This window comes from Shewanella pneumatophori (assembly GCF_023283895.1).
Classification (GTDB): Bacteria; Pseudomonadota; Gammaproteobacteria; order Enterobacterales; family Shewanellaceae; genus Shewanella; species Shewanella pneumatophori.
Genome location: NZ_JAKILB010000001.1, coordinates 1 through 115343, shown reverse-complemented (window position 1 = coordinate 115343; position 115343 = coordinate 1). Strand labels below are relative to the sequence as shown.

General features: G+C 41.9%; 100 protein-coding genes, 1 tRNA gene, 1 rRNA gene, 2 pseudogenes and 1 riboswitch (1 of these 105 running past the window's edge). Of the genes and pseudogenes, 31 read left to right on the top strand and 73 right to left on the bottom strand.

The features are described 5' to 3' along the window. A pseudogene (locus L2740_RS00520) lies at positions 1–327 on the top strand (hypothetical protein) (its annotated part extends 27 nt beyond the left edge of the window); the annotation flags it as partial. Between the two features lie 303 nt (positions 328–630). Beyond that, complete coding sequence (locus L2740_RS00515) at positions 631–1098, top strand: GNAT family N-acetyltransferase (RefSeq protein ID WP_275973901.1); 468 nt, start codon at positions 631–633, stop codon at positions 1096–1098. Positions 1099–1602: 504 nt separating this feature from the next. Here L2740_RS00515 and L2740_RS00510 read toward each other — a convergent pair. The 6 genes from L2740_RS00510 to L2740_RS00485 all read right to left on the bottom strand — a co-directional run bounded on the left by L2740_RS00510 (position 1603) and on the right by L2740_RS00485 (position 7955). Next, the gene (locus tag L2740_RS00510) at positions 1603–2913 is read right to left on the bottom strand and encodes an ABC transporter permease (RefSeq protein ID WP_420833490.1); all 1311 of its coding nucleotides are present in this window, start codon (positions 2911–2913) and stop codon (positions 1603–1605) included. Continuing rightward, the gene (locus tag L2740_RS00505; RefSeq protein WP_420833493.1) at positions 2910–4070 is read right to left on the bottom strand and encodes an efflux RND transporter periplasmic adaptor subunit; all 1161 of its coding nucleotides are present in this window, start codon (positions 4068–4070) and stop codon (positions 2910–2912) included. Before L2740_RS00505 ends, L2740_RS00510 begins: the two co-directional genes overlap by 4 nt. A gap of 89 nt (positions 4071–4159) precedes the next feature. After that, the gene (locus L2740_RS00500) at positions 4160–5326 is read right to left on the bottom strand and encodes an efflux RND transporter periplasmic adaptor subunit (RefSeq protein ID WP_248947989.1); all 1167 of its coding nucleotides are present in this window, start codon (positions 5324–5326) and stop codon (positions 4160–4162) included. Beyond that, positions 5323–6390 carry an HlyD family secretion protein gene (locus tag L2740_RS00495; protein WP_248947988.1) on the bottom strand — a complete coding sequence of 356 codons (1068 nt, stop codon included), beginning with the start codon at positions 6388–6390 and terminating at the stop codon, positions 5323–5325. Before L2740_RS00495 ends, L2740_RS00500 begins: the two co-directional genes overlap by 4 nt. Then, positions 6380–7066 (bottom strand): ABC transporter ATP-binding protein, encoded by a 687-nt coding sequence (locus L2740_RS00490; RefSeq protein WP_248947987.1) that lies wholly within the window; start codon positions 7064–7066, stop codon positions 6380–6382. The genes L2740_RS00495 and L2740_RS00490 overlap by 11 nt, the downstream gene beginning before the upstream one ends. 499 nt (positions 7067–7565) lie before the next feature. Continuing rightward, complete coding sequence (locus tag L2740_RS00485) at positions 7566–7955, bottom strand: hypothetical protein (protein ID WP_248947986.1); 390 nt, start codon at positions 7953–7955, stop codon at positions 7566–7568. 381 nt (positions 7956–8336) lie between these two features. On the opposite strand from L2740_RS00485, the gene L2740_RS00480 reads away from it, so the two are divergent. After that, the gene (locus tag L2740_RS00480) at positions 8337–8510 is read left to right on the top strand and encodes a hypothetical protein (RefSeq protein ID WP_248947985.1); all 174 of its coding nucleotides are present in this window, start codon (positions 8337–8339) and stop codon (positions 8508–8510) included. A 36-nt stretch (positions 8511–8546) separates the two neighbouring features. On the opposite strand, the gene L2740_RS00475 is transcribed toward L2740_RS00480, so the two are convergent. The 13 genes from L2740_RS00475 to hinT form a co-directional block, all read right to left on the bottom strand. After that, a complete protein-coding gene (locus L2740_RS00475; protein ID WP_248947984.1) occupies positions 8547–8951 on the bottom strand; it encodes a hypothetical protein in 405 nt (134 codons plus the stop codon). A 219-nt stretch (positions 8952–9170) separates the two neighbouring features. Then, entirely contained in the window at positions 9171–9779 is a 609-nt protein-coding gene (locus tag L2740_RS00470) for a GNAT family N-acetyltransferase (RefSeq protein WP_248947983.1), read from the bottom strand. Between the two features lie 180 nt (positions 9780–9959). Next, positions 9960–10508, bottom strand: a complete 549-nt coding sequence (locus L2740_RS00465; protein ID WP_248947982.1) for an NAD(P)H nitroreductase — start codon at positions 10506–10508, stop codon at positions 9960–9962. A 313-nt stretch (positions 10509–10821) separates the two neighbouring features. Further along, positions 10822–11412 carry an HvfX family Cu-binding RiPP maturation protein gene (locus tag L2740_RS00460; protein ID WP_248947981.1) on the bottom strand — a complete coding sequence of 197 codons (591 nt, stop codon included), beginning with the start codon at positions 11410–11412 and terminating at the stop codon, positions 10822–10824. A 202-nt stretch (positions 11413–11614) separates the two neighbouring features. Then, entirely contained in the window at positions 11615–12457 is an 843-nt protein-coding gene (locus L2740_RS00455; protein ID WP_248947980.1) for a DUF6279 family lipoprotein, read from the bottom strand. Positions 12458–12707: 250 nt separating this feature from the next. Continuing rightward, positions 12708–13868: a phosphotransferase gene (locus tag L2740_RS00450; protein WP_248947979.1), complete on the bottom strand. Its 1161-nt coding sequence runs from the start codon at positions 13866–13868 to the stop codon at positions 12708–12710. After that, positions 13869–14531 (bottom strand): nicotinamide riboside transporter PnuC, encoded by a 663-nt coding sequence (pnuC, locus tag L2740_RS00445; protein WP_248947978.1) that lies wholly within the window; start codon positions 14529–14531, stop codon positions 13869–13871. A 121-nt stretch (positions 14532–14652) separates the two neighbouring features. After that, on the bottom strand, positions 14653–14913 hold the full coding sequence (locus L2740_RS00440) for a hypothetical protein (RefSeq protein ID WP_248947977.1): 261 nt from the start codon (positions 14911–14913) through the stop codon (positions 14653–14655). A gap of 81 nt (positions 14914–14994) precedes the next feature. Continuing rightward, positions 14995–17130, bottom strand: a complete 2136-nt coding sequence (locus L2740_RS00435) for a TonB-dependent receptor (RefSeq protein WP_248947976.1) — start codon at positions 17128–17130, stop codon at positions 14995–14997. A 51-nt stretch (positions 17131–17181) separates the two neighbouring features. Continuing rightward, positions 17182–17312, bottom strand: a riboswitch (TPP riboswitch). A gap of 137 nt (positions 17313–17449) precedes the next feature. Then, positions 17450–17839, bottom strand: a complete 390-nt coding sequence (locus tag L2740_RS00430; protein ID WP_248947975.1) for a YcfL family putative periplasmic lipoprotein — start codon at positions 17837–17839, stop codon at positions 17450–17452. Between the two features lie 55 nt (positions 17840–17894). Further along, a complete protein-coding gene (locus L2740_RS00425; RefSeq protein WP_248471957.1) occupies positions 17895–18365 on the bottom strand; it encodes a PaaI family thioesterase in 471 nt (156 codons plus the stop codon). Continuing rightward, positions 18355–18858 (bottom strand): PaaI family thioesterase, encoded by a 504-nt coding sequence (locus L2740_RS00420; RefSeq protein WP_248947974.1) that lies wholly within the window; start codon positions 18856–18858, stop codon positions 18355–18357. Before L2740_RS00420 ends, L2740_RS00425 begins: the two co-directional genes overlap by 11 nt. Beyond that, the gene (gene hinT, locus L2740_RS00415) at positions 18855–19211 is read right to left on the bottom strand and encodes a purine nucleoside phosphoramidase (RefSeq protein ID WP_248471955.1); all 357 of its coding nucleotides are present in this window, start codon (positions 19209–19211) and stop codon (positions 18855–18857) included. Before hinT ends, L2740_RS00420 begins: the two co-directional genes overlap by 4 nt. Positions 19212–19406: 195 nt before the next feature. Between hinT and L2740_RS00410 the strand changes: the two genes are divergently transcribed. Beyond that, positions 19407–19820 carry a TetR/AcrR family transcriptional regulator gene (locus L2740_RS00410; RefSeq protein WP_248947973.1) on the top strand — a complete coding sequence of 138 codons (414 nt, stop codon included), beginning with the start codon at positions 19407–19409 and terminating at the stop codon, positions 19818–19820. A 105-nt stretch (positions 19821–19925) separates the two neighbouring features. On the opposite strand, the gene L2740_RS00405 is transcribed toward L2740_RS00410, so the two are convergent. From L2740_RS00405 to bioB, 22 genes are all read right to left on the bottom strand, one after another. Beyond that, the gene (locus L2740_RS00405) at positions 19926–20375 is read right to left on the bottom strand and encodes a hypothetical protein (RefSeq protein WP_248947972.1); all 450 of its coding nucleotides are present in this window, start codon (positions 20373–20375) and stop codon (positions 19926–19928) included. Then, complete coding sequence (locus tag L2740_RS00400; protein ID WP_248947971.1) at positions 20375–20770, bottom strand: hypothetical protein; 396 nt, start codon at positions 20768–20770, stop codon at positions 20375–20377. Before L2740_RS00400 ends, L2740_RS00405 begins: the two co-directional genes overlap by 1 nt. Before the next feature lie 160 nt (positions 20771–20930). Then, entirely contained in the window at positions 20931–21779 is an 849-nt protein-coding gene (locus tag L2740_RS00395) for a CsgG/HfaB family protein (RefSeq protein ID WP_248947970.1), read from the bottom strand. Positions 21780–21781: 2 nt separating this feature from the next. Then, a complete protein-coding gene (locus L2740_RS00390) occupies positions 21782–22195 on the bottom strand; it encodes a curli assembly protein CsgF (RefSeq protein WP_420833489.1) in 414 nt (137 codons plus the stop codon). Positions 22196–22207: 12 nt separating this feature from the next. Beyond that, entirely contained in the window at positions 22208–22660 is a 453-nt protein-coding gene (locus tag L2740_RS00385; protein WP_248947969.1) for a curli production assembly/transport protein CsgE, read from the bottom strand. Continuing rightward, entirely contained in the window at positions 22657–23292 is a 636-nt protein-coding gene (locus L2740_RS00380) for a LuxR C-terminal-related transcriptional regulator (protein WP_248947968.1), read from the bottom strand. Before L2740_RS00380 ends, L2740_RS00385 begins: the two co-directional genes overlap by 4 nt. A gap of 105 nt (positions 23293–23397) precedes the next feature. Further along, entirely contained in the window at positions 23398–23994 is a 597-nt protein-coding gene (locus L2740_RS00375) for a curlin (protein WP_248947967.1), read from the bottom strand. 238 nt (positions 23995–24232) lie between these two features. Beyond that, positions 24233–25381, bottom strand: coding sequence for a tetratricopeptide repeat protein (locus L2740_RS00370; RefSeq protein WP_248947966.1), 1149 nt, complete (start codon positions 25379–25381; stop codon positions 24233–24235). A gap of 203 nt (positions 25382–25584) precedes the next feature. After that, on the bottom strand, positions 25585–27465 hold the full coding sequence (locus L2740_RS00365; RefSeq protein ID WP_338056214.1) for a bifunctional protein-serine/threonine kinase/phosphatase: 1881 nt from the start codon (positions 27463–27465) through the stop codon (positions 25585–25587). Further along, positions 27455–28921, bottom strand: coding sequence for a NarK family nitrate/nitrite MFS transporter (locus L2740_RS00360; RefSeq protein WP_248947965.1), 1467 nt, complete (start codon positions 28919–28921; stop codon positions 27455–27457). Before L2740_RS00360 ends, L2740_RS00365 begins: the two co-directional genes overlap by 11 nt. A gap of 1 nt (position 28922) precedes the next feature. Further along, a complete protein-coding gene (gene nirD / locus L2740_RS00355; RefSeq protein WP_248947964.1) occupies positions 28923–29294 on the bottom strand; it encodes a nitrite reductase small subunit NirD in 372 nt (123 codons plus the stop codon). Next, complete coding sequence (gene nirB / locus L2740_RS00350; RefSeq protein WP_248947963.1) at positions 29291–31900, bottom strand: nitrite reductase large subunit NirB; 2610 nt, start codon at positions 31898–31900, stop codon at positions 29291–29293. Before nirB ends, nirD begins: the two co-directional genes overlap by 4 nt. A gap of 355 nt (positions 31901–32255) precedes the next feature. Next, complete coding sequence (locus L2740_RS00345) at positions 32256–32798, bottom strand: ANTAR domain-containing protein (RefSeq protein ID WP_248947962.1); 543 nt, start codon at positions 32796–32798, stop codon at positions 32256–32258. Next, the gene (locus L2740_RS00340) at positions 32785–34203 is read right to left on the bottom strand and encodes a glycosyl transferase (RefSeq protein ID WP_248947961.1); all 1419 of its coding nucleotides are present in this window, start codon (positions 34201–34203) and stop codon (positions 32785–32787) included. Before L2740_RS00340 ends, L2740_RS00345 begins: the two co-directional genes overlap by 14 nt. Further along, entirely contained in the window at positions 34196–35254 is a 1059-nt protein-coding gene (cobA, locus tag L2740_RS00335; protein WP_248947960.1) for a uroporphyrinogen-III C-methyltransferase, read from the bottom strand. Before cobA ends, L2740_RS00340 begins: the two co-directional genes overlap by 8 nt. Further along, complete coding sequence (locus L2740_RS00330) at positions 35251–38217, bottom strand: nitrate reductase (protein WP_248947959.1); 2967 nt, start codon at positions 38215–38217, stop codon at positions 35251–35253. Before L2740_RS00330 ends, cobA begins: the two co-directional genes overlap by 4 nt. 496 nt (positions 38218–38713) lie before the next feature. Then, positions 38714–39061: a tetraheme c-type cytochrome CctA gene (gene cctA / locus L2740_RS00325; RefSeq protein ID WP_220781994.1), complete on the bottom strand. Its 348-nt coding sequence runs from the start codon at positions 39059–39061 to the stop codon at positions 38714–38716. A gap of 290 nt (positions 39062–39351) precedes the next feature. Beyond that, positions 39352–40215 (bottom strand): protease HtpX, encoded by an 864-nt coding sequence (gene htpX / locus L2740_RS00320; protein WP_248947958.1) that lies wholly within the window; start codon positions 40213–40215, stop codon positions 39352–39354. A 378-nt stretch (positions 40216–40593) separates the two neighbouring features. After that, positions 40594–41259: a dethiobiotin synthase gene (gene bioD, locus L2740_RS00315; protein WP_248947957.1), complete on the bottom strand. Its 666-nt coding sequence runs from the start codon at positions 41257–41259 to the stop codon at positions 40594–40596. Between the two features lie 26 nt (positions 41260–41285). Continuing rightward, positions 41286–42056, bottom strand: a complete 771-nt coding sequence (locus L2740_RS00310) for a methyltransferase domain-containing protein (protein ID WP_248947956.1) — start codon at positions 42054–42056, stop codon at positions 41286–41288. A 40-nt stretch (positions 42057–42096) separates the two neighbouring features. Further along, entirely contained in the window at positions 42097–43290 is a 1194-nt protein-coding gene (locus L2740_RS00305) for an aminotransferase class I/II-fold pyridoxal phosphate-dependent enzyme (RefSeq protein ID WP_248947955.1), read from the bottom strand. 153 nt (positions 43291–43443) lie between these two features. Then, complete coding sequence (gene bioB, locus L2740_RS00300; RefSeq protein WP_248471937.1) at positions 43444–44496, bottom strand: biotin synthase BioB; 1053 nt, start codon at positions 44494–44496, stop codon at positions 43444–43446. Positions 44497–44822: 326 nt separating this feature from the next. Between bioB and bioA the strand changes: the two genes are divergently transcribed. Beyond that, complete coding sequence (gene bioA, locus L2740_RS00295; RefSeq protein WP_248947954.1) at positions 44823–46163, top strand: adenosylmethionine--8-amino-7-oxononanoate transaminase; 1341 nt, start codon at positions 44823–44825, stop codon at positions 46161–46163. A 379-nt stretch (positions 46164–46542) separates the two neighbouring features. On the opposite strand, the gene L2740_RS00290 is transcribed toward bioA, so the two are convergent. Further along, positions 46543–47244, bottom strand: coding sequence for a hypothetical protein (locus L2740_RS00290; protein ID WP_248947953.1), 702 nt, complete (start codon positions 47242–47244; stop codon positions 46543–46545). 590 nt (positions 47245–47834) lie between these two features. On the opposite strand from L2740_RS00290, the gene fusA reads away from it, so the two are divergent. Next, positions 47835–49928 (top strand): elongation factor G, encoded by a 2094-nt coding sequence (fusA, locus tag L2740_RS00285; protein ID WP_248947952.1) that lies wholly within the window; start codon positions 47835–47837, stop codon positions 49926–49928. Between the two features lie 363 nt (positions 49929–50291). On the opposite strand, the gene L2740_RS00280 is transcribed toward fusA, so the two are convergent. Both L2740_RS00280 and cobB read right to left on the bottom strand, forming a co-directional pair. Further along, positions 50292–50750, bottom strand: coding sequence for an AAA family ATPase (locus L2740_RS00280; protein WP_248947951.1), 459 nt, complete (start codon positions 50748–50750; stop codon positions 50292–50294). A 70-nt stretch (positions 50751–50820) separates the two neighbouring features. Next, a complete protein-coding gene (gene cobB / locus L2740_RS00275; protein WP_248947950.1) occupies positions 50821–51546 on the bottom strand; it encodes a Sir2 family NAD+-dependent deacetylase in 726 nt (241 codons plus the stop codon). Positions 51547–51814: 268 nt separating this feature from the next. Here cobB and fur point away from each other — a divergent pair, with 268 nt between their 5' ends. Beyond that, positions 51815–52246, top strand: coding sequence for a ferric iron uptake transcriptional regulator (gene fur, locus L2740_RS00270; protein WP_028766992.1), 432 nt, complete (start codon positions 51815–51817; stop codon positions 52244–52246). Between the two features lie 138 nt (positions 52247–52384). On the opposite strand, the gene L2740_RS00265 is transcribed toward fur, so the two are convergent. Further along, a complete protein-coding gene (locus tag L2740_RS00265) occupies positions 52385–52885 on the bottom strand; it encodes a GNAT family N-acetyltransferase (RefSeq protein ID WP_248947949.1) in 501 nt (166 codons plus the stop codon). Between the two features lie 151 nt (positions 52886–53036). Here L2740_RS00265 and L2740_RS00260 point away from each other — a divergent pair, with 151 nt between their 5' ends. Further along, positions 53037–54689, top strand: coding sequence for an FMN-binding glutamate synthase family protein (locus L2740_RS00260; RefSeq protein WP_248947948.1), 1653 nt, complete (start codon positions 53037–53039; stop codon positions 54687–54689). A 164-nt stretch (positions 54690–54853) separates the two neighbouring features. On the opposite strand, the gene L2740_RS00255 is transcribed toward L2740_RS00260, so the two are convergent. From L2740_RS00255 to sdhC, 10 genes are all read right to left on the bottom strand, one after another. After that, positions 54854–55771, bottom strand: a complete 918-nt coding sequence (locus tag L2740_RS00255) for an AEC family transporter (RefSeq protein WP_248947947.1) — start codon at positions 55769–55771, stop codon at positions 54854–54856. 300 nt (positions 55772–56071) lie between these two features. Then, positions 56072–56380: a hypothetical protein gene (locus L2740_RS00250; protein ID WP_248947946.1), complete on the bottom strand. Its 309-nt coding sequence runs from the start codon at positions 56378–56380 to the stop codon at positions 56072–56074. A 278-nt stretch (positions 56381–56658) separates the two neighbouring features. Further along, entirely contained in the window at positions 56659–57531 is an 873-nt protein-coding gene (gene sucD, locus L2740_RS00245; protein WP_028766997.1) for a succinate--CoA ligase subunit alpha, read from the bottom strand. Then, positions 57531–58697, bottom strand: coding sequence for an ADP-forming succinate--CoA ligase subunit beta (gene sucC, locus L2740_RS00240; protein WP_028766998.1), 1167 nt, complete (start codon positions 58695–58697; stop codon positions 57531–57533). The genes sucD and sucC overlap by 1 nt, the downstream gene beginning before the upstream one ends. Before the next feature lie 78 nt (positions 58698–58775). Beyond that, complete coding sequence (odhB, locus tag L2740_RS00235) at positions 58776–59972, bottom strand: 2-oxoglutarate dehydrogenase complex dihydrolipoyllysine-residue succinyltransferase (RefSeq protein ID WP_248947945.1); 1197 nt, start codon at positions 59970–59972, stop codon at positions 58776–58778. A gap of 33 nt (positions 59973–60005) precedes the next feature. Then, positions 60006–62825, bottom strand: a complete 2820-nt coding sequence (sucA, locus tag L2740_RS00230) for a 2-oxoglutarate dehydrogenase E1 component (protein WP_248947944.1) — start codon at positions 62823–62825, stop codon at positions 60006–60008. A gap of 207 nt (positions 62826–63032) precedes the next feature. After that, the gene (locus L2740_RS00225) at positions 63033–63740 is read right to left on the bottom strand and encodes a succinate dehydrogenase iron-sulfur subunit (RefSeq protein ID WP_248471923.1); all 708 of its coding nucleotides are present in this window, start codon (positions 63738–63740) and stop codon (positions 63033–63035) included. A 12-nt stretch (positions 63741–63752) separates the two neighbouring features. Continuing rightward, positions 63753–65519: a succinate dehydrogenase flavoprotein subunit gene (gene sdhA, locus L2740_RS00220; protein ID WP_248471922.1), complete on the bottom strand. Its 1767-nt coding sequence runs from the start codon at positions 65517–65519 to the stop codon at positions 63753–63755. Further along, the gene (sdhD, locus tag L2740_RS00215) at positions 65520–65867 is read right to left on the bottom strand and encodes a succinate dehydrogenase, hydrophobic membrane anchor protein (protein ID WP_248947943.1); all 348 of its coding nucleotides are present in this window, start codon (positions 65865–65867) and stop codon (positions 65520–65522) included. Then, the gene (gene sdhC / locus L2740_RS00210) at positions 65861–66256 is read right to left on the bottom strand and encodes a succinate dehydrogenase cytochrome b556 subunit (protein WP_248471991.1); all 396 of its coding nucleotides are present in this window, start codon (positions 66254–66256) and stop codon (positions 65861–65863) included. Before sdhC ends, sdhD begins: the two co-directional genes overlap by 7 nt. A gap of 411 nt (positions 66257–66667) precedes the next feature. Here sdhC and L2740_RS00205 point away from each other — a divergent pair, with 411 nt between their 5' ends. The 6 genes and pseudogenes from L2740_RS00205 to L2740_RS00180 all read left to right on the top strand — a co-directional run bounded on the left by L2740_RS00205 (position 66668) and on the right by L2740_RS00180 (position 78550). Beyond that, positions 66668–67957 (top strand): citrate synthase, encoded by a 1290-nt coding sequence (locus tag L2740_RS00205; RefSeq protein WP_248471920.1) that lies wholly within the window; start codon positions 66668–66670, stop codon positions 67955–67957. Between the two features lie 485 nt (positions 67958–68442). Beyond that, positions 68443–69516 carry an efflux RND transporter periplasmic adaptor subunit gene (locus L2740_RS00200; RefSeq protein WP_248947942.1) on the top strand — a complete coding sequence of 358 codons (1074 nt, stop codon included), beginning with the start codon at positions 68443–68445 and terminating at the stop codon, positions 69514–69516. Positions 69517–69532: 16 nt separating this feature from the next. After that, positions 69533–72829, top strand: a complete 3297-nt coding sequence (locus L2740_RS00195) for an efflux RND transporter permease subunit (protein ID WP_248947941.1) — start codon at positions 69533–69535, stop codon at positions 72827–72829. Beyond that, positions 72826–75966, top strand: a complete 3141-nt coding sequence (locus L2740_RS00190) for an efflux RND transporter permease subunit (protein ID WP_248947940.1) — start codon at positions 72826–72828, stop codon at positions 75964–75966. The genes L2740_RS00195 and L2740_RS00190 overlap by 4 nt, the downstream gene beginning before the upstream one ends. A 655-nt stretch (positions 75967–76621) precedes the next feature. Continuing rightward, entirely contained in the window at positions 76622–77203 is a 582-nt protein-coding gene (locus L2740_RS00185) for a carbohydrate binding domain-containing protein (RefSeq protein ID WP_248947939.1), read from the top strand. A 111-nt stretch (positions 77204–77314) separates the two neighbouring features. Continuing rightward, positions 77315–78550: pseudogene (locus tag L2740_RS00180) on the top strand (IS3 family transposase). A 42-nt stretch (positions 78551–78592) separates the two neighbouring features. Here the strand turns inward: L2740_RS00180 and L2740_RS00175 are convergent. From L2740_RS00175 to L2740_RS00160, 4 genes are read right to left on the bottom strand one after another with little or no spacing between them, the layout of a single operon-like run. Continuing rightward, on the bottom strand, positions 78593–78766 hold the full coding sequence (locus L2740_RS00175) for a Trm112 family protein (protein WP_084221416.1): 174 nt from the start codon (positions 78764–78766) through the stop codon (positions 78593–78595). 11 nt (positions 78767–78777) lie between these two features. Then, the gene (gene lpxK / locus L2740_RS00170) at positions 78778–79770 is read right to left on the bottom strand and encodes a tetraacyldisaccharide 4'-kinase (protein WP_248947938.1); all 993 of its coding nucleotides are present in this window, start codon (positions 79768–79770) and stop codon (positions 78778–78780) included. Continuing rightward, positions 79771–81594 carry a lipid A export permease/ATP-binding protein MsbA gene (gene msbA, locus L2740_RS00165; protein WP_248947937.1) on the bottom strand — a complete coding sequence of 608 codons (1824 nt, stop codon included), beginning with the start codon at positions 81592–81594 and terminating at the stop codon, positions 79771–79773. Positions 81595–81626: 32 nt separating this feature from the next. Next, positions 81627–84065, bottom strand: coding sequence for a DNA internalization-related competence protein ComEC/Rec2 (locus L2740_RS00160; RefSeq protein WP_248947936.1), 2439 nt, complete (start codon positions 84063–84065; stop codon positions 81627–81629). Between the two features lie 77 nt (positions 84066–84142). Here L2740_RS00160 and L2740_RS00155 point away from each other — a divergent pair, with 77 nt between their 5' ends. Continuing rightward, complete coding sequence (locus L2740_RS00155) at positions 84143–84652, top strand: DUF2062 domain-containing protein (RefSeq protein ID WP_248947935.1); 510 nt, start codon at positions 84143–84145, stop codon at positions 84650–84652. A 185-nt stretch (positions 84653–84837) separates the two neighbouring features. On the opposite strand, the gene L2740_RS00150 is transcribed toward L2740_RS00155, so the two are convergent. The 3 genes from L2740_RS00150 to yejK form a co-directional block, all read right to left on the bottom strand. Further along, a complete protein-coding gene (locus L2740_RS00150; protein WP_248948573.1) occupies positions 84838–85623 on the bottom strand; it encodes a M23 family metallopeptidase in 786 nt (261 codons plus the stop codon). A 101-nt stretch (positions 85624–85724) separates the two neighbouring features. Next, positions 85725–86603, bottom strand: a complete 879-nt coding sequence (locus L2740_RS00145) for a 6-carboxytetrahydropterin synthase (RefSeq protein WP_248947934.1) — start codon at positions 86601–86603, stop codon at positions 85725–85727. Between the two features lie 333 nt (positions 86604–86936). Beyond that, positions 86937–87965 (bottom strand): nucleoid-associated protein YejK, encoded by a 1029-nt coding sequence (gene yejK / locus L2740_RS00140; RefSeq protein ID WP_248947933.1) that lies wholly within the window; start codon positions 87963–87965, stop codon positions 86937–86939. A gap of 408 nt (positions 87966–88373) precedes the next feature. Between yejK and L2740_RS00135 the strand changes: the two genes are divergently transcribed. The 3 genes from L2740_RS00135 to L2740_RS00125 all read left to right on the top strand — a co-directional run bounded on the left by L2740_RS00135 (position 88374) and on the right by L2740_RS00125 (position 90686). After that, on the top strand, positions 88374–88592 hold the full coding sequence (locus tag L2740_RS00135) for a YejL family protein (protein WP_248472663.1): 219 nt from the start codon (positions 88374–88376) through the stop codon (positions 88590–88592). 83 nt (positions 88593–88675) lie between these two features. Further along, on the top strand, positions 88676–90460 hold the full coding sequence (locus tag L2740_RS00130) for a DUF3413 domain-containing protein (RefSeq protein ID WP_248948571.1): 1785 nt from the start codon (positions 88676–88678) through the stop codon (positions 90458–90460). Between the two features lie 149 nt (positions 90461–90609). Next, a tRNA-Pro gene (locus tag L2740_RS00125) sits at positions 90610–90686 on the top strand. A gap of 130 nt (positions 90687–90816) precedes the next feature. Here L2740_RS00125 and L2740_RS00120 read toward each other — a convergent pair. Then, the gene (locus L2740_RS00120; protein WP_248472666.1) at positions 90817–91041 is read right to left on the bottom strand and encodes a cytochrome c3 family protein; all 225 of its coding nucleotides are present in this window, start codon (positions 91039–91041) and stop codon (positions 90817–90819) included. Positions 91042–91482: 441 nt separating this feature from the next. Between L2740_RS00120 and L2740_RS00115 the strand changes: the two genes are divergently transcribed. Continuing rightward, the gene (locus L2740_RS00115) at positions 91483–93642 is read left to right on the top strand and encodes a sensor domain-containing diguanylate cyclase (RefSeq protein ID WP_248947932.1); all 2160 of its coding nucleotides are present in this window, start codon (positions 91483–91485) and stop codon (positions 93640–93642) included. A gap of 5 nt (positions 93643–93647) precedes the next feature. On the opposite strand, the gene L2740_RS00110 is transcribed toward L2740_RS00115, so the two are convergent. Next, positions 93648–95093: an alpha/beta hydrolase gene (locus L2740_RS00110; protein WP_248947931.1), complete on the bottom strand. Its 1446-nt coding sequence runs from the start codon at positions 95091–95093 to the stop codon at positions 93648–93650. A 155-nt stretch (positions 95094–95248) separates the two neighbouring features. Between L2740_RS00110 and L2740_RS00105 the strand changes: the two genes are divergently transcribed. Next, positions 95249–95728, top strand: a complete 480-nt coding sequence (locus tag L2740_RS00105; protein ID WP_248947930.1) for a DUF6942 family protein — start codon at positions 95249–95251, stop codon at positions 95726–95728. A gap of 87 nt (positions 95729–95815) precedes the next feature. Here L2740_RS00105 and nadE read toward each other — a convergent pair whose 3' ends face one another. Next, positions 95816–96652, bottom strand: a complete 837-nt coding sequence (gene nadE / locus L2740_RS00100) for an ammonia-dependent NAD(+) synthetase (protein ID WP_248948570.1) — start codon at positions 96650–96652, stop codon at positions 95816–95818. 167 nt (positions 96653–96819) lie between these two features. Here nadE and L2740_RS00095 point away from each other — a divergent pair, with 167 nt between their 5' ends. The 3 genes from L2740_RS00095 (at position 96820) to L2740_RS00085 (ending at position 98963) form a co-directional block, all read left to right on the top strand. Further along, positions 96820–97464: a LysE family translocator gene (locus L2740_RS00095; RefSeq protein ID WP_248947929.1), complete on the top strand. Its 645-nt coding sequence runs from the start codon at positions 96820–96822 to the stop codon at positions 97462–97464. Between the two features lie 78 nt (positions 97465–97542). Further along, a complete protein-coding gene (locus L2740_RS00090; RefSeq protein ID WP_248947928.1) occupies positions 97543–98352 on the top strand; it encodes a RecX family transcriptional regulator in 810 nt (269 codons plus the stop codon). Between the two features lie 266 nt (positions 98353–98618). Next, positions 98619–98963 (top strand): hypothetical protein, encoded by a 345-nt coding sequence (locus L2740_RS00085; RefSeq protein WP_248947927.1) that lies wholly within the window; start codon positions 98619–98621, stop codon positions 98961–98963. Positions 98964–99070: 107 nt separating this feature from the next. On the opposite strand, the gene L2740_RS00080 is transcribed toward L2740_RS00085, so the two are convergent. From L2740_RS00080 to L2740_RS00070, 3 genes are all read right to left on the bottom strand, one after another. Further along, positions 99071–100549, bottom strand: coding sequence for a PhnE/PtxC family ABC transporter permease (locus L2740_RS00080; RefSeq protein WP_248947926.1), 1479 nt, complete (start codon positions 100547–100549; stop codon positions 99071–99073). Between the two features lie 61 nt (positions 100550–100610). After that, entirely contained in the window at positions 100611–101318 is a 708-nt protein-coding gene (locus L2740_RS00075; protein WP_248947925.1) for an ATP-binding cassette domain-containing protein, read from the bottom strand. 3 nt (positions 101319–101321) lie between these two features. Continuing rightward, the gene (locus L2740_RS00070; RefSeq protein WP_248947924.1) at positions 101322–102176 is read right to left on the bottom strand and encodes a putative selenate ABC transporter substrate-binding protein; all 855 of its coding nucleotides are present in this window, start codon (positions 102174–102176) and stop codon (positions 101322–101324) included. A gap of 281 nt (positions 102177–102457) precedes the next feature. Here L2740_RS00070 and L2740_RS00065 point away from each other — a divergent pair, with 281 nt between their 5' ends. Further along, the gene (locus L2740_RS00065; RefSeq protein WP_248472684.1) at positions 102458–103132 is read left to right on the top strand and encodes a response regulator; all 675 of its coding nucleotides are present in this window, start codon (positions 102458–102460) and stop codon (positions 103130–103132) included. Beyond that, positions 103123–104475, top strand: a complete 1353-nt coding sequence (locus L2740_RS00060) for an ATP-binding protein (RefSeq protein WP_248947923.1) — start codon at positions 103123–103125, stop codon at positions 104473–104475. Before L2740_RS00065 ends, L2740_RS00060 begins: the two co-directional genes overlap by 10 nt. Here L2740_RS00060 and L2740_RS00055 read toward each other — a convergent pair. Further along, entirely contained in the window at positions 104468–105163 is a 696-nt protein-coding gene (locus L2740_RS00055) for a 2OG-Fe(II) oxygenase (RefSeq protein ID WP_248947922.1), read from the bottom strand. The two genes, L2740_RS00060 and L2740_RS00055, sit on opposite strands and share 8 nt — an antisense overlap. 108 nt (positions 105164–105271) lie before the next feature. Here L2740_RS00055 and L2740_RS00050 point away from each other — a divergent pair, with 108 nt between their 5' ends. Further along, on the top strand, positions 105272–106528 hold the full coding sequence (locus tag L2740_RS00050; RefSeq protein WP_248947921.1) for an HD-GYP domain-containing protein: 1257 nt from the start codon (positions 105272–105274) through the stop codon (positions 106526–106528). A gap of 124 nt (positions 106529–106652) precedes the next feature. Then, positions 106653–106970: a DUF3135 domain-containing protein gene (locus tag L2740_RS00045; protein WP_248947920.1), complete on the top strand. Its 318-nt coding sequence runs from the start codon at positions 106653–106655 to the stop codon at positions 106968–106970. Positions 106971–107116: 146 nt separating this feature from the next. Here the strand turns inward: L2740_RS00045 and corA are convergent, their stop codons facing one another. Next, positions 107117–108064 carry a magnesium/cobalt transporter CorA gene (gene corA, locus L2740_RS00040; protein WP_248472693.1) on the bottom strand — a complete coding sequence of 316 codons (948 nt, stop codon included), beginning with the start codon at positions 108062–108064 and terminating at the stop codon, positions 107117–107119. 109 nt (positions 108065–108173) lie between these two features. Continuing rightward, complete coding sequence (locus L2740_RS00035) at positions 108174–108539, bottom strand: hypothetical protein (RefSeq protein WP_248947919.1); 366 nt, start codon at positions 108537–108539, stop codon at positions 108174–108176. A 166-nt stretch (positions 108540–108705) separates the two neighbouring features. Here L2740_RS00035 and L2740_RS00030 point away from each other — a divergent pair, with 166 nt between their 5' ends. Continuing rightward, on the top strand, positions 108706–109362 hold the full coding sequence (locus L2740_RS00030) for a YccT family protein (RefSeq protein WP_248947918.1): 657 nt from the start codon (positions 108706–108708) through the stop codon (positions 109360–109362). A gap of 143 nt (positions 109363–109505) precedes the next feature. Here the strand turns inward: L2740_RS00030 and L2740_RS00025 are convergent, their stop codons facing one another. Beyond that, a complete protein-coding gene (locus L2740_RS00025; RefSeq protein ID WP_248947917.1) occupies positions 109506–110474 on the bottom strand; it encodes a LysR family transcriptional regulator in 969 nt (322 codons plus the stop codon). Positions 110475–110697: 223 nt separating this feature from the next. On the opposite strand from L2740_RS00025, the gene xapA reads away from it, so the two are divergent. The 3 genes from xapA (at position 110698) to L2740_RS00010 (ending at position 114030) form a co-directional block, all read left to right on the top strand. Next, positions 110698–111528, top strand: a complete 831-nt coding sequence (xapA, locus tag L2740_RS00020) for a xanthosine phosphorylase (RefSeq protein WP_248947916.1) — start codon at positions 110698–110700, stop codon at positions 111526–111528. A 12-nt stretch (positions 111529–111540) separates the two neighbouring features. Continuing rightward, positions 111541–112800 carry a NupC/NupG family nucleoside CNT transporter gene (locus tag L2740_RS00015; RefSeq protein WP_248472701.1) on the top strand — a complete coding sequence of 420 codons (1260 nt, stop codon included), beginning with the start codon at positions 111541–111543 and terminating at the stop codon, positions 112798–112800. 234 nt (positions 112801–113034) lie between these two features. Continuing rightward, the gene (locus L2740_RS00010; RefSeq protein WP_248947915.1) at positions 113035–114030 is read left to right on the top strand and encodes a patatin-like phospholipase family protein; all 996 of its coding nucleotides are present in this window, start codon (positions 113035–113037) and stop codon (positions 114028–114030) included. Positions 114031–115235: 1205 nt separating this feature from the next. Here L2740_RS00010 and rrf read toward each other — a convergent pair. After that, positions 115236–115343 (bottom strand): 5S ribosomal RNA (rrf, locus tag L2740_RS00005); the annotation flags it as partial.

Here is a 115343-nt window from a genome sequence, read left to right as displayed (position 1 = left end):
GACGCACAAACAACTCCCTTTTATCACATCATTAACCGCTGCGTAAGACGAGCTTATCGGTGTGGCGAAGATGGTTGTAATCTAGAGGGACGATTTAAATTTCAGGCGCTACTTGATGAACAAGCACTGCTAGCTTGTATGATGTATGTCGACTTAAACCCTATTGGAGAGGGTATAGCCTATTCGGTACAAACATCTGATTTCACTTCTATCCAAGAACGAATTACCAAGCTTAAAAATATCGATTGTCGCTCAAAACAAACCTACAATAAAATTGTGGTTCCAGTTGAAGAATTCCGTACTCCCCTTTTTGAATTTGATGGTTCATGAAGTTATACCAGTCCTATCTTTGAGCTATAAATCAGCTCACAAACAGATAAGCACAACTTTTCAACAACCTAACCTATAAAATTAGACTCGATAAATGTTATTGTTCAATTTTGCGGAGCGATATGATTAAAAAACAACAAGCTAATGAAAATTAGTCATTTTACATCAATAGGTTATGTTGATATGTTCGATGTAAATTAATTAGAAAGCAGGGATTTATCCGAGACGCAGGATAATAAGCTGTTAACTGAACTCAAAGGTGTCATTATCACAATTCTTATCGAAACAAATCGCCTTCAGATGCGAGAATTCACATTGGAGGACGTTGATGCCGTTTATGAGTTCTCGACTTGCTCTGATGTTATGCAGTTCACAGGCGACGCCGGCGTCATAAAAAGTAAAGCTGATGCTGAAAATATAATCAGAGAAGTATGGTTGGCAGAATACAAAAGGTATGGTTATGCCCGCTATGCCCTTGTCCACAAGGATGACAACAAGGTAATAGGTTTCTGTGGTGTTAAATATGAGCCGGAACTAGGTTGCCCTGACATAGGCTACCGCATGTTACCCAAGTACTGGGGACAGGGTCTTGGAACTGAAGCTGTCGGCGCAGCTCTTACTTACGCACGTGAAGTACTGGGTCTCAAAAAAATTATAGGCGAAGTCGTAGAAGAAAACGTAGCTTCAAATAAGCTGCTATTAAAGCTTGGCTTTTGCCATACAGAGACCTATGAAAAAGATGGTTTCGTAATAAACCGATATGAATGATACGTCACGCAGTTAACAAGCATGGGCAGACGTGACACAGCAAAGCTCGTGATTGTTATATGTTCGACCAGGAGAGCGGAATGTCAGTAAATGCAACACTAGTTGGTCAAGTATTAGCGCTTTTTATTCTTACTACCAATCTTTATACTGGCGCCAGTATCTTATTATCTAGGAAAGCGAAAGACGGAGACGCCAGGACACAGGTGTGAGTGGCCGTTGGGAAGCAATGAGTCACTTTAAAAGCCAGCGAAAAATGCTGTAGAGGCAAAGGCTATAGCAATGCTTTACATGCAAAATTACTATCACAGACACGCTATAATAAGAACGTTAGCCTTAGTTAAATGACATTAATTAAGGCCACATTAGTAAACTATTCTCGGTTAGTTGGATTAAGCGACCTTACTCGTACCTATTTAAAATGAATCTAATAAAACCAAAAAATAACCCGTGCCGAGACCACGGGTTATCATGTTTATTGACGATTCTGAAGTGCCTGCCTAGCCGTTAATCTCGCTGCAATGCAATAATCGGGTCTAGTTTAGCCGCTTTATTTGCAGGGTATAAACCAAAACCAACGCCTATCGTCATACAAACCCCAAGCGCTAATAAAATTGCAAATGGCGACCATGCCACAGGCCAGCCCGCAGCAGATGAAATAACCAACGCGAGTAATAAACCTACGCCAATACCAATAATGCCGCCCGTTGCCGAAATTGCGATACTCTCGATTAAAAACTGCCGGGCAATATCTTTGCGTTTAGCGCCTAAGGCTCTTAGCAGACCAATTTCACCAGTACGCTCTAAAATAGTCGCTAGCATAATATTCATAATGCCAATACCGCCTACCAGTAACGAAATACCCGCGACGCAGGCCATGACAATATTAAAGATCTGCTGGGTTTTTTGATGTTGAGCTAACAAATCAGCGGGCACGACTACATCGAAATCTTTCTCACCACCGTGGCGTCGATTCAGCAAATGCTGCAAACTTTTCGCCGCTAATGACGGCTCAACGCCGTCAGCTAATGCTAACTTAAATGCATCAAGCTCACTTTCTAAGCTTTTAAACTGCATTTTTTTCAGCGCGGTCGTTAAAGGAATAAATACCTGGTTACGCTCGCCGCCGAGTTTTACTCCTTGAATGCTTGATTTACTGCCCTCTTTTTCAGACAACACACCAACGACGGTAAACCATTGATGATTAACTTTAATCAAACTGTTTATTGCACCGCCTTGAGGGAATAAACTCCTAGCAGCTTCAGGTCCTAGTACTGCAACTTGCTGATAATAAGCCTCATCACTATCAACCAATGTTCTACCTTCACCTAATGGTAAAGAACTTAATTCAAAATAACTTGGCGTTACCCCAACAACTTGCGCGTCACTGCGCCCTTTTAAGCTAAATAAACTAAACACCTTTACATTTTTCTCGGCGCTCCAGTTTTCAACAAAAGGTAGAGTGTCACGAGCGCTTTCAATATCTCTTAAGCTTAAACCTACGCTGTGTTCCCGCACAGATTTCAACGCTTCGCCATCTGCAGGGCGGGCATTAACAACTAGGTTTTTTACCCCCATAGATTCGATCATTTTTAGCGCTTCGCGTTCAGCGCCCTCGCCTACACTTAGCATGGCGATAACGGCGCCAACACCAAAAATCATTCCTAGCAAAGTTAACGAAGTGCGTAACTTATGGTGACGCATCTCATCGAAAGCCTGTTTAACCCCCTCCCAATAAACTCCCCAAGCAAACGATGACTTTTGAGTTGGCTGTGCTAGCGTTTGGGTTAAATCCACTGCCGCTCTATTTTTGGTCATACTCGATTCCTTTTAGGCGGAGTGGTTAATGCAATCGTATCGCCTTGTTTGAGTCCTGCTGTAATTACGGTACGGTTGAGACTGCGATTACCTAGTGTCACACTCTGTTTTTTAAAGCCTGCAGAGGTTTTTAGGTAAACCCAGTATTCACCAGATTTTTGAAACAGTGCTTGGTTCGGAACTGTAATAACATCCTCTAAATCCAGCGCATGTACCATTGCGTTAATTTGACGGCCAGGCTGCATAATCTCAACCATGGTTTTATCTAAACTAACGGTAATTTCAAAATAGTTAACCGGACTGTCTTGCTCTTTTGCCTTAGCTAAAGCATCAAGTTGAGTCAAAGTACCACTGAGAGCAAGTTCGGGATAAGCATCTAAGTAAAGCGTTACCGGCTTGCCAATCGCTAAACCTAGCGCTTCAGACTCAAGCACATATAGCTTGGCTTGCATCTTTGAAGTATCTGGTAATAAACCAATAGCCATCCCTGACCACATCATGTCACCGGGAACTGGTAACGCACCATTCCAGCCAGGCTGAGCCACAAACAATCCATCATGTGGTGCTACTATCTCCATTTGCTTTAAGTTGCTTGAGAAGCGATTGATCTTAGCTTTGTGTCCTTGCTGCTTTAACTTAATAAGTTCTTGCTCTGCCTCCGCTTGAGAGCCATGTTGACTGAGTCCCCAACCATAAAAGTCCATTTTCGCTTCAAGGTAATCTTGGTTTCTCATTTGGTCGATGATATCGATTTTGGTATAAACCCGCTCATCTTCACTGAAAAACCTTTCTGCTAACTCCTGCTCTTGCGCAGTCAGTTTAGTGTCAGTTGTAAGGGTCTTATCAATAGTTCTGTCTTTCTGAGATTGGATCTGGCTGTCTAATCCAAGCCTGTCATAATCTAGCTCTTCCATTTCTAAACGAAAGCTTTCGCGAGTACCATCCATTCTCGCAACCACGTCCCCGGCTTTTACCGTACTAAAATTATCCATGATCCATGCAAGAGATTGCGGACCGCGCAGCCCCATAGGCACATTGACCGTTGTAGAGTTACTGGCCTCAAGCTCACCGGCAGCTGGAATATCAACTTTAAAATCTGAGCGGTTAACATCGATAGTTAACACGCCTTCACTAGCTGGATCGCTACAAGCTGTCATCAAGAACAACGTACTTGCAAGCACGCCTGTACGAATAAACGGCTTTGCCTTTATGCGCAAACTGCATTTGTCGAAGTTAAATACATTCCTCATGGTAGCAGCACCTCTTCACCTTCTGTGAGACCCGAGCTGATCACTACCTGCTCTTTCCCCATTGCTCCTAAAGCTACGTATTGTTTAGCATCACTAAATAAGCCAGGCTTCATAACGTATGCTTTGCCTCTGTCGTAATGCACCGCATCTAACGACAATAAAAGCTCCGGTGTTTGATTGGCGATATCGATACTGATCTTGGCAGTCATTCCCGGTCGCATTAAGTCGCTATCAACTTCATCAATACTGGCCACAGCATCAAAAATGACTAAGGGCACATCTTGGTTTTTGATACGAAAAACTGCACCTAACTCGGTGATCTGGCCGTTGAATGTCTTATCTGGGTTGGCATCGAGGCGAATTTTCAGTGCTTGACCTACTTTGACTCGCCCTGCTTCAACTTCAGGAATTGTCATGTTTACCTGCATATGCTGTAGATCTGGAATACTCAACACCGAATCTCCGACAAAGATATTCTGCCCTTCAGCGAGCTTATTGCCTTGTTGATCATTGCCATACACCACCATGCCGTCGCGCGGTGCAATCAGCGTTAATGATTTAATTCCTTTTTGTAAGGCTGCAACTTCAGCAGCAAATTTTTGCTGATCTCCAGCAAGCATCTTCATTCGCTGCTCGGCACTGCGGATCTCTAAATCAATTTTCTGATTAATTAACTTAACTCTATCCTTTGCAATCACGGCATCGCGTAGGTATTTTTGCTGATCAATAACAGAAACCGTTTCATCAGAAATATCGACTTTCATCTGACTCTTTTCTTGAGTCATTTTAGCTTCAGCCAGTTCGAGTTTCAGTTCTTCTAATTTCTTAGCGTTACGTAGCTTTGACGTTTCAATATCTTGTACTGTGGTTGCTAGGTTAGCCGATTTACTGGACAGCCTTTGGGTTAATGTAGAGGTGTCAAGCTGCGCCACTCTGTCTCCCTTTTTGACTTCAACCCCCTCTGGCGCAAGCATTTTGACTTGGTATTGCCAAACTCGACGTAATGCCGGCGGCTTGAGGCTGACAGTGTTTGCAGAAACCAACTCGCCTGTAACTTCAATTTGTTGGTCAAGAATGCCAGATTCAGCCTTTGTCAGTACTTGATCACCGCAACCAGCCAACAGCGCACTCATCACGCATAGGTTTATCGTTAGTTTATTCATGAAGAATGGCCCTCTGTTTCAACAAGCACACTCATACCAGGAATAATTTCCACTTGTTCGTTATTTTCAAATTTGATCGAGATCTTAAACCAATTGCTATCTCCCCAGGCTGGTTGCTTGCGGGCCTGACGACTGATCTCATCAATACTGCCGCTAAGCTGTACACTTGATTGTGAATCAAGACGTAAATGCACGGGCTCGCCAATTTTGATCCGGTCAACGTCAACTTCGTTCACCCACGCCACAACTTCTAGATCATTTAGTGCAGGGATATTGGCGACCTGTCGCCCAATTTGTACATTATCGCCCACAGAGTATTTCTTATAGCTCCAAGGATCGCGGCCATATAATACTGGGCCGGCAATATCAGCAGTTAACTCCAACTGCTCTAAGCCTGACAACGCTTGACTTAGTTCCAATTGAGCACGCTTTTTATCAATCGCTAACTGCGACAGCGACGCTGTTCTTTTATCTTCGATTTCAGATAATGCCTGACGCTTTTTAGACAGTTCAGAGGTTGCCTTCAATTGCTCAAACTGATTGTCAGCATAATCTTTTGCAGCGATATACTCTGCTGGAATAGCGGCATCTAGTTGAGCTTTTTCAAGTTCGAGCTTTGCCTGTTTAAGGTCAAATTCAGCTTGTAATAGCTGTGCGTTTAGCTCTATTGCTTGGCTCTGCTCCTGAGCGGTTACTCGCAAGAGACTGCCTTCTAACTGATCAATACGGTTATCAATTTCACTTTTATCAAAGATAACCACAACCTGATCTGGCTTAGCCAAAGAGCCCTCGGGCATCATCCATTGAATTTGATAACGCCAAGAATCCCCCGCTTTAGGCACCACAAAGGGCTGTGAAACAACCGATGCTACCTGTCCAGTAAGTAGTAATGGCATTAACTTAGGCTTATCCGCCTGCAACTTATTTTGTATAGACGATGATAGGCCTTGCTCAGCAGTTACGCTGGAGCTCGCTGCAATAGCAAGCGGTGCAAACATTGTCAGTAACGAAGCGAAAGACAAAGGAAACAAAACAGGGCTTTTAGATAGTCGTTTAAGCGGCATTTTCACCTCGCTCTTCTATCTCAACAATATCGCCATCACGCATGCGGATAATGCGCTGCGCATAAGCTGCAACTTCTTCTTCATGAGTCACTAAAATAATTGTTTGCCCGGCTTTATGTAACTCAGTAAAAAGCGCCATAATCTCAACTGAAGTCTTACTATCTAAAGCCCCTGTTGGCTCATCAGCCAATAAAATAGCAGGACGATTGACTAACGAACGAGCAATTGCGACCCGTTGTCTTTGCCCGCCAGATAACTGATTGGGACGATGGTCGTGGCGAGAACCCAGCCCCACACGATCGAGTAACTCATGGGCATAGGCTGAGTCTTGATTAGGATCGGCAGAAAAACGCAGCGGTAAAAGGACATTTTGCAAAGCAGATAAACGTGGCAACAAATGAAAGCTTTGAAAAACGAAACCAATCTCTTTGTTACGAACTGCTGATAATGCATCATCGTCAAGCTCTGCAACTTCTTGACTGTTCAGGCTATAGCGCCCCGAAGTAGGTTTATCTAGGCAGCCTATAATATTCATCAGAGTTGATTTGCCTGAACCAGATGGCCCCATGATGGCAACAAACTCATTTCTTGCGATAGTAAAACTCACTCCGTTGAGTGCTTTTACGCAACTATCACCCATTGGGTATTCTTTAGCTAATTGGTGAACTTTGATCATAACGGACTCATATAGCAAGGCTCAAATAGCTGAGTTCATAAGAACTAAGCCATCAGTGATAGGGTTATCATACCGCTAAGCACGACACTGTTTGGCGATTGCTCTGCAAAAATTTGTAAATAATCGTAATACGAATGTATTAGCAAGCCTATTTCATAACATGGCTGCTAAATTAATTGCAATGGAGAATAGCTTTGTTTGCTGGTGATAGGTTGTTTGTGAAAACAGCTTGTATGAATGTTAGACATTGTTGCTCCTTGCTAAGCTCATTCAGTTCCATTTGAATCGATATTTTGCGTTTATTACTTTTGAACTTAGCTATTGATTGAGCTTGGATAGTCAGTCAGCTTGCTCTAAGTTGATATAAAATATTCGCAAAATCCAACCTAACGCAGTTTTATAGAAAAAACAAGCCGTTAACTAGCTGAGTATATTTCATGTTATCGACTTAGTTGGATATTTCGGCGCGCTTATCAATCCAGTCCACAATAAAACAAGTCTAAGCTTGCAAGGCGCCAATAGCAGTAAAACCCGCAATAAGTACAAAGAGTAGCCATTGAAATAACCGCTTAAGTGAAACAGAAGCATCACTCATAAAAGCAATATAAATCTGCCAAATAGCAAACAGGCCAAAGTTAAGTGCGATAAAGATAAGCATGCCATAACTTTGCATTTGGGCGACTGCCGCAAAGGCGCAAGCAAGCAGTACAAAGCTTGATAGCAATAAAAACACAGTCACATAGTGAAAAACGCATCGCATTATCACTTGGGCAGTCGCATCAAAGTCAGCATGTAACATGGGCATTAAAAACTGCTTTCTAGCATAAGTTAAATGCCAAACACTTGTCGCTAAGGCAATTACACCAGCTATCAACAAGTATATGTTCATATATTATCTCCTATTTTTCTGTTTGGCTTAGGTGTAATTTTTAACTTAATTTTCTTAGTTATATTTGCGCCAGTTAAAGTTAGAAGCTCTATTACTCCAGCATCACCGATTGCTGGCGCCGTTAAATGATTTGAATACTAGCTCATTTGGCCAGAGCTAATGCCAATTTGGTAAATAAGCTGGTTGGTACTGCTTTGATACTCAGCTTTAGTACTCAGCTTTAGTACTCAGCTTTAGTACTCAGCTTTAGCACTCAACTTTAGTACTCAGCTTTAGTACTCTGTTTTAATCGCCGAAGTTTAGCTTTCCTGATTTACAGCCCAGAAAAACTGCTAACCTCAACCATTGTTAGATTAGTAGACAGAATTTTTAGGCGCATTATTGCAAGGATTATTAATAATTTTTGTCTTTACAGGTATTGCCTTGCAGCATTGGTTCTTTGGTATTCCAGCAAGCCTTCTCAATGCAATATCACCTTTGTTCAAGATGCTGCTTTCAGTTTATTTAGGCCACAAAAAAGCAGCCTTGAAGGCTGCTACTTATTTTGATTGCTAGACACACTATGCTTGCTGTCTTTTTTAACCAATACGATTACATGGTTGCCATGGTCCAGTAATCTAAGCGCTTATCAGGCTGAGCAATAATGGTTTTACATTTTTCTTTATATTTACCCATCAAAGGCCCTAGGCTTTGGCTATTGGGCATAGATGCTTTATGTTGTTCAGCAGCCTTAGTTACTGCAGCTGCCACTTTATCTTCAGACTGATATTTAGCAGCGATTTCGATCGCTTGCTGGCCAGATTGCTGTAATCGCTCGCCAACAGCTTGCATTTGCGGCGCATTCATTGCTGAAATCGCGTCAGATGCAATTTGATAATAAGCTGCACATTCAGCCAGCTCTTGTGTAAAAGCATCTTCCGCTTCGCCAGCGAAGCTATTAAAAGACAATACGCTAGCAGCGAAGATCACCATGGATAGTTTTTTCTTTGCAAGCATTTAATCAATTCCTTTTTATTTCGTTGCTATCATCAGTAGCTAATTTTTAGTTAGGTTAACCATTTCTACTTTAGGTGCCACTGAATATCAAGAATAAAGCGAGAAAACAGCCAAAAAGAGTGTCAATCGCTTACAGAAACGATTACCTCACAACAGACGCTTCATCGATAAGTTAACAACAGCGAGAGCCACAACACTCTGCGGCTCTGTTGCATAAGTTTATTGACTCGACTCTTGATAGCTCAACAACTTGTCTTTTAGGCCTTGTTTTACATCAGGCCATTCACTATCGATTATTGAGTAAATAACAGTGTCTCTAATCGTGCCATTGTTAAGAATTTGATGGTTACGCAAAATACCGTCTTGAGTCGCGCCTATACGACATATTGCTTGGCGAGAAGCTTGGTTTTGAATATGGGTTCTAAATTCTACGGCCATGACATCTAACGTTTCAAAGGCGTAACTTAAAATGAGTAACTTAGCTTCAGTGTTTACCGCGGTTCGCTGTGCACTTTTTGCATACCAAGTATAGCCCACCTCTAAACGACGGTGCTGCTGTTCCCAGCTGCAAATCCGGGTGCAACCAATAACTGCGCCTGAATGGCGACAGCGCACAGCAAAAGCTAAGGCTTCACCGCGCGCTTCAGCCTCTAAGGCGCTAGTGATATAAGCTTTCATATCATCAGGGTGTGGAACCTTGGTATACCAAAGCTCCCATAAATTACCATCTGCAACGGCAATACTTAACGCAGCTTGATGATCCATCGTTAAAGGTTCAAGTACTATATGTTCGCCAACTAAATTGGCCTCTTTAAGTTCTACGTTCAACACAACCTCCTGTCTAATGCTGGCAAAATTAAGACTGAAACTAAGCTATTGGTATTATTCTCATTACTCGTTTGTCTTAATCATAGTTGTTACATCTATAGCTCAATTGTCTTATCAAAATTTAGCCTAAGTATCTTATTCAAAGCTGATGCTTTGCACTCTCGTCAAACAACACTGCCCTTATAAGTACCGCGCAAAGCTCATACCATCTTTTAACGCTTTAGTCGGAGCGTCGATAGCGGGCGTGCCTAGGTATAAAAAGCCAACGATTTGGTCGCTAGTTGTTAAGCCAAGAGATTGATGCACATTCGCATCAAAGGCTAATTCTCCGGTACGCCAAATACCCCCTAGGCCTTGAGCAAATGCTGCTTGTTGCATAGCCATAACCGCGCAGCCTGCAGCTAAATGTTGCTCTAGTGCAGGAACTTTTGGATGTTCTTTTACTTTAGCGACAACGGTTATTACCATCGGAGCCCGCTGCGGCATATTACTCGCTTTAGTAATCAAATCCGCATCAGCTCCTTTTTCTGTTAAGGCACCAATAAAAATATCCCCAAGGCGAGTTAACCCCTCCCCTTCAGCGATAATAAACTCCCAAGGAGTTAGCCCTGCATGATCTGGGGCACGGGTCGCTGCATCTAGGATATGCTGCAATTGCAACTGGCTAGGAGCGGGAGTTGTTAATCTTGGGGTTGATTGACGAGTTAATAATAATTCTAATGCGTCCAACTGATTGTCCTTAATAAACATGTTACGAAAGAAGAATTACTCAAATGCCTATTGAGAATATCAACTGTGCAAAAAAAATCCCACCTATTTAGTGGGATTTAATTGAAATGGGTTAATTACATAAAATAAAAGCTTTTTGGCAGTGATATCTATCAGCATAAAGATTCAACCGCTTTGCAAAAGTATCGGTGATGCTCGTTCTTTGCCTAACAACACTAGTCGTCAAACACCTAAACTCACAAAGGAGCGGCCATACTGGCAATGATTAGCATTGAGCTCTTTAGTTGAAAAGCTCTGAGCCCTGTATTTGTTGTTATAAGCCATTACGCTTAGCGATAAAGTAGTCAACGCTCGTATAGCGGCCGCCTCCAACAAAAATTAAGACAAGCAACATAAACAAATAGGTGATGGCAAACTCGATACCGTTATTAAGGATGACGAAATTACCTGAGCTAGTTAACCATTCATAATTGCCATTAGCCTGTAAAATCTCTTTTGCTTTAGCCAGCTTTTCAGCAGAAGCCATGACATTATCATTAGCTAACCAAGAACTGGAGTCTGCAATGGCTAACCAACCATTTTGAATATGTACGCTAAAAGCGGCTACGAACATAGTTATCGCTAATGGAATCGATACTAGTCGCGTAGCAAATCCTACGATGAGTAATGCACCACCAAAAAATTCTGTTCCGGCTGCAAGCGCAACCATAAGCTCCGGAAATGGCAAGCCAAGACCCCAATCAGGATTACCAAACCAAGCAGCGGTATCACTGAAATTACTTAACTTGTTATAGCCTGCTTGCATTAAAACCGGTGCCAAATACAAACGCAGCGCTAAGGGCGCAAGTCCCTCAAAAAACTTAAGTCCACTCAAAAACTGCTGATAAAGTTTAACTAATTGCATGTCGTTCCCTCTTAGCTTGAGTACTCAAGCTTAAATATTGCAAATAAACAAGTGACTCTCACTGCTTACGTAAGGCTAATTGCTAAATTCGGCTAATTCCCTAATTTGGGAAAACAGCTAGATCAGTTAAAACCTAGCCCCTTTAGCAACATAGACCTTGAGCAACAAAACTTTCTTTCAATCAGTTTGTAAATATAGACTATTAGCTATCTTCACTAAGCTCAATTAAATCCTCTTGTAACGCCATCATCTTGTTATGAAAATAACGTTTTTGCTTAGCACTCGCCTGTTGATTCAGCAATATCAACAATTCCCCAAACTGCTCGGTATTACTATCAAGCGCCTTTTTATAGGCTTGCGAGCGTAGCTTATCAGGCTCGGTCATGAGTAAGGTTAGGCTATGCGATAGCGCCTTTTGATTGTGTCTATTTTTAAGTGCCTGTGAAAATAAGCGGATCCATTCATGTCGATACTCAAGCCACATATCTAATGTTGCGCCGCGGGTTTGATTATAGTTGTGAATGGCACTTTTTTGTTCAGCGGATAATTTACCTAGCCATTTTTTAGCACGTTTATTAATCCGTTCATCCGCCATCTCTACTAATTCAGCCTGATCCTTGCCTAAGTATTTTTCATTTAACTCTTTTTCTTCAACTCTAAGTTGAGCGATAATTTGTGCAACCTGCTTATCTGAAAAGGAACTAATAATGGGCAGTAAAGACGGTAACAGGTAATCAAAAGTACGTGACCAATGACTTTTGGCTTCAGCAACATGGTCAGCCCAAATTTCGGGGGTTAATGACTGCTGCTCTAGCGCGTTAGATAATTTGGCTAACTGATTTTCATAGCGTAATAGCTCTTCACTGCGGTGCCAATGTAAAAACTGTTTTAGCGTATCGTCAAATTGCTCTTGCTGTTTAGCGTCTAAGGTAACGTATTCTTCAAGTTTCCACTCAATCGCCCAATCCAAAAAGTAATAACCCACTTTAGTTGAGCAGCCTACAAGGCCAAATATCAACAGTACTACCATTGCAAGTTTTCTCATTAGCCCTCCTCCAAACACAGTGTTTTGTCTTAACCTAGCATAGAACAACGAATATAAATCGCTCAGATACAAATTGTTGTATCTGCTCTAATGCCTAACTCAGGTAGAAATATATTTATCCCAATGGTAGATAAATTTAAAACTTGCTCGATGGACTACTTTTAGTAGGTAGTTTATAGGATAACTTTTAAGAACTTAATTATGGAGGCTTAGCGATAAGATGTTCAGGTTTACTGTCTATCCCCCTTTATCAAGGATTGCTAATTAGCTGATAATACTCCTCGGCACAAGCTAAGTAACCTTCTATTCCCTGCAGCTCTTTGTCTGCAATATTGACCTCAATTTCGTCTTGCTTGATCAAATGATCAAATGCCATTTGTAACGCCCAGCAAACGGCAAACACCCAATAAAGATCTATCGCAGCACTTACCGCTGAACCTGCATGATGATTCAAATTCGGATTATTGGCTAAGTATTCTTCAATAATCCATTGCCGTTGTTCATTCGATAACGAATGACTGGCAAGCACTGCCGCCAAATCACATAGCGGATGGGAGCTGCAGGCATATTCAAAATCAATACACTTAAGCGCCCCTTCAACCAATAAAATATTGAATGGATTTAGATCTCTATGGCTAAATTGCTGACGGATCATGCAATGATTCAAGCGACGAAGCATAGCTTCGATTTGCTCAATATTAGCCACCAGCTTGGCATAACTTAGCTTCCACTTCGTAAGTAAAGCGACTTGCGCCTTGGTACAATGGTGCGCTTGTAAAGCTGTCACTTTGGCAAACATACTTTGCAGGCGATGATGATAAACATTCCATTGCTTATCAACTGGCATTTTATTTTCAGGCTCTGGTAACTTAGCCAAGCCGTTTAGCAGTGGTAGTAATAACCTTGCTTCTTCAATAGCTGCACTAGCCGATTTGCCAAGTGTATTGGGTAACTTGAGAGGCTGAGTTTGACCCAGCTGCTGACTTTTATATGAGTTCAGACGGAGAGTCTGGTTTAATGAGTTAGTGAGCGCAGTTGTCATTGAACTGACACCATTTTCACTACTTAACGCACTCCAATTGTATTGCTGCAGTTGCAAATAATAGCGGCTTAAATAAAAGCGATTGCAAGGGCTAACATATACCACCTCTGGTGCTAAAAAGTGACTAGCTGCTAAGCGCCAATTAGCGACCTCAGCTCTGCGATCACAGATCTGAGAACTAGCCCAACTATTGACCCTTAGCACCCATAAGCTTTCACCATCATAACTAGGATGACAGCCACGAACGCAGTAATTTTGATTACTCAACCCCTGACTTAACCGAGTAATCAAACTTACATCAGTGAGCTTAGCTTGCTCAAGATAGCTTGCTAACGCTTTAGTTAAAAGCTTGGTTTCTTGCTCACCCACTTAGGCTTTACCTTCAGAGAATTTGCTATCGGCTAGCGTTTGTTGATCTTCCATCTTATTGCGCCACATATAGTAACCAAACACCACCATACCAAGATAAAGCACAAATAAAACAGCAGTTAACATCAAGCCTTTACTCACATACAAGTAAATGGATACCGCATCTATCACAAACCAATAAAACCAGTTCTCTAGCACTTTTTTCGCGACTAAATAAGTTGTCATTACCGCAAAACACGTTGTTGCAGCATCTAAGTAAGGCAAAGAGGCATGGGTTTGAGTTGCCATAAAATGCCCTACAGCTAGCGCAATAATGCCTGTTATGACAATAATTTTAAGATGGGTCATTGCGCTCCAAGAGACGATATTTACCCCATCATGTTCTTTACCGCCACGGGTCCACATCCAATAGCCATAAACAGCCATCGCCATATAGTAAACATTTAGCAATGACTCCATTAATAACGATACGTTCCAAAACAGAACAGTGTAAATAGCCGTGCTAGCAAAAGCGGCAGCCCAGCACCAAATACTTCCCTTCATCGCAAAAACTAAGTAAGCCACAGCCAGTAACACTGCAACCGCTTCCCAAGCAGTAAGTGCCTGTGCTTCACTCAGTGCAGTGGTGACACTATTGACTAGCGACAACCAAAATTCAGACATAATAAACGCCTTGTATTTAGCCTAAAGATAAACCAAATAGCCGTTATAAGTGGATAGAATTAAAATAGCCACAACGCTAGCCCATTTTGGGCTTAGCTGCTGTGGCCTATTTATGTTGAGATTATTCGCTGTGGCTTAAATTAAGCTCGCCGCCAATGAACTTACACACAAATACTGCTTTACCGAATTTCTCATGGGCAGCTTGCATTTCAATTGCGAGCATCGACATCACATCAGCATACTCACCAACAACTTGGGTCGCCATAGCGTTAGTCACGCGTTGGATATTTTCATAACTGTCAACGCGAGCGATAAACCATTTGATTGGTTCTAAGTAGTTATCTTGTAACGGATAACAACTGATCTCAGCTGTTAATTTCATAGTAAACCTCAGCCAGTTTAATTAGCTGGCAAATAAAAGTGTTTTTAAACACGGGATATCGAAACAATTTAAAATTGGTAATTATAAGAACTTAACGTTAAAGGTAACCCCTATCTGACGCGGGTCGCCGTAGCGAATATATTGCTTATCTGCCCAGTCAAGGTCGGGCTCATTACCGAAATAGAAGCCACGGACGCCATATTGTTCATCAAACAGATTACGTCCCCACAGGTAAGCAGACCAAATATCCGCTTCGTAGCCAAACTTTGCATTGAAGATTTGGTAAGCGTCAGATTTTGATTCATTACTATCAGAATAGTAAAAATCACTCTTGCCGCTGGCATTAACATTGGCAAACCAACCGTTATCACTACGATATGTCGCACCTAAACTAAAGGTAAAGTTTGGTGAATGGGCCAATTCGCGACCAGAAAGATCGACTATGCCGCCATACTTGTCTTCATATCCATAGTCGCCATAAGCCGTTTCTAACCAGCCTACGCTACCATATACCTGCAGGTTATCTGTTGCGTACCAATTACCATCCAACTCGGCACCATAATTATGTGAGCTACCTGCATTTTCGGTAAATAGGATGAAGTTACCCTCTTCACCTGGAACAGTAGATTGCTGCGACGCTGCAACTTGTTGATCTTGTCTATCCATAAAGAAGATAGCCAAATTGGTATTAGCTGCGCCATCTAACCAAGTCGACTTTAGACCAATTTCATAGTTATATAGGATTTCTGTGTCGTATTCTTTTTTGTCTGCAAGCTCTACAGGGAGCGACATGTTAAAGCCACCGGCTTTATAACCACGAGCGACACGAATATAAGATTCATGCTCATCACTTAGCGCTTTGCTTAGTGCGATATGTCCACCCCACATGGTTTCACTTGGAGAAAATTCATCACCTGCTGAGTCACTATAATCGCTGTCTCTGCGCTCAACACGCATACCAACTGATAACGCATAATTTGCCCCCAGGTCAGAATCAAGCTGGCCAAATAGAGCATAGTTTTTAGCTTGGTATTCAGCAGTTAACTGGCTATAGCTATCAACAGTATCGTTGTCTTCTTGTAAATCCATACCATAAACACCCACCAGCCAGTCAGTGCTATCAGAGAAGATTCGACCAGCTTCTGTTGAAGACAATCTAAATTCTTGGGTAATGGTTTTTCTTTCGCCTTTCTTATCCCAGTTATACTCATATTCACAAGGCGCACCGTCACAATCACGGCTCTCCCAGTAATCAGGATTTGCCCAGTCACCATCATAGTTGTGGCGGGTATCTGATTGAGCAAATGAAGTTAATGAGGTTAACTGGAACTTCTCAGCACCAGTGTAAGTAAATTTAAGTGATGAGCCGGTAGTTTTTTGCTTATCTTCGCCTGGCGCGTCAGTTAAGGTATCGAAACCATTATTATCAAGCGTCCAAACATCATAACCATTGTCATAGTTGGCATGAAGCAAGGTAAGATCAATTTCTAGATCATCTGTCGCATACCAGCGTAGTTTAGCGCGGCCGGTAAATTCATCGCGATTATTAGTGTCGCTGCGGCCTAAATAAAGGTTGTCACGGTAGCCATCTTGCTGATGTTGCTGCAAAGACACGCGATACAATAAATTACCTGAATCAGTTACTGGGCCAGAGCTAAAACCGCTAAAGGTTTGCAAATTATCATCGCCAAGCGACACTTCTGCACCATGTTCAAACACATCTGTTGGATCGTTACTTTTTAGGTAGATAAGGCCTGCCAATGCGTTGGCACCATAGCGCGTGCCTTGTGGGCCACGTAATACTTCAACTTGTTGTAAGTCGTACATGCTTGATGCCATACCAAGACCAGAAAGGTCAATATCATCAACCACAAACCCTACCGAAGAGTTAGGCGCGCCTTGATACTCTTCTTGCTCACCAACTCCGCGTATTTGAAAATATTTAGGACGCGAGCTGCCGCCAGACCAGTTAAAGTTAGCGATATTATTAAGTATGTCTTCAAAATGCTGCGCGCCTTGATCTTCAATCTGTTGCTGATCAATAACGGTAACACTTGAAGGCATTTTTTCTAACGCTGAGCCACGAAAATCTGAAGTGACAACCATGACTTCAATGCCATCATTTAAGCTAGCATCGGTTTCGGCAAAAGCATTGGGAGAAGAGACCGCAGCAATAACTGCAAGCGCAACAGGCGAATAAGATTTAAAGTTTAACATAGGACCTCAAAGTAAAATTTTGAGATCCGGCAACATAAAGAAGCGATCGGGAAATGACATGTGGCCCATTCCTACGCCGGTATTAGCCGGATCAGGTTCAAAGGGTTTGTTTTGCAACATCTCAGTACGAGTCTATAAATCAAACTTTTGATTGATAGACTTTAACACCCCTTGGCGAGCGCGATTATACATGAATTTTACAACTCAGTGACAGACTTCTTAATAAACCTGAACGACATGCATAAAAAAACGTCAGCTTAACTGACGTTTTTTTAACAAGCATGATCTTGTTATGGCTTACTCTCTTATTCGCATTGACCTAATTAGAAAATGCTTTTCTAACATAAAGCTCAAAGCGAGTAGCATTGGCATTAGGCGCTACTGCGCTCACTTGTAATTGCTGCTTACCGTGTAACTTTACCGATTTCCAGCTTACGCCTTCATCATCAATGGTCATGCCATTTAAGTCATACCAAGTAAACTTGTACTGTACCCGTAGGTCGGTTGACACTTGGCTAGCGATAGTACCGGTGCCGCGTAAAAAGCCACCTTCTGGGCGAGCCATAATATTGTTGACCTGAATTTCTTTACCAAAACTATTGTTATCGACTCGTACTTGGCCATTTGAGTCAGCCATCACACCTGCGGTATGTGGTGCACAAGCAGTAAATACGCATGCCAAAAATAATCCCAATAATACTTTTTTCATCTCAAGCCCCTTTGCTGCACAAGTTTGCCATTGCTCAATATAATTTAGCACTAAATTAATCGATCAAAAAGTGCGCTCTAGCGGTAGCAATCAAATGCTTACGATTTGTTTGCCAACAATTAATACTGACATTGGCGACTCTACGCCCCTGGCGAGTAATCTTACACTCAGCAAAACTGTCTTTATGATAACCAGCTCTTAAGTAATCAATTGAAAAATCAACAACTTTAGGTACTTTAGTGGTTTGCATAAATACCATTAACTGCACAATTGCAGACATCTCCATAAAACCTGCAATCACTCCACCATGTAAGGCGGGTAAGATAGGGTTACCTATATTGTCGTCTTTCGCAGGCAATTTAAATACTAGCTCATCACCAAAGCGCTCGACGCCCATACCAATAAACTTTGCATAGGGTACATGTTCTAAAAGGTGACCAAAATCATTAAGTTCTGTCGCCTTTTTGACTATGCCTTTAACATCAAGTTTAACGCCATCATCAACAGCACAAGGTTCACTGCTCATTATCGCTCCCCATCAATGCTTGTCTAAACTCTTCACCAACCATTTCTGGACTAATGCGCATAAATGAACCAACCGCATGAGCAATAGGATCATCAATTGAATCTTGATATGCAATCGCACGGGTAAATGCAACACTTGACGATAACTTATAGCATTGTGCATATCCGTAAACAGGCTTATGTGGCTCAGCAGGCTTCATATAGTCTACACGCAGATCTAAGGTGGGTGAGATCTCAAGTAAACCAAACTTATCAAAAATCGAGCACACTACAGCGCAACCACTAGCTGTATCCATTAAAGTAGTGATCACGCCACCATGAATCACCCCGGTATCAGGATAGCCAACAAGTTGCTTATCGTAAGGCAACTCCATCAAAACATGACTGCCACTACCTTCGAGCACTGCGAGTTTAAGCTTACGGCACTGAGTTAACTGCTCAACGAATCGACTTGCCATTTGGGTCAGCGCGTCTTTTTCATTGCCTATATTCATGCACTTGGGCTCAACATACGCCCTAGTGGATGTCCGCCCACTAAATGCATATGGATATGGAAAACTTCCTGACCACCGTGCTTATTACAATTCATAATTAAACGGTAACCATCTTCTGCAATACCCGCTTCTTGTGCCAATTTGGCCGCAACCGACATCATACGCCCTAAGGCTTTTTCATCGGATGCTTTAATGTCATTGGCCGTTGGGATCAAATGATTAGGGATAATCAAAATATGAGTTGGTGCCTGAGGCGTGATATCTCTGAATGCGGTAACAAGCTCATCTTGATACAAGATATCAGCTGGAATTTCACGTCGAATAATTTTACTGAATATGGTTTCTTCGGCCATTTTTCTGCCCTCAAAAGGAATAAACTAGTCCATAGTATACGCGAAATAATGCACAAGGCGATGGTCGAATATCAATACAAATCATTCCTTTGCCACTTAACAAACTGTACATAGAATAAACAGATGTATATACAATGTGGTTGACTTTCATTTGATTAACGCATTTAATAAATAAAAATTTGTTGGAATTTGATAATGCTTACTGAAAAAGAATCCGCTCTACTGAATGCGGCAACAGAACTTGTACAAGAAAAAGGCATGATTGCACTTAATATGTCAGATGTGCATAAAAAAGCCGGCTACTCGCGAGCAGCGCAGTATCAATCTTTCAGCGATAAAAATGCGCTACTTGCTGCTCTGTGTATGCGAGAATTAGTGAGTAATACTCAAGCTATCGAAGAAAAACGCTTTGAAGATTTAACTGGCGACTTTTCAGTAGTATTAAGACCTGTAGTATATCGCTACCTAAAGCTTTCAGATCGTTTAATGATTGATTCAGCATTTGGTCTAATGTTAACTCAAGTCCGCACACTGCCTGATGACGAGAGATTTAACTTCTTGAAAAGCGGCTTTGAGTTTTTAAATCAAGAACGTGAAATGAACCGCTAAATACTAGCTGCTAATTTGATTGTAGTTAAAATATCAAACACAAAAAAAGAGTCATAACCATGACTCTTTTTTTGTGCCTTTCAGTCATTCGGAGCGAACGACCTCTTAGCTGGCTCTTTTTATGCCCGTAAATCGATCAAGCTTAGGCTCTAGCACTTGACCTCTTACTTTTAAAAAAACTTTATAGCAATCAGAACATACATAACGACCTGATAGCGTATTTTTAGTCTCGTATTGATTACAGAAAGTACACAAACCAAAATTGGCAACTTTCTTTTGTTCCGTGGACTTAACCACCGACTGAGTTATCGGCTTTGCTGGGATCGAGTCGGCGATTAATACCAAGTTTTGACTGACTCCCAATACAAGTACCTTGAATAAGTAGATTGAAGATGCAATAACTACTGACGCAATCATAGTCATAATGCTTAACTCAGAAGCACTGGTTTTAATGACAAAAACTAAGCCTGCAACACACATTATTGCCGCTAAACAGCTTAGGGCTTTATCAATTAGCGGCAATTGTTCTGCAAACTCTTTTTGACTGATTTTCATTATCCAATCTCTTTGATCAGATATACCACACCGTCTTTCTCATAGACGTTTTTAACCTCATTACCCTCACCCAATACAACGACTTTATTGCCAGTTTCTGTTACCGCGTTACCGGCAGCATCTAACACAATAGCCATACCTAATGCCGTTAATAAAGGGGAATGATAAGCGTGATAATGACGGTGATGCTTTGGCACTACGATCACTTTTGTTTTTTTGTAGGGCTTTCTGACTTTTTGGCACTTAATACCACCAGCTCGTTCACAACCGACTGTTGCAGCTTGGGCAGAAAAAGAACTCACAGCTAATAGGCTAACGGTGGTGCTAACAGTAAACAGGTTTGCAGATAACACGCTGCCAATTAATGTCAGTCCTGTAAGTATTTTCAATTTCATCTATTGCCTCTTACCTGTAAATCTAAGATGCAAAGAGTATAAAGCAAAACTATACAGCTGTATAGTAAATAATCCAGCCAACATTCTATATGGATCTATTTGCTTTAAATTTTAGCCATAAAAAAAGGCATCCGAGATGCCTTTTGTAATTGTTATTGAACTAGCCTTGATCTATTCGTGCTTGCACACGTTCAATAGAATGAGCTTCTAACCAATACTTTTGTAATACTGGGTTTTTTAACCCTGCCTGAGTATCTGCAAGGTTCCAAGCTCTTTTCCAAATTCCATCTGCAATCATATGCACAACAGCACTTTCGATTGCTTGCGCAACACATAAACTAACAGGTTCATTTGATGTGTAACCCACTTCAGACTCGAGTAGTTCTTGAGCATCTATAAATTTAAATACCCCTGCTGTTAGCTCTTTAGACAACACCGATTTAGTCGTTGTCACACTGCTCAATAAGCGCCCAGTACGAATATCAACGGCTCGAAGATTAACGGTAATGCTGTCAACCCGAAATTGACTTGAAGCACCAATACCTAAGTATCGAGCACCTGCTCCCCCAGTACGAACATTGGTATCATAGGCAACAATGCCCCCTTCCATTAATATTTGCGCCGAATTGAGCTGACTTAAACTGGCCGCATCTCCTTTTAGCCCTGCACGAACTATCTTTCGCTCCGTTAGCAGATTTTGCAGCCCTTCACGCTCTACCGGAATAAACCAACTTGAGTCATTGAGTGCTTGGGCCAAGAATGCTGTGCCACTCTGAGGAACTGCTGTTGAAAAGTTACTCGATGGAATAGGCTTGTATTGACCTGTTTGATCACGAAAATCATAAACCGCTGCTACCATGCTGCCTTGAGGGTTAGGCAAACCGATTAAGTCGTAATAGGTGTCACTCTTAGGCATCAAACTCGATGAAGCCTCTATCTGTTCTAATTCACTAGTTGATGAACATGCAGTCACAAAACACAAAATAAAAAATGGGATTAGCTTTTTCATCGTTAGCCAGCTCCTGTACTGCTGTCTACAAGTCCACCGACTTCGATTATTGTTGTTTCACCAGTTACAACGTCGGTGATATGCACTAAAAGAGCACCATCTTCATTAACAACTTGGATTTCAAAGTCATCAGTCTTCAAATAGCCCTCACCGCCATTAGCCGCGTCATTAAAAAGCTGGCTCATTAATCGGGATTCCAGTGAACTTGCCAACCTCTCTAGCGCTGTAGGCGGCACGTAACTAGAGCCTCCCGTATGTTTATTTTGCGCAGAAGCATTAGATAGCAAGTACGAACCGTTTAAGTAACTACCACCAAAGTTGGGATTAACCGGCGTATAAATTAACTGGGTAGCGTGAACACTCGTGCCAAAAAACAGAAGCGCCAATCCACTGGTCATTTTTGTCATTTTATTCATGGACATTCCTTGTTAAAACTCATCAGGCGCTAGATCAGGATCTAGAAATTGTGCCCAGCTAGCTTGCTTCTGATGTTGCTTCAATTTTTGATTTACATATTTAGCTGCCGACATCGCTTGCTCATCTATATTGCGACTCGCTGGCGAAACAACTGTGATATAAATCGGTTTTCGGTTATGTAAAATACTGATTTTACTACCACTACGAGCTGTAGCTTGCTCAACAACCGTTAAGCCTGAATGGCGAGTGACACCACCAATATCCCGATAATCAGCGACAAATTGGCGATAAAATCTATGTCCAAAACGAGTCATGGCTCGATTAAGGATTAAGCCATCGATCAAGTCTGTTTCAACCTTTGGTGGCTTGTCGCTGGTGCTGGTTGCAGGCATAGACTTGATTGTTAACTCTTCAGCGTTTACCCATGAGCACAGCAGCACTAGACATAAAGCCCTGCGGATCATTGAGTAACTTCATGTAAATTGGTTTGCGCCCATGCAATGGCTTGGCCGCGACTTGATACACCGATCTTTCTAAATGCGCGGTAAAGGTGAGTCTTAATGGTACTTTCACTGACAAACAGCTTATTCGCGATGTCGATGTTAGTACTGCCACTTCTCAGCACTTGTAATACTTCTCGCTCGCGTATAGTAAGGGTTTCAACGTCATCCGTGACAGCATCTTTAGCGTTGTTCGATTCAATTAAAGATTGCGGAATAATTACTTTACCTTTAACTATTTCAGCCATCCCTTCACCAATCTGTTCAAGGGAAGCATCGCCATAGAATACGCCAGCGGTGACTGAAGCCTGTAATAAAAACCTCACATCAACTTGCTGCGGAAAATGCAAAAACACCACACGAGCAACATTGCTGCCTTTTTCTATTTTACGTTGGATCTGATATGCGGTTTGTACGTCAACACTGGCCAAGTCAATCAAGATTATAGTGATCCGGCTTTCCAATAAGTCACCATTAAAATGCTCCGGTGATACTCGATGTAACTTAACCAGAAACTCTTGTGGCCATCTAGTATTAAGTAAGTCCGCAAAAAGATGCGAACGCGTAACAACGACCCAATGTGTAACTTTAAACATAATCTTACTCCGTGTACTTTGTATCACCATCCATGTGGCCATTAGTGTAATACATATCTATTACATATATTCAACATATCGTTCAGTGAATTGTGCTTTTAAGATTCAATTTGAGGTATAACCTTGGGTGATCTGTGCCGAGCGGCCTTGACCATACTGAATAACCGACACTGCATGTCCTGTGCCATTTTGATAAATAGAGACATCGCTTTCATTACCGATCTGCAATACTGATGCACGGTTATCATTTCCTTGTTGTTCTAATTCCACACTAAGAAATGCACCTTGCTGAGAAGAAATAAACACATTATTAAAACCACTTTGAAGAATGTTAGCTTCTACTTCTGCGCCATTTTGATGAGCTAAAACATAATTACTACCACCAATTTGCTCAACGTTTGCCTGAGTTAAAAAGCCACTTTGGCTTACAATCGCGGTATTTGAGACACCTTGCTGATTAACTCCAGCATTTAAATTACTACCGTTTTGAATTATTGAGGCGTGATTGTCAAAGCCATTTAGCTCATCGAGCTGACTTAGATCTTCAGTCGCTTGTGTCGCTAAAGATGTCAGTAAGCCTGTAGCGATAACACTACTAATAAGCAAAATACTGCCAATAGAGCTTAATTCTTTATAAACTTTTAGGTAATTCATTACGCGACAATCAACCTTAACTCGAGCAAATGGAGATGACGCGGTCATTATGTAGGTAATTAATCTCTGCTTCATCAGACCTGAGTATGAAAGGCTGTGCATCATTAAGGTTATTTAGCGGGCAAAAATAAGACTAAACTACTAGTTGTGAGCCCTAAGTACTACGTGGATAGCTGTCTGAATAAAAAGTAATGATCTGTATTATTTGATGAATCGCAAATGGGTAAAGGCACTTAATAAAGCTCCTTTGCCCATAGACGAATAGCAAGATAAGAACCACCTTTTATCATTGCAAGGACGTAAGCCAATTTAGCTTAGCTAAGTAAACATCTTTATCTTCCCTAGACGATGAGTGAGTAAGAGCTAGCGAAATAGCTTTTTTCGCTTGTTGCGGTTCGCCTAATTGAAAGTATACCTTCGCTAAGTCGTAATAAGCTTTATGAAAATAATGGGTGTTTTTCAGGAATTTATTAAGATATATCTTTGCACTTTGATAGTCTTGTTGCGCCATAGCATCTACTGCTTGCAAATACCATGCGTAGGGGCTTTGATCATCAAGATTCAATAATTGTTCTTTGATAAGGCTAGCTTGCTCTGTTCGTCCTTGTAAACGCAGTAAAAAATGATAATTACTTAACAGAGAGATCTTGTTATCGGCCACTTCTAACCCATAACGATAAAGCTTTTCAGCAGACTTAAGATCACCTAACTTTCTAAGTACGACAGCCTGCATATTAATTGCCGGTTCATAGTCTGGTGCTAGTGTTAAGCTCTTATTTAGTAACCGATAAGCATAATCCAGCTTACCCGCAAATATGGCATCTGCAGCTAGATTTCGATAAAACATCGCAAAAAACTCATCTTGATTGATTATTTTCCCACCACGATCGTATTTATCAGGAAAGTAATCAATTTTGATTCGGTTTCTTCCAAACATAGCTCCTTCCTGATCTTCAACCGTTTCGTACATTAATGTTCGAACATGATCGGATGTCACTGCGACGTTATCGGAAATATCAAGTAAAACAGGCATGGTATGCATGACCTGAAAACGCAGTTCCACTTGCATTTCATTGGCAATCGCCAACGTTAACATGGCTAATGCCATGCAGTTACCACCATTATCTGCCAGCGACTGACTTGCAAAGTAGTTTTTACCTTGGTAATTAAAATTCACTAAGCGTTTTTTTATATACAAAAACGCTTGCTTATAATTAGCTAAGTTAACCACATGTTCTTGTTGAAGAAAGTCTTCTAGTGCGGTTATTTGCTCCGGGGTTAATCGATAAAAATCTTCCGGTGTAGGAATGGTCTGCTCAGATGTCGCAGCAACATAGTCCAATTGAGGCAATGTTGGCGTTGGGGTATTTGTATAGGTAGTCGCCTTGCATCCTTGTAATAAAATCAATAATGGTAAAATAAATATTAATCGCATAAAACATTCCTTTGTTATAGCTTTGACTTCACCGAGCCTCAACTCATCTATCCACTCATCGAACAACCAGTTAATGAGCCAAAACACTCTTCTATGAGCTAAACAGTCTTATTAATTCAAATCAGAAACTTTCTTCACTGCGGGTTTTATTTAGCCCAACTTAAAACAGCTAATCAAGAGCACAAGGTAAAAAACTCATTTCGCTATTCACTAAACACAACGAGTAGCATTATTATGGCCAGTAATAATCCACTCAAGATTTGCCAAAAAGCCAATGGATGTTTTTCTAGTAATGATTGCTCCCCCACAGGTTTATGCCACTCACGCACAGGAGTATTCATTTCATAGAGCCATTCACTCGTATCGTTATGACGATCTTTTGGGTCAAATTTCAAGGATTTTTGTAATGCGCTATCCATCCATATGGGGATCAGAGGATTTAGCGAATAACTAGGGATATAACGAAGTCGTTTAAAGTCTTTATCTAACAAGCAGTCAGCTTGCTTAGCTTTAAAAGGCAGTTCATTTGTTAGCATTTCAAACGCAATAACGGCTAATGAATATAGATCGACTTGATAGCTTGCTTTATATCGCAGCAGAACTTCAGGGGCAGAATAATCAGCAGTACCAAGAATACTATCTCGTTCTAAAGATGTTGAGATCTCAGCAATCCCCTTTATATAACAAGCGCCAAAATCGATAATCTTAACCTGACCATTATTGTCGATAAGGATATTTTCTGGTTTCAGATCTTGATGTAGTGTTTCTTTGCGATGAAACGCGCGTAAACCAGCTTCTATTTGATTCAAAATACCAAGCACAACTTGTATATCAGGCTTAGGATGCAGTTGTATCCAGCGTTGTAATGTTATTCCCTCTATATATTCTGTTAAATAATACAGCGCAGACTTTGGTCTGGCTTTGTCTTTTATCGTGATAACTTGCGCACTATTAATCCGCTCACCAACCCAGCTCTCCAGCAAAAAACGCTCAATATAAGCGGGATCATCTTGATAATTAAGTGACGGTGTTTTCATGCAGGCAAGTTGGCCTTGCACGTCCTTAACAAGATAAACTTGGCTGCGTTGGCTCTGATGTAAAATTTTAAGCACGGTGTAACCATCTAGCCTCATCCCTGCACTTAATGGAGGTGGAAATGGCAATTGAGTAAAACTACGATGCAGATCATCTAAGGTCTGCTCGGGTAATGCATTCACACTAATACATTGGCAACTAACATTATCCATCGAACCACTATTGATTGCAGACTCTACAAGTTGCTGGCTAACCTCCTCACAATCATTATCGTTAAATGCAATTTTACCGTTAGTTAAACGAGCTTCAATTTTGCTTTTAATATCAATATCGCATAAGACATCATGTACACCATCGGTCATTAATAAATAAATGTCATTGACCGCTAATGCAATGGATTGATAATCCACATCGATATTTAGATCTAACCCTAATGCTCTGGCTAAGTATTTGTTGCCGTTACCTACTAGACTAATATGATCACAAGAAAGACGTTGTAGCTCCCCCTCCCGGTAACGATATATCCTTGAATCGCCAATATGCAGCATATGTAAATGACAGGATTTAAACACCAGCGCACTAAAGGTGCATACATAGCCGCGCCTTGCATCTCTATAATCTTGACCTAGTCCATAAAGCCAACGGTTCAATGCCGTTAGTACTTTTGAACTCGCTTTCTTGACTGACCAAAGGTCTGGAGTTGAATAATAATCGGCTAAAAAATTGCTCACGCTTATCGCTGAAGCTGCAGCGCCTTTTTCGGCAAGGCTAACGCCATCGCTAATCGCTGATACCGCTCCTTTACTTGTCAGCAAATGGCCACTAGGAACGCGGATCCCGATAGCATCCTCATTTTCCGCCTTAGCCCCTTTATCTGAAAACTGACCAGCCGATAAGCACAGCTGTACTTCCGTTGCGAAAGGAAAGCTGTGCTGTTCACCATCAATAGAAGATGATCGACTCATAGTGGCCAACGTATCGCCAGAGCTGGCTTTAAGGCGAGATACCTCGCCTTTCAATTCAGTGCTAGCCATTGTCTTAACTGACACTAATTAATGTCACTTCACCGTCATCGTTGACTTCAGCAATATGACCTTTGGGCTCTGTCATAAAGAACAGTGTAAAAAATCCAAATACCGCGCTTGCAGCAATGACATAGAAAAAAGTCTGAGTAGATACCATGGAGTAAACCGTTAGGAAAAACACCGCGCCCACATTACCGTACGCTCCAGTCATGCCTGCAATTTGCCCTGTTAGGCGGCGCTTAATTAACGGCACAGCAGCAAATACCGCGCCTTCTCCACTTTGCACAAAGAAAGAGCACAGCATAACCATGGCAATAGCAAAAGGTAATCCCCAGCTACTGTCTATTTGTGCAACACCAAAATAACCTAATGCAAGTCCTGCGGTTAATATGAGCAGTGTTGATTTGCGGCCAAAACGATCACTTAACCAGCCACCGCCAGGGCGAGACATTAGATTCATAAAAGCATAAGAGGATGCAACCATACCCGCTTGGGCCATACCTAATTCAAATGTTTCGGCAAAATATAGGGGTAACATAGACACGATTGCGAGTTCAGAACCAAAGGTTGAAAAGTAGAGTACGTTTAGCACTGCCACCTGTTTAAACTGATAGCGTTCAAACTCGGGCACTTTCCCAGTAAACACCTGCTTGTTAACACTAAATGTTTGCAAAAAATCGGCGGCAAAAATAGCAAATAACAACAGATAAATGCCATTGACCATATTAGCTGAAAGCATTGCAACACCCGCTGGCGAGAGTTTCCAAGCCAGTAATCCTAAGGTGGCATACATAGGAAGCTTCATTACCACCAGTAGAACAAAATCGCCTTTACTACTGACTTCCATCGCTCCTGCTTTTTTAGGCTTAAAATAGGTTGAGCCTTTAGGTGTATCGGTTACGTTAAAGTAATAAATAAAAGCAAAAACTAAGCTCATTAAGCCTGTTAAGCCAATAGCGTAACGCCAACCATCTTGTCCACCAAATGCTAGCGCTATCGCAGGTAAGGTAAAGGCCGCAGCGGCTGAGCCAAAGTTACCCCAACCACCATATACTCCTTCAGCAACGCCTAACTCCTTAGCCGGAAACCATTCACTCACCATACGGATCCCAATCACAAAACCGGCGCCAATAAAGCCAATTAGGAACCGCGCCAAAGCAAGCTGTTCAAAGCTAGTGCCGACAGCAAATATAAAACAAGGAATGGAGCACAAGCCCAACAACAATGAATACACTCTTCTGGGGCCAAATCGGTCAGTGACCATACCTATGATGACTCTCGCAGGAATCGTCAGCGCAACATTTAAAATCAATAAAGTTTTAATTTGCGAGCTGGTGAGGCCAATACTATCGGCAATAACACTAATAAGCGGCGCTGCGTTAAACCAGACAACAAAGGTGATAAAAAACGCCATCCAACTCAAATGCATAACTTTCATCTTGCCACTAAAGCTAAAGAGGTTAAATTTTTGACTACTCATTTTATTCCTCCTCACTTTGGCTTGATTGCTGCTCAATATGCGTTGGTACAGATGTAACTTTAGCTAAAATTTTTCCCTGCAGCTTTTTTACCTCATAACAGTTAACCTTCAGTGTAGCGCTTTCTAAACACTGACCGGTTTGCAAATCATAGTGCTGTTTATGAATAGGAGAAGACACATACATTTGATTGCCCAACTCACAAATTAGCCCTCTTGATAACACGCTTACACCTGTTGCAGGATCGATATTATCAAGTGCGAATATGCCTTTATCGCCCATATTAAACAAGGCTATCGCTTTACCTAAGGCCCATGCTGCTACGCCTCTATTACTTGGCAGCGCAGCCTCTTCACATAAGGTTACCCAACTCATAATATGACCTCCTGTTCTTCAATTATGGAAACGGCAATATCTCCAACCCTGTTAGCTGACGGGATTACCGTGGAAAATGTTTGTACATCAGACTGCATTGGAAATTTCTGCTCACGCAGATATTGGTATGGATTTTCACTATATTCAGGCGCATCTTGAGGGTTGACAAACTCATCAAAACGACTGAGGAAATGTTTATCATTTAGACTGGTCTGCCATTCACACTGATAGCTGCTCACCACCTTTTTCATCTGTGCTTCAAGCTCTGCTGCGAGTCCAAGTTCATCGCCAATAATCACAGATTGCAGATATTCGAGGCCGCCCGCTAATGACTCCATCCATACAGAAGTGCGTTGTAATCTGCCTGCTGTTTTCGAATAGAACATCAAGATCCGATCAATGTAACTGACCAACTGCTCTGTCGATAAGTCAGTCGCAAACAAATCCCCATGTCGTGGGCGCATGCCACCATTACCGCAAACATAAAGGTTCCAGCCATTTTCGGATGCAATCACACCGATATCTTTGCTTTGGGCTTCGGCGCATTCACGCGTACAGCCTGATACGGCCATTTTAATTTTGTGCGGAGCGCGCAGGCCCTTATAACGATTTTCTAATGCGATGGCTAAGCTAACCGAGTCTTGTACGCCGTAACGGCACCAAGTATCACCAACACAGGACTTTACCGTACGTAACGACTTACCATAGGCATGACCCGTTTCAAACCCAGCTTCGATCAATTGTTGCCATATTTGCGGTAGCTCTGATAATTGCGCCCCAAACATATCAATTCTTTGGCCACCAGTGATTTTGGTGTAAAGGTCAAATTTTTTAGCTATTTCACCTATGGCAATCAATTTATCAGGAGTGATTTCGCCACCAGCAATACGTGGTACGACTGAGTAACTGCCATCTTTTTGCAAATTACCTAAGTAAGCATCATTGGTATCTTGCAGCGCCACATGCTGCTCTGAAAGCACATAGTCATTGTCTAATGTGGCGAAAATCGACGCCGCTAATGGCTTACAGATCTCACAACCTAGCGCTAAGCTTGACGCACCGGCTTTTGCGTGTTGTTGATAAAGCGTGCTGAAGTCTTTAATGCCGCCAACTTGGCACAAATGAAACAAGGCTTGTCTATCATGTTCAAAGTGGCAACACACCCCTTGCTCTGTTTCTATACCTTGCTCAACTAGCGCTTCATCAATAATTTGCTCAACCACTGCAGCGCAGCCACCACAGCCTGAAGCGGCTTTAGTGCAGGATTTAATTTCTGTTAAACTATGTTTTCCTTCTCGAACTTGTTCACAGATAGCGGACTTGGTTACCTGATGACAAGAACACACTATCGCATTATCTTTTAGACTAATCGGGGCTGAATTATCAGCCAGTAACAATGTCGCTGCAGGCGCCTCCAGTGGCTCTGCTGACAAATACGCGCTGAGTAAACTGGTATATTCATCCACATTGCCAACCAATACCGCCCCTTTTAAGTATTCGCCGGTTTCATCAAGCCAAAGTTTTTTGTAGATCCCCGCCTGTCTATCAGACAGTTCAACATATTGGGCATTTTCAAAGCCGCGACTTTTACCAATGGAAGCCACATCAACTCCCAGCAGTTTAAGCTTGGTGCTCATATCTGCGCCCTTAAACTGACTTGGCGTATTATTGAGGTACTCGGCTGTGATTTGTGATGCCACGACATTCGCCATTTGGTAACCAGGCGCTACTAATCCAAATATTTTTTGCTGCCACAATGCACACTCACCAATGGCAAAAACATCGGTAATTGAAGTTTGACAGTAGTCATCAATAACAATGCCACCGCGCTCCCCTACCTCGATATCTGTGCCTCTCGCTAGGCTATCTTGTGGGCGGATCCCCGCTGAAAAGACCAACATATCGGCTTCAAGGAAACTACCGTCACTAAAATTCATTCGATGACGAGCACGCTCTCCATCAACAATTGCTGTGGTGGCCTTATTTAGATGGACGTTAACGCCAAGCGCTTCAATTTTCTGTTTTAACAGTTGTCCCCCGCGCTCATTAAGCTGTACAGACATTAACTGAGGCGCAAATTCCACGACATGAGTATCGAGCCCTAATGACTGCAGCGCATTAGCGGCCTCAAGTCCAAGAAGACCGCCGCCGACGACGACGCCAGAGCGAGAACGGCTAGCTGCTTGCTCAATGGCCTTTAGATCGTCAATAGTGCGATACACCAAGCAATCAGACCTATCATTACCATTAATTGGCGGCACAAATGGGTATGAGCCAGTGGCTAATACGAGTTTGTCATAACTCATCCGCCCCTGCTCAGTCACAACCTGTTTATTAGCAGTATCAATCGCCGTCGCTTTTTGGCCTAAATGCAAGGTGACGCCCTGTTTTTGATACTCTGCTTGACTGGCTAGCATCAAGCTGTCTGCGCTACCCGATTCAAAATATTTTGATAACTGGACGCGATCGTAAGCGGCAATTTGCTCTTCACCTAACACTTGAATATCGTAATATTGACTCATTTTCTGCTGACACAGTTGCTCAATAAAGTAATGCCCAACCATGCCGTTACCCACAACTAGCAATTTCTGTTTTGCTTGTTCCATTTCACGCCCCCTGTGTTAACTATTTTGGGCAAACAAAAAGGCGCCACTCCTCTACAGAAGATGGCGCCTTTGCCCGAAATCCATTAAATTTTGATGGCAGCTTTTAATAACCAGACCATTTTAAAGCTGCTTTATAATTAATACGTCTGTGTTACTAAGCTCATGCTACTAAGAGCACATCATTCAATCAGTCGCAAAACGCATGCCAGCTTAAACACCCGCACGAAAGCGAATGCAGGTCACTGTTTTAATTAGATAAAAACATTTATCGTCTCGCTGTGCTTTTTCAGCACGGCTAACTGACTCACTTTACTTGCACTTATTTGGTTCATTGGAGAACATCGACAGTGCAGGACTACTTACACAACTCTTTTGCCACAGCAACAAGGCTTGTTCCATGCTGCATAGCATATTGCTGCAATTGTTGATGTGCTTGCTGTTCATTAAGTCCAACTGATTGCAACTTACTTTTCGCTTGATAAATAATTTGCTCAGTAACTAATTTCTGCTCAAGATGCTCAATTTTAGATAATGTGTTATTCGCCACTTTAAAACGCAGTAACGCCAGCTCTATCACAGCATTAATACGGCTCGCGGATAATGTTTGCGGCGTATACGTTATGCGCCCGCACTGTAGTAAACGCGTTAACTGGTTTTCGCTGATCTGCTCACTGCAAACAATCAAGCTCACGGGGGAAAAATCCATTAAGCGAGCAATAAACGCTAAATGACTCTCGGTGATTTTTTTAAGGTTTAACAGCAACAAGTCTGACTGTGCTTCAAAATGAATACGCTCACATTCTAATAAATTCGATATTGGCAGCAGTTGATGCCCTGCATGATTTAGCTGGCTCACATAGCACTGGTCGCTCGATTCCGTAAAGCTAATAATGCGCATTTGCAGACTCCTCTTGCTTATTACGACTCGTTAGCTTTGGAACTTGCTTGGTTTCAGGGCTATTTATACTGTCAGAACTGTCCCTCTGCTCGAGTCGATCTATCAGCTCAAGGCTATCTATCAGCTCAGGGCTGTTTACCTGTTCAGGACTATCTACCCGCTCAGAGCTGTCTATTCGCTCAGGGCTGTTCATCAGCTCAGGGCTTTTAATATCTCGAATTAAATAGGCAAAGCTTTGCTCAGTTAAATGCTCGGCCTGTCTACGTGCATCAGTTAAGGTTAATGATGGATTTTTTAGTAAATTTACTGCGGATAGCGTGCTTTCAATGACCGCCTTTGCACGGACGCGCTCATTTGTGTCGATAACGGTTTCTTTCTCAACGTCAACAGTAGCGACTTTTGTCGGTAAATATTCGGTGTTACTCCCAATTAAGGTGGTTAACCAGTTTGCAGACAAATGCTTGGCAAGTAACTTATCACCTCTCAGCATATCTAACGCTGTCGGTAGATTAATGCTTAACACTTCGTCCTCGCCGCTAACGCCAGCAGATTGACAATCAATATCCTGCCACGGACTAATAAACAGCTTAGTACTGCATCTTGGATTAATTTCAGCTTCACCTTGATAGCCTTTAAAAATCAACACCCTTGATGCTGGCACGTACTGCGCCAAAAGCTTAGCAACCTTAACGTGCAGCGATGCTAAACCACCGTGAAAATAACTGCGTATGTTTAATTGAGCATTGCCGGGATTCAAACAGCGTATCGCCGTTTGATAAAGGCTTCTTAAGCCTAATTGTTGGTGAAGATCTTTAAAGGTATCGGCAAATGCGGTGAGCTTGTCTGCATTGACATAACAAAGCCCATCTCGGTCTAATATAACTTGAGCCTCCGCAGCTGAGTTGACCTCAACTATGCCTAAAGCTTGAATGACATCGCCTACATGATGACGATGATGCAATACACGATTGTCACCATGAATAAGTATTCGCTCACCTTGCTTTGCCAAAGCTTTGGCACAAAAGAGCATATAAGGTAACTGATCGCGTTTACCTGCGTAACAAGGCCAATCAAGGGTAATATTTAGCGATTGCCACTGGGGATCAACGCTTTGCTTTAGCGCAAGTGTTACCCCTGCAATCTCTTCGGCGCTTTCACCTCGAACTCGCATTAACATAAGCGCTGCACTTAATTGAGCCGCCGTTCCAATGCCAAATTTAAATCCTTGGATGAGTTGAAAACTTTCATTAAGGCTTAAGCTTCGCGAGCCTTTTTTTCCGCGTCCCAGCGCCTGGATAAGTTTTATATAGCCGGCTTTGTCAATCAGCTTATCAGGTTTGCAGCTACCAATATGTCCCATTAGTAAATTGCTCGTTGATACTGCACATAGGTTTGCTTTATCCATATACACACTCATTAGCGGCAATAGATTGTGAACAAAATGCCAGGCAATGTTCAAGCTCAGCGCCAATCGAGACCACTTCTCCCACTATGATGAGCGTCGGCCCGGTTTGCTTGATGCTTAGTGCATCTTGCGCCATTTGATCAACACGACTGAACTTTATTGTCTGTGATTGCCTTGCACCATTGGTAATAAAAGCAACAGGTAAACAGCCTTCTGCGCCAGCTAACATTAATCCCGTTGCAATATCTAACGCCTTCTCTTTACCCATATAAAACACTAAGGTGCTATTAGCTGAAAGCAAGCCTTGCCATTCATCTATAACTGCTTGCTCTTTTTTGTTATCGCAGGTTCTGCCAGTAACAAAAGTGACGCTTCGAGCTACTTTTCTATGGGTCAGTGGGATGCCACTGCTTGCGGCGCAACCCAAAGCCGCAGTAACACCAGCAATAAACTCGCTCTTAACACCCCGTTTAGCTAGAAATAGTGCCTCTTCACCTCCGCGGCCAAAAACATTTGGGTCGCCACCTTTGAGTCGCACCACTTTTACCCCCGAGATAGCCAAATGATAAAGACTTTGGTTAATCTCATCCTGGGTACGACTTTTCTGTGCAAAACGCTTCCCCATGTAGATAAGGCGGCAATGAGTCGCTGCTAATTGTAAAATCTCTGCACAAACTAAATTGTCATAAACAATGACATCCGCCTCTGTAATCACCTTTGCCGCTTTTAAAGTGAGTAACTCAATGTCACCACAGCCTGCGCCAACAATTTTTACAATCTGATATTGTTTATTAATGAGTTTATTTTGCTCAGAGCTCTTAAAGCACTGTAAGGCAAGTTGCTTTAGTTGCTGAATTCTTGTCTCTGTGTTTGTACTTTCCACACCAGTTCGCTTGAGCGAGCACAATTCATCAATATTCAATTGCCCACTAAGTTGAGAAGTTGTCAATTGTTGAGCGCTAAACTCCTCAACCGTTTCAGAATTAATAAATTTTATATTGTTCAAAGACTTAAATAGCACCTGCTTAATAAATTCTATTCCCTGCATCATGCCACCTCCTGTGTCGCCAGTTCTGCGGATTTTAGCGCCACTCTCGCAAGATCTGTGACTTGATTAAGACAACTGCCACAAGCAGCACTACAACCTAATGTTTGCTTAGCATTATTTACCAATTGGGTTACCTCAAGTTGCTCAGTGCCAAGAGTTTGTATTGTCTCAAGCATATTGGCAGAGATCGCAGCTTGAGTTACGCCGTTACAAGCACAAATTAACGGGCTTCCACCTGCTTTAATAAGCCTAGATAGCTTGCTTAGCCATTCATTATCAACGCGTTGATTAAGCAGAGCTTGCACCGCATTCACATCAACTTTGACTTCTCGGCTATCACTAATGCAAAGACCAATGACAGAGCCTTGCTTGAGCAAACAGGTAATCGTGTAACCTGAAAACTGCCACTCCAATGTTTGCGCAGGGATATTTGATAAACCAACTGCATCGCTAAATGCTTTACTAACAAGCTCTGCTTTTACCGCCGCAAAATGATGACAAACACCATCATTAATGGTTTGCTTTACACACCAAATAAGCTGTCTGAAATCCACAACAGACGTACCCCAGATGATCCCTTGAACCGCAACGGGATAAGCCTCAATTTGCACCCGTTGGTGCTTAAACCCTGGTTGCAATGACCAAGGATCTACATAACTTTCCAGTAGCTGATTGACCCCCCCACTGTGGCTAAATTGAGTTGACCAATGCATCGAACAGAAAGCTGAGCCCGGTAACATAGCCTCATCAGCAACCGCTCTTGCAAACATGTTTTCATTTGAATTAACCCCAGTCAGTTTGACAAGATCTCCAGAAGCCATCTGCAATTTATCCAAGGTAAAAGGGTTAAGCAAAACCTCAGGTTGATAATCACTTGCCGATAGGCTGGCAATATGACCCGTTCGCGTCATGGTGTGCCACTGATCTCGCGATCTGCCAGAGTTAAGCCATATTCCATTTGACACAGACTTTTTATCAACTTCTTGTGTTAACAAAGGCGTTGCAATGAAATTGGCCAAACCATTGTTCGTTGAAAAACGCCCATCTTGATATAAGCGTTTTTGAGGTAAATATTGAGACGGTTGTAGCGTTTTTTGTTTTAGGGGAATATTAAGCAGCTCTTGAGGCTTATCTTTACTTAAAGTATTAATTTGCAAACAGCTTAATTGCTCGCTCTTTTTGGTAATAGGCCACTGCATTGGCCCAAACTGGTCGTACTCCTGCTCGCTGATATGGCTTAAACCAGCTAAGGTAAATTGCTTATTGGGAAAGTGACTAACCACTTTATCGGTAAGCATCGCGTGCTCGGTAAAAATCTGATGACTATTGGTAAAATTAAAACCTTGTTTAAATCCAAGCGCCTTCGCGACTTCGCAAATAGCCCACCAGTCTGCTTTTGATTCGCCTTGTGGTGTAACAAAACGACGCTGGCGACTAATGGTCCGCTCACTATTGGTCACCGTTCCTGACTTTTCTGACCAACCTTGGGCAGGCAAAAGTAAGTCTGCGTATTTAGCCGTATCTGTATCAGCAGTAATATCTGACACCACCACAAACTCACAGCGCTTAAGTCCTCGTTTAACTAAAGACGTATCGGGTAATGACACTAATGGATTAGTACCCATTATCCATATGGCCTTGATTTCACCCGACGCCATCTGGCTGAAAATTTCTGTCGCGGTAAGTCCTTTGCTTTTTACTACAGACTCTGTTTGCCAATACTCACTAAGTAAGTTGCGCTCCTGCAAAGTAAATCCCATATGTGCAGCAAGTTGGGTCGCCATACCACCAACTTCACGTCCGCCCATTGCATTTGGCTGACCAGTTAAAGAAAAAGGTCCACAACCAGGTTGTCCTATATCGCCCATCGCTAGATGACAATTAATAATGGCATTATAGGTGTCTGTACCGATAAGAGATTGATTTACACCTTGCCCACTGGCTGTAACAACTTTATTTGCTGCTGAAACCAGAGGCGCAGTCGCGGTATAGAGCTGATAAAACCAGCTAATATCTTTAACTGTTAACCCCGTTTTAACAGCCACCTTCTCAAGAGAATGACATGAGTTTACTGCTTGAATTGCTTCTTCAAATCCTTGGGTATTATTTTGAATATAAAAAGGATTTTTTCGACTTGAGTGACTAATTGCACTTAATAACCCATTAAATAAAGCCAGATCTGATCCTGGTTGCAATTGCAGATGCAGATCGGCATAAGATGCCGTAGCGGTTTTACGAGGATCGACAACCACCAACTTAGTTCCCTTTTGTTCTCTGGCCGCAAGAATGCGTTTAAACAATACCGGGTGTGTCCAAGCGGTATTGGCTCCAACAAGAACAATAACATCTGCCAATTCAAAGTCTTGATAACAACCTGGAACAACATCTTCACCGAAAGCACGAGTATGCGCAGTGACGGCTGAAGACATACACAAACGCGAATTAGTATCGATATTTGCGCAGCCTAAAAAGCCTTTAGCCAACTTATTTGCAACGTAATAATCTTCTGTAAGCAATTGCCCTGATAAATAAAACGCAATTGAATCAGGGCCATGCTTTGCAATAATGCTGTTAAATTTCGATGCAATCTTATCGATCGCCTCGTCCCAAATAATCGTTTTGCTGGCATTGACTTTTACTGTTTCAGTCTCGTCCTTGTCACTATCGCAATGGTTCTGTCTTCGGTTTAATCGTGGATAAAGCAGTTTATTTGGGACCTTTGTCCCTTCAAGCAAACTCATGCCCTTGGCACATAACTCACCAAAATTTGCAGGATGTATTGCGTCGCCATATAGATCGATATGCTTAAGATTACCCTCCCTCGACCTAGATACACTGACCTTTTTAAAAGCATTATCAGATTGAGTTATCGAAGCTTTGAAATTTTTTTCCTCTGATATACCTCGGCTGATCTCTATCCCGCAGCCTACACCGCAGTAAGCGCATGTTGTTTTACAGCTCGGCATTTGCTCGCTCCTCAATGAAAGTCATATAGGAGACAAAGCAAATAATAAGCCAAAATTTAAACAACTGTTTTAATTCTAGAAAATGCGTTATACAAGGCTAACAAGTAAGAGGAAAAATCAATATACGCCCAACTTAAGTGCATTTATATGCACTAAGAGTGCACACAATATGGAAATGATTTAAGTGAATACATGTGGTCTTTAATCATAAAAACCGAGCAGAATGGGGAGAGTTTATGTACAAGTTATGCCACTAAACCCGCGATTTCTCCACGAATATAGCAAAGTTTCACCCCGTCGATAGTGTAATAACTATAAAAGGCAGCAAGACATAGAGCAGCATAATTACTCGACACTAACGTGCTAAATAATGTTAATCACTTGATGTTTAATCAAAAAATTGAACACATAACAACGAGATATACTCATCAAATTTTAGCCATAAAAAAGCCAGCTTTCTAGCTGGCTCAATTTAGAGTTTTGAATTAATTCAAAATTACTTAAGTACAGACTCAGCTGTACGACCGTCATCATGACAGCTGTCACAAGTTGGCTTATCACCGACATTCATTTCGTGCGGTGCGTGACAGTCAGCACACATTAGCATGCCATCATGTGGTTGGTGAACTGCGTCCATTTCAGCTAATGTACCGTGACAAGCTTGGCACTGTTCAAATTCATACTCGCCGTCTGCAGATGGAGAACCGTCAGCGTGACACGCCTCACAACCGTCCATTTCTGCATGCATTTCAGCAAGTTCTTGACCTTCAGCAAAAGCAGAAGGAGATAGTGCTAACGCAGCGAATGCCGCGCCAAAGATTACGCTCAGTAGTTTATTGCTCACAATTGTATCCTCATTTGATGGGCGCATAGTGAAAACTTATATGTCAGGTTGTTTTCATCTTGCGATCAATATTTTTTAGCACGACTTAGATTAATTTAGCTAAGCATTATCTAATTCGCAACTAATTTAGCTGCAAGATCATATCATTGTGGTTTTGGGCAAAACGTGCGCTCAATCAAATTAACTCGTGGAATATGCTCGTTTTCACTATTTATCACCTTGATTTTGAGCAATAAAAAAGCGGTTTGAGCTTTATCAACTCAAACCGCTTTGTTTAGCAATATGCAATATTAGCTAGCGCGTAACGCCGCAATACGCTTTTCTAGTGGTGGATGACTCATCATCAATTCCGCCATAGACTTCTTACCGTTAATACCAAGTGCAGACATAGATGCTGGCATTGCTCCTGTTTCAGGGCCTTGGCGTAATCTATCAAGTGCTGCAATCATCTTCTCTTTACCAGCAAGTTTTGCAGCGCCTTCATCGGCTCTGTATTCTCGAATTCGTGAGAAGTAAGCAACGATGATTGAAGCCAAAATACCAAATAACATATCAAGAACGAAAACGACTGCCATGTATGCAAACATACCTAGGCCTTCACCTTCTTCATCGTTACTTGCAACGAAGTTATTGATAATGCCAGCTACAACACGAGCAGCGAAAATAACGAAGGTGTTCACAACGCCTTGGATAAGGGTCAATGTCACCATGTCTCCGTTAGCTACGTGGCTAACTTCGTGAGCAAGTACAGCTTCGATTTCATCTTGGCTCATGCCGTACAATAGGCCGCTACTTACTGCAACTAAAGAATTGTTCTTGCTTGGACCTGTTGCAAATGCGTTTAGCTCTGGAGATTGGTAAATTGCCACTTCTGGCATTTTAATCCCAGCTTGCTCTGCTTGACGTGCAACGGTTTCAACTAACCAGCGCTCAGTGTTATCACGTGGTGTTGTGATCACTTCACAACCCATGGTCTTTTTAGCCATCCACTTTGAAATAGCTAAGCTTATAAATGCACCACCAAAACCAAAAATTGCTGCGAATACAAGTAGTCCGCCCATGGTTGAGGTGTTTACACCTAAAATAGACATCACAATAGATGCCACTAGTAAGATCGCCATGTTAGTGGCAATCAGTAAAAATATACGCTTCATTTAAGCTCCTGTAGGATACAAAGTACCTGATATACACTCTTAAAAGACATAATATGTCCGGTAAACGAGATTTCAAGGGGAGACAGCAAAAATTTTGCCTTGTCGCTTCAATAGTAGACGACTTCGCTCCACTTTATATCAGGCGCTCAGATTCTAGGGTGAGTTCATTAATCTAAGATTAAAATGATCCCCGTTACCCTAATATTCTGTCTGTTATTGATTAATCTTTTTTAACAATGAGATACGCTGACTTAATTGCTCAATTAGCAAGCAAGTATTCTAGCACTACACGTCTACATAAAACCTTTAACGGCAAATGATTTAGCACTTATGTGGTAAACCATTTACCCAAACAATCTTAATTGTGCTAGTGACTAATTAACCTAAAACACTAAGATCTAGGTATTCTGCCGCATTCGCTGCTGATGGCTCTGCAAGATAGGGGACATAGCCAATAAAAGGTGCAGTTATGTTTTGTTTTAGAAAATCCAGATTCTCAGCTTGATTAGCCATCTCTGGATCCACTTGATTTGCAACCCAACCAATAATATTCAAACCATCGGCCTTAATTGCTTCTGCAGTTAATAATGCATGGTTTAAACAACCCAATTTCATACCAATAACAAGGATCACTGGTAGTTGCATTGATTGCACAACTTCAGATAAGAAATGCCCTTGTCCAAGTGGTAAACGCCAACCACCAGCACCCTCAATCACACAAAAATCGGCACCAACATACTCTGCCATTTTAAGTTGTGCCGTGATACGGTTAGGAAGCAACTCAACACCTTTCTCTGCAGCTGCAATATGCGGAGCTATAGCAGGTTCAAAAGCAAAAGGATTAATATCTTCATAAGGCAGTTTGATGGTTGAGGCCGCCATTAGCGCTAAGGCGTCGCTATTACGCAAACCACTTTCAGTTGTAGCACAACCTGATGCAATTGGTTTAAAACCAAGAGTTTCACCTTTAGCAGCAGTTAATAAAGCAGATGAGATAAGCGTTTTACCACAGTCGGTATCTGTACCGGTTACAAAAAAAGTCATGTTCTCTCCAAGTCGCTCAGCTGCGATTAACGCTTTTTGCGCGCCTTAATAAAGCTAATATTATAAGTTAGGGGAAGGCCCTCTGGGGCTCGGCTCAACTCTGCCTTAGCTTGCAGTGCTTGCCAATCTTTACGTCCTCTCAGTGTGACTTGAGGCAAGTTAGTGGCTTTCGCAGGCTTAACAATCGCAGCCCCTACCCCTTTGATTGACTGCAACATCGCTTTGAGATCAGAAAAATAAACATTAACCGCTTGAGTCTCGCACACCTCAATATGCCAAAGATCAGTATCAAAACATGCCAGCAAACGACTTGGTGCTATAAACTGGTTTATTTTAAAACCGAGATCGCGTAGCTGATACAAACTATCTTGCGCCACTATGCTTAAATTGATTTCCCCGCCAGCTGTTAATACTCGATTAGCCTCGCTAATTGCCAGCTCCAAATCATCGCACCACTGCAGGGCTACATTAGAGTAGATCCCGTTAACGCTTGCTGACGCAAAAGGCAGGTTTTGTGCATCTCCACAAACGGCTAGGTATTCAGGAAAGTTAGTAGCCAATATTCGTAGCATGCCCGGCGCAATATCAAGACTGGTAACTTGCTCTAACCCGTTTAGGTGAGTAAAGCTAGTGCCTGGACCTGCTCCAATATCTAACAAATGTTTACAGGGCGACATTTGTGCCAGTAATCGTTTAGCAGTTTGCTGCTGCAACACATCATAACTATGGTATTGATCTGCAGCAGCAGAGAAACATGTCGCCACCCGCTGGCTTAGCCCATTTGATCCTTTATTCACTGCATTGGATCCTAAAAAGTGTCGATCATTCATTTAATGATTAGTCATTATTTAAAATATCAGCTAACACATCAACTAAAGCCGAGATATCTTGCTGACAATGATTAGTGTTTAGTGTCAATCTTAGCCTTGCGCTACCTTGAGCTACAGTTGGCGGTCTAATTGCTCCTAACCAAAACCCGTGTTCTTTAAGGCGCTGAGCAACAGCCATGGTTTTAGCGCTGTCGCCTAAAATAATCGGTTGTATCGCAGTTAACGAATCAGTTAGCTCAATATTGTTGTTCGCGCACTGGGCTCGAAAATAACTGATGTTGTCATTGAGTCTTTGTCTTAATTCTGGTTGTTTCTCTATTACCGTTAGCGCAGTAAAAACAGCTGCTGCACTCGCAGGTGATAACGCCGTTGAATATATATAATGACGTGCATTAGCAACCAGAAAATCAATTAACTCACGACTACCTAAAATCGCAGCCCCTTGTCCACCAAGCGCTTTGCCGAATGTGACTAACTGCGCATCAACTTTCACCTCATCAGCAAGCCTAGTGACGCCAAAACCATCTTCACCAATGACACCAAAGCCATGGGCATCATCGACAATCAACCACGCATTGTTTTGCTGACAAAGCGCAGAAAGTTCAGCTAGCGGCGCTATATCACCATCCATGCTAAATACGCTTTCAGTGATCAGTGCTCTGGGACTAAAACGGTCAAAGTAAGACTTAGCGCTATCAACGTCATTGTGAGTAAAACGTTTTAGTGTCGCGCCACTATCTTGAATACCATCGATGACAGACGCGTGAATAAACTTATCGGCAACTACCACATCATGGGATTCAAACAAGGTTTTCATCATGGCATTGTTAGCGCTAAAACCGGAACAAAATAGTAATGCCGCTTCATGACCTGTGACATCGCAGAGTGCTTTTTCAAGCTTTACATGTGCCTCTGTATAACCAACAACGAGCGGTGAAGCAGTGCTGCCGACACCATAGTCTTTAGCACCTTGATGCAGTGCATCAACGACCTCTGCGGATGTTGATAAACCTAAATAATCATTACTGCTGAAATTAACATAGGGTAATGCATCAACTTCAAAGTAATTTGACTGACTAGGATCCAGTACTAGATTGGTACGTTTTCTCAATAAACCTTGCTCGTTAAGCGCTAAATTTCGATTAACAATACGAGTTGTAAGGGTTTCTAGTAGTTGTGCTTGATTGGAACTTTCTGACATTGATTAGGCTCAATTTAAAAGCGTGTAGTGCTTATACCTCTCTGTAAGTCTCCGAGGTATAAGCGATTGCAATGGTTAGATTTCTACGATTTTAGCTGTTGCTTTAATTACTCTTTATTTGTTTTTGCGCTTATTTATGCCCTTCAAGTGCAACTAGAGCGCAGCAGCATCATAAAACGCTGATTGCTTCTTATCTTGCTGTGCAGCAGCTTTGGCAAGCATCGCTTGATCTTGCTCTTTAGTGGCTGCTACGCCTTGCTCAGGGTGCAAGCCTAACTTTTTAAATAACGCCATATCATCGTTTTCTTCAGGATTTGGTGTCGTTAACAGCTTACAACCGTAGAAAATTGAGTTAGCACCGGCAAAGAAGCACATTGCTTGCAACTCTTCGGTCATATTTTCACGACCTGCAGATAAACGCACCCGAGATTTAGGCATAGTGATACGCGCAACAGCGATTGTGCGCACAAATTCTAATGGATCTAAATCATCAAGCTTTTCAAATGGCGTACCTTCGACTTTTACCAACATATTAATCGGTACCGAATCAGGGTGTTGATCTAGATTGGCAAGCTGTTGAATGAGTCCTGCGCGGTCTGTCGCTTTTTCACCCATACCAACAATACCACCTGAACATACTTTCATACCTGATGCGCGTACATTGCTTAGGGTATCTAAACGGCTCTGATAAGTGCGAGTGGTGATCACATCGCCATAATATTCTGGAGAAGTATCTAAGTTATGGTTGTAATAATCTAAACCAGCCTCTGCCAGTGTATTAGCTTGATCTGCTGACAACATGCCTAAGGTCATACACGTTTCCATGCCTAACGCTTTGACTTCTTCGACCATGGTCTTTAAGTATGGCATGTCGCGCTCTTTAGGGTTGCGCCAAGCAGCGCCCATACAAAAACGTGAAGCACCAGCAGCTTTTGCACTGCGCGCCTCTGTTAATACTGTTTCCATCGCCATTAAGCGCTCTTTCTCAAGACCTGTGTCGTAACGAGCGCTTTGTGGGCAATACTTACAGTCTTCAGGGCAAGCACCGGTTTTAATCGATAACAAACGACTGATCTGAACTTCATTTGGATCAAATTCTTGGCGATGAATACTGTGCGCTTGAAATAAAAGATCGTTCATTGGCAAAGCAAAAAGTGCTTCAATTTCTTGACGTTTCCAATCATTTCTTAGCTGTACTTCAGACATTTGGTTCCCTTTTGCTCACTGATTTCAAATCACAAGACGTTATTATTAATTGTTGTTAACTGGTGAGTTACCGCTATAACTAGACCAATCTTTAATATTGAGGTTATTTACTGCATTCGCTTTATATTGCAAATAACCCCTTAGGTATTCGACTAAGTGACTAATCAATATAAACCTGTACAGGGTAATACACTATTTAATATAAAAAACAAATAACTACAAATAAGTGCCTAGTTAATTACGACTATATTTTTCTTGCTTAGCATACCTGCAGGCCGTAACCTGTCAATGTCATACGAACTAAAAGGTTTACTAACGGTTAATTTATGAGCAAATATAATCAGTCTACGACAAACAGTATTGACCTTCAATTTGATAAAGATCATTTGTGGCATCCTTATACGTCAATGACTAATTCGCTGCCCGCTTACGGTGTGGTGGCAGCTGAAGGTGTTGAATTACAATTGCAAGACGGTAGCAAGTTAATCGATGGTACGAGTTCCTGGTGGGCTTGTATTCATGGTTATAGTCACCCGAAAATTGTTGCGGCCATGCAGCAACAAACGGCGCAATTGAGCCATGTTATGTTTGGCGGAATAACTCATCGACCAGCAGTTGAGCTAGCTCGTTTACTTGTAGAACTAACCAGCCCTAAATTAACCAAGGTCTTTTTAGCCGATTCTGGTTCAATTTCTGTTGAAGTTGCCATGAAAATGGCACTGCAGTATTGGCAAGGTCGAGCTCAGCCAAACAAGCAAAAGATCCTCACAATCAAGAACGGTTACCATGGCGATACTTTTGCTGCCATGAGTGTTTGTGATCCAGAAGGCGGTATGCACACCATGTTTGGCGAACTGGTTACCAAACAGTTGTTTGCCCCCGCGCCGCAATCTCGTTTCGGTGAAGAGTTTGATCCGCAAGAACTGACCGAAATCGCCCAATTATTTGAAGATAGTCATCAACAAATTGCAGCAGTGCTGGTTGAGCCTATCATGCAAGGTGCTGGCGGTATGCGTTTTTACCACCCAGACTACTTAGCTGCACTGCGTAAATTGTGCGACAAATATAATGTGCTACTTATATTAGATGAGATAGCTACCGGGTTTGGCCGCACAGGCAAACTTTTTGCCTATGAACATAGTGCTATTGAAGCTGATATCCTTTGTTTGGGTAAGGCACTAACTGGTGGTTATATTTCTTTAGCCGCTACCCTATGCAGTGACGAAGTCGCACAAGGAGTAAGTGACTCTCCAGCAGGTGTGTTCATGCATGGTCCTACTTTTATGGGGAACCCATTAGCTTGCGCAGCTGCAGTAGCGAGCCTTAAACTCATCAAAGAGAATCATTGGCAACAACAAATCTGTGCCATCGAAGCTCAATTAAAAATGGAGTTAGCAGAAGCAGCCGATTATTCGAATGTTGTAGATGTCAGAGTCTTAGGTGGCGTAGGTGTATTAGAAATGTCTAGTACCCTTAATACCGCCGAGCTTCAGCAGCAATTTGTAGATTTAGGCGTGTGGATTAGACCTTTCTCTAATCTTATCTATATTATGCCGCCTTACTGCATTAGTTCGACGGACTTAAGTAAGCTAACCAAGGCAATGAAAGCGGTTGCAAAACAGTCTAGTTTACCTAATGCCGCTGGCGATTTTATTAGTCACGGTTAGTGACAGCGCTTTGTTTTTTTTTCGGCAATTTAGCCTCAAAAAGTGGCATAAATGTTGTTATGCCACTTCGCTGCATTTAAACGTATATATTGGTGTGATTCGTGTTTTCTTTGCTAGACAACTCTGATGTTTAGCCATTGTTGCTTGTTTATTTAACGGCTTTAATGCTCAGAGTAATAATCAGCAACTCTCTCAATTTGAAGAGCAGAGATTTTAGGAAAGTCCCGTCGCTTTGCATACAGTAAGTAAGCGTCAGTAAAAACCGTGGTATTTGTAAGATGATCAAATTCAGTCATTAGCTGTTTCCCGGTATTATTTTTACTTAAACAACATTGGCTAAAACGTGTAATAACATTCGCAAGACTAAGGCCTTGACTCATTAATTGATAATCAACTTCAACAAAAAACGCCGCACCAGACCAATAAACTCGCTTAAATGCCCTCTCTGCCACATATCATCCGCCACATCAGCAAGTCGACCTGGATGCTTTTTTATTTGATTGGCGCCACGAATGAAACCATCGCGCATACGCTCAATAAACGACTGACGATTAATTATCTGACTATTAAGCATCACCACATATTGCATATAAGTTGCAAAACCCTCTGTAAGCCAAAAGGAGGGATAATCTAAATATGGCAAATATAAATGCGACAACTCATGGTACAAAGTCCAATCTTCTATAAAATCGTCTAAAGTAGCGAAAGCATCAACGGTCAACTTAACTTTAATGGGGTTATCGCGGATCACTTCGGCAAAAGGAACCGGTTCACGAGCATTACGCTGCTGTATCACTTCTATTTCGATACGTTTTTGCGGCAGCGGACCTAACGTCTTGCTCACAGCATCCAGACCATGGTCGACCCATAGCTTCACTTTTACTTTTTCGGCGTCCGGAACACTGATGTCAATAATGTCAATCTCAGCAATGTCAATCTCAGCAGCCATAGACTGAAAAGATAACAAGCCAAATAGTACGCTACAGACTCGCAGCATCATGATACAAGCCCCACGACCAAAGCAATGGGCAAAAAACATAGGTATTGATTTAGCTACAAAACTGCCCTTAGCCCAAGACAAGTGCTCACCCCTCCCAAGGCTAACTAAAGTCTGCATCAACTGCCCTCAACAAGTGTCCTCAATCAAATTCGTTTGCGCGTTATGTCAAACAACGAAGCCTTAAAACCCACTGTATCTATGGGATAATAACGACTCGTTGGCAATAGAAGCATCATTACCAGAGATACGTTGAGGATCAGCAAAACGATTAATACTCATTAAAGGCACCAGTTAAAGTGCCCAATACACACAAGCGTGCTTCGACTTATTCCTGATGACGTCGATAAAGCCATTCTTTCATCAATCATAGCTATGCTTACTTAGGTTTGCTTGTGTCCTTTTGGATTAAATTTGACTAAACTAGCTTCAGCTTCGCGCAATCGTATGCCCATTTATTCTATGTCGATAAAAAATTCAGCGAAAAAAGCCACATGCTAGGTTCCTCAAGCCTTTGCAAACGGATTTTTGAGCTTAGTTTTGGCTATAAAATGTGATTTTTTTATGATATTTCGTTTAATTTAGCCCTGAATGATAAAAATGAATAAAATAAATTGAAAAGTATTGCTATACTTGCGCGGAATTTTAGAACGTAACTCCAATAGAGTAGAAAAATGACTGATTTATCAAAGTACAGAAACATTGGTATCTTTGCTCACGTTGACGCGGGTAAGACTACTACAACTGAGCGTATCCTAAAGCTAACCGGTAAGATCCATAAGTCTGGTGAAACTCATGACGGCGAATCTACAACTGACTTCATGGAACAGGAAGCTGAGCGTGGTATTACCATTCAGTCTGCTGCTGTTAGTTGTTTTTGGAACGATCACCGTTTCAACGTTATTGACACCCCTGGCCACGTTGACTTTACAGTAGAAGTTTACCGTTCTCTTAAAGTTCTTGACGGTGGTATCGGTGTATTCTGTGGTTCTGGTGGTGTTGAACCACAATCAGAAACTAACTGGCGCTATGCTAACGATTCTCGCGTTGCTCGTATCATCTTCGTAAACAAGTTAGACCGTATGGGTGCTGACTTCCTACGTGTTGTTAAGCAAACTAAAGACGTTCTAGCTGCTAACGCACTAGTAATGGTTCTACCAATCGGTATCGAAGACGAATTTACTGGTGTTGTAGATCTTCTTACTCGTAAAGCATGGGTATGGGACGAGACTGGCGAAGCGGAAAACTACCGCATCGAAGACATTCCAGCTGACATGGTTGACCAAGTTGAAGAATACCGTGAAATGCTAATCGAAACTGCTCTTGAGCAAGACGATGATCTATTAGAAGCATACATGGAAGGCGAAGAGCCATCTATCGAAGACGTTAAGCGTTGTATCCGTAAGGGTACTCGTACTATGGCTGTTTTCCCAACATACTGTGGTTCTGCATTCAAGAACAAAGGTATGCAGCTTCTTCTTGACGCAGTTGTTGATTACCTACCAGATCCAGTAGAAGTTGATCCACAGCCTCTAACTGACGAAGAAGGTAACGAAACTGGTGAGCACGCTCTAGTATCTATTGACGAGCCACTAAAAGCACTAGCATTCAAGATTATGGATGACCGTTTCGGTGCACTAACATTCGTACGTATCTACTCAGGTCAGCTACGTAAAGGCGACACGATTCTTAACAGTGCAACTGGTAAGACTGAACGTATCGGCCGTATGTGTGAAATGCAAGCTGATGAGCGTAACGAACTTGATTACGCACAAGCTGGTGACATCATCGCGATCGTTGGTATGAAGAACGTACAAACTGGTCACACTTTATGTGATGTTAAGCACCCTTGTACTCTTGAAGCAATGGTATTCCCAGAGCCAGTAATCTCTATCGCTGTAGCACCAAAAGATAAAGGTGGTTCAGAGAAGATGGGTATCGCTATCGGTAAGATGATCGCAGAAGATCCATCATTCCGCGTAGAAACTGACGAAGACTCAGGCGAAACTATCCTTAAAGGTATGGGTGAGCTTCACCTAGACATTAAGGTAGATATCCTTAAGCGTACTTACGGCGTTGAGCTAATTGTAGGTGAGCCACAAGTTGCTTACCGTGAAACTATCACTCGCGAAATCGCTGATAGCTACACTCACAAGAAGCAGTCTGGTGGTTCTGGTCAGTTCGGTAAGATCGACTACGTTATCCGTCCAGGCGAAGCTAACACTGGCTTCACGTTCAAGTCTTCAGTAGTTGGTGGTAACGTTCCTAAGGAATTCTGGCCAGCAGTTGAGAAAGGCTTCGAAAGCATGATGAAGACTGGTACTGTTGCAGGCTTCCCAGTGCTAGACGTTGAACTAGAACTAACTGACGGTGCTTTCCACGCAGTTGACTCGTCAGCTATCGCGTTCGAAATCGCTGCTAAAGGCGCATTCCGTCAATCTATGCCAAAAGCTGGTGCAGAACTTCTTGAGCCTATCATGAACGTTGACGTATTCAGCCCAGATGACAACGTTGGTGACGTAATTGGTGACCTTAACCGTCGTCGTGGTATGATCAAAGACCAAAACGCTGGTGTTACTGGTGTTCGTATTAAGGCTGACGTACCGCTTTCAGAAATGTTCGGTTACATCGGTTCACTACGTACTATGACTTCTGGTCGTGGCCAATTCTCTATGGAATTCGCTCACTACGCACAGTGTCCAAACAGCGTTTCTGAGAAAGTTATCGCTCAAGTTAAAGAAAGAAAAGCTGCTGAAGCTAAGAAGTAACTATTAATTTAGTTATTACTCTTTAGAGTTTTAATCTTTAACAAAAAGCCTGTAGATGAAAATCTACAGGCTTTTTTATTATCTTAATTCCCTAGTGTTCTAATTGGATCATTAGCCGAGCATAAGAAACTGTTCCTACACAGTTATCATTCAGGTAAAGAATAATGATTAGCGACCTGTCGTTATTTGTGCAATAAAGTCATAAATGACAAAAGAAGCGAGAAAGTCGAGATAGGAAAGAGATGTGAATAAACCAATAAATGCAGTGCTAATTAATATAAAAGCAAATCCAGCAAGCATATTAGCTTTCGAAAATAGCCACTAATAGCACTTGCTGACTCTGGAAAAATAACTTAAAAAACATCAAATAACTTCAAATGCTCTTGCCATGCTAGTGATACTGCTCAACGGAACTCTATGCTTGTTTCGGTCGGCACATAACAGTTGATGCTCTTTATTTTTCGGTTCGCCTACTTGCTGAATTTGAATTTGATACCCTTCCGCTTTCGCCGCTTTGCAGTAACCGTCAAACTCCCACTGTGCCATATTAGTGTTATCGCAAATGACCACAGGGACTTTATTGGCAATAGCATGTATGAAGCGGGTCAAGTTGAGTTGGTGGTATTTAGACAACTCCTTAGGATTAAACTTGTATTGTCCTTCTTGATAAAAAAACTCATCAGTTGAACAAACTTTCACTTGCTCATCACTTTGTGATTTTGGTAGCCCCTTAATATACTCTTCAACCCAGTAGCTTTTTCCACTACCAGGTAAGCCGCGCATAATAATTGCTAAACCTTGGTAATTAGTTTGTCTTGTCATTCGTTTTAGCCCCAAAAGTTTTGCTGTATACATAATCACAGCCAATCACTAATTCTAAATATGATTAATTCTAAATATCATTACTGACAATTTTACCATTAAGAATATCATCAACGAGTTTAGGAACTAACTCACTCGCCTTGCCCTCAAGATGATATTGAAACTGACTATGGCGGTCGGCAGCAACTAAGTTAACCTCAACGGTTTGCGCACCATGATGATTAGCGGTATCAACAAAACCCGCAGCAGGATAAACAGTACCCGATGTACCAATTGCGATAAATAGGTCACAGGTATCAAGCGCGTGCTGGATTCTATCTAAGCCAAACGGCATTTCGCCAAACCATACCACATGCGGACGCAAACGTTGTGCCGGAATACAACAAGTACAAGTATGCTCAGGTCCAAAAGGTTCCCTAAGTAAAAACGTTTGTTGTGAGCGTGGGCATCGGCCCTTAGAAAGCTCTCCATGCATGTGCAAAAGGCGTCTAGAACCTGCTCTTTCATGCAAGTCATCGATGTTTTGAGTAACGACTAACAATTCACCTTGAAACTCTTGCTCTAATTTAGCAAGCGCAATATGTCCCGCATTAGGCTCAATTGAGCCATTGTGAAACTGCTGCCACCTGTCGTTATAAAATCCCTCCACCAACTCAGGGTTATTTGCATAACCTTCTGGCGTAGCCACTTCCTCAATTTTGTGCTCTTCCCATAAACCATCTTGATCTCTAAAGGTGCGTAATCCAGATTCGGCTGAGATCCCTGCTCCGGTCAATACTACAATCTGCTGGTACATCTACAGTCCTTTTTATTGGTCTTTGTTGCCATTTTGCCTTTTTGTAGTCTTACATGACATTAGGCGTTAGTATAAATGGGTAATAACAATACAAAATGTATGCTTAAATTGCTTGTTTTATATCTAGTTAATAGCTTTTATTTGGTAAAGACGCTTTATTGCTAGATCAAAGGTTTAAGTTTTCATTTTGTACACATATAATGGATTGAATACCCACAAATGAACTGATTAACTTATGGCTAATCGTTCTGCAATCAAGAGACCAATAATGACAGATGGAAATCAAGCGCTAAAGAAAGCGGGTTTGAAAGTGACCTTACCACGAGTCAAAATTTTAGAATTGATGCAAGCGCCAGAGAATCAACATATTAGTGCCGAGGACCTCTATAAGAAGTTACTCGACATGGGTGAAGAGATAGGTCTTGCTACTGTTTATCGTGTTCTAAACCAATTTGATGATGCTGGTATCGTGACTCGTCACCACTTTGAAAGCGGCAAAGCTGTTTTCGAACTTTCATCTCAGCATCACCATGACCATTTGGTATGTCTTTCATGCGGTAAAGTTATTGAATTTTCTGACGAAGTGATTGAGCGTCGTCAAGATGAAATCGCCATGAAACATAATATCAAGCTGACCAACCATAGCTTGTACTTATATGGTGTGTGCACTAACGATGAATGTGACCACGGCGACGCGTAAAGCTACGCTCAAGTAATAAAAAAACCAGCTGTTAGCTGGTTTTTTTATTACTTTAAAATATGAAGATGCAATCATAGTTTTAATTAATGTCCTTTAATTCAAGGCCATTAATAAGCTCACCTAATTAAAAACCCTTTATCAAAGCACTTTGTGAAAAACATTGACCTTGTGGCCCATAAATTTATCGCGATTACGCTCTTTCATACCGACTTTTCTGGCAACACCTTCAGAGCCTTTATTGCCAAGTAAAATCAGTGCTATTGCTTCATGGATGTCATAATTTTTAAAGCATTCTAATGCTGCAGCACCTGCTTCATAACCTATGCCCTGCCCCCAATATTGCGGTAAATAGCGATAGCCAAGCTCAACCTCATTAAACTCGGTAATAAATGTTGGCCCACAAAAACCGATCACCTTACCATCAGCTTTATGTTCTACCGCCCAACGACCATAGCCGCGATCTCGATAACTGGTGGAAATGACATTTTCAAAAATTTGCTCTGCCTGAGACAACGACGTCATCGGCTCTCCAGGAATATAAGTCAGTACCTCGGGAATACTGTTAAGCAAAAAGATAGCCTTAGTATCTCTTGCTTCAAAATGTCTCAGGATCAGCCTGTCTGTCTCGGTGATAATCACAATAACCTCCTTTTATTCCCTTTACGGGTTATCCACCTAATATACTCATATTTTGTTTAGTTTAGAAAGTATTAAAACATGTTTGCTTAAACGGGCTTAATCGCGTTCAATAAAGCGATACCAATTATAGTCAGCTACAAAGGAATGCTTTATGACAATAATGCAAAAGGTCTATTGGGTCATTGCGACCTTAGGAAATTTGCTTGCCATTAACTATATGCTCAATGCATCAGGTTTATTTGCAAGCTTACTCCTTGTGTGTTCACTCATTTATACTGTCGTAGGCTATTACGATATCCATCATAGCCCGCACACACTCAATCGCCTTTACCCTGTTGTCGCCTATTTACGCTACTTTCTAGAGTCTTACAGAGTTGAGATCCAGCAATACTTTATTGCCAACGATACAGAAGAAACCCCTTTCAATCGCGAACAACGCTCATTAGTTTATCAACGTTCTAAAAACGTTAGAGATACTATTGCCTTTGGAACCCAAAGAAACTTACTAGAAGATAACTACCTCAGCCTGTGGCAATCACTTCATCCTAAAGCTGTCAACGATACCGCAAAGCGAGTCAAGATTGGTGGTCCTGATTGTAAGCAACCCTATCAAGCCTGTTACTTCAATATATCAGCGATGAGTTTTGGCTCGCTCAGTGCTAATGCTATTGAATCACTGAATTTAGGCGCACTGAAAGCGGGCTGCTATCACAACACCGGCGAAGGCGGAGTAAGCCCCTATCATTTAAAGCACCAAGGTGACATCGTATGGCAGATAGGCTCAGGTTTATTTGGTTGTCGGGATGATGCAGGTAACTTTAATCCTGAGAGTTTTAAAGCCATGGCGACACGGCCACAAATCAAAATGATTGAAATCAAGCTCTCCCAAGGTGCAAAACCAGGACATGGTGGCGTATTGCCAGCAGCCAAAATTACTGATGAAATCGCCGCGATTCGCCATATTCCTAAAGACAGAGACTGTGTCTCACCAGCTGTTAATCCTGAATGTACCACACCAAAAGACCTACTCAACTTTGTCGCTCGTCTTAGAGAACTCAGTAACGGCAAGCCCGTTGGTTTTAAGTTATGTCTCGGTAATCCAGTCGAATTTTTAGGTTTATGCAAAGCCATGATAGAAACAGGCATTACACCCGACTTTATCACTGTAGATGGCGCAGAGGGCGGCACTGGTGCTGCACCGGTAGAGTTTACTAATCGCTTAGGCATGATGTGTTTAGAAGGCGTATATTTTGTGCATAACGCGCTAACAGGGGCAGGCCTTCGCGATAAGATAAAAATAATCGCTTCAGGTAAAACCGCGTCAAGTTTTGATCTACTCGCAAAAATCGCGATGGGTGCAGATACCGTCAATGCTGCCCGTACCATGATGCTATCTCTAGGCTGTATTCAATCGCGCCACTGTAATACTAATCTTTGCCCTACAGGCATAGCGACTCAAGATCCCGCTCGCAGCAAAGCTATTAATGTTATCGCTAAAAGTGAACGGGTTAAAAATTATCATCAAAATACCTTAAAAAGCTTTTTTGAATTAGTTGGCAGTATGGGCCTAGACTCACCTGAAAAGCTGCAACCACATATGCTGAAACGTCGTACGCCTTACGGTCTACTCATGTCTGTTGGCAGTCTAATTGAACCATTACAGAGTAATGATCTCGTTAATGGCAAGTCGTTAGCAGGGCCTTGGAATGAATGGTGGAATATGGCACAAGCCGAAGACTTTTATTCGGAAGATGTTTATATATTATCGCCGGCGGAACTCTCAAGACCTCGTAAACAAGGCTAAATATACCTCTTAGTCCTGAGTCTTAAACTAGCTTTAGAGTACATTTTGAGCACGGCAACAACTTAATTGTGCTCTAACGCTATCGTTCCCCTAAGTGCTATTCTGCATAAACCGACTAAACTCCTACATACCGCCTACGAATAGGTCCACCCGTTGACAACATTCTAAAGCAATACAGCAAGCCATATACTCATCGTAATCACTGAAAGTACTGTCGATAACACAACTGTACTGGCAACAACAGACTCAAGTGCCTTAACCTGCATAGCTATCAGATAAGCATTGACTCCTAACGGTGACGCACTTAATAACACTAAAACAGAGAGCTCAACGGCTGTGATATCGAAAAGGTAGTGGCCGGTAAGGTAAACGCACAAGGGTAGTAAAACCAGTTTGATCAACGCCGCGGTTAAGGCAAGTTGCCAATCTTTAGCTACTTTATAAAAACTGAGGTTCGCTCCAAGTACAAATAGCGCGCAGGCCAAAGCAGGTTGGCTAAGTAAAGTTAACCCGTTGAAAAAGTTTTTTTCTAAAGATACCTCTAATAAATTCAGTAATAATCCTGCCGAAATACTCAAAACGATAGGATTAAAAATAATGCCTTTTATAAAGAGTTTTAGCTCTGAGCGACTCGACTGCTTAGCGCTGATTAAAAACGTCAGCGAAAACAGCATTGCACTATGAAAAGTAATAATCGCAAAAACATTACCCATTACCTGCTCACCAAGCGCACCTACAATTAACGGCAATCCGACTAAAATGGTATTCGAATAACTGCACGACAAGCCATATACGGCGCAACTCGCAGCTAATGCTCTGCCTGTTAACCAATAGTACAAAGCCGTTCCAACGGCAAAAATCATCAATACTGGTAAGTAAAATGCGAGAAAGTGATCAACCACGAAGCTCTTGGCCAGATCTGCTTTATACATGTTAAGGAACAAAAAAGCCGGAATAGATAAGTAGAAAGTAAACAGGCTGATGCCGCTGATCTGTGCTTTGTTAAAAGGGCCTTTAGCAGTGAGAAAGTAACCTAAACTGGCCATAAATATAAGCGGGAAAATAATGGAAAGCGTAGACATAGCGATAAACCTTCAAGCTTTCAATTAAAGCAATGATTTCTAAAAAATTAGCTCGAAGATGATAACAGATTCGATAATCGGATTGTTAGCTTGATCACATCGATTGATATGAAGGTTTTGAAATTGGAACTAAAATGCTGAAGCCTGTGGGTTTTAAAAAGCAGTATAACTGTTTTAAATTCAAGCTACTCACCTCTATGAAGCGAGCCAATATAACAGCTAACAACGAACATATAGACTTGAAACAACTTACATCTGGTTAATTAATAAAAGCGATAACAGTTTTAGGTTCTCAGCTAACTATTTGCTAGAGATGTTTAGCGGGATAATATTACAGAATATCTCCTTTTCAAACTGTTGTTCTAAACGATCTCGCCAACACTGTTTGTTAATCGGCACTAAGTAGAAATGCTCACGAGATGTGTCAGTGACGAACGCCAGGTTATGGCGCATCAGCTCAAAATGAATATCGTTTACAAACTCAGAAGAAAAGTTCTGACGTCCTGTTAACTGGTTAATATCTTTACGCGTAAGTGCGACACCTTCATTCATATCGCCAAATCTTAATCTTAACCAATCTGAAAACTCTTTCGCGCTAACCATCGACATAAAAACTACCTACAAGTTCCCTATAGATAAATTAGGTATAACAGATTGTTAAAACTACGCCATTATTTGGCTTAAATTAGGTGTATTTATCGCCATTCGTTCTAGTTAGCAGAGTAAGTGTGAAATTAAACTCTAAAAATAACCAGCAAACCCTCGATGTTTACGCTCTAAATTAGTATAAAGATTGGCTCGCTGAGCGAACAAATCTTTATGTAATCATCGCTTTCAAAAAACCAATAAAAAAGGCGCCATTGGCGCCTTTTAACGAGGTTAATTAATTACCAACCTGTTTTTGTACGTAGAGCACTACCGATATCTGCAAGTGAACGTACAGTAGTTACGCCTGCCGCTTCAAGAGCCGCAAACTTATCTTCTGCAGTACCCTTACCACCAGCGATAATCGCGCCAGCATGGCCCATACGCTTGCCTTCAGGTGCAGTAACACCAGCAATGTATGAAACTACAGGCTTAGTTACGTTCGCTTTGATGTATTCAGCAGCTTCTTCTTCCGCAGTGCCACCAATTTCACCAATCATTACGATTGCTTCTGTTAGTGGATCGTTTTGGAACATTTCCAATACGTCGATGAAGTTAGTACCAGGGATAGGATCACCACCAATACCTACACAAGTAGACTGGCCAAAACCTTCGTCAGTTGTTTGCTTAACCGCTTCGTAGGTTAATGTACCAGAGCGCGAAACAATACCCACTTTACCAGGCTTATGAATGTGACCAGGCATGATACCAATCTTACACTCGCCAGGAGTGATAACACCTGGGCAGTTCGGACCAATCATGCGAACGCCAGTTTCTTCAAGTTTAACTTTAACTTGAAGCATATCTAGCGTTGGGATCCCTTCAGTAATACAAACGATTAGCTCAATACCGCCGTCGATTGCTTCTAGAATTGCATCTTTACAGAAAGGTGCCGGTACGTAGATAACTGAAGCTGTAGCGCCAGTCACTTCTACCGCATCTTTAACAGTGTTAAACACTGGCAATCCAAGGTGAGTTTGACCACCTTTTCCTGGAGATACACCACCAACCATCTGAGTACCGTAAGCAATAGCTTGCTCAGAGTGGAATGTACCTTGACCGCCGGTGAAACCTTGACAGATAACTTTAGTATCTTTGTTAATTAATACAGACATTATTTGCCCTCCGCAGCAGCTACAACTTTAACAGCAGCGTCTGTTAGTGACTCTGCAGCAATAATGTCAAGACCTGAGCTTGCTAATACATCGCGACCTAGGTCAGCGTTAGTACCTTCAAGACGCACAACTACAGGCACTTCAACACCCACTTCTTTAACTGCGCCAATGATGCCTTCAGCAATCATGTCACAACGTACGATACCACCAAAGATGTTCACAAGAACCGCTTTAACGTTATCGTCAGATAGGATGATCTTAAATGCTTCAGCAACACGCTCTTTAGTCGCTCCGCCGCCTACATCCAAGAAGTTCGCAGGCTTGCCACCGTGTAGGTTTACGATATCCATCGTACCCATCGCTAGGCCAGCACCGTTAACCATGCAGCCAACGTTTCCGTCTAATGCAACATAGTTAAGCTCGAACTTAGCCGCATGCGCTTCACGGGCATCATCTTGTGATGGATCATGCATTTCGCGGATTTTGGGTTGACGGAATAAAGCGTTACCATCGATACCAATCTTACCATCAAGACAGTGAATGTTGCCTTCATCAGTGATAACAAGTGGGTTGATTTCAAGTAGTGCGAAATCGTGATCTTCAAACATTTTCGCTAAGCCCATAAAGACTTTAGTGAACTGCTTCATTTGAGTTGGGTTTAAACCTAACTTAAAGCCAAGATCACGAGCCTGGTATGGCTGTGGACCTGTTAGTGGGTCGATAATCGCTTTGTGGATTAGCTCTGGCGTTTCTTCAGCCACAGTTTCAATTTCCACACCACCTTCAGTAGATGCCATAAACACAACGCGACGTGTCGCACGGTCTACAACTGCGCCTAGGTACAATTCATTTGCAATGTCAGTGCAGCTTTCTACTAAGATTTTAGCAACTGGCTGACCTTTCTCGTCAGTTTGGTAAGTCACAAGGTTCTTACCTAACCAATGTTCAGCGAATGCGCGGATCTCTTCTTTATCTCCAGTGACTTTAACGCCACCTGCTTTACCACGGCCGCCAGCGTGTACTTGACACTTAACAACCCACATATCACCGCCAATATGGCCCGCTGCTTCTACTGCTTCTTGGGCAGTATCACATGCAAAACCTTCTGACACTGGTAAACCATATTCGGCAAATAGAGATTTTGCCTGATATTCATGCAAATTCATGATGATCTATCCATTATACTTCTTGTGTATTTCAACAGGCCCAAATGGGCCTGCACGAGGGTATTGTTTGTTCTTGGCCTATAGGTCAAGTAACAAACGAGTTGGATCTTCTAGGAAGTCTTTAATAGCCACCAAGTAACCAACTGATTCACGACCATCTACAATACGGTGATCGTAAGAAAGCGCTAGGTACATCATAGGCAGGATTTCAACCTGACCATTTACTGCCATAGGGCGATCTTTAATGGCATGCATGCCTAAGATTGCGCTCTGTGGCAAATTCAAAATTGGCGTCGACATTAGCGAGCCAAACACACCACCGTTAGTCACGGTGAAGTTACCGCCAGTCATATCATCAACGGTAAGCTTGCCATCACGACCTTTAATCGCAAGTTCACGAACGTTGCGTTCGATGTCAGCAAGGCTCATCTTGTCAGTATCACGAAGCACAGGTGTCACAAGACCACGAGGAGTCGATACCGCAATGCTCACATCAAAATAGTTATGGTAAACAATATCGTCACCATCAATTGACGCGTTAACTTCAGGGAAACGCTTCAATGCTTCAGTTACCGCTTTCACATAGAAAGACATGAAACCTAAGCGAATGCCGTGGCGCTTTTCGAAAATCTCTTGATATTGCTTACGAATATCCATAATAGGCTTCATGTTAACTTCGTTAAACGTAGTTAGCATGGCCGTTGAGTTTTTCGCTTCAAGTAGACGGTTAGCAATTGTCTTGCGTAGACGTGTCATAGGTACACGCTTTTCGCTACGCTCTGCAAGTGGTGCAACCGCTGCTGGAGTCGCAGCCGCAGGCGCTGATGCTGCTGGCTTGTTTTTCACAAACGCTTCAACATCTTCTTTAGTAATTCGTCCGCCAACACCTGTACCTTTAACAGCACTTGCATCAACATTATGCTCAGCTATCAAACGACGTACTGATGGGCTTAGTGCATCATTAGACTCATCTGCTGCTTCGGCAACTGGCGCTGAAGCTTCTGCTTGCGCTTTAGTCACTTCTTGACCAGCTACTGCGCCCGCAACAAAACTTGCGATAACCGCTTCACCAAGAACAGTGTCACCTTCTTCCGCTAGAAATTCAGAAATTTGACCATCTTCTGGTGCAACAACTTCTAAAACCACTTTATCAGTTTCAATATCAACAAGGATTTGATCACGAGAAACTTGCTCGCCAGCTTGAACATGCCAAGTCGCAATAGTTGCATCAGCAACAGATTCTGGCAGTACGGGTACCTTAATTTCGATACTCATGGATTACGATCCTTCTTATATAATGTTCTATTACTACAGCTTTAATGCACTGTTGATTAATGATTCTTGTTGCTGAGCGTGCAATGCAGGGTAACCGCATGCTGGCGCAGCTGAGGCTTCACGACCGGCATAACTCAATTGAGCTCCTGCAGGAATGACGCTCCAGAAATGGTGTTGACTACAATACCAAGCACCTTGGTTTTGTGGCTCTTCTTGACACCAAACGAAATCTTTAACATGGCTATATTCAGCAAGCGCTGCTGCTGCTTCTTCGTGTGGGAACGGATAAAGCTGCTCTACACGGATCAGAGCCACATTTTCTAAGCCTTCTTTACGGCGGCGCTCTAGGAGCTCAAAGTAAACCTTTCCGCTACAAAATACGACTCTATCGACTTTACTTGCATTTAATTCATCAATTTCGCCGATAATGTTCTGGAATGAACCTTCTGCAAGTTCTTCCATACTAGAAACGGCTAATGGATGACGCAGCAATGACTTAGGTGACATAACCACCAAAGGACGACGCATAGGGCGTACCACCTGACGGCGTAGCATGTGATAAACCTGAGCAGGCGTTGACGGTACGCACACTTGCATATTGTGGTTGGCACAAAGCTGTAAGAATCGTTCTAAACGAGCACTTGAATGTTCTGGACCTTGGCCTTCATAACCGTGTGGTAGCAGCATAGTTAGACCACATAAACGGCCCCACTTCTGCTCGCCAGATGATAAGAACTGATCGATAACCACTTGTGCACAGTTAGCAAAGTCACCAAACTGGGCTTCCCACAAAGTAAGTCCTACAGGTTCAGCGGTTGCGTAACCATATTCAAACGCCAATACTGATGCTTCAGATAACACTGAGTCAGTAATATCGATTGGCCCTTGCTCATCAGCAATATTACGCAGTGGCATATACGCAGTGGCATCATTTTGATTATGCAGCACCGCGTGACGATGGAAGAAAGTACCACGACCAGAGTCTTGACCGGTAATGCGAATGCGCTTGTTATCTTCAAGAATAGACGCATAGGCTAAGGTTTCAGCAAAGCCCCAATCAAGCAGCTTCTCACCAGAGGCCATGGCTAAACGATCTTTGTAGATCTTAGCCACGCGTGACTGCAGTTTATGGCTTTCTGGCACATAACTGATTTTGTCAGCTAGGTTTTTAATGCGATCAATCGACATCTGAGCATCGTAAGCATCATCCCACTCAGCACCAATGTATGGACTCCAATCAACTGAGTGCAGCGTCATAGGGCGCCACTCTTTAACCACACAATCACCACCATCTAATGCGTCACGATAATCGTTAACCATAGAGGTCACGTCATCGCTCCCTAAAGTGCTTTCAGCAATTAGACGATCTGCATAGATCTTTCTTGGTGTTGGGTGCTTTTTGATTTTTGCGTACATCAAAGGCTGTGTAGCGCTTGGCTCATCCGCTTCGTTATGGCCATGGCGGCGATAACAAACTAAATCAATCACCACATCGCGCTTAAACTCGTTACGGTAATCAACTGCAAGCTGTGACACAAAGGCTACCGCTTCTGGATCATCGGCATTAACGTGGAAAATTGGTGCCTGTACCATTTTCGCGATATCAGTACAGTACTCAGTCGAGCGCACATCTTCAGTTAAGTTAGTGGTAAAACCAACTTGGTTGTTGACTACGATGCGGATACTACCGCCAACCTTAAAGCCACGTGTCTGTGACATGTTAAAGGTTTCTTGTACAATGCCCTGACCGGTAATTGCCGAGTCACCGTGAATGGTAATTGGCATCACTTGTTGGCCAGTCTTACAACCGCGGCGATCTAGTCGTGCGCGTACAGAACCAATAACCACGGGATTAACAATCTCAAGGTGAGATGGGTTAAAGGCAAGCGCTAAGTGGACATTACCACCTGGGGTTTCAAAATCTGAAGAGAAACCTTGGTGATATTTAACATCACCACTACCGTTTAATTCACTGTGCTTACCGGCAAATTCATCAAATAGCTCTGATGGCTTTTTACCTAGAATGTTAACCAGTACGTTCAAACGGCCACGGTGAGCCATACCAATAACCACTTCTTTGGTACCAGCATCACCTGCGCGATAGATGATTTCACGCATCATAGGTACTAGCGCATCACCGCCTTCTAGTGAAAAGCGTTTTGCTCCTGGGAACTTAGCGCCTAGGTATTTTTCCATACCTTCTGCAGCGTTAAGACCTTCTAGAATTCGAGTTTTATCTGCTTTTGAGTAATTTGCTGCACCAAGAGAAGGTTCAAGACGTTGCTGGATCCAACGCTTCTCATCAGTGTCGGTAATATGCATATACTCAGCACCAATAGAGCCACAATAAGTCGCTTTAAGTGCTTTAACTAAGTCCACCAGCTTCATGGTTTCGCCACCATGTGCAAATGAACCAGTGTTAAATTGACGCTGCATATCATCGGCATCTAGGCCGTGAAATGCTGGGTCTAACTCAGACACCTTGTCACGCTTCCAAATATCAAGCGGATCTAAATTAGCGTTCTGATGACCACGGAAACGGTGCGCGTTAATTAACTGTAGGACTTTAACTTGTTTTGCATCGACTTCATGGTCGGTCACCTTAGGTGAGCCTTTTTGACGTCCTTCTAATGCAAGACTACGGAAATAGTCGCGTACTTTAGAGTGGGCAGCTTCTGGTATATCTTTCGATGTACCGTTAACTAGAGGGAGGTTATCAAACACGACACGCCAGTCTTCAGTTACCGACTGTGGATCGACTTGATAGGCTTCATACATCTCTTCTACATAGGTCGAATTCGCGCCATTAAGGTGTGACGATTCGAGCCAGGCTTTCATGATGCCTTGGTGCATTTCTATTCCTTTCAAACTGTATACACGTGCTTAGCCAAAGTCATAAATACAGAACTATTTGAGCTGACCCAAACGTTCTGTAATCTCTGTAGCCCCGATAGTTCCAGATCTTATTTATATTTGTCTTCCGTGACATAAAAAGAGCCACCCTCCACAGGGAAAGTGACTCATATAGAGCTATATCAATATCGGCTCTTGGTACTGCATTTAAACGGCTCTCTGCAGCAACATAGACTTAATATGTCCAATTGCTTTAGTTGGATTAAGCCCTTTAGGACAAACGTCAACACAGTTCATAATGCCGTGACAACGGAATACGCTGTACGCATCATCAAGACCTGATAAACGCTCCTCAGTTGCCGTATCACGGCTATCAATCAAGAAACGGTAGGCGTGCAACAGACCACTTGGGCCGATGAACTTATCAGGGTTCCACCAGAACGAAGGACAAGCCGTAGAACAACATGCACACATGATACACTCGTAGAGTCCATCTAAGTGTTCACGTTCTTCTGGAGATTGCAGATGCTCACGCGCAGGCGTTTTTTCATCGTTAATCAAGAAAGGCTTAATCTTTTCGTACTGGGTGTAGAACTGAGTCAAATCAACAATCAAATCACGTACTACAGGCATACCTGGCAATGGACGTATTTCAATTTTCTTACCCTTGAAGGTAGAAACGGGCGTGATACACGCTAGGCCGTTTTTACCGTTCATATTGATACCGTCACTACCACATACACCTTCACGGCATGAGCGTCTAAACGCCAGTGTCGGATCTTGTTCTTTTAGCTTTAAAAGTGCATCAAGGACCATCATGTCGGTACCTTCTTGAACTTCTACGCTGTAATCCTTCATGTATGGCTTAGTGTCTACATCAGGATTGTAGCGATAAACTGCAAATTCCAATTTCATCGGGCCTTCTCCTTAGTAGGTACGCTTAATTGGCGGGAATGCATCACGAAGTTTTGGCTCCATGTTGACATCACGCTTAGTCATAAGCTCAGTTACTGGGTCATAAATACTGTGACATAACCAGTTATCATCATCTCGGTCTAAGTAATCTTCACGAGAATGTGCGCCGCGGCTTTCAGTACGGAAGTTCGCCGCTGTAGCCGTCGCAATCGCTGTCGCCATCAAGTTATCTAACTCTAAACATTCAATACGTTGAGTATTAAATTCAGTTGAGTTGTCAGAAAGCTTGGCATTGGCTAAACGCTCACGAATCGCTTTAAGCTCTTTAAGGCCTTCAGCCATTGCGTCACCACTTCTAAATACTGAGAAGTTAAGCTGCATACAAAGCTGTAGATCTTTACGGATAACCGTTGGATCTTCACCGTCTTTGTTACTTTCCCAGCGATTTAGGCGAGCAAGCGATGCGTTAATTTCAGCTTCTGTTGCGTCTTTGGCAATCGGAGTCGCATCTAGTGCTTTACCTAAATGTTGACCTGCCGCACGTCCAAATACTACAAGATCCAACAATGAGTTACCACCCAATCGGTTGGCTCCGTGTACCGATACGCACGCAATTTCACCAACGGCAAATAGACCAGTCACATCTTCTTCTGTGCCATCGCTATTTTGGCGAATAACTTGGCCACTCACTTTAGCTGGCAAGCCACCCATCATGTAGTGACATGTCGGTAAAACAGGAATTGGACCATCTGCTGGATCAATATGCGCAAATGTACGTGATAGTTCACAAACACCTGGAAGACGCGCTTCAAGAGTTTCTTTACCCAAGTGATCAAGTTTTAGTAGACAGTGCGGACCTAAAGGACCATCAAGACCACGACCTTCGCGGATTTCAGTCATCATTGAACGTGCTACCACGTCACGTGATGCCAAGTCTTTGGCGTTAGGAGCATAACGCTCCATAAAGCGTTCACCGTCTTTGTTTAGCAGGTAACCACCTTCACCACGACAACCTTCAGTTACAAGTACACCTGCGCCAGCAATACCCGTTGGGTGGAACTGCCACATTTCCATGTCTTGCATCTGTACGCCAGCACGCATCGCCATACCAACACCATCACCAGTGTTAATGTGAGCATTTGTGGTTGATGCGTATATACGTCCTGCACCACCGGTAGCTAGGATTGTCGCTTTAGCTTTGAAGTAAACGATTTCACCGGTTTCAATTTCAATTGCAGTACAACCAACAATCACACCGTCTTCATTTTTGACTAAGTCGAGTGCATACCACTCAGAGAAGACTTCAGTCTTATGTTTAACGTTTTGTTGGTATAGGCAGTGCAGTAATGCGTGACCAGTACGGTCGGCTGCTGCCGCTGTACGAGCCGCTTGCTCACCACCAAAGTTCTTAGATTGGCCACCAAACGGACGTTGGTAGATTTTGCCGTTTTCGAAACGTGAGAACGGTAGTCCCATATGCTCAAGTTCGATAACTGCTTCTGGGCCAGTTTTACACATAAACTCAATCGCTTCTTGGTCACCGATAAAATCAGAACCTTTCACGGTATCGTACATGTGCTGTTCCCAGTGATCTTCATGGGCATTGCCCAGTGCTACAGTAATACCACCCTGTGCAGATACAGTATGAGAACGAGTTGGGAATACTTTTGATAAAAGCGCACAGCTTTTACCTTCTTTAGAGATCTGTAGAGCGGCTCGCATACCGGCGCCACCAGCACCGATCACAACCGCGTCAAATTCGCGAACTGGAATAGCCACTTAAACACCCCACACTATCAAAATGCCTGCTGCCAAATAACTGAAGGCTGCTACGACAAAAACAAACTGAAGTACACCACGTAGAGAAACACTCTTTACATAATCTGTTAGTACTTGCCATATGCCGATCCAGGCATGAACCAGCACTGCGACAAGAGCAAGTACTGTAAAGACTTTCATCGGCAATGCGCTGAATAAGCCATGCCATGCGTCATAGGTTAGTGGAGAGCTACATGCTATAAATCCAACCAAAAAGATGGTGTAACAGGCTAGGACTATTGCACTTGCACGTATAAGAATAAAGTCATGGACACCGCTGCGACCAAGACTTGCTGCGTTAGTTACCATACCCAAATCCCCGCGATGATAGAAAACACTACTGCCAATGCAATAGCGACTTTAGCCGAAGAAACACCAGAAGAGAGTTCTTCCCAGTAGCCAGCATCCATCACTAAGTGGCGAATACCCACTATCAAGTGATAACCCAGCGCGGTAAGAATTCCCCAAATGATGAACTTAACGACGAAGTTATCAAAAAGAGATTGGACGCCTGCGAAACTCTCGGCTGATGCTAAAGATTCATTCAACAACCAGATAAGAATTCCAACGGCAAACAGCATGATGACGCCCGATACACGATGAAGAATGGACGCAATCGCTGTTGCAGGGAAGCGTATGGTCTGCAGATCTAAATGGACAGGTCTTTGCTTTTTCACGTTCTGCTCACTCTGCTCAATTGAGCTAATTTTTGTTATACGAACCGCTTTTGCTTAAATTCTAAACAGTGATTCAGATCACGGTTTAGAACTTTTACAAAAGAAAACTTGAAACAAACATTTAACAGATTTAGCAACCACTAATTAAGCGCGTAAACAAGTGATAACTTATCGCCAATGTGTGCAGCTCTTCTGAGCTGCGGCAAGTATACGTGGGTGAAATGTCAAATACAAACATCACATTATGCAAATTTTGTTTTTTTGGTAAAAAAATCTGCCAAGGACCTACTGGCACAAGCACTTAAGCAAAAATAAGACCATGGTCTAACAAATTTAAACGCTTATTTAAATTGAAATGTGATCTAGATTCACTGTAAAGTATTGTCGTTTGATAAGCCGCACTCAATAAGAATGAAGTAAGGAGAATGGGGTATGGCTGACAATATAGCCAAGTTAGAACTACCAGGGAACGATTCAATCGAGCTGCCTATTAAAGAAGGTACGGCAGGTTTTGATGTAATCGATATCAGTAAGCTAGGTAGCAAAGGTCACTTTACTTTTGATCCAGGATTTCTTGCGACCGCATCCTGCGAATCAGCGATCACCTACATCGACGGCGAAAAAGGCATACTGCTTCACCGCGGTTACCCAATCGATCAGTTGGCAGTAGAGTCTGACTATTTAGATTTATGTTATTTGCTTCTCTACGGAGAGTTGCCAAATAAAGCTCAGTACGACACGTTTGAGCACACAGTTAAGACCCACACCATGGTCAATGAGCAACTTGCAGCCTTCTTTAGAGGCTTCAGACGTGATGCTCACCCAATGGCAATGCTATGTGGTGTTACCGGTGCCCTTTCAGCATTTTACCAAGACTCTTTGGATGTAAACGATGAGCGTCATCGTGAAATTGCTGCATACCGTTTAGTGTCAAAAATGCCTACTATCGCAGCTATGTGCTACAAGTATTCAATCGGTCAACCGTTTGTTTACCCGCGCAATGAGCTAAGCTATGCAGGTAACTTCCTCAGCATGATGTTTGGTGTGCCTTGTGAAGAATACAAGGTAAACCCAATCGTTGAACGCGCAATGGACCGTATTTTTATCCTACACGCGGACCATGAGCAAAATGCATCAACATCTACTGTTCGTCTAGCGGGTTCTTCAGGTGCTAATCCATTTGCATGTATTGCTGCAGGTATTGCATCTCTTTGGGGTCCTGCACACGGTGGTGCTAACGAAGCATGTTTGAATATGCTTGAAGAAATTGGCACAGTTGACCGTATTCCTGAGTTTATTGCACGTGCTAAGGATAAAGAAGATCCTTTCCGTCTAATGGGCTTTGGTCACCGTGTTTATAAGAACTTCGACCCTCGCGCTAAAGTGATGCGTGAAACATGTCATGAAGTGCTTGCTGAACTTAAAGTTAACGATCCACTGCTAGATGTTGCAATGGAGCTTGAACGCATTGCACTAGAAGATGAGTATTTTGTGTCTAAGAAGCTTTATCCAAACGTTGATTTCTACTCAGGGATCATCATGAAAGCGATTGGCATTCCAACAAGCATGTTCACTGTACTGTTCGCACTTGCGCGTACAGTCGGCTGGATTGCTCACTGGAAAGAGATGCTAGATCAGCCAGGTCACAAGATCAGCCGTCCTCGCCAGCTTTATACTGGTGATGCTAAGCGTGATTTTGTTGAGCTTGATAAGCGTGACTAAGCAATAAACTCGTCAGAAAATTTATTCTGTAGGCTTAAACTCGTCACTTGACCTAAATGGATAAATTAACTTAGACAAAACGAAAGGCACTCATTGAGTGCCTTTTTTATTGCTGTGTTTTTTATTTATATATTTTAATCATGAAAATAATTCTGGTTAGGTAACAGGTCAACGCAATCAAAAAGAGAATATTTCCCCTCTTGCCACAATAAAACCCAAGACGTAGTCACCACAAGCCATTGCTAAAGCGCTTAATTAATACGAATCAGTCGTAAATAAACCAATGACTAGACAACTAAAAGGAAACCAATTGTAACCTTTGTTAAAAAAGCCAACATTTGAACTTTTCCACCAGATAATAATTAATTTAATTTTAAGCAATAGGCTGAGAACCACTTAAGCCTTTGTTAAGTAATAACTTAACAACATGGCACGCATCATGCTTTATCAGGATTATTGGAACAATAAAATTAAGGTCTGCTTACATGGAAGCGTTTAACAAAAGCAAAATTTTTCTCCCTTTAATATTAACCTCAGCCCTACTAACCGCATGTGGAGGAGCTGAAGAACAGGCAAAGGAGGAAGAGAAATACGCAGTCCCAGTTGAAACTGCCACAGTGATTCAAGGTGATGTCTCCTCTTTTTATAGTACAACAGCCACATTAGAAGCTCCTCAAGAGGCTAAAGTCGTTACTCGAGTTGCAGGTCTTATCCAAGAACTCAAAGTTGAAGAAGGCGACAGAGTAAAAAAAGGCCAACTGCTCGCGGTTATCGACTCAAAAAGGCAGAAATTTGATTTAGACCGCTCACAAGCTGAAGTTGAAATCATCGAGCAAGAGTTAAATCGCCTTAAAAAAATCAGCAATAAAGAGTTTTTCAGCGCCGACTCAATGGCTAAGCTTGAATATAACCTGCAAGCCGCCATGGCCAAACGCGATTTAGCAGCGCTTTACGTACAAGAAAGCATGATCCGCTCACCAATTGACGGCGTTATCGCAACGCGTTTTGTTAAATCGGGCAATATGGCAAAAGAATTTGATGAGCTTTTTTATGTGGTTAATCAAGACGAGCTATACGGTATTGTTCATTTACCAGAGCAACAATTACAGCATCTTCGCTTAGGCCAAGATGCCGAAATCTATGCCAATAAGCACACAAATCAAACAACTCACGCCACAGTGCTGCGCATCAGCCCAATTGTCGATGCACAAAGTGGTACCTTCAAAGTGACTCTGTCAGTCCCTAACCAACATGCCACGTTAAAGGCCGGTATGTTTACTCGCGTTGAGCTTAAATACGATACCCACACCAATGTTATCACTGTGCCTTATAACGCTTTAGTCAATCAAGATAACGAGTTTGCCTTGTATGTTATCGACGGTGACAACGCGAATCGTCGCAGTGTTTCTCTTGGGTATCGAGAAGCTGAAACCGTTGAGGTAGTTGCAGGTATTGAGCCTGGAGAACAAATCGTTATTCGTGGTCAGCAAAACCTTAAAGACCAGTCATTAGTTGAAGTGATTAACTCAACAGATCTAGCCTCAGCTAACAAGTCTTAAAACTGCGGAGCACGTTATGTCTATTATAAAAACAGCAGTAAATCGACCTGTCACCGTGTGGATGTTTATGTTTGCGGTGATCCTTTTCGGCATGGTTGGCTTCTCTCGCCTTGCAGTCAAATTATTACCCGATCTAAGTTACCCAACCATTACTATCCGCACCCAATATGTGGGCGCGGCACCAGTTGAAGTAGAGCAACTGGTGTCTAAACCAATTGAAGAAGCGGCAGGCATAGTAAAAGGCTTAAGAAAAATTAGCTCTATTTCACGCTCTGGTATGTCTGATGTGGTGCTTGAGTTTGAATGGGGCACAGATATGGACATGGCAAGTCTTGATGTGAGAGAAAAACTCGACACCATAGAGTTGCCACTTGATGTAAAAAAGCCATTATTACTGCGCTTTAACCCAAATCTGGACCCAATTGTGCGCCTAGCGCTCTCAGTCCCGGCAACAGATAACCCCAGTGACGAAATAAGTGAAACACAGCTTAAACAGATGCGGACCTACGCAGAAGAAGAGCTCAAGCGCCAACTAGAATCTTTAAGTGGTGTGGCTGCGGTGCGCCTTTCTGGCGGCTTACAGCAAGAAGTACACATTCAATTAAATCAGCAAAAACTCACCCAGCTAAATTTAAGCGCTGAGCTTATTCGAAATCGTATTGCTGAAGAAAATATTAACCTCTCGGCCGGTAAAGTGATTCAAGGCGATAAAGAATATTTGGTTCGTACCCTTAACCAATTCAACTCGCTCGATGAGCTTGGTCAAATTGTGATTTACCGAGATGAGCAAACATTAGTGCGACTGTTTGAAGTTGCAACCATAGTTGATGCCTATAAAGAGCGTAATGATGTCACACGAATTGGCGATAAAGAATCGATTGAGCTAGCAATTTATAAAGAAGGTGATGCCAACACCGTGGCAGTTGCACATAAAGTGACCAATGAGCTAAGTAAACTCAATCAGCATAACGCTAAAGGCGAGCTCAAGGTTATTTACGATCAGTCAGAATTTATTGAAAGCGCAGTAAAAGAAGTAACCAGTGCAGCACTCATAGGTAGTTTATTGTCGATGTTAGTCATCTACCTGTTTTTACGCGATATCATCCCGACGCTGATCATTTCTATTTCGATTCCGTTTTCAGTCATTGCCACTTTTAACATGATGTACTTTGCTGATATTAGCCTTAACATCATGTCACTGGGTGGCATAGCCTTAGCCGTTGGGCTCTTAGTCGATAACGCCATTGTAGTACTAGAGAATATTGACCGCTGTAAATCACTCGGTATGAATCGCCTTGAGGCGGCGGTAACCGGTACAAAAGAAGTGGCCGGTGCCATCTTTGCTTCAACACTTACAACCCTAGCCGTGTTTGTGCCACTGGTATTTGTCGATGGCGTGGCTGGTGCACTGTTTTCAGACCAAGCATTAACCGTAACCTTCGCCCTTCTCGCCTCATTATTTGTGGCACTAACCACGATTCCCATGCTGGCATCTCGTGAAGGCTTTAAAGCTTTGCCACCATTGTTAGAGAAAACAGCTAAGCCTAAGCCGGAAACAAAACTCGCTAAATTAAAACATTACAGTGCCACCGTGTTTTCGTTTCCCTTTGTTTTGCTATTTAACTACTTGCCAAGTGCGCTATTAACTTTAGTACTCATCATTGGCCGCAGCCTGTCATGGTTAGCAGGACTGATAATGCGCCCGGTAAGCGGCGGTTTTAACTGGTGCTACAGCAAACTTGAGCGTTTATATCATCAGCTATTAGCTGCAGCACTTAAATTTCGAGTACTTACATTAGCAATAGCGTTAATGGTTACAGCAAGCGCCGCCCTACTTGTGCCTCGTTTAGGCATGGAGCTCATTCCACCAATGAACCAAGGTGAATTTTATGTTGAAGTGCTACTGCCGCCAGGTACTGAAGTGGCGCAAACAGACCGCGTCTTACGTAAATTGGCGCTATCGATTAAAGATCGAGCGGATGTAAAACATGCTTATAGCCAGGCAGGTAGCGGCGGTTTAATGACTTCAGACACCTCTCGTGGTGGAGAAAACTGGGGACGTTTGCAAGTAGTGCTTAATGATCCGCATGCTTTTGATGCTGTAGCCGATAAGCTTCGAGCAACCGCGATGCGCATTCCAGAGCTTGAAGCTAAAGTGCAGCATCCTGAGCTATTTAGTTTTAAGACTCCACTTGAGATAGAGCTGATTGGTTATGACTTAGCCCAACTTAAGCAAACTGCAGATAATCTTGTTGAGGCTCTCGATGATTCAGACCGTTTCGCTGATATCAATACGAGTCTGCGCGACGGTCAACCTGAGCTAAGCATTCGCTTTGATCATCAACGTCTAGCTGCATTAGGTATGGATGCGCCTATGGTCGCTAACCGCATAGCCCAACGTATTGGTGGCACTGTAGCCAGTCAATACACTGTACGTGACCGTAAGATCGATATATTAGTGCGTAGTGAACTTGATGAGCGTAACCAAATAAGCGATATCGACTCGATGATTATTAATCCCAATAGCTCTCATCCTATTTCTCTTAGCGCCCTAGCTGACGTGAGTTTGAAGCTTGGTCCTTCAGCGATTAATCGCATTAGCCAGCAGCGAGTTGCAATAGTCTCTGCCTCTCTTGCTTATGGTGATTTAAACGATGCGGTATTAACGGCCCGTGATATCTTAGCCGCACAAACACTGCCCAATTCGATTCAAGCGCGCTTCGGCGGACAAAACGAGGAGATGGAACACTCATTTAAGTCACTGCAAATTGCACTCGTGTTAGCGGTATTTCTAGTTTATCTGGTCATGGCTAGTCAATTTGAGTCCTTGTTGCATCCACTACTTATTCTTATTGCCGTGCCGATGGCGGTAGCTGGCAGCGTTTTTGGACTTTTTATCACCCAAACCCACTTAAGCGTAGTGGTGTTTATCGGCCTCATAATGCTGGCTGGTATTGTGGTGAATAACGCCATTGTCTTAGTCGATAGAATTAATCAGCTACGCCAAAACGGTGAAGATAAACTTAGCGCAATATCAAACGCGGCAAAATCTCGTCTACGCCCAATCATTATGACCACAATGACGACTGCTCTCGGTCTTTCGCCGATGGCATTTGGCCTAGGTGATGGTAGTGAAGTAAGAGCACCAATGGCGATTACGGTTATTTTTGGTCTATGTCTATCGACCCTACTTACTCTGGTTGTAATACCAGTGCTGTATGCGGTTTTTGACAGAAAGCAATTTGATACAACAGAGTCCAATAAAAACACGCTTACACCAAGTAGTCAGGCACTTAATGGAGGTGAAGTATGAATATCACTCGCTTTGCCTTAGCACGCCCAGTTACCACCACCATGTTTTTTGTGGCAATACTATTATTTGGTCTAGCTTCAAGCAGATTACTGCCGCTAGAGATGTTTCCAGGTATCGATATTCCGCAAGTTATTGTAGAGGTTCCCTATAAAGGTTCTACACCTGCTGAAGTTGAGCGTGATATTACCAATATACTAGAGGAGTCATTAGCCACGATGGGCGGTATTGAAGAGATGCGCTCAAGCTCTTCACAAAATGGCGCAGAAATCGACTTAAGAATGAAATGGGGCGAGAACGTAGCAACCAAAAGCTTAGAAGCACGAGAGAAAGTCGATGCCGTGCGTCATTTACTGCCAAAGGATGTAGAGCGAGTGTTTATCAGGCAGTTCAGCACCGCCGATATGCCAGTGCTTAATTTACGTATATCCAGTGACCGCGAGCTTTCAAGTGCATTTGATTTACTGGATAAACAGCTAAAAAAGCCACTTGAGCGTGTGGAAGGCGTATCTCAAGTCACCCTTTATGGTGTGGAGCAAAAGCAAATTGAGATCCGTATTAATGCTGACAAACTTTCTGCCAGTAATATTTCAGTGCAAGCACTTAACAGACGACTACAGCAGGAAAACTTTGTCATTAATGCTGGCGTTCTAAAGACTCAATCACGTGTATATCAAGTATCACCTAAAGGTGAGTTTAGAAACTTAGATGATATCAGCAAAATTGTATTAGCGCCTGGGATCACCCTTGGCGATATTGCAACGGTGAGCTTTTCATTGCCAGAGCGGCTAGATGGCCGTCATTTAGATCAAAATTATGCAGTGGGTCTTGATGTATTTAAAGAGTCAGGCGCGAATCTAGTTGACGTATCACAGCGCGTTATGAAGGTGATTGATGAGGCTAAACAAAACTCACAATTTGACGGAATTAAGCTGTTTGTGATGGAAGATCAGGCTTACGGCGTAACCTCATCACTACGCGATTTGCTTGCAGCAGGCTTAATAGGTGCGCTACTGTCTTTCGTGGTTTTGTATCTATTTTTACGCGATCTGAAAATGACATTAGTTATCGTGTCATCGGTACCTATCGCTATTTGCATGACGTTAGCAGCCATGTACTTTTTAGGCTACAGCCTCAATATCTTATCCATGATGGGCTTATTACTTGCAGTAGGTATGTTGATTGATAACGCTGTGGTAGTAACTGAAAGTGTTTTACAAGAAAAGCAGGCCGAATCGGCTAACAGCTTAACGTCGGAAGCTACCAACAATTTTGTATCGAACAATAACCTTGATACAAATGATAGAAAAGCGACATCTGCTAACCAAACAATAAAAAGCAGCGCAATTTTACGCGGTGTCGATAAAGTGTCGCTTGCGGTGCTAGCAGGTACACTGACTACCGCAATCGTATTTTTGCCGAATATTTTTGGTGTAAAAGTCGAACTAACCATTTTCTTAGAGCATGTTGCCATTGCGATTTGTATCTCACTTGCCGCCTCTTTACTAGTAGCAAAAACCTTGCTACCACTGATGCTGAGTAAGATACATTTTGCAGCCAGACCTCGAACCGGTCCAAGCCGATTACAAACCACTTATCAAAAAAGCCTAAATTGTATTTTGGCGCATCCACGGATATCAGGGGTACTGGCGATTGTCATCCTAGCATCAACGGCACTGCCACTGAGTATGGTCAGTCAAGATCAGTCTGACGGAGAAAGCAATAACCGCTTATACATCAATTACCAAGTAGAAGGCAGACATAGCTTAGATGTTACCGAAGCCATGATCACCAAAATGGAAACCTATCTTTATGCTAATAAAGATAAGTTTCATATTGATTCGGTATACAGTTATTTTTCAGCTGACAGAGGCCAATCAACCTTAATATTAAAAGAAGATGTTGAAGTTGATATGAAAGCGCTGAAAAAAAACATCCGCGAGGGGTTTCCTAAATTTGCGATTGCTACACCGCAATTTGGCTGGGGTGGTGAAAATAACGGCGTAAGGATATCACTTACCGGACGTTCGACCTCAGAGCTTATTCGCTTAAGCCAACAAGTGATCCCACTCCTTAGCAATATTGACGGTCTCACTGATGTGCGTTCAGAACTCAATGGTGCTCAACAAGAGGTATTGATCCGTATCGATCGTCAAATGGCAGCTAGATTAGATTTAAAGCTCAATGAAGTGGCTTCGAGTATTTCAATGGCATTACGTGGTACACCGCTGCGCTCATTTCGACATGATCCAAGTGGTGAACTACGCATTGAAATGGCCTATGAGCAACAGTGGCGTCTATCCCTAGAGAAACTAAAACAGTTACCAGTAATCCGTATCGATAATCGAGTCTATACCTTAGCTAGTTTAGCCAAGATTGAGATCTTACCAAGATTCGACACTATTAGACACTACGATAGACAAACTGCATTATCAATAGGCGCTAATTTAGATGAGTTAACCACCGAAGAAGCGCAAGAAAAAATTACCCAAGTAATGGACAGCGTTAACTTTCCAGCTGGATACGGTTATTCATTAAGAGGTGGTTTTCAAAAGCAAGATGAAGATGAGGCGGTAATGGCAACCAATATGATCTTAGCCATTGCGATGATTTATATTGTTATGGCCGCCCTATTTGAATCACTGTTGTTACCGACAGCGATTATCACCTCAATTTTATTTTCAATTACAGGGGTGTTTTGGGCGCTACTATTTACCGGTACACCCATGTCGATTATGGCGATGATTGGAATTTTGATCCTAATGGGCATTGTAGTGAATAACGGTATTGTTCTAGTCGACCAAATAAACCAAATGTCACCCGCGTTAGATGAGCTTTCAAATGCGATTAGTGCAGTGTGTTATACAAGATTGCGCCCAGTATTGATGACTGTAGGCACCACGGTACTCGGTTTAGTACCACTAGCCATGGGTGACACCCAACTTGGTGGCGGTGGTCCTTCATACTCACCTATGGCAATTGCGATTATTGGTGGCCTCACTTTCTCTACCGTGACGAGTTTGTATTTAGTGCCTCTGTGTTACCAAGCACTTTATAGAATGCGTTACAACAGTGCGGTTCGACTTGGGCAAGCAAATCGATTCTCTCGAAAAGTATTGCCTTGGATGAATAACGCCTGATAGCCCCGCTTTATGAATGAGTCTTGTGAATGAACTTTATGAATGAGCTTTATGAATGAGCTTTGCGGATGAGTTTTATTAATGAGGTTTGTGAACAAGCTTTGTGAATCGGATGGCTGGTAAATACCGTAACAATACAGAGTAAGGAATTAGAATAAGCAGCTAGGCAGTACATAACTGTTAACATCACTTTCTAAGACTAACTGTAAGCTAGGTTGTAAAAAGTTAAAAGGTAATTTGTAATATAACCAGCTACATAGCAAGTTTCTGCTAAAAAGACCAAAACCCTTTACGGTTTTGGTCTTTTTTGGGGGGCTAAATCGGTTACACACTTAGTTAACGATATGACAATTAATTAAACGATATAACACGAGGTTATCTATAGGCTTAACTCAATGTATAGCTCAATGTATGGCTCACCGGGTCGCTATTTTTCTCTTTCTAATCCAGTGAAGCTCTCTCCACCTATACCTGCACAAAATCAGTCTACTGCTGAGCTCACTAGAACAAGAAATAATAAAAATAAGTATTTATAAAACAAGACAATATTAAAATGTAAATTTGTTATCCTAATTTCAATAAACCTTGCTTGATAACGCCAATCAACTTTAAGCGCATTCAATAAGCAATGTCTTTTTATATGATAAGGATAATCATGACCCCCTTAGTGAAACTTGCATTAGTTGGCCTAACAGCCACGTCACTTCTTAACACTCCAACAAGCCTAGCTACCGAACAAACTCCGGCACTCGTTCCCTCTCAATGGAGTTATGCAACCGATCCTTACGGTAGTACTGCCACATTTCGTAATCAAATGATCACAGCCGATGGTGTGTGGGTTAACTTCAAGCGTATACCTAGAGTTGATCCCAAGCGTAACTCTTGGGTTGAAGTTATATACTCGCCTGAGGCAAACAGTTTAGCGGATACAAAAAAGATCAGCCTTACCTATAAATGCGATATCCCCCTACTGATAAAACTATCTCAGTCACATTACGGTAAGGACGGTGATAAGACTTATGCTCATTACCAAACAAAGCTTCCAGCAAGCAGTGATTGGAATACGGTGGAAGTGAATTTTGATGATTTCTCACGTCCGGACTGGACACCAAAAAGTTCGGTAGATCACGGCATAGTGCTGAACGAGATCACTGCGCTTTATTTAACACCCAGTATGACCGATAAGCATGGTGGAGAGGCAACCTTACAAGTACACGCAATTGAGTTAATTCGTTAACATACAGTTAAATCGCAGCCAATAAAAAAGCGCCATTAAGGCGCTTTTTTAGGCGAACTTGACCCATCCTAAATAACGTTGACACTTTTCAAACCTTTTTTGGAGAGTGTGATGAAATCAATAAATAAGCGAACTCAGAAAGATTACTCCCTTGCTTTTAAACTAGCTGTAGTGGACCAGGTAGAAAAGGGAGAAATGACTTATGCGCAGGCTCAAAACCATTATGGTATTCAAGGATGCTCTACTGTTTTAGTTTGGTTACGTAAGCACGGTCGGTTAGATTGGTCTAATGGCACACCAAGGTTTCTTTCAAAAGGCCGGACTATGACTAAAGTGAAAACTGAACTGACTCCTGAGCAGCGGATTAAAGCGTTAGAAAAAGAATTAGAAGATACCAAAATCAAAGCAGAATTCTTTGAGGCCGTCGTTAACGTTTTAGAAAAAGACTATGGGGTTCGTATGGTAAAAAAGCCCAAAGGAAAATCGTTCAAGAAAAAGCCATCCTAAAGTTATCAGTTGCTCGAGCATGTCGATATTTAGGGATTTCACGTCAGGCGTATTATCAACAATGTCAGCGCCATAGCCGTCAGATATTGTTTGAGGAAAGCGTGATAGAGTTCGTTCAGTTTGAGAGAATGGTTCAGCCGCGTATCGGTGCGAGAAAGTTGAAATACTTGATGCAAAACTGCGAGCTAAATATTGGCCGAGACAGGTTATTTCAGTTGCTGAGAGCGCATCGACTATTGGTGCCAACAAGGCGTGCTTATCATAAAACAACGAATAGTCATCATCGTTTTCATTGTCACCCTAACTTAGTTAAGTCTGGGCTGAATGTGACAAAGGCTGAGCAGTTGTGGGTGGCAGATATTACCTATCTACCGACACACTCAGGGGAAACTTATGTCAGTCTAGTCACAGATGCTTACTCACGAAAAATAGTGGGCTATCAAGTTGATGACAACATGAAGACGAGCTCAGTCAAGCAGGCTTTTAGGCAGGCATTAAGAAATAGACAAAGCAGTGGTCACCTTGTTCACCACTCAGATAGAGGCATACAGTATTGTTCACCACTCAGATAGAGGCATACAGTATTGTTCAGCAGAGTATCAAGCATTACACCATAGGCACGGAGTCACATGCTCAATGACGGATGGCTATGACTGTTATAAAAATGCACTTGCAGAGCGGATAAATGGAATACTTAAAAACGAATACTTGATTAGCAAGCCAAATGACCTTGCAGATGCAAAAAGAATGGTTGCAGAGTCGGTAGCAATTTATAATCAACGAAGGCCACATATGGCCTTAAAATACAAAACGCCCGATGAAGTTCATCGAGCGTCTTAAACTGAAAAAAGTGTCAACCTATTTCAGGACTAGTCAACTAAATTACTCTGCTAATGGCTCAGCTTTGTTTTCTAGTAACACAGGAATACCGTCATTGATAGGATAAGCCAGTTTGTCTGCCTTACAGATTAACTGCTGCGCTTCTTTATTATATTCAAGTTTGCCTTTACACACTGGACACGCAACGATTTCGAGTAATTTTTTATCAAATGCCATTTTGAATGCCTTTACTTATCTGCTACTAGCCGATCAATTTTAGCCAATAGTTGTTTATCAAATGAGGAAGATAGCTTCGCATCAACTGCGAGATACCACCAGTTATCTTTTGCAAAATCGCGACATTTCACCGCATCTTTTTCAGTCATCACTAACAAGCGTCCTGTTGCTAGCTCGTCCAATACCGTTTCGCTATAGGTACTATGGTCGTCAAATGCTTGTGACTGCGTAACTTGATAGCCTTGTGAGTGCAATGAATCAAAGAAACGCTGCGGATTACCAATTCCCGCAATAGCCACCAGCGAGTCGTTTATTGTTGGCGCACCTTTACCATCGTGATTAACCGAAACAGGCTGCCAACTTGCAGGTGCTAATGCCATTGCCTGTTCATTAGCGGTAGCTGCACCGCCATTGACTATAACATGGTCAACATGATTTAAACGCCATGCGCCTTCCCGCAAAGGGCCAGCAGGCAGTAACATGCCATTACCTAGGCGGCGTTCACCATCTAGGATCACTAGCTCTATATCACGGGCTAACTGATAATGCTGCAGGCCGTCGTCACTAATAATGATATCTACATCAAAGTCAGCTAATAGCTTTTCCGCAGCAGCGACTCTTTTAGCGCCAACAACCATAGGCACTTGAGTGCGAGCGACTATCATCGCTGGCTCATCACCAACATCCGTTGCTGAGTCACCTGCTATAACTGCGCGCACGCCATCGATCTCAACCCCGTAGCCACGACTAATAACACCTGGGTGATAGCCTTGTTTACGTAACAGCTCGATTAAGTAGATAACCATTGGGGTTTTACCACTTCCGCCAACGGTAATATTACCAACAATTATCACAGGCACAGGCAGCTTAGTCGCTTGCTTTACACCAAGTTTAAACAGTTGTCGCCTTACGCTCGTTATAAGTGTGAATAACAACGACAAAGGCCACAGCACAAATCTAAGTGGATGACCTTGGTACCATAATTTATTTACCCAAGACTGCATTTAGCTACCAAACTGCATTTGATATAAGTTGGCATATACGCCGCCCTGAGCCAATAAGGTTTCATGATTACCGCGCTCAACAATTTGGCCTTGGTCAACTACCAAGATCTGATCTGCACTTTCAATGGTAGAAAGGCGGTGTGCAATCACAACTGAAGTTCTGTTTTGGCGTAGATTATCAAGACCTTGCTGAATCGCTTTTTCAGACTCGGTATCCAATGCTGATGTTGCTTCATCAAGGATAAGTACCGGTGCATTACGCAAAATTGCTCTCGCAATCGCAATACGCTGTCTTTGACCACCAGACAGCATTACGCCATTTTCACCAATTTGCGTATCTAAACCTTCAGGCATCGGCTCGATAAATTCCATCGCATGTGCAAGTGTCGCAGCTTCAATAATCTGCTCTCTTGTTGCAACACCAGGATAAGCATATGCAATATTATTAGCGATAGAATCATTAAATAGCGTCACTTGTTGTGATACTAATGCCACTTGGCTACGTAAATTTTTAAGCTTGTACTCATCGATATTATGGCCATCAAGTGTGATTTCACCCGCTTGCAAACCAGTATAAAAACGCGTCACTAAACTTGCGATTGTCGATTTTCCTGAGCCTGAACGTCCAACTAAGGCCAGTGTTTGACCTTGTTCAACCTTAAAGTCGATACCATTTAGCGCCAGTTTTTCTTGTCCTGGATAACTAAAGCTAACATTATTAAACGTCAAATCGCCTTTAACGCGCTCAACATCTAACGTACCTTTATCACTCTCAGGTTGGGTATCTAACAATTCAAATACCGTTGTACAGGCAGCGATACCCCGTTGAAACTCGGCATTAACTCGCGTCAAGTTTTTAATCGGCTGCAACATGGCAAGCATTGCCGCAAGAATAGTTGCGAAAGTACCGGCTGTGAGCTCGGTTTTCATGCTATCAAGACTTGCTGCATACAACACAAAAGCTAACGCGAATGAGCCAATAATCATCACTAAAGGTTGGCTAATGGCCTGCGCTGTCGCAAGCTTCATTGTTTGGTAGCGGTTTTGATTATTTACTTTTGCAAAACGCTCAGCTTCTGTTTGCTGGCCGCCAAAAGACAATACATTCTTATGACCTTTGATCATTTGCTCTGTTGCTGCTGTTACGCCGCCCATTGCCGTTTGAATTTGCTTAGATACTTTACGAAAACGACGACTCACCACGGTGATCACTAACCCAATCACTGGGCCAACCACTAAAATCACTAAAGACAATTTCCATGAGAAATAGAACATAATTGCAATCATGCCTATTACAGTAATGCTGTCGCGAACAATAGTAATAAGCGCGCTACCGGAAGCTCGAGCAATTTGTTCAGTATCGTACGTAACACGCGAAATTAAGTTACCCGTGTTCTCTTTGTCGATATAGCTCACAGGCAAAGTAAGATAATGCTCAAATACCTCTTGGCGCATATCCATAATCACCCGAGCACTCATGTATGAAATACAATAAGTAGATAGGAAGTTAGCTAGGCCGCGTAGCGAAAATAAACCAATAACCACGAAAGGTGCTATCAGTAAGACATCACTTTCAGAGTTAAAACCTGCACCAGTTCCAAAATCAATACTGCCTATGCCTCCAGCTGCCTGCGCAGCTTGGCCGGCCTGGCCACCAAAGCCTTCATCAATAAAGGGTTTAATCACCGCGATAAAGGTCGCATCCACAAGGGCATACATAGCTAGGCCAAAAATGGCTAAAGCAAGCACTGCTTTAAGAGGCTTTAAATAACCCAGTAAACGCTTAAATACAGTCCAGACTTCATTTTTAGGAGATGTTGTCATTGAGAAATTAACATATTGGCAAAAGAAGCATTCTACTCTGGATTTTGCATCTGACCAAACCTAAACACTTGGTTATACCAAAATGGTGCAAAATCTGCGCGATATGTGCGCACTTGCATTGATTTTTGGTTAAATATAATACTTACCTGCCCCTCAACTCCTGTAGTAAGAGCCGAAATATTTCTCTGTTGATAGCGTTCAACCACCTTTTGCTTAGGAAAACCGTAGCGATTATTAAATCCTGCAGGAAAGACCACCAACTCAGGTGCAACTGCATCAATAAATTCAGCAGTTGAAGATGTATTACTGCCATGGTGAGGAGCAATCAACAAGCGGCTCTGCAATGATTTCCCCTTAGCAACTAAGGCAAGCTCTACTTGTTTCTCTATATCACCCGTTAGTAGCAAGCTGTTGCTGCTATCACTGACTCTTATTACACAAGAGCCATTATTTCCTTTTTGTGGTTGGTTTGGTGCAATAAAATCTAACCGTAAATGCTGCCAGTCAAGTTTATTGGGCCGACAAGTTATATCAGGTTTATTACTGTATTCACTTTGACTTACCGGCTTGTTATGACTTAAGTTTTTATTACTTGAACGCTGAAAAGCCTTCTCGCTGCTGGATAATGGTTCATCAGTGTTACTCTTTAATAAACTAAAGTCAGCAATCACTTTGACGTTAGGGTAGTTAGCAAGCATATAGTTTACGCCACCAGCATGATCATTATCACTGTGACTAACCACTAAATAATCAACGTCAGTTATGCCTCTACTGATTAAAAAAGGCTGCAACGCCCGCTCAGCATAACTAAAGCTTTCTCCATAACGCGCACCAGTATCGTATATAACAGCTCGTTTATTTTGTTCAATAACAACAGTTAAGCCTTGGCCAACATCCAACACATGTACCAGCCAACGGTTATTCATGACAGGCGAATACAGCCTAAATCCACCATACAAGATCAGAGGCAATAGCATCACAGATAACACCAGCCGCCAATGTGTACTCTTAATATTAACGATCAAAAAACAGCTAATAGAGGCAACTAGCAGTACCGCAAGTAACTCATCAGAAATTACAAGCCAGGAAAAACTAAACTCAGTCGTCACCTTCAATATAGCAACTACAGGCTCCATCAATAATGCCGATAGTTCAAACAACCAATAGCCAGAAAGCCCCAATGCGGTAAATGCCATAAAACTAACTAACGATAATAGACTAATGGGGATCAATACAAAGCTAAACCAAGGCACCAGTAACATATTAACGAAAAGACTTGTAACAGAGGTGCCAGCAAAAAAAATAGCCTGAATAATGCCAACTGCAATGGTTAACCGCCACTGAACAGCCCAAAACATCTTAAGCCCACTATAGAGCTTGATTTTGCTCAGCTTAAAATAGCTTTGGTTTGGCGCTTGTTTTACTAACTGATTATCAGACTCCGCTTCAGGAGTTAAAACAGTGGTGCTTGCAATACTCGTTAGCGAATTAACTCTGGATACAGTCAGTAATATAATGGCTAATGCACTAAAAGAAAGCCAAAAACTGGCACTTAAAATACTCAGAGGATCAATAACTAAGATGATAAATAATGCATACAACAAACGTTCCCAGCTTGATGAATAACGACTTAAAGCACTAAAAGCAATGAAGCCAACTAACATAACTAGTGCACGTTGGGTAGAAACGGCAAAGCCCGCTAGATAACCATAAAAGATTGCTCCGATACCGGCCAATAATAAGCATATAAGCCAATTACGCCGACTGTTGATTGGCACGAGTCGGTATAGTATTAGTCTTGCCAATAGCAGCAGCCACATAGACACCACAGATAAATGTAACCCGGATATTGCAAACAGGTGCCCTGCGCCGCTACTTCTAAGCTCTTGCCAACGTGCCTTAGTGATTAAAGATCTGTCACCTGACACTAGCGCGAGAATAAGATCTCCACTTGAATAAGATTTCAAAACAGGTTTAAGTTGTGCGATTAGTTGCGCTCTGTAGGAAGGATTATCAGTAATCAACTCTGCACTAATAACACTTCCCTTAGCTATAATATGTTTAGCGAGAAAGTACTTTTGCTGATTGAACCCACCTTGATTGAGGATGCTAGTAATAGGTTTGGGTTCTATGGTCAATAACCAGCGTTGACCAACTGAGACTGTCGGTGGCTTTTGCCAAAATAAACGCATTTTACTTTGGCCTATCTGGGGTGAGTTTAACCCTAAAAGAATAATATCCACGCTTATCCAGTCGCGATTTGAGCTAACTAATGATACTATCTCGCCCTCTATATTCAGTGCTTTGCCATATTCGTCTGTACTCCAGCTCATTAATAACGAATAGAAAACACTGAACCAGCCTATCGCTAATAGACTTCCGGCGATAAATGGAAAACGCCTACAGGCTGTAATAACCACTACGATTAGTAAAGGTAGGATATATAGACTAACCAAGGATGGCCAAAACATTGTAGAAACAATGGTGATGCAGTAGCCGCACATAAATCGATTCATAGTGCATTAAGTTAAGACAGCAAATAGAAGTTATGCCAAAAAAATTTATTGAAAAATTCATGCCAAAACCTGAAACATTGCGCGAGCATAAGCACTTGCGCATGTTTGGTGATCTACTATTAAAACCCAATTTATGGACATTAAACCGCCACTCCGCTCCTGGAGCATTCGCGGTAGGCCTATTTGTTGCCTGGTTACCGATGCCTTTTCAAATGGTGTTAGCCGCGGCATTAGCAATTTTGTTTAATGTCAACTTACCATTATCAGTCGCGTTGGTTTGGATCACTAACCCAATCACCATGCCATTCATGTTTTACATCGCTTATTTACTCGGCGCGACATTACTTGGCCATGAACCGCAAGCCTTTAACTTCGAAGCTAGTTGGCATTGGGTGCAAGCTTCACTCGAAACCATTGGCCCACCTTTTCTATTAGGCTGTGTGGTTCTTGCTGGTGTTTTTGCGCTGTTAGGGTATTTTGTGATCAATACTTTGTGGAAGTATTCAGTATTGTTTAAGTGGAAGAATCGCTATAAAGAGTAAGAGTTCCACTGTGGGACGTTATACTTTGAAAAACTAATTTTTGGCTCAAGGTAGAATTGTACAAGCCAATAAAAAGCTACCGCAATAAGCTTGGCGCACCACAGATTTTTTAATGCAGGATTCAAAGCAAAAAAAGCAGTCTTACTGACTGCTTTTTTATTGGCTAACTTATGTTTACTAGTGGTTTACTGCTGTTTCGCTAATACGCTTTTCATCGACGGTACAACAGTTGTTGGATCTAACCTAACTTGATACCAATTAATTCGCCAGTCTAAATGTGGACCAGTAGAGCGGCCTGTAGAGCCAACTTCAGCAACTTTATCGCCTTGTTTAACCATCTGCCCCGGCTTGACGTAAAGTTTACTTAAGTGCAAAAAACTCGAGCTCACGCCATAACCATGATCGATAATCATGGTTCCGCCAGAATAAAACATATCAGCCACAGAAAGAGATATAACCCCATCGGCCGGTGCCACAACAACTGTTCCAGTTTTAGCGGCAATATCAACACCATAGTGCGGTGTTCCCGGTTTACCATTGTAAATACGTTGGCTACCGTAAACCCCTGATATTCTACCAGTTAGTGGCCAAATGAACTGCTGATTAAAAGCATCATTTGCGGTAAATTGCGCCCTTGCTTCTCTAACCTGTTTAGAGTCTTGTGCTGCCCGCGCTTGCGCTTTCGGATCCGGCTGCATAATTTTCTTGCTGATCCCAGTAATATTTTGGATCTTATATTCGCGAGGCTTCACTTTTAAAGGTTTTAGCTCAGTTAAGCCATCGGCATAAACCAGTTTAAGCATTTGCTCTGCTTGTGCGTCACGGGCAAAACCAAATACGAATTGGCCTTTATCGTTAACTTTTACCACTTCGTCATTGAGAAATACTTCAGTACCAGGCTCAACTTTAGCTCGAATAAGTGCGCCTTGAGATAACTCACCATTTAACTCGACCCCAGCACTGGCTTGCATCGCCAAACTAGAGAAAACACTCGTCAATATAATTTGTACTAAAGGTCTCAAAGCGACTCCTTATTGCTTTATTAATCGTTTAACGATGGCTAAGTATCAAGCTATTTTGCGCTGCGAGTGGCAATAGCACCTTTACCAACACCTTCAAATGCAATCACTTTAAAATCGCTCATTGGCTCTTTATCAGATAAAGTTTGCGCCATATAGTCAGCAAGCAGCTCAACCGTTGTGTCGTGAGGCAAAATATCGCATAACGCTTTTGGCATCGCTAGTTGAAAATCTCCTTGTGGTGCTTGGTAGTGAAAACCAAAGTGAGTGTCATCTTTAATATCTGTTTGCGGTGAAAGTTCTAAAGACCTGACAGAAACTTGATCTTCAATCGTCCCTAAATAAATATCTTGCCAACGTTTAGCCCAATACTCATCCCATTTTGGTGCTGCTACACCGTTTTCAAAAACCGTCACAGGGCTGCGGTGACCATGGGCAATGCGTTGACAATTGCCATCGTGCTTTTTCAAGCCATGGCTGTAGTGATAGTAAGGTGCATCGTGAATTTCATTGCGTAACGTCAACGAAATCCCTTCGACATTATTCGGGAGTACTTCTTTAAGCGCTTGCTGAAGAAACTTATTCACGCTTTCAAAATCAATCATCTCACTTGGGATCAACGCAAAAGCTTGCGATGGACACGCTAAATGAATATCGCCTTTTTGGCTTGAAAAATCCATCCACACGCGGTCACCTTGTTGTTGCCAACGCACTTCACTAAAAGCCGTAGGAATAAGCAAACGGTGATCAGCAACATCATCAATGGTATTTTTGATGGTGCGTTTTACTTTAGCAAAGTCGAGCACCATGTTTTGTTCATCGAGACCACCATCAAGTAGCACATCAACAATCCAGCTTTCACCGACCATGCCTCTAATAGGGCACAAATATGAAAAATCGATTACGGTTAAATCTTTAACAAACAGTTGCATTTTCGCTCCTAGGTAGAAAAACAGTCTACCTGTCATAGTCCATGCAGCATATGGCCGCAGGATGAAAGGGGGTTTTAAAGGCTATAATAGCCCTTTTACATTGATTGCTGTAGCTTACATTGAACCGAACTAACATTCGACTTTTTTAGTGTTAACAGAGTGGTTTTATAACAAGTGCAACTGTCGCTACAATTTGCGCACTTAGAAGAGAAGAATATTGCTTATAAAAGTAAAAAATCTACCTATGGAACTAGGAGGTTTAGGCTTGAAACAAAAAACCGAGCACTAGGCTCGGTTTAAAAGTCGCTGAACTCTGCGGCTTATACCAAACGACTATTCACCTTTAAGGCGACGGTCTAATTGATCTTTAAGGTTTGCAGGGACGCCTTTGATAATAATGGTGTCTGACACAGGATCGTAAATAACACGCTCGCCCAGGTGCTGACCATCAAAGCTTAACGTCACTCCGCCACCTGTGCCAGAGAACTTTTTAAGTTGACGTAGCGTTGGTTTGTCACCTGGGAACTCTTCAGCTAAATCATAAGACCCACCTTGGGCAAAATCGTAAAACGAATCCATACCTTGATCAGCTAGCTCATCAGCCAGATCTTTAATTTGGATTGAGGCGCCTTCGTCACAGCGTTCAGTACAGTAATCAAATACTCGCTCACGAGCTTGTTGACGTTCATCTTTAGTCAGCTCGCTATTGCCAACAAAATCCTCAACCGCATTCATCAACGATTTATTTTGCGCTTTAGTGTTAACACCTTCAACACAGCCCATGAAATCTAAGAAAAAATCAGCCACTTTACGGCCAGCGCGACCGCGCACAAACGAGATATACTTTTTAGATTCAGGATCCGCTTGCCACTCTGTTAAATCAATTCGCGCCGCGAGCTGAACATTATTCAGATCAAGATGAGTATTTTGCGATAGCTCCATATCATCAAGTACTGTCATCGATGATTTAGCATTAAGCAAAGATACGAACAAATAGTCACTGGTCATGTAGGTGTAGCAAGACAAAAGTAAGAAGCCGCCAGTACTAAAATCATACTTAGACAACTCTTCTTGCAACAACTTACCTGCAATGCCAGAAAACTCGACAAAACCAAGCTCACCGCTGCGATAAGTTTTTAACGCTTCTTCAAACTTAGTATTCGCTTCGCCATCTTCACCGTTGATCCCAAAATGACCAAACCCTTTACCAGCCTTAGTGGTGTATGTTTGGTGCAACTCTTCTAGCATCGCTTCAACCGCTTGGCTGTTAAGCAAAGGCTGTGGGCGCAATCGACAACTTAGTTGACCTTCACCATCTTGAATAATGGAGTGAATAATTGCTTGTTCGACGTTAATACTCATTGAGCCTCGATAAAATTTGGCAAGGAGCGCAACAAGTTAACCTACGCTCTTTAATGTTTACGAAAGTGGTTTCACTGCAGACAATCATCTCTGATTTGCCTGACTGCAAGTGCTGGCTATCATAACCACAGAGCGCCAATAAATCCATATTTGTTGTCAAACATCAGCTTGAAAATATACCTATTATTCGTTAACTAATAATCGACAAAACTACGGCCTTAATCGTAGCTAAATAAGCAAGGTTATCTAGATAATGAGTGGTTTATTAGGTAAAGCCAACGGACAAAAACGCTGGTCGACAATGTCTAACACTTGAAACAACAAAAAGTACGATAAAAGTGCGGAGCTTCGATAAAAAATCCGTTATTATATGCCGTTAATCAAGATTTAAAGTGAACCTTTTTAATTATGGCTATTCAATCTAAATATTCTAATGCTCAAGTAGAGTCTATTATCGCTGAATTACTTGCTGTGCTAGATAAGCATCAGTCTCCAACAGACTTAAGCTTAATGGCGCTAGGTAACTGCGTAACTCACTTATTGCAAAACAAAGTGCCAGCTGAAGCACGTCAAGTCGTTACAGAGCAATTTGCTAAAGCCTTGTCACAATCAGTAAAATCTAACTAATATACAACGATATTTAGTTTAAATAAGTAAAGGGTAAACAAGTGTTTTACCCTTTTACTCGCCTCAACAATAAATGGATCAACATGGTCGAGCGACAAAAACAGATTGGACGTGATCGCGTTTCACGCTTAGTAAGCTGGGGACATTGGTTTGCCTTTATTAATGGTTTATTAGCCATTATTGTCGGTTACCGGTATCTCGACACCATAGGTTTACCGGAATCATTTATTGGCTGGGGCTATTTAGTTATCAGCACCATAGGTCACTTTAGCTTCTTAGCTTTTATGGTCTATTTGGTGCTTATATTCCCTATTACATTAATTCTACCTTATTCCAAAATACTTAGAGGTTACGCCGCAATCGTTGCCACCTTAAGTCTCTGTTTACTCTTATACGATACAGTGATTTATGACGACTATGGTTTACATTTAAGTCCCTTTGTATTTGATCTTGCTTGGGCTGATTTAAATGCACTATTGCGAGGTACCTCATACATAATCACGCCTATTGCGATTTTAGCAATAGAGCTAACCCTTGCTAATTTTCTGTGGAAACGTATCGAAAAAATTCGCAAGCTTAATATCGGTAATAAAGTTGTCGCAGTCGTCGGCGCTTGTTTTGTTGCAAGCCACTTAGTCCATATATGGGGTGATGCTGCAGATGTAACCGAGATCACTCATTTTGACGATGCTTATCCTTTATCCTACCCAGCAACCGCTAAAAGCTTAATGGAAAGCTACGGTATTGAAGGGATCCAAAATAAAAAGAATAAAACCCCACCCAAAGTCAGCTTAGAATACCCACTAGCGGCTATGCAGTGCACCGCAGACAAGCAACCCAATATTCTGCTGATTGCTGTTGATAGTCTACGCGCGGATTTAATCGATCCTGCGACAATGCCGTTCCTCGCTGCTTATGCAAAACAAAATATGAATTTTACCCAGCACTTAAGTGGTGGTAATCAATTTAACAGCGGCATGTTTAGCTTACTTTATGGCTTACAAGGTAGTTATTCAAATGCAGTAGACTTGCACTTTGAAAGCCCGGTAATCACTCAAGAATTAGTCAAACAAGGTTATCAGTTAGGTCTGTTTACCACTCAAGATACCTCAGCAATGCCGCAGGCTATATTTAATGACTTTAAACGTATCGATGCAGAACATGCCAATAGCTACGCAAAATCTGACCTGCAATCTGTAGAGAATTTGCAGCAGTGGACACAAACAACATCATCGCCATGGTTTAGTCTATTGAACTTAAAGTCGCCAGAGAGTTACGACACCCCTATCGGCTTTTTAGGGATCAAAACCGTACAGTCAGCATCTAAGTTAAAACCTGCTGAAAAAGTGTTGTTTAATCAATACCGCCAATCACTGCACTTTATCGATCAGCAAATTGAAAAAGTGGTTGCAAGCCTTTCTGAAGAGACCTTGGTAGTGATCACTGGTATTAATGGCAAAATATTTACCAGTAACTCCAACGAAGCCAGTGTCAATTTGTCACCAGCCAGTGTACATGTGCCGATGATTATCCATTGGCCAAATGAAGATAGCGGTAAACAAATCAATTACCGTACAACTCATAACGGCTTAGTGCCAGCCATAATGACTCAAACATTAGGCTGTACTAACCCAGCATCTGATTACAGTTCAGATCAAAGCCTAATGCAGCCGAGAGATAAAACTTGGGTGTATGTTGGCGACCATCGTATTTTCGCTATTTATCAAGAATCAGAAATTACCGTCATTGACCGCCATGGTAAATACCGAATTTATGATGATGAGTACAGTAAGCGCCTAAAAAAGAAATTAAGCGCGCCAGAGCTCGTTGAAGTTATGCGCGAAGGTCGCAGGCTCTATATTCATTAAGCCTAGGCTTATAATATGATGCTAAAGATTATAAACTAGCCAGTTAAATCTTTGGGTTCCAGTAAGGGCTTGCGCTATCAATAACGACTTGATAAAGTGCTGGCTCTTCAGAATTTCCCCTTATTTTATAACTTGTTCTGTAGAGATCTCGGGATATGGCCTAGCCCGGTAAGGCGCTTGTCTGGGGGACAAGAGATCACAGGTTCAAATCCTGTTATCCCGACCAAATTCAAATAAAAAAGTCAGCTTATCGCTGACTTTTTTGTTAACTTCAGTTCGGCATAAATTAGTTAAAACTCATTTGCAACAAACAAAAAAGCACTGCCAAGGCAGTGCTTTCTTTAATTACAACGGTATTACTCGTGGCAATCAGCACATTCTTTGATTGTTAGATCTGGAGTGTGAACTTCTTTATCTAGTTCATGAGCACTACCCATGTCGTGACAATCATTACAAGTTGCAATGGTTGCTTCCATTTCAGTATGTTCTTCTACGTTAATTGTCTCATGACAATCAGTACAGTTTACTGCCATCGCAGATGCTGAAAACGCAAGTGCTGCAACCAAAGTTAGATATTTCATATGCATTCCTTAATAACGGAGTTATCGCTCTTAATGCTTGTTTTTAACATAAGCAATTAAGGCTTTTTTTGTTAAAGCTGTCTGAAAAATTAATCACTTAATGTTTCTGTAGCCCATGCCTACCATGATATGAATCAACCTTAATTGAAACTTAAATTTAAAACCCTAGTTGAATAAATGCTGAATGACACAACGATGACTTTGCAAGGTTGTGAGCAAGGTCTGACATATACTAAATTTACAATTTTATTTTTGAAAATATCTAAAAGCTGAAGACAATTTTACCATTATGAAATCAACAAATATAAATCAGCTAATTTTTATACAAATAGCCACTTTTACCCCGTTAACAGTTGCCATCGACTGTTAAAGTTAATAAATTGTAACTGACAGTTTGGCTGTAATCTTTTACTTCTTAGCTGGTTAACATAGGCGATACTCTTGAATAGAATCGATAAACATAAGCTCTTATTTGCCACTATTTTGGGATTAATAGGGTTTACGGTAAACCTTTACCCCATCCACCTCTTTGCCAATGTTCAATTGATCCTTGGTAACGTCGCTTACGTTATTTCCGCTATCTTACTTGGCCCTTGGTATGCACTCTACACAGCAATGATTGCACTGAGTGGACTGATGATTGCTTGGGATAGTTTACATGTTTATTTCTTATTCGGAATAGAAGCTATTTTTCTTGGGCTAGCGAGAAGGCGCGATATTTATGCGCTATATGCCAATTTTGGTTTTTGGCTAATACTTGGCATGCCACTGTTTTATTTATATCTATCTCAGTTTACTGAGCTTCCCAACGGACACGTGGCCTTTATCAGTCTAAAACAAGGGATCAATGGTTTGGTATACACCAGCATTGGTTCATTGCTCATTATACTCACACCATCTTTTTGGCACTTTAAGGATAAAATCAAAGACATACAGCGGCGCACTTTTAATGCTCAACTTACTTATACTTTTTCGTTAATTATTACAGTAACTTTGCTTATTGCTGCGCTAATGTTTAATAACCAATTTATTGAACGTCACCAAAGCTTGCTTTATAGCAACATAAAAAATTCTGCAGATAATCTAGCAGCTTCAACGCAATCCTATCTTGACGTCCATAGTCAAGCTATTACCAACGCCGCTCAGTGGTTAAGTTTAAATGACCATGGCGCTAACGAAGAACAGATCTTACTGTCGCAGTTACATGCCAACTATCCAGGCTTTATCACCATGCTACTGGCAGACGAGCAAGCAAATATCATTGGGGCTAGCCCGGCGTCACTATTAAGGCAACACAGTACTCATACGCCGTTGAATATTGCTGAACGTGATTATTTTATAGAGGCATTTATCAATCAGCGCACCTTTACCTCGCCACTCTTTGTCGGTAAAGGTTTTGGTAACGATCCTATCGTTGCAATTAGTGCCCCACTCTATCACCCCAGCAACGTCCATGAACCCATTGGGATTGTTGAAGGCTCGTTAGACTTAAACCAATTTAAGCTGATTGATGAAATAGATAAGCATAATGAGCATCAAACTATGTTGCTGATTGATGAAAATATGCGAATAATTTATGCCTCTGAAAGCTTAGGACTCGCGACATTATCAGAGTTTAACTATTCTCGCCCCAGTGATAAGTATATTAGTCCTTATCCAATGATAAATATTAGCCAAAATAACGAAATGGCACCTGAATATGTCTATGCTAGCGTGACATTAACGAATGGCTGGAAGCTATTCATTCTTAATCCATTTAGGCCGTTAGCAAAGCTTGTCGAAAACATGTATTTAGCCACGTTTGCGATTTTAATTTTATCGTTAGTTATTGCGATATATTTATCCCGTGTGGTTAGTTCTCGGCTCACTTTGCCACTTGAGAACATTGCAAACAAATTCAGTACACAATCTAACAAAACTGATATTGATTATGCGGTTGATAATGAATCACCAAAGGAAATTTTCTCACTATTCCAGCGCTTGCAGCAAAGTAAAAGCCAGCTTATAGGTTACCAACTGGAGCTTGAAGAGAAAGTTGCCATGCGAACAGTTGAACTCGAGCATGCAAATAGCCAACTTAAAGCTCTTGCAGAAAAAGACTCATTAACAGGGTTATACAACCGTCGTTATGCCGAAAACAAGTTTGCGGAAGTACAAGAACTTTGCCAACGCAGCGACGAAGTCATTGCTATTGCATTGCTAGATCTCGATAAGTTTAAGTTTATCAATGACACTTATGGTCACCACAGTGGTGATCTCACCTTAAAAGCAGTGGCCGAACAGTTACTTTATGACTTTAAACGCAATTCAGATATCGTAGTGCGATATGGCGGTGAAGAATTTTTGCTGATTATGCCACTATGTAATGCGCTTAAAATAGAAGAGCACCTTGATAACTTTAGGCAGAGATTGGCGAAAATAGTTATTGAAAATAAAGAAGATAATCATCAATTTAATGTGACCACCAGCATAGGTGCCGTTTTAGGTAATGGCACTTACAGCACGTCACTAGAAGATTGGGTCAAACAAGCCGACATCAATTTATATCAAGCTAAACACTCTGGGCGTAACAAGTTAGTGTTCACCACGCTGTCAGAGTAAACAAATTACAGTTGAGACGTAACAATGGCGTCCATTTTATTCAGCATATAAGGGTAAAATGGATTCCATTTTTGGCGCATCATTTCGCTTGCCGGTACAGTTATCACCCCACGCTCACCTTTAGAAGCACCAATACCAATTTGAATATGTGGCTTAGTCTTATCACCAATTGGGCCATAGAGTGGATCGGATTTAGGAAAAGGCAATGCAACATGAGAAAGTGAATAAACTTGCTTAGGCCAATGTAAATTAAGTGGCTGTTGCTGGTTATTATTTAATGTTCTCGCCTGCACTTCGCGACGATCATCTGCTATGTTCTCAACAAGTGTAAAGGTAAAATCAAATTCTCCTTGATCCATAAGTCCCAAGTAAGGTGCTAACGGGTCATTCAGCATTAAACTCATATTCACCTTAGTACGATTGATATCAAACAAAACAAGCTCATGGCTTGCAGCAGGCAGCTTAAGATATAACTCTTTAATCACAGCAGCGGTATCGACAGTATCGTCAGTTAAAGATTGAAAAGTTAAAATAGGTGCTAAACCTGCCAATTTCTGCTTACCTAAACCCTTAATTAAGCCCAAGTTATGTAGAGATAATTGATAAACAACATCACCCGCATTGACCGCAAAAGAGCCATATTTAAAAGGATCGTATTCAGACTGAATACTGTTCCAGCTCAATTTATCTAGTCCTAATGCGTGACCAAGCATGGCTTGCCACTTAGCACCTGCTGCAACAGGAGTTAAACCGATCGCAGGCGATAGCAAGACCATAGCCGAATAATCGGCTTTTTTATTATCAGCAAGACGCTCAAGCTCGTGATTTAGCGCAAGTGCGGCTCCGGTTGAATAACCAACAACATAAAGCGGCTTATCGCCCAATTTTTGTTGTAAATCCTTTGTTGCTAATGACACCGCTGCAGCCATATCTTGCCAATGCACACTTGTTAATGCCGACGGTATGGTGCCATGTCCCGGTAGCCGTAAACCTAAAACATGAGCTTGCCCCTGAAAATGTTGGGCGAAATGTGACATTGCATAAGGAGAGTCTGACATTCCATGCAATAGTAGCACCCCAAAATCGGCATCAGCTTTAGGCCATTCAAAGCTGCGATTCCAGTCTTGTTGCCAATGTGCGGGATCTGAATAACTGCCTTTCACATAACGGTTGAGAATATCGAATGACTCGGGTTCAAGTAGCTTTTGGTAAACTTTATTATCTAGTTCCGCAAATAATTTATCTTCAAGCTTAAGGTATTCATCAAAGCTGTTAAGATCAGAGGTTGCTTGGTACTCACCAGTTAAATCACTGGTGTGCCAAATCGATAGATCTGGGCGGGCATTTAAGAACCATACAGCCATAGCGAGCAGGGCAATACTGGTGCCAATAAGTGAATAAAATAGCGCGAAGGCAAGGTGTTTTGTCGAACCGATAATAATAGCTTTCATTGGGGTTGCTATTCATCCTAAATAAGCACAGAGCTATAGACTAACCTAGATGGTGTAAATTCACACAAAAATAAATCAGATCTTTGGCTAAGTTATTGGCAACTATTAATGTAAAACCAGGTTTTAATTCTTTCACTTAATCACGGATAGATATCATGAGCGAGACTCAAGTCATTATCGGTAATCAAAATGCAACTCGTTGTTTTTATTTACCCACAGCGCCAAAGCTAGCGCAACATTGGCTATCGGATAATGTAGATGCCATCCCAACCCTAATCGCGGAAAATGGTAACCACTGGCGAAAAATATTCACCATAATGGCAAAGCTATCTGTCAAGGATAACAACTGGAAACACTATCGTGACACCCAGTTACTCAAGCAAGACGAGTGTATTGTTATCCAAGCAAGTAAATTAATGCCAAAGGCTCAACAACACTTTATTTGTGGCCAACAAAGTGCTCAAAGCTTGAGCTTTGACACAAGCGGCTTCACAAGCCTTTGTGGTTCAGAAGATTATATAAGCGTTAATAATGAGCTCAGCATCTATCTGTGCCCCTATTTAGATTATCGCCAATTTCCAAATAAGCATATTGATAACCTGCGCCTTAAAATGGGATTATTACCAATAGGTTGAGCTAAACTGTTTATGTGTAATTAGTATAAAATCAAAAAAGGCGCCTTAGCGCCTTTTGTTTAATACCCAGTCATTCAAATACGACTATCAATCATAAATAGTCGGTATAGCTTCACGCTTATGTTGAGTTGCTCGGTAAATACTCGTTAGCCTATCATTAACAAAGTCACTCACCTCTTTACCTTCAAGGAAGTCATCGATTTGATCGTAAGTTAAGCCTAAGGCTACTTCGTCTTCTAGTTGAGGTTTTCCCTCTTCTAAATCGGCTGTTGGCGCTTTAACCACTAAACGCTCTGGTGCGCCTAAATATGCCGCTAACTGACGTACTTGGCGCTTATTCAAACCAAATAATGGCGCTAAATCACATGCACCATCTCCCCATTTAGTATAAAAACCGGTGATATTTTCTGCGCTATGGTCAGTTCCAACAACTAAACCTGCAACTAAGCCAGCTATCTCATATTGAGCTACCATACGCATTCTTGCTTTGACATTACCTTTTACGAAATCAACTTTATCAAGGTCAGGTAATTCAATGCCAGCAGCTTCAATTGCACTTAGTGTTTCACTATGCACCCCATCAACACCCTGCTTCACATTTACAGTGATTTGTTTTGATGGTTGAATGAATTGACACGCCATCTGCGCTTCATCTTCATCCTTTTGCACATCATAAGGTAAACGTACAGCAATAAACTGATAATGAATTGAATCAACCTCTAGGCTGGCATTAAGCTCATCGACTGCTAATTGACATAAACGCCCCGCTAACGACGAGTCAACTCCACCGCTGATCCCCAAAACTAAAGAACGAGTATTTGATTGCTTAAGCTTAGACTTGATAAACGCGACTCGTCTTTGAATTTCAAAGGCTGGGTCAATTGCCTTAAGCACTTTCATTTCTCTTAAGATCTGTCCTTTCACGATTTGCTCTCCGGTGGCTATAGACATAAATCGGACTCTATTATGGGTCAAATCTTACCAATATTCACGAGCTGATTAATGCTATTCATGTTAATTTACGATTTATGCATAAAAAGCGGCATTAATCCGCAATTGCTATATCGTTAGCAAATCAAAACAAGGTCTCAATGGATTTTCAATTACTTATATCACTCGCTATCGTTCATTTAATTGCACTAGCAAGCCCAGGCCCAGATTTTGCGTTAGTCGTACGTTTAGCCACACAAGAGTCGCGTGCAGCGGCAGTGGCCTCCGCAATGGGGATCGCTGTGGCAATTTTAGGGCATACATTATTGAGTTTAACCGGGGTTAGCTTACTTATTAAAAGCTCAGAGGTGTTATTTACCCTAGTACAATTAACTGGCGCGAGTTATCTGGCTTGGATGGGTCTCGGCGCAGTAAAAGCAGCTTGGTTGCACTGGCGAGATAAATTCACTCTAGAGCAGTGCACCAAAGGCAAAGGCTTAACTGTGTATCAAGGCTTTATGCAGGGCCTCTATACCAACATTTTAAACCCAAAAGCCTTAGTGTTTTTCATTACCCTTTTTTCAACGTTAATCACGCCACAGATCAGCTTAGCAACTAAAAGCGCTGCAGCGGCATTACTCTTTGGCTTATCCTTTATCTGGTTTAGCTTTATTGCAATTGTACTTTCTAAGCCCAATATTCAACTAAAAATGAAACAAGCTAGCCCACTAATAAACCTAGTGACTGGACTTGTTTTTATCTTCGTCGCCTTGATGATTATTAATGGTTTACTGACAAGCCTATAGCTTCAGCTCAAAACCAGCGTATCAGGTCGCGGCCATGGTACACTTTAACGAGATCATAACTGAGTTAAGTAACCTATTATGCAACAGCCACCTCTTCGGCAAGCTAAATCTCTCGACAATGTATTTAATAGTGCCTTTTGGCACCTGAGTCAGCAAGACTTCACTATTGATGAAATCCGCAGCAAACTGCAACGTAAAACGACCAATCAACAATGGATTGAAACAGTGCTTGCAAGGCTCATTGAAGGTGGTTATTTAAAAAGTGATTATGAATTTGCAGTGCGTTTTTGCGAGCTAAGCTTTAGTCATGAACTCGGAGCAGGAGCAATAAAACGCAAACTCCAACAACGTGGGCTCGCAGGCACAGACATTGAAAATGCTCTTGAGAAAGTCATCGAGGAGCAAAATATTGATAGTTATCAAATGGCAAGCGCTAGATTACTTAGCAAGTACGATGATTTTACCAATACCAATACAGACAAAGTCTACAGCCAAATGACCAATAAAGGCTTCAGCCGCGCTGAGATCAACCACGCGATTGCTCAACACCCTGCAAAAGACACTTTACGCAGCAAATTGGCAGTTAAGGCAGAAAAAGCAGATCTCGCCACAGAGATTATTAAGTTATTTAAAAAAGGCAAAGGCGAGACGCTTATCATACAAGAGCTCAAACAGCGCCTTATTGACGTAACTGATTTTGAAAATGTGATTTATCAATTAAGTCTTTCAGATCAAGTTGACTTCTACGCCAGCTGCAAGGCTGAATTAGCTAAGAAACGTTACGACTTATCTGACTATAAAGAAAAATCCAAAGCCTATGCTTATTTAAGCCGCAAAGGATTTAGCAGCGATGAGATAAAAGAAGCCATGATAATCGATGATGATTGATTAGATACAGCGAGCCAAGAACAAAGGCTTATATCACTCTCTATGGCCTCATTTCACCATAACGATATAAACTTAAAATCAGCAAAATGCGCCCTATTAGTTGCGAATTTTAAAAGCTATTCTTTACTCTCCAGCTGCCACAATTCAATGAACAGAACACAGCAACAAATATCAGTTCTGTGAAGCCGCCTATAGAATACCCCTTATGCTTACAGTAAGCTTTAGTCTGCATTTAAACATGATTGTTGGGTTTTGAGGTAAAGCTAATGTGGTGGCGAGTTGTTATTATTTTTTTAGCCTATGTTCTTATTGGCGCACACTTTTTACGTTTTGGTCAAACTGAAGCTTGTATTGCGTTTGCACTAAGCCCATTACTGCTTTTTGTTAGAGCCGCCTGGGCTACCCGACTTTTACAATTAGGGCTTATTGTGTCAGCGGTACTCGTTTGGGGGCTAAGTAGTTTTGAGTATATTCAAATGCGAATCGCGGCCGATGCCTCTTGGTATCGCCTCAGTGCAATTATGGCGACAGTTACCGCCTTTACATTACTCGCTGCTTGGTGCGGAAATGGCATTATTGAAAAACGCAGTAAACGTAAAATATTCAGCTAACCCCCTCATCATATTTCGCTCAGCATAAGCTGTAACGCTGAGCGAATACTACTATGCCTTACCTTCTTGTTATGCAAGCAGCGTTTGTTCTTCACAGTTAGATATTGTCAACTACACAGCAGTTGCTTTTGTTTTTTGCCGTAAAGTAGTTTTCGACTCGTAAAGTCCACTGCAACATTCACAATGGCAGTGACTAACATAAGTATTATTGCGCCGTTATAGCGGATCTCTGCAAAGTTACTATCAATATAGAAACCAAGTGTTGCAATACCTAACATGCCCAAAATAGCGGTTTCTCTTAAGATCACTTCAAATCGATAAAATAGTAGTGCCATAATATTGGGATAGATAGCAGGAAGCACTTCATAAGCATAACTATCTAATCGCCCATTAAAGTGCCCTGATAGTGGCAAATTATCGGCCTGACGTGTTGTTAAATAAGCAATCAATGCTCCATTGTGAAGCCCAAGAGCTAACATAGCAGGAAGCATAGAGGGTCCAAGCAACAACATAAATATAAAGGCAAAAATATACTCAGGTACTGAGCGCAGCACTAACATCATAAAGCGGCTACCATTGCCAAAAATGACGCCTGCAAATGTACGGTTACACATAGTACTGCCCACCAGCGCAGTAATATGGCTGAGCCCAAGAGCCGCAACAGCCAGTAACAAAGTAGCAATAGTTCCAGGCAATGCTTGTTCACTAAGAAGCTCTTTAAGCCAGTTTGCAAACTCATGCAATAAATTAACAGTTGAAGCGTTTACAAGCTCCCCCTGATTTAATGCTGATTGGAACATCGGCGGTAATATATCTTGGCTTATAAAACGCCAAATCAACCCGCTATCAACTGAGGGGAATGTTGGCAAAGCCCAGATAGCGATAACAAAATAGAACGGTAACAACTTAAGTCGACACCAATATGGAATAGTTCCTATCAGCGCAATAAACAGAATTAGCAGCGCGCCGCCTTGATGGTAATGCCCTTGCCTAAACGCAGTTTCAAGATAAAAGCCTAAAGTCGGCATACCGACAAATCCAAGAACAGCACTGCTTTTAAGCCCACATTCAAATCGATAACGAATATAAGCCATAATAGGCAGCAATACATGCGCTACGCGGCCATAGAGATAACGGCTGATGCGGTCGGTATTAAAGGCAAAGGTCTGCGATGTTGTAGCCGGCGCCTGCTGCAAAATATCACTAAACACTCGGGCAAAAGTCGCCCCATAAGGCAAAGCAATTGCAAGGATCCCGGTTAACGGCGACAAGCCAAAAATTTGTAAAAACAGTAAAGCCCAAAAGATCTCGTGAATAGCGCGAGTGAATGCACATAGTGCGGCGATAAGCGGCTTATGATAAATCAGTGATAATGGCGCCCCAATACAGAGGGCGAGACTGACTCCAAGCAGCGCAAAACTAACGGTTTGCCATAGTGCGTTCAGCAAATATTCAGTGGCAAAAAAATCAGGTAAAGCAAAGCCTTTCGCGATCAGTAATAACTCATGCCAAGGATCTAAACTAATAATTTCTGTATCGGCGAAGTAACTGCATATTATCGCAATCAGTAGTAACCCAAATGTCATCCTTTGCCAATATCCAAAAAATGCTAATGGATTTGCAGCAGATAATTTACTCACAGCCAAATCAGCGAGTCACTGCATTTGTAAAGGGTGCTGGGGTGATATCAATTTTACCTGGCGAGACTTGCCGGTAGAGATCTTGAAAAATGTCGCTATCAATATCTTTACAATAAGCGTCAAACACTTTATTCCCCTCATGTAAACCTATTACTCGATCAAAATATTCCAACGCCATATTGCTGTCATGCAATACCATAATAACCGTTTTGTGTTGTTTCAAAACATGGGCTAATAAACGCCTTCCCATCGAAGGGTCCAGTGCTGAAAAAGGTTCATCACCAATAAACACATCCCGATATTGATAGAGAGAACGAGCCAATGCTACCCGTTGACGTTGGCCACCGGACAAGTGAGTAACAGCTTGATTAATTGCACAATCAAGTTCTAATTCTCTGGCAATCTGAGTAATTGTATGGCGATTTTTTTGTAGCGGGTAAGCCAAGTTCACTAAATTATAAAGCCAATAGTGGCGTTGAAGCCCGCCCATAAAGATATTATGAAACACACTTAGATTTTCAACTAAGCCCTGCCTTTGGGAACAAAGCGCCGCATGAGGACGCATTAACTCATATATGTAATGAATGAGCGTTGATTTACCACTACCAGAGCGCCCTAGCACAGCGACCTTTTCGCCTTCTTTAATCGTTAAACGATCAAGGTCCAACGCGGTTTTACCATCAAATTCAACGATCACATTTTCAATTGCAAGCATTGCTTAATCAATCAAGCCTATTGCTTTGGCCACATCTTCAATAGGCTCGTAATCACGGTTGTCTGCAGGGACAAAAGATTCGCGAGGAAAGCTGTTAAGCAAATCCTTATCAGTCATACCTATGAGTGCAGACTCCACTTTGGCAGCAAATTCAGCGCCAAAAGCACTATTTACATCACCTCTAATCGTCCACTGGTAATCAGGGTATGCAGGGCTTTGCCAAATAACAGCGACTTTATCTAAGTCCACTTTGCCATTAGCAACAGCGGTTTCCCAGACTTTATAGTTAACAGCACCGACTTGGTAAACTCCAGCTTGCACCTGAGCTATCGTGCGACTGTGATCGCCTGAGTAACCGATCCGTTTAAACACATCTTTAGTATTTTTACCTAAATTACGCTCAATAAAGAATTGCGGCATCAATCTACCGGAAGTTGAGTTTTTAGCACCAAATGTAAAGGTATAGCCATTGATATTGGGGAAACTTTCACCAGGAACAATTTCAGTTGAAGCGTGAGCGATAAAGTAGCTCTTAAAAAACTGATCTTCATAGCCTTGCGCTATCGCTTCCGATCCCGGAACCAAACGCCTTGCTTGCACTCCCGACAAGCCACCAAACCATGCAAGTTGTACTTGGTTGTTACGAAAAGCCGTTACTGCTGCGGAATAAGACTTTACCGGAACATACTTAACTTTAACCCCGAGCTCTTGCTCGAGGTACTCTGCAACCTTTTCAAAACGGGTTCTCAGTTGACTCTCGTCTTCATCAGGAATGGCTGTAAATGTAAACGTCTGTGCCATCGCTGCAGGAGTGCACACAAGTGCCAGTAACAGGGCTAATCGCTTGGTAAGCGACATATCGTCGTCCTTAAATGATAAAATTTTACGCTACCTTAACGAAAAAGCAGCAACAAACCCAGTATTAACCACATAAAATAACGTTAGATTTATTATCAATCTCTTTTTATAGACAAAACTCTCATTTTCGCTGAAAAATTCCGCATAAAAAAATGCGTCTAGCACAAGTTCAGCAGTGGTTAAGTTTATAAGGCGTAAACTCTTGATTCATCACATACATAGTTGCAGTCGCCGTAATTCTGCGTAAACTGAACTGTATTGAATTCAAGGATATTTTGATTATGCGAATACTGGTTGTTGAAGATGATCCGATTTTATCTCACCATTTAAAAGTGCAATTAAGTGAGTTAGGGAATCAAGTTCAAGTAGCATTAACAGCTAAAGAAGGATTTTATCAGGCCACTAATTATCCTATTGACGTGGCCATTGTTGATTTAGGTCTGCCCGACCAAGACGGCATAAGCCTGATCCAAAGCCTGCGTGACAGTGGCCTGAAAGCGCCGGTACTTATCTTAACAGCAAGGGTTAACTGGCAAGATAAAGTCGAAGGTCTGAATGCCGGCGCCGACGACTATTTAGTTAAACCATTTCAAAAAGAAGAATTGGTTGCTCGCCTTGATGCCTTAGTGCGTCGCAGCGCTGGATTTGTAAAACCACAGATCACCAGTGGCCCGTTAGAAATTGACCTTGCCGCTAAACAAGTGACCCTTAATAACGAGCCAATGGAAGTCACTGCATTTGAATATCTAATTCTTGAATATTTAATGCGTCACTGTCACGAAGTTGTCGCTAAACAACGTTTGCTTGATGTGATCTACGGCGATAAAGAAGGTGATCCAAATACCATTGAAGTGATGGTTAGTCGCTTACGTAAAAAGCTCACTAAAGACGGGCTTGAAAACCCTATCGCAACTATCCGCGGCCAAGGATATAAATTCAACTTACCATGCAGCTAAAGTTTAAACCCAAGAAACGTCTGCTTACGCGGATGTTTCTCACTTCATTATCCATTATCGCTTTGGTGGGTTTTGGTCTGGCTTGGATGGTCAATATTCTGCATGCGCAAAATAGCTATAACGAAGAAACGGCGCAGCTTATTGCTGAAATTCCTAAAGTTGCAGCGGAATTAAGAGAACATGACTTAATTCCAGATAATAGTGATGAGTGGCTTGAAGATAATAGTGCTAAGCAACGTTACATAATAGCCAGTTGTGACAGCACCTTTAATCAAGTTTGGACTTCGTCGTTAGCTGTAGACCGAGGTCTATTTGATACCTGTGAGCGTTTTAACGAAATTAGAAATAGCTCGCCGCCCTACTATCTATCACTTGCCGATTCTAAAGGCTACTTTGTCTATTTACTCTCTCTTGAAATCGCTAACAGTAAATACAACTTACTGGTTTTAAAAGATGCCGAAAAGCTTGAGGAAGAATACAGCAAATTCAGCCGTTTAACCTATATCCGCTTAGCCTTTGTCTTGGCCCTTGCACTGGTTTTATTAATTAGTGCAGCTTATTGGGGAATGCGGCCATTGGTGCGATTACGTAATGAGCTGCAATCGGTCAATAGCGGTAAGTCTAAATCTTTATCGGATGGCTATCCTGTAGAGCTTGAAGGCGTTACTCAAGCCCTTAACCAATTACTAGTACAATCAAGCGCACAACAGCAGCGTTATCAAAACGCAATGAATGATCTTGCCCATAGTTTGAAAACTCGTTTAGCCGCAGTGCATGCGATAACCGATGATCGTTCATTAGATAAAGAAGCCTGCAGTGAAAAGATCATGGAACAAGTTAGCCAAATGGATCAATTGGTAAAATATCAATTAAAACGAGCTATGCTTGGCCGTAAAGGCTTAAAACAAGAACAGACACAAATAGCTCCGTTAGTCGACCAGTTGGCGCAAATGCTGTTTAAAGTCTATCGCGACAAACAAGTTAAATTTGAAGCCGTCATTGCAACTGAACATGTATTCCCCGGCGATAAAGGCGATCTAATGGAGCTCTGTGGTAATTTGATGGAAAATGCATTTAAGTTATGTATTACCACTGTAAGGGTTTCGTCTTATTACAATGACGCTGGTGAGTTTGAACTGCTTGTTGAAGATGATGGCCCAGGCGTTGAGGAAAGTATTCGTCAGAATATCATTCAGCGAGGCGTTCGCGCCGATACCCAAAAAGCGGGTCAAGGGATCGGCTTAGCTGTGTGTAATGAAATCGTCATTAGTTATGGCGGCCGCTTAAGTATTGAGACTTCTGAACTTGAAGGTGCATGTTTTAGGATCTCAATTCCTATTTAGTTGGCCCATACAGTTGCTCCGCACGATTGAACATGATCCAAGAGGTCGCGATGTACTTATCGTGACTCTTGGGTATGTTACCACGATGCGAATGCGTAAAGCCCGCAGGTGCAATAACCATAGTTCCCTTTTTAGGTTTAATGCATTTGTTTTGATAATAAAACTCTGTTTCACCGCCCTCATCAACATCGTTTAAATAATACATATACAAAACAACTCGATGCAGTGCTTCGTTATGGCCATTTTGCGGAAACTGCTCTGAGTGCCAGTGAGGATAACCACCTAAACCTTGCGGATATTTTTGAATATTTATTGTGCCACTGCGATATAGATACTTTACTAAAGCACCCGCTCTATCTTTACCAAACTTTGAGTAATTATCAGGCGTTAAAGTGACTGACGCCCCTTGCTCTCCGGCGACATTGACCGCGACGGCGCCCATTAACGCTAATGAATATTTATCAAAATACTCAGTTGCTTTGGCCAAGGTATAACCTAGTAAGCGGTTTTTTACCGATGTTAGGTTCTCGTGCGCATCTAGCATGAGATCTAAACTCACTTTCTTAGTTTCATCTACTCCACCACCTGTTCGTCCAGCTTGAACACCATTATGGTTATCAAACTGACGTATTAATTCATCACAAAAGTTGTCAGGAAGTGCATTTGGGTATACTTCTATAAAATCCATTTTTAGTGCTCTTAGCTTGAAGCTAGTTATATATTTTGCAGTTAAGTAATTGTAAATTATATAACTTGGGTTAAAATAGCAAATCAGGAAAGATTTCAAATATTACTCATGACAAATAGTTGTAAAGTCGCCGTGGCGCAGCTGCAAGTTGGCAATTTTGTGCGTTTACCTATTGCCTGGAAAGATCATCCCTTTATATTTAATACCTTTAAAATCAAGCAACAGGCACAAATTGAGATAATCAAAAATCTTGGGCTTGAATTTGTCTATGTCAGGCCTGACCGCAGTGATGCGCCGCCACTAACATCTTTAGAAGCAGAAAAATCCGCAGCCATAATTGATAACAATTTAGAACAGTTTTCAAATGAGCTAAGCCAGCAAAAAGCTAAAAGCATTGAAGCCCAACAAGCCTTAAGACGCCACCTACAAAAAACCGAAAAGCACTTTGTACGTAATGTCGCCATGATGCGTAATCTGATGAATAAATTACGTAATCGTCCCCTTGATGCAGTCAGTGAAGCACAAGAACTTGTACATGGTGTATGTAACCAGTTGCTTACCGATGATAAGCTAGTGCTTCATCTTATGGCTGATGCGAAAAGCGATGACAGTATCTATTATCATTCTTTAAACGTTGCTGTACTTTCAATGCTAGTCGCTAAAGAATTAGGTTGGAGCCGCAAGGAAATTGAATGGATCGGCATGGGGGCACTCTTTCATGATATCGGCAAGCTTAACGTACCAACTCAACTACTACGTAAGATAGCGCCTCTTACCACTGCAGAACAAAACTATGTCAACCAGCACCCCTTAATGGGCGCAGAGTTATTGACTGGGGCTAATAATTTTCCAGCTGAAGCTTTGCCGATTATCTTAAATCACCACGAGTTTTTAGATGGTACTGGTAGCCCTAAAGGCCTAACAGAACCTGATATTGATAAGTTAAGCCAACTGGTGTGCGTGATTAATACTTACGACAATTTGTGTCATTCAGATCGCACTAAAAAGGGTCGCACTCCCTATTCTGCACTCGGATTTATCTATAAAAACTATAAAACCCAACTGAACCAGACGGTGATAAGTCGTTTAGTCAAAATGTTAGGTGTGTATCCACCGGGCAGCGTTGTAGAGCTTAATTCCGGCCAATTTGCTATGGTGATGTCGGTTAATTTAAGTCAATTATTGCTGCCGCGAGTGCTCGTTTACGACCCTACGGTACCTAAGGAACAAGCACCTATTGTTGATCTCGAAGCAGAAAATCTTAATATTGTTCGGTGTTTACCTGTGGCGGCACTGCCTGAGAAAGTACTCAAATACTTGAACCCTAGAGAGAAAGTCAGCTACTTCCTTGGCTCAGAAAGATAAATTAACTTAGAGAAAATGAAAAATAGCCACCAGTAAGCTTTATCTGCTTAGATGGCCATTACTTGCTGAAATCAATACCTCTGACTAACGTTAATATATGATATTAATGTTAAAGGCAGTGGTTATGACTGAACTTCCAAGTTTTGACAGACTGTTATGGCTAGCGGAGAATGCGCCAGAGAAGCTCGATGCGTTACAAAAGCAGTTAAGCCAACAAGCGATAGCGGAATCAAGCCAAACTAACCAAGCAAACCTAAATGGTCTACTTCATGATCTTGAGAAGCGACTCGCTTTATGTAAAACCCCTTATCAACGCTGTCATCTAGTCAGCAATCTGATGTTTCAAAAACTGGCCATACTCAACCAAGTGTATAGCCAGCCCAATAGTTTTTTAAATAACAAAGCCGATGTGGTAGTACTGCGTAAAAACTCAGGCGATTAATAAATTAAGAGCCTGATTGTGTTAATGCCATCTTTACGGCTTGAGTTTAATTACCAGGCACTTAAAAGCTAACTTATATACTTAAATGCTTATAATTAAATACTTATAATTAAATGCTTATAAGTCAGCCAGTTACAAGTTTCCTGTTACAGCCAACCTTTACGCTTAAAGAAAAAATAGGTTCCGGCGGCACTACCAAACATCATAGCAATAGCCATAGGATAGCCAAAGCGCCAGTCAAGTTCAGGCATATTAACAAAGTTCATCCCATAAGCACTTGCTATCACTGTCGGTGGTAAAAATACCACTGCTGCAACTGAGAAGATCTTAATGATTTTGTTTTGCTGCAAACCACTAAAGCCCATTGCAGCATCAAGCAAAAAGTTTAACTTGTCGAAAATAAACTGGCTATGTGGCATCAAAGATTCAATATCTGACAGCATTTCTCGCAGGTCTTTAAGCTCTTCATCAGATAATTGTGCACGATAATATCGCTGCATAAAGCGCAATGAACGCTGAGTATCGAGCAAACTCAGTCGAATTTTACCGTTAGAGTCTTCTTGACGTGTAATAAGCTTAAATACGTTATCAAGCTCTTCGTTTTTAAATACCTCTTCGCTAACATTTTCAAGCACGGTATAAACGTCTTCAATAAGATCGGATAAGTACTCAACTTTTAGATTAAACAGCTCTAATAGCAAAGATTCAGGCGTGGTCGCTTCAATCTTTCCTAATCTTAAATAGTTGCGTAATAAGCGAATAAGCCCCACATCTTCATCACGGATAGTTAATAAGAAGTTCTTCCGTAAATTAAATGAAACGTTAACGCCTTTGACATCTTGGCCTGCACGCTGAGGAAATAAAGAGTTGATATGTAACCCGTCGCTATTTTGATAAAAACGTGCAGAAGCTTCAATCTCATTGATATCTTCTTCATCTGGCACATCTTCAACAGAAAAACGGCTTAACCATTCACGTTCTTGCTCATCGGGCTTATAAAGATCAAGCCAAATAATGCCGGGAGGGATTGTGTCCTTGATGCTTAATTCAAAAATCGTGGTTTTACGATTCTCATAGGCATAGGCTGTAATCATAGCTCCTCCTGTAAACGCGCAATGCAAAAATTGTAGACAAAAAAACGAGGGCTATTCTACCCTATATAGCTAAGCTGCAAAGGGCGAACAAGAAAAAAGTGCACAAAGATTATTCATTTACTGTGTTTGCAACGATAATTCGCTCTTGATTAGACAATCGGATACGAATACCGTCAATAGTTGTTATTTCATTGCTAGTAATATCTTTCTTTCTTACCTGATAAACAACCGAATCATCACTTGCTGGTGACACGATTGTTACACTGACAACTTGACGGCTATCATTCCAGTCCCAATACCAATAAGCAGCGGTAGCTGTTAGCGACAAGCCAATTAAAATGTAGCCAGCTATTCGCAGCTTAATGTTTTTTGCTAACTCTTTTGTATTTGCGCGCACACCCTGCTCTCTTGGCTTACGTATATAAAGCATTGCAGCAACGATGATCAATAAGGTGATTAATATTTTAGTTAGCACTCGCTTTCCCTCTATGACGTTTACTGCGATTATACCGACAAAACGCTAGATAAACTGTTATGGATCTCCAAGCATTTGCATACTAGTTAGCAATAAAATCATCTCACTATGCAAGTTTGACCTCATTCTGCTATAAAGAGGTCAATACTCCCGATTAGGATCCCTAATGAATCGTTATATTATTGCCTTATGTAGTTCTGTTTTGCTGTTTAGTGCCCACGCCCAGGCTGATGTTAGCTTAGCTTTACCTTCAAATTTAGAGCTTGTGCTAGTAAATGGCAGCAACAGTAGCGGCAACGACTCTTTAAAACTCAACAATGGCAGTAACCAAATTGCGTTTCGTTACATTGGTCGTTATCAACAGCACGGCACCCAAACGCAATTTAAGTCAGATATCATCATTGTTAAGTTTGACGAGGAAAACAGTAAGCTTGCATTAACTTTGCCACGAATTCGCTCCAATAGTGCCGCAGACGAATTTAATAAAAATCCGCAATTAACCATAGTGGATGCAAATGATCAAAGCATTCATTTCGAGCAGGGAAAACTGATTAAAGAAGGCTTACAGCTAGGTCGCGATTACGAACAAGAAATTGCAGCCTATAACCTAACCAATAGTAGTGCTTCTTTAAAACTACAAGCTGCAGCGATAGCAACGCCAGCTATTATAACGGCAAGCTCAGCCGCTGTGAGCGTGCAAACGGGTGATGTCAATCAAGCTGACACAAGTAAGCAGCAAATCAATGTCGGCCAAATGCTCGATTTTTGGTATCAACAAGCTGATGAAGAAACCCGTAACGCATTTAAAGAGCGCATTAAATAAGTAACCTTATTAAGCTAACTTATTGATATATCGAGCCTGCATATTTAGCAGGCTTTTTTTATCCTAATACAGGTACTCAAAATGCCCTAGCCTCACTTTATACTTTCAACTTAAAGCTATGTTAAATATACAGATTATGTAACTTAAGATAGTGCTACTTTTGATGCATCACTATTCATAAATAGGTGAATTGATTGAATTAAAGATTGTTTTTCTGGTGTCATTTTTTGTGGATTATAAACCGCACAAATATGAGCATTAATTTGCTGCTTAAGATCAACAAAACGAATATGCTGCCAACTTTGACGGCTAAAACTTTGTGGCACAATAGAGATCCCTTCCCGACTTTCAATCACATTCATTAACGTCATAGGCTCGACAACTTCCTGCACTAAAGTCGGAATAAACCCTGCTTTAATGCAATGGTTCACAACAAGCTGCGCCGAAGCGGAATTTTTCTGGCTCATCATGACAAACTTTTCATTGGCTAAATCGGTCAAGCAAAGTTGCTTGTGTTTGCTCAAACTATGTTTGTCTGATAGCGCGACACACATTGGCTCACAGTACAAATTACACGACTCTAAAGGACTAATGTCTAGGGTGTCAGCATAACGCACGAAGCCGATATCAATTTCATTATTAAACAAAGCCACCTTTTGTTGCTGTGGTGATTGTTCGATAAATTCAAACTGGATCTTAGGGAACTCAAACTTTAACTGTTGGCAGGCATAACCAAATCCCGCCCAAAAAACAGAACTGACAATCCCCAATCGTAGTAAACCTTGGCTTTGGCGGGCATATTGAGTCACTTGGTTAATTGAGCTTTCCATGACGTTAAAAATAGATTGGCATTGCTCCCGCAATAGAAAACCAGCAGCGGTAAGCTGAATACTTCTTTGTTCACGGTTGAATAATTTTACCCCTAATACCGATTCAAGTTCGCGCATCTGCGCACTTAAAGGAGACTTAGAAATATGCAGTTGCTCCGCTGCTTGAGTAAAGCTCTGGCAATGACTCGCCACATAAAAGTAGCGCAGCATTTTCATACTAATCCGTTCAGCCCAAAATAAGCTTTTGAGATCTAACGCACCTGTGTTTTGGTCTTTGTTCACAAATTTAGCATTCCATTGTTTTCAATCAGTTAATCACTTTTGGTTGCGCAGTAATCAAAAATTGCATTAGTCGATGTTTTAATTATCAGTTTATTGCTTACTAACTTTAAGTCGTTGCAATGTACCGAAAAACAGCACAATAGCGTCATTTTTAGCGATTTTAATCAAATTAGCTTAGGAATATCGTGAGGCTAATAACAAAGTTCATCTTAGGAATATAAAAATGTCTCTGTACGATCCTGTCCCAAATGCTGTTGCAACCATAGAAAAATACAAACCAGGTTTTAAACCACAAATTGCGATGATTTTAGGCTCTGGTCTAGGCGTTTTAGCCGACAAACTAGAAGATAAAGTTAGCATTGGTTACCAAGAATTAGACGGTTTTCCTGTAAGCACTGTTGAAGGTCACAGTGGTGAGCTTGTTCTAGGTTACCTAAACGGCGTACCAGTAGCATGTATGAAAGGCCGCGGTCATTTCTATGAGCATGAGTCAATGAAAGTGATGACGACTCCAGTTCGTACTTTCAAAACACTTGGTTGTGAAATGTTGCTAGTAACTAATGCTGCAGGCTCACTTCGTCCAGAGCGCATTGACGTGGGTTCACTCGTTGTGTTCTCTGACCACATCAACACTATGCCAAGCACGCCAATGACTGGCCCAAATGACGATAAATATGGCCCACGCTTTTTTAGTCTTGCTAATGCATACGATAAAGATCTACGCGAGCAAGCACTCGCTATTGCTAAAGCGGAAGACATTGCAGTCAATGAAGGTGTATTTGTATCGTACCCAGGCCCATGTTTCGAAACCGCTGCCGAGATCCGCATGATGCAAATTATCGGTGGCGATGTAGTAGGTATGTCTGTTGTTCCTGAAGTTATCTCTGCAGCTCACTGCGGGTTACCAGTGTTAGCAATCTGTGCAATTACCAATATGGCTGAAGGCCTAGGTGATGTGAAGCTATCACATGAACAAACACTAAAATGCGCCAAGCTAGCTGAAAGCGATTTCTTAAAGCTCATTAACGCCTTCGTTATCAGTGTGAAAAAGTAAGGAAGTATCAATATGATGTTCATGGGATTCGTAGGTATGCTAGTGCTTCTCGGCATTGGTTTTGCTTGCTCAGTAAATCGTAGTGCAATTAAATTGCGCACAGTAGGCGCAGCATTAGGGCTTCAGGTTCTTATTGGTGCTTTCGTGCTTTATGTACCTGTCGGTCGCCAAGCGCTAGAGTCAATGTCACACGGTGTACACGTTGTACTTGATAGCGGTAAAGCCGGTATTCGTTTTCTATTCGGAAACTTAGTTAACTTCTCTGTTGAAGGTATTGGCTTTGTTTTCGCACTTAACGTACTACCACTCGTGGTGTTTTTCTCTGCCTTAATTGCCGTTTTATACTACCTCGGCATTATGCAATTTATCATCCGCATCATTGGTGGCGGTATGGCTAAATTACTTGGCACCTCACAGCCAGAATCTATGTCTGCTGTATCAAACATTTTTGTTGGTCAAAGTGAAGCACCATTGGTCATTAAGCCATATATGGCAAAAATGAGTGACTCTGAATTCTTCGCAGTTATGTGTGGTGGTATGGCGTCAGTTTCAGGCACCGTACTCGCTGGCTACGCTATGATGGGCGTAGATATGGAATACTTGCTAGCAGCGTCATTTATGGCGGCTCCTGGTGGTGTTTTGTTTGCTAAATTGATCTTGCCGGAAACAACAACGCCAGCATATACCATGGATAGCAAAATCCAGTTTGATGAAAAACCACCTGTAAACGTACTTGCAGCAGCAGGTGAAGGTGCAGCAAGTGGTCTTAAACTAGCAGCAGCTATTGGTGCAATGCTAATTGCCATGATCGGCTTAGTGACACTGGCAAACAATCTACTGGGTAGCTTAGGCGATCTAGTGGGTATGCAGCTATCTCTTGAAGGCATTTTAGGTTGGATTTTTGCCCCTCTAGCCTTCCTACTCGGTGTGCCTGTTGCTGATATGGCAATTGCCGGCTCAATGATTGGTAAAAAGCTTATCGTTAACGAGTTTGTTGCATATAGCGATTTAGCACCTTACCTAAAAGACAATGCAGAGGTTACAGCTGCTGGTCTACAAGTACTGCAAGAAAAGAGTAAGGTGATTATCAGCTTTGCACTATGTGGTTTTGCTAACTTAGCGTCTATGGGTATTTTAATTGGTGGTCTTGGTACGCTTTGTCCATCAAGAACTGATTTTATTGCAAAGTACGGCTTACGCACAGTTGTTGCTGCGACTTGCTCGAACCTAATGAGTGCTGCAATCGCAGGTATCTTCTTCTCACTGGTTTAACTCATAACCTAGATGACAGAAAATAATCTCGAATAACAATACTTAAAGGAGCCTATGGCTCCTTTCTTTTTCCCTGTAATTAGATACCCGAAATACAATTGAATTAATCAATCATCCCAATTGGTTAATTCAATTATCCTCAAGCTGATTTTCGGCATAGATTAGTATGTTCTTTATTACGGATTAACCTAACCGATAAGTTAGATCCCTTTAAACATCCTAAAGCAGCTATCAATGAAGTCATTAGCAACACAGCAACATACCAATACCAGCATTAACAGCTCGACAAAGACAGCTATTGCACATACAGCATTAGTCGCTGAAGGTGGTGGTCAACGCGGGATTTTCACCGCTGGAATATTAGATGTATGGCTTGAGCAAAACTTTAATCCTTTTTCGCTTTTAATAGGCACATCCGCAGGTGCACAAAACCTATCAAGCTACATTACCGAGCAAATAGGCTTTGCTCACCGCTCCATCACCGAGTTATCTATAAACCCAAAGTTTTTTAGCTTGAGTAGGCCTTTAAAAGGTCAAAGCACTGTTGATTTAGATTGGTATTTTGATCAGGTCCACAACAATACAACTCAAGGAAAACAACCACATATTCTTGACCTTGATAAAGGTGTTGAGCAACTTAGTAAACGGCAATTGCTGATCTCAACCACTAATAGCTCAAGCTACCAAGCTAACTTTTATGAGCCCAACCGAGATAATTGGTTAACATTACTCAAAGCTTCAAGCGCCTTACCTCTTTTATATAAAGAAGGGGTTAAAATAGATGATGAGTTCCAAGTTGATGGTGGCTTGTCTGCACCTCTTCCTGTTGAAGAGGCTTATAGACGCGGTGCGCGAAAAATAGTTGTGCTACGCACACTGCCAAAGGAATATGCAGCCAATACACCTTGGGTTAACCGTTTAAAATCCTGGGTATGTACTGGTAATCAATGCCCTAAAGCACTCGATTTTTTTGTGCATCACGAATATGCCTACCGCGACTCTCTAAGGTTTATCCAGTCTCCACCAAAGGATTTAGAAATTATCCAAATTTTCCCGGAGCACAATCTAAACAGTAAACTTATCGGCAGTAAAAAATTAGCCCTACAGACCGACTATCTACTCGGGAAAAAAGCAGGACAAGCATTCATTAATCAACACTCTGATACATTACTAAGCCCAAGCAAGATTGCTGCTGTCACACCAACTAGAAAATTAGTACGCTACTGCTAGCTAAGATTATAAAAATACTAATCAGTATAAATACTTAGTCATGCTGCAAAATTTTTTCGCTTCATAAGCCAATAACGAGTAAAGGGCTTAGTTACGCGAACCCTAATCTCTCTATTTCATTCATAAACACCGCATCATAACCGTTAAAAGTCACCAGTTTTGAACATTATTGACAGCCAATCTCAGCGTTGAATAACTTATAAGCGAGTCACCACAATTGCAGCTATTCGCCTTGAATTAGTTTGCTAAAAACCGGTCCGAGTCGCTAAAATTCTTATACTGATTGGTATTAGTTATAAACCAGAAATCTCGCATGCATAATTGTCTAAATTACAGATGCAAAAAAGCCGCTGCATAGTAGCGGGCTTTTCACTTCTCTTTCGAGAATCCTTTTTGTCTTCACTTTTACAAAAGTGAAATAAAAGTGGCGCCTGGAAATTGCCAGCTACGCTAAAGCTTCGCGCTCATAAACACATCGCTAGCGCGATATTCGCCCGACTCTCGTAGTTCGCGCAGCGAACACATGGAGTAAAAGTGAGGCGCTTTGAATACGCAGTATTCAGCCCCTCTGCTTTAAGTGAAGAGTGAACACGGAGAAGCTTGCCTTCGAAGCTGGAGGCAAGGCACACGGATGTGCCGAATGCCAGAAACGCATGGATGCAGTTTCAGGCCTCGCTCAGCGGCGGGTCAACGTGGGAGGTAGGCATTTATCAATCTTAAGTGAAACCGTCACCTTAACGGGTGGCTGTATTCTAAATAAGTTAACGCTCTGTATTTTTACAAACTCCCAAATGCAACTCCTCTCCTATGCCATCCATGGAATTCGAGGATAAGTACTTCCTATACACAAAAACCACCTGCTTTTATAATATAAGAGTCGGCTGCTTCTTCACTAATCTTTACCAGTAAAATAGGCGCCTAGAAATGACCTACTCGGTTCGCGCAGCGAACACATGGGGGTGAAAGTGAGGCGCTTTGAATACGTAGTATTCAGACTCGCTTGAACGCGGAGAAGCTTGCCTTCGAAGCCGGAGACCCCGCTCAGCGGCGGGGCGGCGTCGGGAGTAGGTATTGCACGTACGTGCTTAAGTAGAAAAGTCACCTAAACCGATAACGAGACATTGTTTAGGTAATCTTAATTGCTTTTATGTCGCCCAAACGCAAAAAAGCCACCTTATTCAGGTGGCTTTTCTACTTAAATAGGCGCCTGGAAATGACCTACTCTCACATGGGGAGACCCCACACTACCATCGGCGATATTGCGTTTCACTTCTGAGTTCGGAATGGATTCAGGTGGTGCCACAACTCTATGG

What these genes read in the sequence shown, in the direction of transcription:
- L2740_RS00515 (WP_275973901.1), top strand. Translation starts at nt 631, where the DNA reads ATGCGAGAATTCACATTGGAGGACGTTGATGCCGTTTATGAGTTCTCG.
- L2740_RS00510 (WP_420833490.1), bottom strand. Translation starts at nt 2,913, where the DNA reads ATGACCAAAAATAGAGCGGCAGTGGATTTAACCCAAACGCTAGCACAG.
- L2740_RS00505 (WP_420833493.1), bottom strand. Translation starts at nt 4,070, where the DNA reads ATGACAGCTTGTAGCGATCCAGCTAGTGAAGGCGTGTTAACTATCGAT.
- L2740_RS00500 (WP_248947989.1), bottom strand. Translation starts at nt 5,326, where the DNA reads ATGAATAAACTAACGATAAACCTATGCGTGATGAGTGCGCTGTTGGCT.
- L2740_RS00495 (WP_248947988.1), bottom strand. Translation starts at nt 6,390, where the DNA reads ATGCCGCTTAAACGACTATCTAAAAGCCCTGTTTTGTTTCCTTTGTCT.
- L2740_RS00490 (WP_248947987.1), bottom strand. Translation starts at nt 7,066, where the DNA reads ATGATCAAAGTTCACCAATTAGCTAAAGAATACCCAATGGGTGATAGT.
- L2740_RS00485 (WP_248947986.1), bottom strand. Translation starts at nt 7,955, where the DNA reads ATGAACATATACTTGTTGATAGCTGGTGTAATTGCCTTAGCGACAAGT.
- L2740_RS00475 (WP_248947984.1), bottom strand. Translation starts at nt 8,951, where the DNA reads ATGCTTGCAAAGAAAAAACTATCCATGGTGATCTTCGCTGCTAGCGTA.
- L2740_RS00460 (WP_248947981.1), bottom strand. Translation starts at nt 11,412, where the DNA reads ATGCAATTAGTTAAACTTTATCAGCAGTTTTTGAGTGGACTTAAGTTT.
- L2740_RS00455 (WP_248947980.1), bottom strand. Translation starts at nt 12,457, where the DNA reads ATGAGAAAACTTGCAATGGTAGTACTGTTGATATTTGGCCTTGTAGGC.
- pnuC (WP_248947978.1), bottom strand. Translation starts at nt 14,531, where the DNA reads ATGTCTGAATTTTGGTTGTCGCTAGTCAATAGTGTCACCACTGCACTG.
- L2740_RS00440 (WP_248947977.1), bottom strand. Translation starts at nt 14,913, where the DNA reads ATGAAATTAACAGCTGAGATCAGTTGTTATCCGTTACAAGATAACTAC.
- L2740_RS00435 (WP_248947976.1), bottom strand. Translation starts at nt 17,130, where the DNA reads ATGTTAAACTTTAAATCTTATTCGCCTGTTGCGCTTGCAGTTATTGCT.
- L2740_RS00430 (WP_248947975.1), bottom strand. Translation starts at nt 17,839, where the DNA reads ATGAAAAAAGTATTATTGGGATTATTTTTGGCATGCGTATTTACTGCT.
- L2740_RS00425 (WP_248471957.1), bottom strand. Translation starts at nt 18,365, where the DNA reads ATGAGCAGTGAACCTTGTGCTGTTGATGATGGCGTTAAACTTGATGTT.
- L2740_RS00420 (WP_248947974.1), bottom strand. Translation starts at nt 18,858, where the DNA reads ATGAATATAGGCAATGAAAAAGACGCGCTGACCCAAATGGCAAGTCGA.
- hinT (WP_248471955.1), bottom strand. Translation starts at nt 19,211, where the DNA reads ATGGCCGAAGAAACCATATTCAGTAAAATTATTCGACGTGAAATTCCA.
- L2740_RS00410 (WP_248947973.1), top strand. Translation starts at nt 19,407, where the DNA reads ATGCTTACTGAAAAAGAATCCGCTCTACTGAATGCGGCAACAGAACTT.
- L2740_RS00405 (WP_248947972.1), bottom strand. Translation starts at nt 20,375, where the DNA reads ATGAAAATCAGTCAAAAAGAGTTTGCAGAACAATTGCCGCTAATTGAT.
- L2740_RS00400 (WP_248947971.1), bottom strand. Translation starts at nt 20,770, where the DNA reads ATGAAATTGAAAATACTTACAGGACTGACATTAATTGGCAGCGTGTTA.
- L2740_RS00395 (WP_248947970.1), bottom strand. Translation starts at nt 21,779, where the DNA reads ATGAAAAAGCTAATCCCATTTTTTATTTTGTGTTTTGTGACTGCATGT.
- L2740_RS00390 (WP_420833489.1), bottom strand. Translation starts at nt 22,195, where the DNA reads ATGAATAAAATGACAAAAATGACCAGTGGATTGGCGCTTCTGTTTTTT.
- L2740_RS00385 (WP_248947969.1), bottom strand. Translation starts at nt 22,660, where the DNA reads ATGATCCGCAGGGCTTTATGTCTAGTGCTGCTGTGCTCATGGGTAAAC.
- L2740_RS00380 (WP_248947968.1), bottom strand. Translation starts at nt 23,292, where the DNA reads ATGTTTAAAGTTACACATTGGGTCGTTGTTACGCGTTCGCATCTTTTT.
- L2740_RS00375 (WP_248947967.1), bottom strand. Translation starts at nt 23,994, where the DNA reads ATGACCGCGTCATCTCCATTTGCTCGAGTTAAGGTTGATTGTCGCGTA.
- L2740_RS00370 (WP_248947966.1), bottom strand. Translation starts at nt 25,381, where the DNA reads ATGCGATTAATATTTATTTTACCATTATTGATTTTATTACAAGGATGC.
- L2740_RS00360 (WP_248947965.1), bottom strand. Translation starts at nt 28,921, where the DNA reads ATGAGTAGTCAAAAATTTAACCTCTTTAGCTTTAGTGGCAAGATGAAA.
- nirD (WP_248947964.1), bottom strand. Translation starts at nt 29,294, where the DNA reads ATGAGTTGGGTAACCTTATGTGAAGAGGCTGCGCTGCCAAGTAATAGA.
- nirB (WP_248947963.1), bottom strand. Translation starts at nt 31,900, where the DNA reads ATGGAACAAGCAAAACAGAAATTGCTAGTTGTGGGTAACGGCATGGTT.
- L2740_RS00345 (WP_248947962.1), bottom strand. Translation starts at nt 32,798, where the DNA reads ATGCGCATTATTAGCTTTACGGAATCGAGCGACCAGTGCTATGTGAGC.
- L2740_RS00340 (WP_248947961.1), bottom strand. Translation starts at nt 34,203, where the DNA reads ATGGATAAAGCAAACCTATGTGCAGTATCAACGAGCAATTTACTAATG.
- cobA (WP_248947960.1), bottom strand. Translation starts at nt 35,254, where the DNA reads ATGATGCAGGGAATAGAATTTATTAAGCAGGTGCTATTTAAGTCTTTG.
- L2740_RS00330 (WP_248947959.1), bottom strand. Translation starts at nt 38,217, where the DNA reads ATGCCGAGCTGTAAAACAACATGCGCTTACTGCGGTGTAGGCTGCGGG.
- htpX (WP_248947958.1), bottom strand. Translation starts at nt 40,215, where the DNA reads ATGAAGCGTATATTTTTACTGATTGCCACTAACATGGCGATCTTACTA.
- bioD (WP_248947957.1), bottom strand. Translation starts at nt 41,259, where the DNA reads ATGACTTTTTTTGTAACCGGTACAGATACCGACTGTGGTAAAACGCTT.
- L2740_RS00305 (WP_248947955.1), bottom strand. Translation starts at nt 43,290, where the DNA reads ATGTCAGAAAGTTCCAATCAAGCACAACTACTAGAAACCCTTACAACT.
- bioB (WP_248471937.1), bottom strand. Translation starts at nt 44,496, where the DNA reads ATGTCTGAAGTACAGCTAAGAAATGATTGGAAACGTCAAGAAATTGAA.
- bioA (WP_248947954.1), top strand. Translation starts at nt 44,823, where the DNA reads ATGAGCAAATATAATCAGTCTACGACAAACAGTATTGACCTTCAATTT.
- fusA (WP_248947952.1), top strand. Translation starts at nt 47,835, where the DNA reads ATGACTGATTTATCAAAGTACAGAAACATTGGTATCTTTGCTCACGTT.
- L2740_RS00280 (WP_248947951.1), bottom strand. Translation starts at nt 50,750, where the DNA reads ATGACAAGACAAACTAATTACCAAGGTTTAGCAATTATTATGCGCGGC.
- cobB (WP_248947950.1), bottom strand. Translation starts at nt 51,546, where the DNA reads ATGTACCAGCAGATTGTAGTATTGACCGGAGCAGGGATCTCAGCCGAA.
- fur (WP_028766992.1), top strand. Translation starts at nt 51,815, where the DNA reads ATGACAGATGGAAATCAAGCGCTAAAGAAAGCGGGTTTGAAAGTGACC.
- L2740_RS00260 (WP_248947948.1), top strand. Translation starts at nt 53,037, where the DNA reads ATGACAATAATGCAAAAGGTCTATTGGGTCATTGCGACCTTAGGAAAT.
- L2740_RS00255 (WP_248947947.1), bottom strand. Translation starts at nt 55,771, where the DNA reads ATGTCTACGCTTTCCATTATTTTCCCGCTTATATTTATGGCCAGTTTA.
- L2740_RS00250 (WP_248947946.1), bottom strand. Translation starts at nt 56,380, where the DNA reads ATGTCGATGGTTAGCGCGAAAGAGTTTTCAGATTGGTTAAGATTAAGA.
- sucD (WP_028766997.1), bottom strand. Translation starts at nt 57,531, where the DNA reads ATGTCTGTATTAATTAACAAAGATACTAAAGTTATCTGTCAAGGTTTC.
- sucC (WP_028766998.1), bottom strand. Translation starts at nt 58,697, where the DNA reads ATGAATTTGCATGAATATCAGGCAAAATCTCTATTTGCCGAATATGGT.
- odhB (WP_248947945.1), bottom strand. Translation starts at nt 59,972, where the DNA reads ATGAGTATCGAAATTAAGGTACCCGTACTGCCAGAATCTGTTGCTGAT.
- sucA (WP_248947944.1), bottom strand. Translation starts at nt 62,825, where the DNA reads ATGCACCAAGGCATCATGAAAGCCTGGCTCGAATCGTCACACCTTAAT.
- L2740_RS00225 (WP_248471923.1), bottom strand. Translation starts at nt 63,740, where the DNA reads ATGAAATTGGAATTTGCAGTTTATCGCTACAATCCTGATGTAGACACT.
- sdhD (WP_248947943.1), bottom strand. Translation starts at nt 65,867, where the DNA reads ATGGTAACTAACGCAGCAAGTCTTGGTCGCAGCGGTGTCCATGACTTT.
- L2740_RS00205 (WP_248471920.1), top strand. Translation starts at nt 66,668, where the DNA reads ATGGCTGACAATATAGCCAAGTTAGAACTACCAGGGAACGATTCAATC.
- L2740_RS00200 (WP_248947942.1), top strand. Translation starts at nt 68,443, where the DNA reads ATGGAAGCGTTTAACAAAAGCAAAATTTTTCTCCCTTTAATATTAACC.
- L2740_RS00195 (WP_248947941.1), top strand. Translation starts at nt 69,533, where the DNA reads ATGTCTATTATAAAAACAGCAGTAAATCGACCTGTCACCGTGTGGATG.
- L2740_RS00190 (WP_248947940.1), top strand. Translation starts at nt 72,826, where the DNA reads ATGAATATCACTCGCTTTGCCTTAGCACGCCCAGTTACCACCACCATG.
- L2740_RS00185 (WP_248947939.1), top strand. Translation starts at nt 76,622, where the DNA reads ATGACCCCCTTAGTGAAACTTGCATTAGTTGGCCTAACAGCCACGTCA.
- L2740_RS00175 (WP_084221416.1), bottom strand. Translation starts at nt 78,766, where the DNA reads ATGGCATTTGATAAAAAATTACTCGAAATCGTTGCGTGTCCAGTGTGT.
- lpxK (WP_248947938.1), bottom strand. Translation starts at nt 79,770, where the DNA reads ATGCAGTCTTGGGTAAATAAATTATGGTACCAAGGTCATCCACTTAGA.
- msbA (WP_248947937.1), bottom strand. Translation starts at nt 81,594, where the DNA reads ATGACAACATCTCCTAAAAATGAAGTCTGGACTGTATTTAAGCGTTTA.
- L2740_RS00160 (WP_248947936.1), bottom strand. Translation starts at nt 84,065, where the DNA reads ATGTTTTGGCCATCCTTGGTTAGTCTATATATCCTACCTTTACTAATC.
- L2740_RS00155 (WP_248947935.1), top strand. Translation starts at nt 84,143, where the DNA reads ATGCCAAAAAAATTTATTGAAAAATTCATGCCAAAACCTGAAACATTG.
- L2740_RS00150 (WP_248948573.1), bottom strand. Translation starts at nt 85,623, where the DNA reads ATGCAAGCCAGTGCTGGGGTCGAGTTAAATGGTGAGTTATCTCAAGGC.
- L2740_RS00145 (WP_248947934.1), bottom strand. Translation starts at nt 86,603, where the DNA reads ATGCAACTGTTTGTTAAAGATTTAACCGTAATCGATTTTTCATATTTG.
- yejK (WP_248947933.1), bottom strand. Translation starts at nt 87,965, where the DNA reads ATGAGTATTAACGTCGAACAAGCAATTATTCACTCCATTATTCAAGAT.
- L2740_RS00135 (WP_248472663.1), top strand. Translation starts at nt 88,374, where the DNA reads ATGGCTATTCAATCTAAATATTCTAATGCTCAAGTAGAGTCTATTATC.
- L2740_RS00130 (WP_248948571.1), top strand. Translation starts at nt 88,676, where the DNA reads ATGGTCGAGCGACAAAAACAGATTGGACGTGATCGCGTTTCACGCTTA.
- L2740_RS00120 (WP_248472666.1), bottom strand. Translation starts at nt 91,041, where the DNA reads ATGAAATATCTAACTTTGGTTGCAGCACTTGCGTTTTCAGCATCTGCG.
- L2740_RS00110 (WP_248947931.1), bottom strand. Translation starts at nt 95,093, where the DNA reads ATGAAAGCTATTATTATCGGTTCGACAAAACACCTTGCCTTCGCGCTA.
- L2740_RS00105 (WP_248947930.1), top strand. Translation starts at nt 95,249, where the DNA reads ATGAGCGAGACTCAAGTCATTATCGGTAATCAAAATGCAACTCGTTGT.
- L2740_RS00095 (WP_248947929.1), top strand. Translation starts at nt 96,820, where the DNA reads ATGGATTTTCAATTACTTATATCACTCGCTATCGTTCATTTAATTGCA.
- L2740_RS00090 (WP_248947928.1), top strand. Translation starts at nt 97,543, where the DNA reads ATGCAACAGCCACCTCTTCGGCAAGCTAAATCTCTCGACAATGTATTT.
- L2740_RS00085 (WP_248947927.1), top strand. Translation starts at nt 98,619, where the DNA reads ATGTGGTGGCGAGTTGTTATTATTTTTTTAGCCTATGTTCTTATTGGC.
- L2740_RS00080 (WP_248947926.1), bottom strand. Translation starts at nt 100,549, where the DNA reads ATGACATTTGGGTTACTACTGATTGCGATAATATGCAGTTACTTCGCC.
- L2740_RS00075 (WP_248947925.1), bottom strand. Translation starts at nt 101,318, where the DNA reads ATGCTTGCAATTGAAAATGTGATCGTTGAATTTGATGGTAAAACCGCG.
- L2740_RS00070 (WP_248947924.1), bottom strand. Translation starts at nt 102,176, where the DNA reads ATGTCGCTTACCAAGCGATTAGCCCTGTTACTGGCACTTGTGTGCACT.
- L2740_RS00065 (WP_248472684.1), top strand. Translation starts at nt 102,458, where the DNA reads ATGCGAATACTGGTTGTTGAAGATGATCCGATTTTATCTCACCATTTA.
- L2740_RS00060 (WP_248947923.1), top strand. Translation starts at nt 103,123, where the DNA reads ATGCAGCTAAAGTTTAAACCCAAGAAACGTCTGCTTACGCGGATGTTT.
- L2740_RS00055 (WP_248947922.1), bottom strand. Translation starts at nt 105,163, where the DNA reads ATGGATTTTATAGAAGTATACCCAAATGCACTTCCTGACAACTTTTGT.
- L2740_RS00050 (WP_248947921.1), top strand. Translation starts at nt 105,272, where the DNA reads ATGACAAATAGTTGTAAAGTCGCCGTGGCGCAGCTGCAAGTTGGCAAT.
- L2740_RS00045 (WP_248947920.1), top strand. Translation starts at nt 106,653, where the DNA reads ATGACTGAACTTCCAAGTTTTGACAGACTGTTATGGCTAGCGGAGAAT.
- corA (WP_248472693.1), bottom strand. Translation starts at nt 108,064, where the DNA reads ATGATTACAGCCTATGCCTATGAGAATCGTAAAACCACGATTTTTGAA.
- L2740_RS00030 (WP_248947918.1), top strand. Translation starts at nt 108,706, where the DNA reads ATGAATCGTTATATTATTGCCTTATGTAGTTCTGTTTTGCTGTTTAGT.
- xapA (WP_248947916.1), top strand. Translation starts at nt 110,698, where the DNA reads ATGTCTCTGTACGATCCTGTCCCAAATGCTGTTGCAACCATAGAAAAA.
- L2740_RS00015 (WP_248472701.1), top strand. Translation starts at nt 111,541, where the DNA reads ATGATGTTCATGGGATTCGTAGGTATGCTAGTGCTTCTCGGCATTGGT.
- L2740_RS00010 (WP_248947915.1), top strand. Translation starts at nt 113,035, where the DNA reads ATGAAGTCATTAGCAACACAGCAACATACCAATACCAGCATTAACAGC.